Consider the following 115,343-nt stretch of genomic DNA (forward strand, 5'->3'; position numbering starts at 1 on the left):
TAAAGTTTGAGCTTCTATTCCTAAGCTCGGATATTTGCCCGCCGATAGAAACTCCTCCGACACAGCATACAGAATATACAGGCATACCCAAGACAAGAGTCCTAAGCTCCTGATTTATCTGCAAAGCAAGCTCGCGAGTAGGCACGACGATAAGCACCTTTTCATTCCTATTTATGAGCGCTTTCTGAATAAGCGGTATCAGAAAAGCACCAGTTTTACCTGTCCCTGTATTTGCAATACCGACGACATCTCTTCCTGCAAGAATCTGCGGGATGATCTGGTCTTGAATCGGTGTAGGTGTGCTAAACCCCTTCTTTGTGATATTTTCTTTTATTTTTAAATCAATACTAAAATCACTAAATTTATGTTTTGAAATATAGGCGACTTCTGCGATGAGAGGTTCCGCTTTATTTATAAATTTAGAAAAGTGAATATTTTGAGTGCGTCCTTGATTAGAGGTCCTTCTCTGACCTCCACCACTATTACCCCCGCGATGATTTCCACCGCCTTGGTATCCGCCACGACCATACGATCGTGAAGACGAACTTCTACTATTATTTCTTCTATACATAAGATTATTACTCCAATTAAAGAATTGAAGTGTGCAACGAGGCCGAAGCCTGTTGATTAATTGTTAACGTAAAATGCCGCACGGAATCCGGCGACATTTAACGCTGTATCAGTGAGATTACTTTACCCTACAAGTATAGCAAACCCCCGCTTTTTTGTCAATTGACACAATACATATAATATGCTGTCCTCCTAATCGGGGTTCTTAACACAGAAAAAGGAGGCTTGTGTGAGTATACATAAGGAAGTTGAGTATTTAAGTGCAGGAGGCTGGAAAAACCCCTATAACAGGGTAGCCTACAAAGTCTATCGTTGGCAAATCATATTCTCTGGTTTGTCTGACGGAGACCGTATTGCCCGCTGTTCGACGATAAATTCCGCAGAAAACATCGTCCTCGCAATCAGTGATACCGAAGGAATCGATCCGAGAAATTACAGGTTTTATGATTTGCAAACCCACAGGGGGTACACAAGTCATAAGGACGGTGAATTCACATTTAACAGGCTCATTCTTCGGTGGAAACAAGGTATCAGGAAGCCGGCACAAGCGCATTGGGAAGAAGTAGAGTGCTTGCCGGAAATACTGGAGGAGTGGTCGTCATATATCTGGAGTGGTGAGCCTTGTGGTGAGCCACGCAGTCTCGCTATGGTTCGGCGAGTATTACCAGCAGTGCGATCGCTTCTGATCAGTACCAGAGGCTAATCGAAAGAGACTATCGTATACAACAGGCGATTCACACGAATCGCCTGTTTTTTTAATTACTTCTTCTTCGCCACTCTCTTTATAAATTCCGAAGAGGTCATAATTGATTTAAAGTCTTTTACTCTATCCATAAAACTTAGTCCGTTAAGATGATCTATTTCATGTTGAAAAATACGTGCCCACAGACCTGAAGCCTTTTCTGTAATCTTCTTACTATCTTGATTATAATATTCAACTGTTACTGTTTTTGGTCTCGGAACCAGGGCGTATATTCGCCCCAGACTCAAACAAGCCTCCCAATCAGTTATTATCTTTTTCGAATAATTAATAATTTTTGGATTTATAGCGAAAACTGGCCCTTTTTGTTTTTGTTTCGGCCTTTCTGGTGTTGGTCGGATCTCCATGACTATTATTTGTAAAGATTTACCGATTTGTGGAGCAGCTAGACCAATACCTTTACTTTTGCGCATAGTATAGAGCATATCTTTCATAAAAGTCTTGCCGGTCTTGCTTTTTAAAAAATTTAATGTGACTTTCTTCGCCCTAAGTCTCAAGATGGGATTTCCAAATTCAACACAATTTAATAATTTCATGCATTTATAGTTGCTTATTATGTTTAGCTTTAATTTTCTCAATCTTCTTGCCAAGTGCGTCTGGGATATTTACATTCATAAGTTTCGCGAGGAGAAAAGTTGTAATCACTACATCGGCAAATTCATCGGAAAGGCTTTCTAAACTTCTGCCTTCCATCTTGCCTTTTCTTTGATCACCCAGATATGCCAAGACTTCATCAGACAACTCTCCAAACTCTTCCGATATCTTTACTGTACGGGATAATATCCTTTCTCGGTCAGTTTGAGTCGTATCCTTTACTGTACGAAATAATTTATCTTGATCATCTATAAATTTCTGAAATTCTTCCATGTTCATATATCTTTAATATTATATATTTTCTAAAGGGTAAATATCCAAGGCAACCTCTTCATATGGATGGACTTTCTTTATAGCTTTTATCACTTCTTGTAATTTTTCTCTTGGACAAATTGTCTCTATTCTTTCCTCAACTACTTCTTCAAGTTTACCGACACTACCTATATGTGGTTTTGCGTATTCTACTGGCTTAAATCTCCCAATACCTTTTGTAGAAAAAGTACAGTTGGTATAATTACCGATTATTCCGGCACCAGCATTAGCCATAGCTTCTCTAACAATGTTTGTATGTGTTTCTGGTACAAAAACTACGATTTTTACATTTTTTGATTGCATATTTTTAAAATTCTTTAACATCACCTTCTATCATGGGGATAAATTCTATGCCTTTTGTTGGTAAAATCTTCGCCGGAAAAGCGTGGGCTGAGCCAAATCTTATTGCATCGTGAACTGGAAAACATACTTTGGGCTTAATTAAAATAGCATAATCCAGTGCATCACCTATCTTCATCCAAGGCCCGGAAACCGGCAGGGCCAATATCTTTACTTCTCTCTTTGGGTCTGTGAAAGCGTCACCTGGATACCACAAAAGATTATCAACAAAGTAACCAGTATTAGAAGAAATCGGTATTAGACTGTGCATCATTGCATGCTTTTCCCCTATACCAGTCACCACCACCTCACCGACAGAAAAAGCTTGACCATTTTTCACAGTAATATTCTTAATATTTTCTTTATTTAGCAATTCACTAACTGAATCATTTGCGTAAATAATCGCTTGTGGATTATTTTTTAATATTATTTTCAATGACTCGATATGACAATGGTCTTGATGCTCGTGTGTAAACAAAACACAATCTATATCTTTCAATTTAGATTGAGCTTCCACAGTATAACTCCCAGGATCAGTAAGGATTCTTTTGCCCCTTGTCTCTATAAGTAAACAGCAATGTCCTAGTTTTGTGATTTTCATGTATTGATTATTAAAATATATTTAGCTCGCCATGGATTTTCGGCTGGATATTGGGGTTATTACTGGCACTGGTGTGGGAGTAGGAGAGATTGTGGTAAGTGCCGTCGTAGAAACTATAGGCTTTGGTGCGGGTGCTATATTCACCGAGGTATTTTGTGATATCACTATCCTCGAATCATCTTCTTCGTCTTCATCTTCCTCCCACTCTTCGCTTTCTGATTTCAGAATAACTTTGACCTTTTCATCTATTTTCTTTATCACTTCTTTTATCGGCTGTTGGGCAGTGGTTTTCTGACTATAAGCAAAAGTCCCACCCAGAAGCATCACAGCGACAAGTAAGAATGTTGCAACCGCATTGTAAGTATCTTTTCTCATATTTTTATATATTAAACTTTTTGCCACATATGTGCATCGCTTTTTTTGACAGAACATTCCGGACATTTGAAATCTGCGGGAAGATCTTCCCATTTGGTGCCTGGGGCTATGCCTCTTGTCGGCATGCCTTTGGCTTCGTCATATATCCAACCACATTCTAAACAAACATATTGTGACATGTCTGTATTATAACATATTGGTATGCATAACATCAAAAATGTTAGAATAAAGCTCGATATGAAGGAATTTGAATACAAAGGAAAGGCGATGGGGACGGATTTCTCTATTGCTATTGTATGTGATTCAAAAGGTTTGGCAGACAAGCTGGCAGACGAGGCCGAAAAAGAGATTTGGGATTATGAAAAGCTTTTTTCTCGATTTTTGCCGGAAAGTGAGCTGTCTAGACTGAATAAAGAAAAAGAGATTGTTGTGTCGGAAACTTTTATGAAAGTAGCTCTTGCTTCCAGAGAATTATTTTTCTTGACCGACGGAATATTCAATCCCCTATTTCAAATAGAAAGACTCGGCTATGATAAAGATTTTAATAGATTAGATATTATAAGTATAAAGAAAAATATAGAAGAATATAATACAGATTTTACATCAACGGTTTTTGACGAGAAAGAGTCTATAATAATTTTACAAAAAGGGCAAAAACTTGATTTCGGAGGATTCCTAAAAGGTTATCTAGCTGAAATACTTTGCAAGGAGATCAAAAGCTCATCGAAAGAAATCGGCGGTGTTATCGTAAATATCGGTGGGGATCTTTATACACAGGGGCTAGACGCTAATGGAAAAGAGTTTGTCTTTGAAATATACAATCCCATAACGAAAAAGGATGATATTTTGATCTCAATTTACAATCAAGCACTTGCAACAAGCGGAACTTATAAGAGAAATTGGAAAAACGGCAACTTAACTATTCACCATATTCTTGACATTTCAGGCATTCAAAATCCCGATACAGGCGTAGTATCTGCTAGTATAATCTCCGATAGCGGGGCAAAATCTGAAGCCTTCGCAAAAGTATTTATTTCTGTCGGGCCAAAAGAAGCACAAAAAATCCTAAAAGATGATAAAATGAAATACATAATTATAAAAAGTGACGGAAAAATAATAAAAAACATATAATGAAAATATATTTACAAACGATTCAATTATTACAAAAAGTCTTCCTCGGAATATCGATTCTCATGATGCTAGCCCTGCCACTTATCATCGCTTTTAAACCCAATATCCTGCGTATCATAGGTATTTCAAATCTATACAATATTTCACATATTACCATCTTCTTTGTCATGATTGTCCGCCCGCTTGCCGATATATTTATGCAAGCTAAATGGATTCGCCCTTTGGTCATACTTAGAAAAGGCGTCGGGGTATTGTCTGCTTCTGTGGTCGCTTCATTTATATTTTCAAAGATAATAATGGACCCGGCTGGATATCTCGGTTCATTTGCGACTGTTAAATATTGGTCTTTGCAAAATCTGGCGCTCTTTGCCCACCTTGCAGACATCTCCGCAATATTACTTTTAATCACATCAAATAATTTCTCGAAGAGAATACTCGGCGACTGGTGGAAAAGGATACAAAGACTTTCATATGTGTATTTCTATGCGAGCTCCATGTATGTGCTAGTGATTTTGGGAAATAAAGATTATGTAATATCAATAATCCTTGTCACAGCTCTCACTCTCATCGCCTTTATAAAGAATCGTCAGAAAGCCAAGCTTGAAACACAAACGATATGAGTATAAAAAGAGTTTCTGGGAAAATTGTTGGAATAACAGATCTTACAAAGACGGCCAAAGAGATAAGGGTGGCTTTGGATAACCCTCTCGATTTTGTGGCTGGTGCTTTTGTAAATATTTTTATTGATATAGACGGCGAGAAAGAAAGACGGGCATATTCTATTTCGTCATCAGATAAAGAGCAAAATAATATTTCTCTAGCTGTAAGATTGACTCCAAAGGGCAAAGTAACACCTATTTTTTGGAACAAAGACCTTTTGGGCGAGAGAATAGAGCTCATGGGCCCGCTTGGTGTGAATACCGCAGACAAAATGCTTCATGAAAAAATATACCTTTTTGCTTTTGGTGTCGGTGCTGGGGTGGTGAAATCTCTAGCAGATCATTTTGCCGATGAAAATGGTCTCAAAAGCCTTGTGATTATGACAGGAAGCAGATTTGAAGACGAAATTATATACAAAGAATATTTCGATAATCTTGCCGAAAATTATCCAAAAATAAAAGTTTCTCATATAGTCTCGAGACCGCAAGACGCCTCCATTTATAAAAAAGGTTATATCCAAGATTATATTAGTGAACTTGATTTTAGCAATTCAGATATCTATGTCTGCGGGCAAGAGTCCGCCTGCACAGCTTTAGTAGAAAAAATAAAATTATCAAATCCGATCAACTGTAGCTTCTTCGTTGAAGCTTTTCACTAAAGTCAGAACCTAAAGTAAATACCGACCAAATATTAAAATGCCGACAATAAGCGCTGTGCATGCTGATATCAATACAGCTCCAGCAGCAATATCTTTTGTATCTCGAGCAAATGGATGATATTCGGGAGATGTCAGGTCCATATCTACTTCAATAGCTGTGTTAAAGGCTTCGGAAACAAGCACAAAACCTCCAGCAAGTGTCAGGAATATCCATTCTATATGGGTGATTTTCAGATAAACACCAAGAAAAACTGCCAAGATTAAGACGACAATATGAATCCACGCATTATGTGTAGACTTCACAAAAATCCAAATCCCCCTCCCCGCATGCGCAAAACTCTGCGCCCTTTTGATTATTGAGAATACTTTTTTGTTATTTTGATTGTCTTGCATATCAGAATTGTATCATGATAACTTATTTATTTCTTTCAAAAAACTGTGATACTTTTTAGCAATAGCAAGACGAGATTGATTGTTTTCTGAAAGCATATATTGATATGGGCAAACGATCAGTTGACAATAAAGTATAAAATAATTATCAAGCCCTCTTGGTATTTTATTATTTGTCGATTTTTCATATCCTCTCAAAACTTCATCAAAATATCTTTTACCTAAAAACACGTAAATATCTGCGGCAATTCTATAAACGTTTAAGAATTTATATCCAGTAAGCCAATCGATTTTAGGTGCATAAGTGTCGAGTGGAAGGAAAGTTCCGTCTTTATCTAAGACAGCATTATCCGCATGAATATCTAAACACGGGCCGACTAGATTATTATTTTCAATAAACCAATTTTTATTTTGTTTTATATATTCTGATAATTTATTTAAATATTTATCACACTCACCTTTTTCAAAATATTTCCCTGCGGCCTTTACCCAGGCGGTCATATCTACAAGCCTAGTTTCCTGATCTTCATACAGACTTTTATTTATCTTAATCTTAGGTAAGGAAGCTTCTCTTTTGCCAAGTTCAAAACCGATTGAATAGCAATCCTGCATTGAAATACTATTTTTTAACAGTCTTTCAATGAGTGAATATGACATATCGATTTTATTCATCACTATTACAAATTCATCAGCAATGTCATCTGCTTCGGTGAATTTTATTTTGCCATCTTCGAGAACTACTCCTCTTAAATCTGTATAAATCTCAGGGCTTAACTTATTATTCCATTCGAAGTCATTTCTTGTAAAAGACAATCGATTTTCCTTAATGGAGAGATCATTAAAATCTTTATTGAAAAAAGCACTGTCGTCCATATATATTTTATAGACTTTATCATTACACAAAAATAGATTTGATATAGCGGTTGTAATCCTCTTCGGCTTACAATTTGCTCCCGGGAAATCTCCTTCAGCAAATTTATCAATTATTTGTTTGCCTTTGGTCATATTATTCTTCAATCTTTACTGACCTATCACTTCTGTCGAAAATCACCTCTTTCGTTTTACCGTCAAAAGTGACTTTTAGTTTTATGATGCTTTTTTTATCTGATTCATAAGCTTCTATATAAACGGATTCACCAAAAGATGGTACGTTATATTTGCCCACATTCTCAATACCAAAGACATCATCTATAATATGGGTAATTACTTCAAAGTGCGAAACAGCTATTACGTGTGGTGTTTTGTCCTCGGGTGGATGCTTTTCAAACCAACGAATCAAATATTCAAAGCTTCTATATAAACGCTCTTTTTTATTTTGCTGTGGCTCGATAATATCTGGTCTTTCATTAAAAAGAGGGTCTTTGTAGTGGTCTTCAGCTAATTTTTCGGGGCTAGTAGAGGATTTATTGAAATATTCAATAATAGTGTCGAGATCGTTTAAATCGCTACTGCGTAGCTGATCTATCTCGGTCTTAGGAACATCTTTTAGTCCGGCAGATTCAGCAACGAAATCTATTGTGCCTTTAGCTCGTCTTGCTGGGGAGTGTACTAATATAATATCGTCATTTTCTGAAATAGTACCGTCTTCACGAATTTTTTTACCTTTTCTTATCGCGTTTTCGACACCCTCCGGAGTCAAATCGTGTCCCTCATCTTTATAAAAAGGTTTTTCATGTCTCATCAAAGTCACCTTAAACAGTAGTTTTGGCTCGACTTCAACTCCTTTTATAAATTCTTTTGACTCCATAAAATTATAAGATTTTAATTAATTTTCTTTACGATTCCCTTTTCCGCATCCACTTCCACCATATCTCCGTCTTTGAAGATTTTAGTAGCTATTTTAGTATTTGTAATACACGGTTTTTTCATTTCTCTTGCTACTATTGCCGCGTGACACAATATGCCTCCCTCATCGGTGACAAAAGCTGCAGCTTTTTCCATAGCTGGTATAAAATTTGGAAAAGTCATCACTGCAACCAAAATATCTCCTCTTTCGACTTTTTTAATATCATCTCCCGTATAAACTACTTTAGCTTTACCAGAAACAACACCCCTAAATGCAATATTTCCAGACAATGTACTGACCCTTTCTGGTTCTTTAGTAATATTCATTAAATCTGCCATAGATTTACTGCCAGACAAAAGCGTGTATGATTCGCCGTTTAAAACAAAAGCGAAAAAAGATTTCCTTCTATTCAATTCATCGTTTGAAATACCCGCCTTTAGATTTTCAGCTATTTCAATTAATTCCGGAAAAGTTAAATAGATTACAGATTCTGTGTCAAAACCCGCTCTTTTGGCTATTTCATAAAATAGATTCTTTGCCTTATACCCCGAGCGATACATAATATCCGTCCTCCATGTTCTCACGTATGAGAAATCTTGCGTAATTGTCGCCAAGTGATTTGCAGCATCACTCATCTTCAAGTCTTCAACAAGTTTTATTCTCTCTTCTGCGGAACTCTTTTTCACCTCATCGAGAAGTGCCGTTTCTTCTTCCGGATTTTTCCCTTGCTTAAATAGATTGTCAATTCTTTCTATTATATCCTCTCTCTTCCACTCTCTATTCCACCAATATCCTCTCGTGCCTATCCAAGAAAAATTCTTTAAATGCTCTTCTAGAAGACGATTAAAATCTTTATTCTTATCTTTATGTGCTTTAGCCAACGATAAAAAACTCCTCTCTTCTAGAGTATGCTCGTTTTCTTTTTCCGATTGCGTCAAAATAGAGACCTCATCTAATTTCTTCTTTTCATCTTTACCTGGAAGTAAATCCATCAATTCTTTCAACAGAATCCTGTCTACGATAGCTAGTGGAATTAAAAAACAATGCGAAGCTACTCCTAATTCATAATATCTATTTATATATTCTACGAGCTGTTTCTGGGACAATTTAGAATAATCGATTTCAGAAATAGAAGATGCAAATTCATAAAATTTACCGACTTGAGAAATGAGATTATCTCTAAATGAATACAAGAAATCTGTGCCATTACTTTTAAACAACGCCAACAGACCATCGAGTTCTTTCTTACTATGAATTATCTCGCCAGTACCCTTAAATATCGCATTCTTAAAACTAAAAGGTATTCCGACTACTTTATCCATAGCAGTATATGCTCTTATGGTTAATGAATAGAAAAGCAGACTTTCTTTCCTATTTACCACATCTACCCAGTCGACTTTTTTTAAATCTTCTATCTCCATATTTAATTTAATTTCTTCACCACCCCTCTCTCCGCATCCACTTCCACCAAGTCACCGTCACGCAGCACTCTTGTGCCTATTCTAGTGCCAACAATACATGGGATGCCCAGTTCCCTTGCTACTATCGCCGCGTGACAAGTTAAGCCCCCTTCATCTGTAATTATTGCTTTTGCCAATTTCATTATAGGCAAGAAATCTGGTCGTGTCATCTCTGCAACAATGATATTTCCACTTTCAAATTTACTAAATTCATTTGAACCGATTATTATTGATACATTGCCTTTAGCAAAACCCCTTGCAGCGGGGGTACCAGAAAATGTTTTAATATCTTTATCAACCTTGATTTTTTCTTCAACAAACACACCTTCTCTATACGATATTTCACTATTATTCCATAGGCATGTAACATACTCTCTCTTTTCAATTCTATTAGTTGTCTCCTCGGGACTACTAATTAAATCTCCGTATTCATCCCAAAAGAGTCTATCGGCGATATTCACATCAATCTTTAGTCTACTACATGCCTCATCTAAGAAACGGTACATTGTATAATTGCCAATCAAATTTAGTTTTTTCCTTTGATCTCTAATGACCTCAGATATTTTTAATAGTTCCAAAATACCTATCTCTTCTTGGTTTAGTTCGAGATTGTTTAAATTAAATCCAGTCTTATCTCTGTTTGTATGCGTCGCACCTTTAAATTTTGTCTGTATCTTATCAGGTGTCATTTTTCCACTATATTTATATGAAGCATCAATATAGAAAAATAACTTATAATAATCTTCAATCAGCTCAGCACGTTTAGATTCATCTTTCTCTTCCCTTATTCTTAAAAGAAGTCTCTCATTTTCAATCATGAAACTCGTATATGGAGAATTTAAATGATTTTCAATAATTTCATTGGTATTTTTATATCTCTTAGCAAGAACCTTATGTAGGTATTCAGAAATCACTCCATCATAGACGAAAGTTATCGCCCCTGGGGCATACTTTTCTATATAGACTTTCATAAAATTAAAGTACTCTGAGACTAATTCCTTAGCATTCATCTTACCCATTCTCTGTATATCAAGTAGAGCTGTTTTTCTTAGAGATTCCGAGTCTTGTATAATTGAATTTTTTATTTCATCAAAATAATTCAAATTTTCTGGCTTACTAACAAATTTCGCGACGGATGCACACTCAGTCTTTATATGTTCATCTATTATCCATTCATCGGCCTTTTCTTTTAAAACATTAATAGTATTAGCATAAAAACCTATTTTAAATTTATTTATATAATCAGCACATCTTACGACTTCTGGTAAGACTGATACAGCAAATACTGAAGCAGCCATACCCGAAACCTTGTCTGCTATATAATAACCAGTCTTTATGTTTTTATTTATAGCCATCTATTTTAATTTCTTCACCACCCCCCTCTCCGCATCCACCTCCACCATATCTCCGTCTTTGAAGACTTGAGTGGCGATTTTGGTGCCGATTACGCAGGGTATTTTGAATTCTCGCGACATTATGGCGGCATGGGAAATTATACCACCCTCGTCTGTTACTATAGCTCCGGCTTTTCTAATCGCTATCATCAGGTCTGGCGTAGTTGAGCTAGAGAGTAAGACATTTCCTTCTTCAAACTTTTTCGCTTCCTCTTTCGTAAATACAATAGATACCTTGCCACGATATATTCCTTTGTATGCTATTTGCCCTTTAACAAGATTATCTGCACCTAGATGATCATCTAGCTTGGGTGTTACAAGTTCAATCCCTGTATTTTCAAGAATTTCTTTTATAGATTTTCCGGTATAAAGATGTCCGTCGGCGAAATAAAATTCTTTATATCTAATTTTTAACTCTTCTTCATCTGGAATATTCCCATTTATAATTTCGTGTAAAGTTACCATATCCGCATATTTACCAAGATTTGGATATAAAGAAAGGATTGTTGAGCGGACAATGTGATCCAAGGCGGGTGCAAACTTATCCGTCCTTTTCCTAAATTCCATCAATTTATCCAGAAGATCTGGATGTAGATTTTTCTGCTCAAACATTTCAACTGTCCACCAAAGACCTGCATACCAAGCCCAAGAATATTTGGCATCAGATATAAATTTCTCGAAATAATCCTTAGAGACAGGCTCGCCTTTATCAAAAATAGCACCGACTTTTGCATAAGCTTTCTCGTTTTCTGCCAGCATATTTTGTACGTATGAATTGTCTGCTTTTATTTTCTTAAGGATTTCCCCTTTCTGCCACTCAACTTGTTGACTATCAATATACAAACTACCTTTTCCCGCTTTTCTCTCAGCCACAAAATAAGGCTTTTTTAAGATGATATTATCAAGATACGGCAAAGGACCGGTCTCGGTATCCAATCCGATTTCATACAATGCTAATGTAAAATCACGATGTCCAAATAATTCTAATTTTCTTTTTTGTTTGGAAGTCATAAAAGTTTTATTCATTTACAACAAAGTTCTGTCCGTTTATATCTTTAGCTTCATCCGAAGCAAGAAACACCGCCTTTTCTGCAATATTTTCTGGTTCAACAAGTTTATGATTTGGTCTTGAGGCTAATTTTTTGTCTAATTCTTCTTTAGGGGCCGTGAGCCAATACCCAGCATTTGCAGCACCTGGAGAGACCGAATTTGCCCTACCGAAAGGAGCCAGCAATTTTGCATAAGACTGGGTGATATTTATCACACCTGCTTTGGCTGCTGCGTATGAGATAGCGTCCGGTTGACCACTTAATCCGTGTACCGAAGCAATGCTCACAATCACTCCACTTTTCTGCTTTTGGAATCGCTCTATAACATATTTTGAAATATTCATCATTGATACGAGATTTTGTTGCAATGATTTTACCCAAATATCTGAAGTGCCATTCCATTCATCTCCATCTACATATCTACCGGCATTATTTACAAGTACGTCAATTTTCCCAAATTCTTTTACAACTTTCTCGACGGTCGCTTTCGCATCTTTTTCATTAATCAAATCAGCTTGAACGGCGATTGCTTTTACTCCGAACTTTTTGGCTTTCTCTATAACACTTTCAGCTCCAGCTTTATTACTTTTATATGTAATAGCAATATCTGCACCATTTTGTGCAAACATTATGGCGGTAGCCTCTCCGATACCACTTGAACCGCCAGTTATGAGGATTGATTTTGAATTGGACATATTATTGTTTAATAATTTCTTCCAATAATTCAGGAAAGGCGTCGGTTTTCATATTTCTAAAACAGAAATGTCCGTAATTTTTAAAGTCTCTGATTTTAATATTTTTTACTTTTTCTCTGATAATCTTTACACTATCCTGCATTTCTTTTTCGTCATTAGTAGAATTGAATACGGTAATACCTCTCGTCTTGTTCACAAGATTTTCGTCTATATTGAAATCAAACATCTTGGTTTTTTCCATCCCGTTCGGATTAATCCACGGAGCGACCAATACAACTTTTCCAACCTTTATGTTGTTTTCACTTAGCCACCTGACTATAAATCCAGCTCCACAACTATGGCCTATAAGGTGAGTGTTCTCATCGATTTCAAAACGCTCAAATACCGAACACCATTTTTTATAATCCGGATTATATGGCTCTGGCATTTCTGGAGTTTGTGCAAGAATACCTTTTGCAATTAATTGTTTTTGAAGCCAAGGTAGCCAGTGCTTATTTGATTCAGATGAACCTTCTAAATCAAAATATTGCTCCTTAGATGGCATACCATGAATGATAATTGCGGTTTTCATGATTATCTTTTATCGATTATTTTGTATGAGAAATAAAAAGTAACTAGCAACAAGACAGCAAAAATCAACAACACTAATATTTTTTGTCCTAAATTTTGATATGCAGTGTAAACATTTAATACAAACTGCATAACAGCAACCATAATCTGAACTAATGCAAAAAATCCGAGAATTTTAGAAAAGATTGTCGTTGTCTTATCGAATTGTTCAAATCTCCTTCTTGTTAACTCTTCGGATGCCAAAGAAGCCAAGTTTGCATCGGTCTCATTAATCCAATATTTTAATTGCTTTTCCGTTGCATCCTCTAGTCTTGGTGAAAAATTCGACATAATTTTGATTATTTATAATTATATGCGTCCTGTCTTAGATTTTCGCTTGATTTAAGCATATCATATCGACGCGACTGGAGCTATAAAAGATTACAATTACTGAGATTAACAAAATCAAATCCTTCTTCTATAATTCCACTAAAATTGATTCGGGCTTTTGCACCCTTTATAATAATTAATTCATTAAATTGTGGATTAAATGTACAAAGAAGAAAGACTTTACTTTCTATATCTTTACTTATAAAAACACGGTAGCCAGAGTTCGTTTCGTAAGGTTCCTTAATATCAAAAATATAACCGGTATCGTAGACCTCTGTTCCAGATATTGAATTAATAAAGTTCGACTTTTCTAAAGATGTAGAAAATTGCCTCAGTTTTCCTACTAAATCAAAGGCTGATTGTTTAGTAGAGGTTGAATTAGGATAAATTCGATTTTCTATATTTTGATTGTCAGTGGATATATCTTTATTGATTTCTAAACTTGATATTTTATAGTTCACAGGACCAAGGGAGATACTATCTGGTTTGATTCCAAATATAAGATATAAAAGAAAAAGTATTATAGGAATAACTATCATCATAAAGATTCCTTTATCTCTTGAAAAATGAAAAATAAATTTATTGTTTTTATCGACATTTACTTTAGATATTTTATCTGCAACGGCTTTATTATCTTCTTTCTCTCTTACTTTGACTTCTTTATTCGTTGATAATAAGACGCAATGATCCAGGCACACAAGACTGTCAGTCACATTACGTATTTCGCCTTCAGTGGTTATGGTATCTCCAATTATTAATAAAGATACTTCTGGTATAGCTGGTAAATCAAAATTCAAGGCAATATTAACGTTATCATGATCTTTTATATAAAAAGAAACGTAATCACTCATAACTGAATCTCCAGAAATTATTTTCCCTGTGACTTTTATGTGGTGTCCACTGAAACTTGTCTTTAAAACATTTTTTTTCAATGCAAGAGGGGTAATCTTGATTAAATCAGTCATACGTTTTGGAGAAAAATCTCTTACAAACACTCCTTTTATTGTTCCTTCTAATGTATTTTCTTTCAAATAATCTTCAAATAATACAAGGAACGGTTCGAAGTAGTCCCAAGCACTAACCCCTGTTGATGTTCTATAACTAGTAGCGAAATCATGTTGATCTACATGTACAGAGACGTGGTTATATTTCTTATCAAATTTTCTAAGTTTTAGAATCCAATTCTCACTTTTATAAGTATTTCTACTTACAAAATTAAGTATCTTGTTGGTCAGACCCATTAATTCATCAAAAGTCAGTAAGCCATCTTTGATTGCTTGCTTCTTACTATTAATTTCTTCGATTAATTCATTGTTATTCATAAATTTTTACGCGACTCGAGCTGGAACTGTTGTCGGTTAAGCCCTGTAAGGCTTTTCTACTATTTCCATCCTAACATTTTGACCATACTCAGACAGTATATAAATTACTTGTTTCTATCTATCATGCGCAACTGTGCAACCAAAGTGTCTAAAAACCACAAAGCATCACGTTCTGTGGGAGTCGCGGAGTTTCCGGCATGACGAGCACCCGATGCATCTGAGGCAAATTGGTTAAGAGCTTCAAGTACTTTTTTCTGTTCCTTATGTATTTTATCTTGCTTTTCGAACTCCTTTATTGCATCACCAAATCTTGAAGCACCTGAATTTGCTTTCATATATCCTTCTGCAGCAACAAAAATATCTTTTACAATATCTTCCGGTTTCGATTTTCGTCCCATCAGATTTCCGACAGCTTGAAAAAATCTATCACAAAATTCTGGGTATGGAGCTAGGATAGATTTAGTAGAGTCAATTTTTTCTGCGCTGTCTTTATCAACAATAAGCACAACTCGCCCCTCTTTGTTAATTTCATATACAGAACCGGAAAGATTAAAAGCTTTGTAAGTTTCAACAATGACTTGAGGTCGTCTTGTGTAATATAACTCCTTGCTTAAATCTAAGAATATTTCTACAACAGTAAAGACTTCGTGAAATTTGCCTGTCTGAATAATATCAAGGGGATTTTTGTTAGGAAATTCCTGATGAGTTTTGTATGTGAAATCATCCGGTTCTATTGACCACTGGTTATCATTACCGAGAGATACATTTCCGCCCACGAATTTTTCGACGATAACTAACAAACGATCACGAAGAGACTTGGAAACGTCTTCGTGTCCAGAGTATTCAACGACATATTCATTTCTTCTTGAGAAATAGGCCATGTTAATTAGATTATTCAAAACTATTCGGATTCCGATCTATGCTCTTGTTGGTTGAGGAACAGGGAATCTCTCCTTCGCCTCTCAGTTCGCCGTCGCTCATTTCGGGCTGGGCACCAGCTCACGACTTCGCCTGCTGGCTCAGTATCGTTCCGCTGTTCTCGTCCCTGACGCAAGAGAAGTAGTTCTCTTGCTTCCCCCAGCAAAGCATTAATCTGAGGAAAGCTCCGCTTACTATTTAAATCTGCTTTGCTGGGGGACAGGGACTCGAACCCCGATACTCAGGACCAAAACCTGATGTCCTACCATTAGACGATCCCCCAATATTCAATTAGCTTGTAGAAAGTAGCTTTTTAGCTTCTTAGAACAAACTTATAGACTAGAATACTTCAAAAATGGACTTTTTTCAAGTCAAAAGTTATGAGAATGGATTCCACTCTTCAGTGGAATGACAGAGAATATGAAATTCAAGGAGAGACCTTTTTATAGATTTAAGGTCTCACCTTGATTTCAATTACCCTGTCAATTTTGCCAAAGCAAGCTCCAAAGGTAATTCCGGAATATACGCTTTTGCTGTCATATCATAATATCCGAGAAGGGCGAGTAAGGTGTCAGAATTGATTTTTGATGGTTTTCTTCCAGCCCGTCCGTCAGGATTAGGGTCGGCGAGAGATTTGAGGAATTTGAAATCGGTGTCGGTCATTTCATCTTGTAGCTTCCATTCCGAGCCTTTCAGGTTTCGCAAGAGCAAAATAGAACGCATTTTGTGAAGGACAAGTTTGAAATACAAAAGCATATCTATATTTGATTCTCTGGCCTTTGAAATCGCCGAAAGACCAAGCTCAAGATCGCCAGCATCTATGGCACGGATAAAATCATTGACCACCTCCGCTTTTGGCGCACCTGTCACAAGCTCCACCTCTTCAGCAGAAATCTTTTTGTCTTTTGAAGCACTTATCACCTTTTGCAAAATACTTTGTGCGTCACGGAAAGAGCCGTCGCCAAGAAGAGCGATAAGGTCGGCAGATGAGGATTCTAGCGTATAGCCCTCCTTTTTTGCCATTACTACCACCAAATCTTTGAGAATCTTTTGCGTCGGTTTTTTAAATGAAAATGTCTGGCATCGGGAAATGATAGTCTCCGGAATTTTTTGATATTCTGTCGTGGCGAAAATAAAAATAACATGCTTTGGTGGCTCCTCGATAGTCTTCAAAAGTGCATTCCAAGCGGACTTTGAAAGCATATGTGCCTCGTCTAAAATATAAACTTTATATTTTGATTCAAAAGGAAGTGTGTTTACAGATTCATTGAGCGCACGGATATCATCTACGCCAGTATTTGAAGCAGCATCTATTTCTGTAATATCATTTGTGCTCGTGCCGATTTCTCTAGCAAAAATCCTTGCAACGCTTGTCTTGCCCGTCCCCCTTGAACCGGAAAAAATGTAGGCGTGGGCAATATGCCCAAGCTTGATAGAAGATTCCAAAACCTTCACAATATGATCCTGCCCTAGGACCTCGCTAAATTTCTGCGGACGATATTTTCTGTATAAAGCTGTTTCGTGCATAGGGAGATTATAACAGATTATTTTAATAATAAAAAAGGGAGAGAAGATCACATGGACCTACCCTCCCTTACATGGTGACAACAAACCTGCTGTCTTAGGAGAAAGATTTACCGTGCCCTCTCCTCATGGACACTTTATTACGGCAGCAATGTCACACGAACGGCTAAGTTCATATGATTCCTCCCTTCACTCAGTCTCGCCGGTTTGATCACGCCGTGAGCGAGGCGCGCGCATAGTCGGGGTTATGGTCGATACCAGACACCGGACCAGCACGAGGGGCCATATGTGTTTTCATTTTACTGTCCTTTCTTGACCTTTTGGGTCGGACCGAATCCATTTCCGTGGCATCCACGGCTATGAATTATGCCATATCAGAATAGTCCTTTCATTAGACTAAGTCAATTAATTTATGTTTATAAAATAAAAATCCACCCCAGCACTTGCCAGGGCGGATCGCATAGATCGCGCCGTCATTTCTATTCGGCCTAACGATCACTGCTATCGCCGAGCCTGTATTCAAACGGCCCAGCTATCGGACTGTAATGAATCTTCATACGAGAGCCTCCTTCTGTGTGATTCACCATCATCCATCCAACACCAAAAGAACAGAGCGAATTCAATTGTATAATTAAAATACCGCTTAATCAAAAACAAAAAGTGGATAATTAAAAAGGAGGCGTCCAGTGTTGTGCAAGTATCAGTTGCAGCATACACATAAACGCCCCTCAAGGACGAGCACATCTTATTTCGCCAACCCTCATCCGGCTGCATCAGCGAAACCAGGTGATTTTATTGTTCTTCCCAATCATCATTCACCATAATGATTGGGTATAGAGACGAGGTCTCTAACAAGCAGGCTCATCTCGGGCCGCAGACTTGTTCAAACGAGGAGACGCAACACAACCATAAAGAACCTCCTAAGACACGTTACTCCATCTCAGACCACCAATGCCAAGCACTAGTTATCAAATCTGAGAAGGTGAAGATCTCACGTTTCGCTCCAGATATATTTCACCCTGGAACTCTCGAGAGACCAGTACATCCGCTGATTCACAAACTTGCGCAAACGATTTACGTAAGGTAGCGAATCTGTCCGTAAACAACCCGCGCAAACCGCGAATCAGTTACTTACGAGTACCTCCGTTCCAACCATTTCCTTAGAGTTACCGCTCCAAAGAATGATTTACCCGTCCCAAGTGTGAATTAAACATCGGCTATTCGCCTGACGAGTTTCATACCGAGACGAGATAGTAAAGATTCTATTCCTATCGAAGGGATGCGTCAATAGGCAATATATTTGAAAAGTTTATAAAAATTCTTGAAAATAAGAAAACCGCCCAACTACTACCACTTGTAGTCGGACGGTCAAGACTGCGTAAACAATTATTTTTTTCAAGAAAGACCAAACTCTAAAGCTGTGGTGAACTTCAGAGCACGCCCACACCTCGGAAGTTTGAAGCCGAGGTGTGTTTTTGATTAAAGGCGCATTTTTTTCTTTTTTTCGCATCCACTAACCCAAAACGTTTTCTGAATTAACATACTTACGATTTGGGTACCAAGTCTTTATTCTCCTTTCCTAATTCCTGTGATTCAGTAGGCCGCGGCCGATGTTCGGCTACAGCATGCTGGAGGCGCCGATGGCGATTTTTGATAATTTTTGACTATGACGACTCGCCAACCGCGGAGGACTTGTCGTATGCATGTTTTTGCCTTTCTCTTTTTTGACCGTTTTCAGGATGGTCTTCCTTTTCTGTAGGGCGCCACATAGACGTCGCAGAAATTTATTTAAAGAACTAAATTGGTGGATTGCTAAGCACTAGTTTCAAGCGCAGGGTTTTTCCTATTCCTATGTTAGGTGTAGGTGAATGCCACAAGACACTCTTCCCTATACCGGCCTGAAGATTTCACCAAGCAACCCGAGGGTGAGTATAGCATACCTAGCTTAAAAGTCAAGTGTTTTAGCCACTTTCTTTTTATATATGCAGAAATACGGCTCTATTTAGCCATATTATTAAATACCTTAATTATTTCAGCTACTTCTTTTGAACTATTCGTTGCCATAAGTTTGACCCTCAACTCTTTTGCCCCATCAAAACCGGAAACATAGGCTTTGAAATGCTTTTTCATTACATCAAATCGCTTGTGGTGAAGCATGGTTTTTTCAAAAAGTTTGGTGTGTTCTAAAAGCGCCTTTAATTTTTGTTCAACAGATATACCAGAATCATCCCGTACAATTTTAGGGGAATATCTGTTTGTCTTTAAATCAATATCACAGTGTCTTATTGTTTTCTTATTTTCAACTTTATCCTGTCGTGCAAATTTAACGGGACGCTCAATTCGACTACCACGATAAGAATCGCGGGTCGAATTGGCGAATAACCACGGATTGCCGAAAATTCCCCTACCGATCATTATTCCATCAAAGCCAGATTCTCTGGCGAGTTCTCTTCCCTGCTTCAGGGAAATTACATCACCATTGCCTATCAATACCAGCTCCGGCTTTTGCTTCCGCACAAAATCCACAATCTCTTTTGCCAATTCCCAATGTGCAGGCACATCTGAAAGTTCTTTTCTTGTGCGGAGGTGTATTGTGAGAGCTGAAATATCTTCTTTCAGAATTTCAGTGAGCCACTCTTTGTATTCTATTTTATTAAAGCCGATTCTTGTCTTCACAGAAACTGGGATTTTGCCCGCACCTTTTATTGCTGAACGTATCACTTCCCTTGCAATCGCCGGACTTTTCATCATTGCCGAGCCGGCACCCTGCTTTTCTACTTTTCTGTCTGGGCATCCCATATTTATATCAATGCCGTCAAAGCCGAGTTTGGAAATAAGCTTGCATGCGATTTCAATATTCTCAGGTTTGCTTCCAAAAATCTGTGCCACTATCGGTTTTTCGCCTTTCGAGAATTTCAAATCATTCAAAAGTCGCTTCCTACCTTTTTCTGAAGCAAGTCCGTCTGCCGAAACAAATTCAGTCCAAAAGACATCCGGCCCACCTGTGCCCGACACTCCGTGTTTAGGACGCCCAATACCGTGCTTGCTGTATTTTGCGATTATTTTCCTAAAGGGCGCATCTGTAACATCTGCCATCGGCGCCAAGCAGAAAAATGGTTTCTTTTTCGAAGCGATTTTTTGCCAAAAATTTTTCATTACTTCCGAGAATAACATTTTCGGTGTCATTTGACAATTTTCGATAAAGTGATAAAAATATTGAGGATATGCTGAAACATAAAGTTTTGGCTATAAAAAAGGAGATAGAAATGTTCTTCAAAAAACTGTCAGTGGTCGTTCTGTGGGGTATGCTCTTGGCGTTCCTTTTGCTTTGCGTCTTTGCCAACAACAATAAACAGGATTTGGCATGGATGCTCGCTGGTCTCATCGGCGTGTCTGGAGTTATTTTGCTCCTGTGCTACATGACATTCCTCTCTGGAAAGAAGACTCCATTTGAAGCAGCGGAGCTGATATGCGACAGGCCGTATGAAGTATTGGCGGTCTGGGAAAGCGGGCCAGGTACCTACTCTGCTTTATTCAGGACGCTAGTCTTGATAGGCGAAGAATACGACCCAAGAAAACACTCGGCGATAATCGTGGAACTATACGATGTAAGACCAAGTCGAGGTTATGTGATTCCGTATCTGACACCGGCTCACACTCTTTCCTTCAGGGCTTTTGATGGAAATGTCTCGCAATCAAAATCGGGATATAAAATCGCGGCTTTGGCGGAAGACAGTGCGCCATTTGTCACAGGGATGACTGTTGTCCCACAACCATAATGAAAGATGTTCTAGTGCGGCGCCGTATCCTCGGCGCCGCCTTTTTTTGACCAAATTTCCAAAAAATGTTATTTTAATACTATGGTAAAGAAAGCCAAGCAAATCGAAATACTTCAAAAAGATAACCCTGTTTTAAGACAAGTCTCTAAACCTATATCTGAAAAAGAAATATCCGGTACCGAAATCAAGAAAATCATTTCCGATATGAAAATAGCCCTAAATTCTCAAGAAGACGGTATTGCGATTTCTGCCGTTCAAATCGGTTATTTATCAAGAATTTTTATAATTTCTAAGAAAATCTATGAAGTTTTAGGAGAAGCACCGGAAGTGGCCGGCAAGAAATCCGACCTTGTATTCATAAATCCAAAAATCAAGAAAGTTTCAAAAGACAAACAGCTTTTGGAAGAAGGTTGCCTTTCTGTAAGATATCTTTATGGCAAGGTTTTGCGTTCAGCAAAAGCCACCATCGAAGCGCTCGATGAAAACGGCAAAAAGTTTTCTCGAGGAGTCTCTGGACTTCTCGCGCAGATAGTTCAACATGAAAATGATCATTTGGACGGAATACTTTTTATAGACAAAGCTACTGATATTCAGGAAATATTGCCTGAGAGCATTAAGACGAAATAAATAAATGTTTAATAAAGTCAAAATCGTATTTTTCGGCAGTTCAGATTTCTCCGTGATTGCACTCGATGAATTAAAAAAACTCGGCATTATGCCAGAACTTATTATCTCTACTCCAGACAGACCGCAAGGCAGAAAACTCGTCCTCACACCGACTCCCGTAAAGATTTGGGCGGAAAACAATAGCGTAGAGTGTATCACTCCAGAAAAATTAAAAAATTCTGATTTCATTTCAAAAATATCCGAATACAATCTATTCGTCGTAGCCTCTTATGGGAAAATAATTCCGAAAGAGATTATTGAAATCCCAAAATATAAGATTTTGAATATTCATCCTTCCCTATTGCCAAAATATCGCGGAGCATCACCCTTGCAAGAACAAATATTAAATAATGAACAAGATATCGGCGTTTCAGTAATGCAAATAGACGAAGAAATGGATCATGGAGCAATAATCGCTCAGAAGAAATTGGATATACTCGGCTGGCCTACCGGTTTTAGATCCACGCAAGAAACTTTGGCGAAGGCTGGCGCAGATTTACTCGCAGAAATATTGCCTGATTGGATAAAAGGCAAAATCAAGGCAAAAGAGCAGAATCATAGCGAAGCGACATTTACAAAAAAAGTTGAGAAGTCCGACGGTCTTATAGATATCAAAAACGGTGATCAATTTAAAAATTATCTCAAAATCTTGGCCTATGAAGAGTGGCCACGTGCATTTTTTGAAATCGAAAAAGGCGGTAAAAAAATAAAAGTAATAATCACAAAAGCTATTTGGAAAGACGGCGTGCTAGAAATCCAAAAAGTCATCCCCGAAGGCAAAAAAGAAATGGATTACAAATCTTTCTTGCTTGGACTATAATCAGTATGACGCAGCACTAGTGTTTAAACCCCTATCTACCGTGTCCCAATAGTTTATTACACCGACAGATTTAACAGAGAGATTGTAAATATAGAACATAAATATCACGATAGTTATGGTCAGTAAAATAATAAGATGTTTTTTTCTTTTATTGCCTATCCCCATAAAATCCTTTTAGAATTGCTTTTAATTTTGCACGACCTCTTTTTATAATACTCATTCTCCTATCTTTAAAGGACTTTAATTCATTGGCCATTTCATCATTTACAACGTCTATAGCAGCATAGAGATCATCTCTTTCTGATGTTGCCCTCAAAGATTTGCCTCCAATATGTAAGGTTAGTTCCGCTTTGAAAAAATCTCCAGATTTATGGTGCTTTGTCGTCTTGCCGATATCTACATAGCACATTACTGTCTCCAAATCTTCTGGACTTATAAATTTATCCAAATGAGAAAGTCTTTTATCAACATAATCGGTAATCGCAGGAGTGAGAAAGATATTTGTCGTCTTAATATTATGCTTCATGTTTATTTATCTAAACTTATAATTTTCCCCGGGGAGTGATGACCGCTCACTATCCTTACATCACCATTATACACTTTAAAGTGTTCTCGAACTAGTTCTAAAATACGACCGTTTGCAAGTCCACGCTCGGCCGGCTCTTTGACCGACACATCGAAATGATCTTCAGACTTTTTTACAAATCTTTCCTTTTTTGCCCCCGCTTGAGCTTTTACTTTTATATACATAAATAGATTTTACTATACTTTATACAAAACAAAAATAGACTGAGCATACTTCCCTTTTCTCATTTCTTCTGCTAATATAATGCCCAGTTCTTTCAAGAAAATTCCGATTAAGTATTTCCCGAGTAGCAAGCGGTGAAGTGAGTGTTGGGTTGGGACCCGACACGCAAGACTTTTTTAGATAGTTTGGAGCATAGCGACAAAATATCAAAAAAGTGGACAGCTCCTGTAAGGAGGTTGCCTGTTTTGGCAACTGCACCGATATAGCTACTTTGTAAAATATTTTTTATGGAAAAATATTATTCCGGAGTAGCTCAGCGGTAGAGCAGTTGCCTGTTAAGCAATTGGTCGCAGGTTCGATCCCTGCCTCCGGAGCAAATTAAAAACGCCACCCCTGTGTGGTGTTTTTCAATTTGCGACGGAGAGAAAGCTCTGGGAGAGCTTTCGTGCAGGGATCGAAAGATTTTCTATGTTTGCGAAAATCTCTATTTGAGCAAACCAGAAAATCACGCGCTGTAGGCGAGATACCCCTGCCTCCGTAGCAACTTGATAGTTATTATTTAATATGTTATTATGTAGAAGGAGTGAAATTAATGTTTAATAGATAAAGGAGATTAGTGTATGTTCACGAAGATTACCGTCAACGCCAATGCTGAGCGAGCACTGCTCGACCTACAGCAAAAACTCAAGGATGGAATCAGTATTAACAATCGCGCGGTACCAGACTTGCCCTGTATAGGATGTGACCGTGTGGATGAACGATTCGTGCAGACCGTTGGTGCACATCAATCCCACTGTGCTTGGAATCACATGTTCCATTGCAATCAGTGCGGTTATGATAGCAATCTAGCCAAGTACTTGGGTCTCGACTGTAACTGTAAGTAAACCCAAATATCTGGTCAAAAACATTTGCCACATGATTCTAGGCTGGAATCATGTGGTATTTTTTATATTTAACAGACAGTATTTATAATCTTGAGGGTATCTGTATATACAAATGATATATGTTTGATATAATTTTGGAATGGGAGAAAATCTTATTCTAGAAAAGACGTCGCCCAATAAGCTTGAACTTACTAATGAACAGTTAGAGAAATTTAACCGTATCTATAAATATCTGGGTGTAGACACTTTCGATAGTATGTCTAACCAAAATCATGATTTTGAGAGATTCGAGAAAGAGTGGAATTCACATTCATATGATATTGAAAGGCTCACGGCCCTATTATCCAACAGAAGAAAATGGGTAGAGATAATGTCACTTGGTCCTAAGTTTCAAGAATTCATTGAAGGAGAAATTACTAAGAATCTCGAGGATAAGACGAGAATAGCTAGCTATAATAGATACAAACTAATAACAGACTATTTTTCATTGGGATACGATACTCCAAACAGTTTTATCATTACTTTATTAAATAATGAGACTGTATGGAACAACCCGGATGGTAGTACTATGCATAAACTATTGAACTATATTGAAAGAAAGAGGAGCCCAGAAATCACTGACGCTGTAAAACAATATATAGAGAGAATAATTGAAGATGACTATACCAGACATCAATATCTTACTGGTGATTTAGCAAACGCGTTAAATACGCTCGGTATAATTGCCAACATAGGAACAGCTAGAGATACACTCGCAAATATATTATCTAAAAAACCGTCCCTAACAGCCTATTTTGCTGGCCATGGAGATATCTTTGATGGAATATTAGGGTTATATTACAAGGAAGTCAAACCTAATGAATTTGACCCTACAAAAGAAAACGAAAGACTTAAATCTTTAGAAGAAGAACTCGCACGCCTTAAAAAACATCCGGTAGACAGACCAAAAGATTTAGATGACGATGAAGGCTACGACGACTATTATGGTACATCTTCATTGGGAGGTATATCATTAACAGATGATCCATGGAATGAAGGTTCACACCTTAGGGATGAGAGAATGGAAACACTAGACAAAGAGACAGACGAGATGATTGGGAGGGTTAATAATCTAACTTTAAATGAGGGCCTTGCCCCTACGGCTGTATCAGCAATTCAACTTAATGTCTTTAATTTTCTCAGACAGAGCAGCGGGGCGACTGATGAAGAAGTCATGATACGAATTGAAAAACTCAGGAGATTGTCAGATAAAGAGAAATTGTCTAGTAACATTAAAAATCCATTGCCTACCATGGGTATAGAAATAGAGATACCAATGAATGTACTAGATGGTAAAAAAGTAGCTATATTAAACAAGTTCTTTATATCAAACTACCGAGAAATACTGGATGATTTGTGGGAAGTCAACCCAGATTTCTCATATTGTGCAGAAACACAAGCACGAATAATACAAGAATTAGCAAAGATGGGAGCTCTACCGATTGATCGAGCTACCAAAAAGATAGATGACTACAGTCTCCTCTCTCTTCATGTAAATTTTGGTATACCAAGCGGTATTACGGGAGAAGATCTGGATAAATATCAGATAAAAATGGAATTAATGAACGACGTATTAATATATGCATATTCCTCAATAAATAGAATAAAGGGAAGAAAGACTAATACATCTCTGACGTGGAATCATGCGGCTTCTTCAAGTGAAAAGAATAGTAATGGTATAGATCAGATTAGGGTTCGTAGTCAGGCCGTCAGACTTGAGTTGAGAGCGAATGAATTTAAAGATTACCCGACGTACAGAATGCTATCTGAATCGCAAGAAATCGTCGCAATGTTCTGTTCTTACCTAAAGGTTAAAGAGGGATTACAGTATACTTTTGTCGATGCATATCTGTCAGATTTGTGGGATAAATTCGAGATAGAGGTATCTAACTATCTTAAGTCTGAAGGGTTATCACCAAACTCAGTCGATATGAACAGAGACCTTGTTATAGAGAAAATGCAAAATACTGATATACAAAAATGGTCAAGATTTCTTGTCTTTGATTATGCAAAGAAAGTAAGAGAAGTGATTAAAGATATAGTTCCGGTTATATAAATCTAATTTTCTCTGACTCAACCGTAATCCTCCCCCACTCCACAATTCTGAACTTGCTCACAAGATGGAGCCAGTTAGGACAACCAAATGTATTGATATTTCTATCGACTTGACATCATTTGGTGGTTTGATATACTTTCTATATTAAGACGAAGAGGGATCCAAACGGTTCACTACCTAAGGAGCCCTTTTCTTTTTATACGGAATTGTTTTATTTGATCTTCTCCTTAATATCTTTACTTTCTAAATAATCAAAATATTCAGAACCAAGAGATTTATACAAGGACGAAGCAAATTTCTTGTTCGGAAACAGGATTTTTCCAAATTTATTTTCTTCAATCAAAAAATCGACCAGTGCTTTAAAATCTCCATCTCCTGAGACCAAAATAATCTTATCAAAAGGTTCGCCTTTGTAGATTTTTTTCATTATTTGAAATACAATTTCAGTATCGACATTGCCTTTCTTTTTACCTAGCATGGCCGAATTATGTTCTCTGAATTTTAGGATCATCCCTGATTTTTGGATTTTATCATATAATTCATCATTCTCGTCCTGAACATAACCTAGAAAATAATACACATCTGACACATTGTATTTTCTTTCCAGATATATTTTGAATTTAACCAAATTAATTTCCCAAGGCGAATTACAGCTTTTAGTCCCCATATATAGGTTCTGTCCATCAATAAAAGCAATGTTTTTCATGCGGTAGATTATAACATAATTTGAATTACCAATGCAGGAAAAGTACTTAAAACTCCACTCGACTCAAGCTCATTTTTAATTTTATTCCAGTTTGCAGTTCTAAATGTATCAACTAGTTGGAGCCGTAAAGCAAAACCCTTTGACTCTAAATCAATAATATCCTAGTATGATTTATGAAGGGAGCATAACCCATAAAAAAGCCAACTGATTTTCAGTTGTGTTCTAGGAGAAATAAAGATGAAGATGAAAAGGACTGCATTACTGTCAGTATTCGACAAGACTGGTATTGTCGAGTTCGGACGCGACCTAAATAATCTCGGCTTCGATATTCTTGCCTCAGGCGGAACAGCTCGGGCTTTGACTGAAGCTGGTATCGAAGTCACTGATGTGGCTACAATTGTCGGTGAGCCGATTCTTGGTCACCGAGTTGTTACACTGTCGCGCCAGATCCACGCTGCCCTGCTTGCCCAAGACAATGAAGAAGACAGGGCAGAACTGGCAAGGATCGGTATTCCTAAGATCGATCTCGTATACGTGAACATGTATCCGCTGGAAGCAGAAGTGGCAAAAGATGGACACACGCTCCAGAGCGTTATCGAGAAGACCGACATCGGCGGACCGACCATGTTACGTTCGGCAGCCAAGGGACGCCGTATTGTCATGTGCCACCCCGATCAAATTCCTTCAGTTCTGGCAACGATAAAGGAACAGGACTTCATGAACGGCGGCAAGATGTGCGAGTCGTTCCTTTCCACGCTTGTAAGCATCGCGGAACGGACGGTCAGTGCATACTGTCTCTGCTCGGCGGATTTCCATGCGGAGGTCGCACGGAATCTCGAATTTGTCGAGAAAGATTGATCGGCTTCGTCATAGTTGAATCGCCAAGGATTGTATCCTTGGCGATTTTTTTATACTTTACTTTTTGTCATAAAAGTATAGTATCAGAAATAGAAATTTACTCGTTTGAGTATACTGTTCCTTGACAAGAACAGAGCAGATAGGAAACAAAAATAAACAGAAAGTAGAGGTAGAGAAAATGATAGCAAAATTAGTTAGGAACTTCGGTCTATACGAAGTCTGTTTCTACATTGAAATGATTTCGGAAATGACCCTGGCAGAACTTCAAAAACTCCGCTGGGTAATTGCCGAGACCTTCGAACCATTGCTTACGGGAGATCGTCATTCCTATAGCGAAGGTTCGTTTGTGGAAATTGGTCCGCGTCTCAACGTGGAAACACCTTTTTCAACCAATGCTGTGGCAATTTGCCATGCAATGGGTTTGGACAAGGTGGTTCGGATTGAACAGTCGAAAATATACAAACTGGATGGAGCCACGCGTGAAGAAATTCTCGCACAACATTTGGATCAGATGACGTAAGTTGTCTATCCACCTGGTGGTATCTCCAGTTTCAGTCTTGATTCGATCACAGCAGAAGTGCAGATCATCCCAGTTCTTGAACAGGGAGAAGATGCACTACGAGCAGCGAACAAATTGCTCGGCCTCGGCATGGACAGTTGGGATATCACCTACTATACGGAACTTTTCCGCAAGTATGGGAGAAATCCAACCGACGTGGAGCTATTCCAAATCGGTAATGCCAACAGCGAGCATTGTCGTCACTGGTACTTCAAAGGGAAGATGGTGATCGACGGCGTGGAAATGCCGGAGTGTTTGCTCGATATCGTTCGGGCGCCGCTTCTTGCAGTTTCTGGCTTAAATGTCAGCATGCTCGCATTCAACGATAACGTTGGTGCCTTGTATGGTCATCGGGTGCAGTTTTTTGTACCAGCAAATCCCGGGCAACCCTCGGAATTTAAGTCGGTACAGAGAACACTTCATCCGACAGCGACTGCGGAAACGCATAATCATCCGACACTCATCGCCCCCTATCCAGGAGCGGCGACGAAAATCGGTGGTCGTATCCGTGATACCTGCGCCGGCGGACGTGGATCGCTCATCGGGTTTGGAACAGCGGGATATTGCGTCGGTAATCTGTTCCTTCCTGGCGATTACAAAATCCCTGGTGAGGTCATTGGTGGCGAGGTAAGCAATAAGCATGCAACGCCACTTCGAATTCTCCTTGAAGGAAGTAACGGAGACTTCGACTACGGAAATCAATTCGGTGAGCCGACAATTGGTGGCTTTACCAGAACCTTTTGCCAGATAGTTAGTGGCGAAAGGCGCGAGTTCCGTAAGCCGATCTTTTACGGCGGCGGAGTTGGTCACATTGAGGACAAGCACACGAAAAAGCAGACCCCTGAAAAAGGAATGCTTATCGTGGCTATCGGTGGGCCGGCCTATGATATTGGTTTTGGCGGTGGGGCCGCATCGAGTATGGCACAAGGTCAAAATGACGCCGGGCTTGATTTCAAATCAGTTCAGCGTGGTAACGGCGAGATGGGCAATAAAGCTGTTCGCGTCATTCGAGCGTGCGTGGAGATGGGAGACAAAAATCCTATTGAAGCAATTCACGATCAAGGCGCGGGCGGTCCAAGCAATGTCATAACCGAACTCGTCGAGATTATTGGCGGACGGGCAGACATTCGACAGATTCGTCTTGGCGACAAGACGATGGCCGTCATCTCCATCTGGAGTGCTGAATATCAGGAGCGCTATGGCTTCCTGATCAAGCCGGACTGTCGGAAGCTGTTCGAGGATATTTGCGCTCGTGAACGGGTGAACTGCGAAATACTGGGAGAGATTACTGGCGATGGGTACATCACGGTGATTGACTCAGCAAAAAACACGACACCTGTTCATCTCAATCTGCGAGATATCTTGGGCAAGTTGCCGCAGAAGACGTTCAAGTCCGATCACAAGCCGATGGATCTCAAACCACTAGAATTACCCGACGATTTGTCGTTCAACGACGCGGCAGAAATTGTCCTGAAGCAGGTATCTGTCGGATCGAAGGGTTTCCTGGTACGGAAAGTGGATCGGAGCGTCGGTGGACGCGTGGTGCAACAACAGTGTTGTGGCGCAAGTCAGGTGCCGATCGGAAATGTTCAAGTCTTGGCTGGCGGACCGGATGGAAATAATCCTACATTATTGAATCAGAGATTGCATCAGCTTCTAATGATAACCGTCTGTATTATACTACCTTCATTTGCATTGAGTGTTGCAGGCAAATACTTGAACGATAAGTCTTAGACACCCTTGCCTTTATTTTTTATTTTTCTCCGATCTTAAACTTGTAATCTGGAGTGATTCAAAGTTATTAAACTTAGCTAACGCTGATTTGACTTTGGTATAGACTAGTGTTAGCCTAATGAAAGATTAGTAAAGAGAGTTTACAAACTCTTTAAAAACAACAAAATATACAAAGGAGACGTCTGTGAAGAACGAATACAGCGTGGAGTCATTTATCCGTGACCAGTTGGTAAAATTGGTTTCGGATTTCACCAGTCTGAATGCAATGTTCATCTCATACCGACCGATTGGTGAATACCAAGATGGCTTGGTAAAGACAAATAAAGATGGCCTGCAGATTTTCGTCTCAAAAGGAAAAGAGGCCAACCAAGATCTTGCGGCATTAGGTATATGGACGCTTGCCCATGGCACGATCGAAGAAGATGTCGCTTATCACAATACCTGCCAAAGGATTGCCACAAACGAAGTCGCAGGAGTTGTCGGGAAAATACCAAGTGAAAGAAAGAGCGATGTCTTGGTAATTTATCTCGGCTTGAGTGGCTTCAATGCGGCGGTTGAATTCATAAGGAAGACAAAAGAAACTATCCCTGCCATGAAAGTCGTGGCAGTGACTTGTGACTGTGACCTCGAATCCAAGAGGCCTACGGCTTCCCTTCTGATTGCATCCGGAGAGATTGACTATTTCGTCGTCACCAAAGGTTGCGGCGGCACTGGCGCGATGTCGAAAATTCTGGAAGCAATGATTGAGACATGGCCGAGTAAGGAACCGGTTCCAGCCTGATCAACATGACCAAAAGTTGTTCTAACCCGCTATCATAGGATGGCGGGTTTTGTTTTGTATAAATTTGGTGCCTTTTCTTTTAGGTCTCAACCGCTAATATAAGCCTATGTCATAAGGGTTATTTTTGATATCTCAATAAGATCTATAACTAGTCAACATTTAAATTGATTTAGGAGTATAATATGAATACAGTTTAACAGTTTATTAACTAAAATTTATGAATAAAAAAATATTATACATCTTATCTGTCTTGTTTGTGTTTGCATTAGTAGGTGCAACCGGTGTTTATGCCGATGAAAGATCTGACGATGAAGAATCAGACAATGCTACTAGCTCAATCGGTGAGCAACATAGAAGTAGAGTTGCTGATTTTGCAGAAGAATTAGAAAAAATTGACGATAAAGATGATGCAGTTGAAAATGAAATAAAGACAATTGCTCGTGAAGAAAAAGATACAAGTGAAAGAGTAAAAGAAAAGATGGATAAAGTTGAGAAAAGAAATGGTTTCAAGATTTTTCTAATAGGTTCAGACTATAAGAATCTTGGGGCTTTAAGAAGCGAGCTAGTATCAACAGAAAACCGTCTAAATAGATTAAATAAAGCTCTTGCTAAGACAACTAGCTCATCGACTCAAGCCGAGCTACAAACGCAAATCGACGAGCTTACTACAATTAAAACAGAAGCGGATTCTTTTGTTAAAGACAATGAAAGCAAATTCAGTCTGCTGGGCTGGCTTGTAAGAATGTTTAACAGATAGAAGGCGGTATTTACTCGGAGGTAGAGCCATGAGGTTATAAAACCCTTATAGTTTTGCTTCGTCTATATCATATGAACAAAATTAAAATAATATGCTCCGTTCTATTAGTACTATTCGGCGTATTTATGTTTGTCTATGGTGAAATAGACGACAGCCCTGGAGGGCAAATACTTGGTCTCATAACAGCCATTGTCGGTATTGTGGGTATTGTAAAAAGTAAGAAAAAAGAGCAAGCAACTCAAGGTAAATAGGATTGAGATATCGTGATATAATAAGGTCATGCAAAAAATAGCAACAAAAATATTCGTTATTGCCTCTATCACTTTCGTAATCTTGGGTACTATCATGATACTCACTGGAGGACCAGACAAGGGAGGAATAATACAAGAATTATTTTTTATAAACGTATTTATAATACTGTCTTCGTTTGCGCTTAGCGTCGCTGGTAAATATCTCAAAAGTTAAAATAACCATATGAACGCATACAACTGGTACTCGCAACTTATCAAACCATCGTGGTCACCACCGAGCTGGCTTTTTGGCCCTGTGTGGACTTTTCTTTATGTCTTAATTGCACTTTCATTTGGTAAGGTATTCTTGATGGCCTTTAGAAAAGAGATTACTTTGATTGTTGTCTTGCCCTTCGTTCTAAACCTGATTTTTAACTTTGCGTTTACATCGTTGCAATTTGGACTCAAAGATAATCTTTTGGCTTCAATAGATATCTTGCTTGTTCTCGGCACACTCATCTGGGCAATGGTGGCTATTTATCCACACGCCCGTTGGGTTGCCTATATACAAATACCATATTTACTCTGGGTTTCATTTGCTACAGTTTTACAAATAACCATTACTTATTTGAATAGATAAGTGGCGCGCTATCTTTACTGGCACGAAACTCGGCTTTCGAATTTTCGCTAAAAAATATGGCTTTCGTTCGGTTGTAATAATATTATATTTGAATCGTCATTTATGGTATGAAGACTAAGAAAAAAATCAAAGTGGCTGCAAAAAATGTAGCAAAAAAGGCTAAATTATTAGTCGGCAAAGCAAACGCAAAGACGAGAAAGGCTGTCAGATCGCTCAAGAAAGAATGGAAAAAAGGAAGACCTCATCGTAAGGAATATGAGAAAGAACTAAAGAACGCAGTGAATCTGGTTTCAAAAGATGTAATAAGGATAGGTACTGACGTAATAAATACAATTAGAGACGATATCCGCAAGGTTAAGCGTAAAAATTAGAGCTATAATTTATTAGTTATTATTAGTTAATCTAAAATATATGGAAAAAAACACAATTTTGGTAGTTAGTATTATTTTGCTTGTTCTCGGAGTAATCGGCCTTGTGTCGAGCTTCTCAACTTTTTTGATGTGGGCACTTGTAATACTTGGTATAATCGGTTTGGTTTGGGGATGGTTTAATAAAGGTAAAGAGATTTCTAAATAATAGATTAATACTTTCATAAGCTATTATCTGTAATAACGTAAAGTAGTTAAAAAATATATATAAATGAGCTTTGTAGAAATAATTACAACCATAATACTAATCTCATCAATTAGTATAGGAATTATTGTATATAGGTCATATCGACTCTTTCAACAGCAACAGCACATGAATGACTTGTTACTACATATTGATAGTAAGTTAAATAGTTTAAATTACCTGGAACGCATAAATAGACAACTTGAAGAAGTAATCGAAAGAGAAGACAATAAAACCCCAATCACCACCACCCTAATGACTCTGGATGGGGCCAAAGAGTTTGTGGATGTAAGCGCATTACTAACAAAGAACACAAAAGAAGACGCCGACCTACTAGCGAAAACAACAAAAGCAGACTCGGATTTACTAGCAAAGATAACAAAAGCATCAGCAGACTCATTGGCGGAAGAGACAAAAGCATCTGCTGATATACTAGCAGAAGAGACAAAAAAATCGGCTGAAGAACTCATAAAAAGTAATGAGGTATATATAGGTTGGACGAAATGGATGACTATGACGTTGATCTTAGTTGGTCTTGCCCAAATGATAATTGCCATTATTCCTCTAATTAAATAATAATCCCGTCCCAAGGTCATGATATACTTCTATATATGAATAAACAAAAAGGCTTCTTAGTCCCCCTTGCGATTGTGGTCATAGCACTACTGGTGATTGGTAGCGGTGTTTATGTTTACAAGAATAAAAGAACTATAAACCCTCCAGTGGCTTGCACGATGGAAGCCAAGATCTGCCCTGATGGTTCCGCAGTAGGACGCATAGGACCAAAATGCGAATTCGCTCCCTGCCCTACAGATATAATATCCGAGAGACAAGGAAAATTCGATAAAACTATTTCAATAAAAATAAAAGACAAAATTGTATTCTCTGATGGTTTATCTATAATACTCGAAGAAATAAATGACTCTCGTTGCAAACCAGATGTTCAATGTTTTTGGCAAGGAGAGCTTTCGGCATTATTTAGTATAAATAAAGATGGCTATTCAAAAGAAATCCGACTCGGTACTGTAAATAATAAAAAAACTAGCTCGCAAGGTTATACTTTCTCTCTAGAATTTGCCACGGAGGATACCGCGACGATTATTGTCTCTGTGAATTCAATAAGTGACAATGCAAGCGGTATAAATGGGTATTTACATTTGGGTCCTGTATGCCCAGTGATGCGTATTCCCCCAGATCCGAATTGTGCTGATAAGCCTTTTGTAAATGCAGAAGTGGATATTACTGCCAAAGATAGTGGTATCTTGGTAAAGAGTATTAAATCTGATACAAACGGACATTTCAATGTAAATATTGCACCGGGAATATATATAATTAAGATTACGCCAGACAATGGTGGCTTCCTGCCAAGATGCGAACAAAAAGAAATTGTCGTAGTGGCAAATAGATCTACAGATTCAGATATATCCTGCGATACCGGTATCCGTTGATATCCGAGAATACTCCCCTGGCGAATAATAATAGGGTGTGTTATACTAGAAGGCAGTGTTAAGACACGGGAACATCGTCGAAGTTTCAAATAAAATAATTTTAAAATCACATCATGACAGGAACAATCAAAGCTCTTATAGAGAAAGGATTTGGATTCATTGCTCGCGAAGGCGAAACAAAGGATCTTTTCTTTCATTCTAAAGAACTTGTCGGTGTTACATTTGCTGATCTAAGAATCGGTGACACCGTCACTTTTGAAGTTGTTGAGACCGAAAAGGGTCCTTCAGCTACAAAAGTATCAAGAGCATAATAGCTTAAAAACACCCTCGTCTGCCGTTTGGCAGACGAGGGTGTTTTTTGATATAATCTTGTTATGTTAGAAGAAGGACAAAACACAAGAAGGGATATACCGAAGATGCTTGAAAGACTTGATGTAAAGATCAGGAACGGTTTTCAGATTAGATTGATGAAAATGATGTTGGAAAATGAAAATCCAAATGAAACAGAACAATATGAATGGGCAGAAAGATATCACAAAGATGTAAGCGATATAATAGATGATACAAGTAATACTCAAATACGGTACTTGATTAGCCAAGGGGAACAATTTCCTGAAAGATACGCCGAGGCCGCAAGGTTGGTAATAGCAATATTGAACCATCAAGAGATTCCTATTGCTGCTTGACAAAAAATATAGCTTGGTGTAAGATAGTAGGCGGAGCTGTGGTGGTCACTTTGGTAGTGTCCGGGTGCAACCTATGGGGTTCCTCACCCCGACCTCCTTGGCGCTCGGACTCGAACAGCAGTGATCCCACGGCTCCCTATTCTCTCTTTTCGAGATGGTAGAACCCACAACAGGTGTTTGTGGGTTTTTTGTTGGCTAAAAGATGATATAATATAAATGTTATAAATTTAATATTAATATATGGGATTTTTTAGTGATGACACAAAACCAAGAGTAACTAAGGAAGAATTTCAAAAAGTGAGAGGCTCTCTTTCTGCAAATGGTTTTACTTTAAAAGAAATTAATAGGGTGGAAGAGATATTTCGTGGAGACATGTATGAGGAAAGAGAAAAAGATAAGGGGGTGGATGAATTTGAACTACAAAATACAATAGCTTGGATGAGAGCAAATATGAGTAAACATAATTTGTCCGAACCGAAAATAGCAATATTGGAAAGAGAAATGATAGAGAGAATAAATCATTTATAAATCACGAAGATGGTCTGGGGCGCGGGCTTTGCCCGCGCCCTTTTCCGTGCTAATATTCCCCCCGGAACAAAAGTTCTAGAAAGGAGGTATGAATGATAAATTCAAAGAATAGTGACAAAAGTTTCTGGCAATTATTTCTGGAATGGCAACATTTAAGAAAAGATAAACATTTTGATACTGCCAGAAAGAGACAGTTGGAAGAAAAACTTGAAGGGTATCTGATTGATACGTTAAATTTGAGACAAGAGCTCTTCATGGCATGGAGACTTACTCCGGTGAATGAACCACTCAAAGAAGCCTTCGCAAGGAGACTAGAACACACACAGATTCTTGAAGAAGAGCGTCAGCATACGTTTGATTGTGAAAGTGGTGAATTCTACGACCTTCCATAGTAGCCCCGAAATATTTTCGGGGCTACCTTTTTACCCCAGAATTTTTCTAGTATCTTCAGCTATCTGCTTCATTTCATTTGTCTTTACTACTTCAACCCTTATCCTTGAATCATCAGTAGATATGGCGGTATTTAATCTATCTGTATCTTCATTCTTCTTTTCATCAAGTTTAATCCCAAAAGCATCAAGACCATTGCAAATCCTTTGCCTCATCTTAAACGATCTCTCACCCACTGTACCGGAAAAGACAAGTAAATCCAAACCACCAAGCGCGGCTACATATGCCCCGATTTGTTTTTGTATTCTATAGGCATAAATATCCAAAGCATTTTTTACATCAGTATTTTCATTCTCCACCTTAAATAATTCACGAACATCATCACTCTTACCAGACAAACCAAGAAGACCGCATTTTTTATTTAAATATTGTCTTAACTTTGTCCCTTTCAAACCCAGAACTTCCGAAAGATAAGCCACTGCGCCAGAATCGATATCTCCAACCCTTGTCGCCATCACCATACCTTCAAGTGGAGTAAAACCCATGCTTGTATCTATACTTTTTCCATTTTTTAGTGCAGTAATACTCACACCACCACCCACATGACAAACGATCATTTTTTCAGCCATCTTTCCCGTCTCTTTCAGTTTATTTACAATAGAACCAAGGGATATACCATGATATCCATATCTATAAATTTCATATTCTTTAGAGTCAGAAAGTGGAATTGCATAAAATCTAGATTTATCTGGCATCCCTGTGTGAAAAGCACTATCGGAAACTCCAACAATCGGTACACTCTTACCAAAAAATTTTAATAGCTTTTTGATTTCAGCCGAGATAGCCTCAATATGAAGAGGTGCTTTCTCCCCTGCGTTTTTTATATTTTTCAAAAACTCTTTATCTATAATATGATTCTGTTCAAAATAAACTCCTGGAGCTACGACTCTAATACCTACTCCAAAAATATCTTCTTTTGATAAAATAAATGTCTTTTTAATTAGAATAGAGACTAAATAATCTAGTGATTTTTCAAATTCCCTGCTTGTAATTTTGGACTTTTCACTACCACTGTCACAAACAAATGTGGAAATATACTCACCATTTTCTGTCTCAATATGTAAAAAGGCGGCCTCTTTATCTCCCACAAATAAAGAATATTTTTTTGACGCACTACCTGTATTTACAATTAAATATTTATGCATTCGGTTTAATTTAAATTAATAATTTATCTCCAAGTCCACTTATCTATCTCTTCTGGATCAGCACCTTTTTCTTTTATATAATCTAGAGTATTCTTCGTCTTTTGCCTGTAAAGTTCTATGATTCTGGCTGCTTTGCTCTCCTCCACTACTCCTTTCGCAGAAAGCTTTTCAAGTGCTTCCATAAGCAAAGTATATCTGTCGGTACCATTTCTCACATGTAAATCAAACGGTGTTGTCGTAGAACCACTTTCTAAATATCCGTGTACAGAAAATCTATCTTTTGCATTTTGATAATCAAAAAGTGATTGTTTAAGAGTTTCTGGATATCCATGAAAATTAAATATTACCGGCTTATCTTTTGTAAAATATTCATCAAATTTCTCATCACTCATTTTGGTGATAGAACTCCCGATTGTATTTGGCGAAAGCTCCACAATATTTATAAATCGTGCTTTCGCCTCCGGTGCCTCTTTTTTAAGTAAACTAATGGCAGCTAGGGTTTCTTTCACAAGATACTGTCCACAGGCAGAGAAAATAATGTCTGGATTTTCCGAGCTTACAAAATCCCAAATAGAAAGTCCGTCAGCGATTTCCTTTTGCGCTTGTGCTTGTGTGAGCCAAATATTTTCTATTGTCTTTTCAGCAACAATTATATTTATCTCATTTCTTGACTTAAGAGACTTCTTCATTATCTCTACCGCTTCATTGCCATCTGCCGGAAAATATACATTTATAAAGTCATTGTGTTTTTGTAAAAGACCGTCTATAAAACCAGGATTTTGATGTGAAAAACCATTGTGTTCTTGCCTCCAGCCACTTGAGGTCAAAAGGTATGTAAGCGAGGGTACATCGCCCCTCCAGGCCGTCTTTCTTGCGATTTTAAGGAACTTACTGTACTGGTCCGCCATACTTGTCACTATTGGCACAAAAGCCTCGTAGGAAGCAAAAATAGCGAATCTGCCACTAAGCGTATATCCCTGTGATAGGCCCTGCATGGAGTGTTCTGAAAGCATCTCTATTACACGACCATCTCTGGCAAAATCTGAATCCCACTCAAAGAGTGGCCCCATGAAAGTCCTCTTCGTAACAGTAAAGATATCTTGTAGACGATTCGAGTATGTCTCGTCTGGTGAAAAAAGTCTGATATTTCTTTTTTCTTTGTTTAGCTTCATTACCTCGGCTAAATATGCACCGATTTTTCTCATTGAACTTATTTGTTTTTCTCCTGGATATAGAATCTTTTCTTCAAAACTCGCTGTCTCTGGCAAAATAAGTCCACGTGAAATATCACCTTTCTTTATTCCCATTGTTACTGGATTATCCCCCATTCTCAGATTTTCTTTAGGAATATTTTCAATAATTTCTTTTGTAAAACCGGTTTCTGGGTTGAAAAGTTCTTCAAATTTGTAAGACTTGAGCCATTTTGCTATAGCTTTCAATTCAACTTTATTTGTTTTTGCATCTTTACCAACAACCTGATGTGAAAGACTATTCCCCTCTATTTTCTGTCCTTCAAGTTCTTTGATACCAGTCCAACCCTTTGGCGTCTTCACAATAATCATCGGAAATCTTGCAAAATATGTATCGGTTTTTTCTGTACCTTCTCTCGCTTCTCTTTGTATTTTTATAATAGACGCGTACGCTTTATCTAAAGCCTTTACCATTTTTCTGTAAACTATTTCACCCTTGCCTTCCACAATAATAGGGTCGTAACCATAACCTTTGAAAAGCGCTCGCAAATCTTTATTATTCATTCTGCCAAATATCGTCGGGCCGGAAATTTTATATCCATTTAAATGTAAAATCGGAAGTACCGCGCCGTTGTGTGCAGGATCGATAAATTTATTTAAGTGCCATGCTGTAGCAAGCGGACCAGTTTCCGCTTCGCCATCTCCGATAAGACAAGTTGCTATAAGACTTGGATTATCAAGCACTGCTCCATAGGCGGTTGAAAGTGAATATCCAAGCTCTCCACCTTCAAGTATTACGCCGGGAGTTATCGGACTTGAATGACTTGGAAACCCATAAGGCCAACTAAATTGTTTTGAAAAATAAGAAATGCCTTTCTCGTCTTTTGTCGCATCAGCATAATATTTACCAAGTGTTCCCTCAAGAAAAAGATTGGCTTGCAAAGCCGGAAATCCGTGACCTGGGCCTAAAAGAAACATCATATTTGTGCCGGTCTTATTTATCAGATTGTTGAGACATGCGTAAACAAAATTTATCCCTGGACATGTGCCCCAGTGCCCTAAAAGTCGAGGTTTGATATCATCAAAAGTCAGTTTATTATCAAGTAAGAAATTACTCTGTAAATATATCTGAGTAACCGTGAGGTAGTTGGTAGTTCTTACGTACTTTTTAATTCTCTCTACTTCCTGATTCATACTGAATATTATATCAAATTTTTATAAAAATTTCGCTCTGTTGACTTTTATAAAAAAGACTATAATATTGGCGAGGAAAAATCACTTCAACAAAAAGGAGAAAAAGTGAAAGTTCTATATATTGATGATGACGAATCGGTATGTGATATAATAATGAGGATGGCAAAAGAAGGACGACCAGATCTGGAGATACTTACAACCAGTATCATCGGTGAGGTGTTTGGAATTGTCAAAGACAATCTGGACATCAAAACCGTCATTATGGACGGTTCTATGGCAGATCACCCGAAGCTAATTGCCGAGATCAAAAAGGTTTTACCAGAAGACACACAGTTTATCGGAGTATCTTGCAATTCAGATTTGCTCAAGAAATTGGACAAAGCTGGTTGTGATAAAGTACACGATGAAAAAAGGACTGTCCTGCGTCTCGTCGGGTAGAACCCAGACCACGAATAGCCAACCTGCCCGCGAGGTTGGCTATTTTATTAAAAATATGTTTTAATAGAAGTACAAAATGCGCTTCGGCGCCTTTTAGTTTGAATAATAAAATGGAAATACGAAACATAGCAATAATAGCCCACGTTGACCACGGAAAAACAACCCTTACCGACGCCCTTTTGAAACAAGCCGGTGTATCCGAGGAAGGCGCAACTATGGACAGCAATAAACTCGAACAAGAGCGTGGTATTACTATATATGCGAAAAATACTTCTCTTCCATACAAAGGTACAAAAATCAATATTGTGGACACTCCAGGACATGCAGACTTTGGCTCGGAAGTTGAGCGTGTACTCCGCTCTATCGATACAGTTCTCCTTGTTGTCGATGCTCAAGAAGGTCCAATGCCACAGACTCGTTTTGTATTAAAAAAATCTCTTGAACTTGGTCTTAAGCCAATCGTCGTTATAAATAAAATAGATAAAAGTGCCGCAAGACCAGAAGAAGCACACGAGGAAGTTTTAGAACTTTTTATGGAGCTCGGCGCAAATGATGAGCAATTGGATTTTTCTATTATTTATGCAATCGGCAGAAAAGGTGTCGCTATGATTCACCCAAAAGATGAACAAAAAGATCTGTCACCCCTTCTGGATTTAATCTTAGAAAAAGTCCCATCATCTTCAACAGAAGAAAATCTCAATTTACCATTTTCAGCACAAATATTTAACCTGGCTTATGACAACTTTCTAGGTCGTCTGGGTGTTGCAAGAATTTATAGTGGGAAAGTGAAAGATGGACAAAATATTTTTGTAAAGACGCCAAACGGTGAATCAAGACAGACGAGGATTACCAAACTTTATACTTTCAACGGTATGACAAGGATAGCTGTATCAGAGGCTTCTGCTGGCGATATTGTTATGATAGCAGGTATTTCAGATGCTTATATCGGAGAGACAGTTTGTGAAAATGCAGACCAAAAACCATTACCCTCTATAAATATTGACGAGCCAACAATTTCTTTGAATTTCCTTGTAAATGATTCCCCTCTTGCTGGACGCGAAGGAAAATTTGTCACAGGAAGACAGATCCGCGAACGTTTGGAAAAAGAAATGGAGGTAAATGTCGGACTAAGAGTCGATTTCGGTGCTGAACCCTTAACGGTTTACGGTAGAGGCGAGCTTCATATTGCGATTTTAATTGAAAATATGCGCAGAGAAGGTTTTGAGTTACAAGTTTCGCAACCAAAAGCTATTATCAAAGAAGTAAACAGTGTCAAAATGGAACCGTTTGAAGAAGTTACCGTAGATGTTCCCGAAGAATTCCAAGGTGTTGTTATAGAAAAACTTGGCAAAAGAAAAGGAATAATGAAAGATATGAAAATCAAAGACAATCAAGTCAGAATGATTTTCGAAATACCTACTCGCGGACTTTTGGGATACAGAGGACAGTTTGTCGTAGATACAAAAGGTCTTGGAATTTTGTGTAGTCGCTTTATAGATTTCAAAGAATACGCCGGCGAAATTCAAAAGCAAGAATTCGGTTCAATGGTTTCTATGATGACCGGAAAATCCCTTGCTTATTCACTTTGGAATTTACAGGAAAGGGGCATACTCTATATAGACCCTGCAATAGATGTCTATGAGGGTATGGTTATCGGAAGTGTTTTAAATGGCGAACAACTCGATGTGAATCCGACGAAAAATAAAGCCTTTTCAAATACCCGTTCTTCCGGAAATGATGAAGCGCTTTATCTTATCCCACCAACCAAACTTGATATTGAAAAAGGTCTTGAAATAATGCAGGGTGATGAATTTCTCGAAGTGACTCCAAAGAATGTCCGTCTTAGAAAAATGCTTTTGACCAAAACAGATAGAGCTAAAGCAGGAAGAAAAGATTTGAAATAAAAATACAAAAACACCCGCAGAACGCGGGTGTTTTTGTTAGATTACTCTAATCGATATAAAAGTCTTGCGACTAATATTATCTTCTTGGAGCACCTCTAAAAGGTCTGTTTTCCAAAGGTTTAGCTTCGTTGACAGTGAGCTTTCTTCCGCCCATGTCTACGCCGTTTAATGATTCGATAGCTTTCATAGCTTCCTCATCATTAGGCATACTTACGAATCCAAAACCTCTTGATCTGCCGGTCATCTTGTCGATCATAACGACAGCTGACTCAACAGCTCCAGCCTTAGAGAAGAAATCTGCCAACTCAGCATCATTTGCTGTGTAAGGAAGATTTCCTACATATAATTTCTTTGCCATTTGTTTTGCAAAAATCTACTAAATTCGCAGAAACGACCTACTCTCAAACGGCTAAGAAAACTTAAACCTACGAGAATTGTTACTGCCAAAAGAGTATAGCATATATCAAGAAAAAAAGCAAGTTTTTCCCATGTTTTGGTGATTCTGTCAAGGTTTAGAGCCGTATAATAAAAAACAACTCGTCCAATCTTTCCACTTGTGTGAATTGATTGAACGAGCTGTATACTCTCATGTTATTTAAGGTTTACGACGCAGGAATAGGAAGCGACGATGAGCAAAGAATTTACTATGAGGATGGCAAATACATGTAAGCAAATATAACTCCCCACGCACATCACAATTCACAGTAAATACTTTGAGATAATTCTCTGAGTCAAGCATAGCTTCCATTGCCACCACAACACTTGTACCACTAGGCATGTCTTCTTTGAGCTGCAAGTACAGTTGGGGACCGACTTCGGCTGGACACATATCTAGACCGAGCATTAATGCACGCTTACACGTGTCCATATAGTAAGCACCGTCTTTAAAACCAAGTTGCTCATTACTAACATTGACTAATTCTACATCTTGTTCGGTCCCACTCACTCTGAAGGCAGGACTGTGGATAATGTCTTTCACCATTCTATCCATATCTAAACCTTCATTCTTAAAAACTTGACAAAACGCCTCGGCAGTATATATAGTGCCGATCTTTATTATTTTCCACGTCTTCCATACCTCGGAAGTCTTGGCAACAACTTCATCACGCAGGAAAAGTTTGAACATTTTCAAAAACTCCCCTGTTTTGTCCGCATTCAGCTTCCGCAGGAAATCGTATATCAGGCCAAGGACTTCGTCCCCAACCTTCACGAGTTCCGCGAGCACATTCCTGAGCATGTTATTCATGGTCAGTTTCCTTTTCTTTTTTTGTATGCCGTCCATTACTCTTTGGCGTTGTGCCAAAAATATAACGGAGAGCGACTATCTATTTGCATTATACACCTTCTATATTACTATGTCAAATAATTTAATTTTAAATACCATATCAGCTATAGCTGATATGGTATTTAAGTAATTCTGCTATTGAAATTAAATTCTATCCTTACCTATTCTGATTCTCTTGATATTCAGTGCTAAAGCTGGAATACCTACTTTCTCCCCTATCGCATTTGCCAAGCTTCGCATATATGTACCACTTGTACAGGAGACTTTTATGGTGATAGTTTGAAAATTATCAAGGACGGTCCTTGATAAAGCTGATTCCCATGATTTTAAGATTTCTTTTTGGCGGAAATCGCCGGAAACTAGTGCGATAGATTCTTTTACAGATTTTTCAAATTCAGATTTTGAAATTGAACTTTCCTTTAATAATTCAATGTTTTTGATTTCAACATCTTTTGAGGGGATTTCGTCGGGGTCCAAGTTTCCGCTTTTCGCGTGAGCGAAAAGCGGAATACCGTTTACGGTCTTTGAAGAAAATGGCGGATATTTTTGAGAAAATCTGCCGACAAAGCTCTTTAATATACCGTCGAGCTTGGCGAGCGAGATACTGCCCTTTCCGGAAACTTGCGAGGCTGGCTGAGCCGAGCACGAGGAATTTTTTAGCAAAAAAATATCCGTGTTCCGGAAAGGGCAGTATCGAGCGAGCCAATTATGTGCGATTCTAAAAGAAGACATTATTGAGCGAACAAGAATCCCTGGATCCCCGCATTCGCGAGGATGACAGACCGGGGAGGAATTAACCAAACCCAATACATCAAAACTATCCGTCGCAAAGCCAAAAAGCACAGTTACTTCGTATTCTTTATCAAGCCCTAAATATTTATCTTTATTTTTACATTCTTCACCAACAAGCACGAGAAGTATGCCCTCAGCGAGTGGATCAAGACGCCCAGCATAGGTCATCTTGTCATCTTTGTATTCAGGATTCGCCAATTTAAATCTATTCAAACATTCAAGAGGCGTTTCTCCCCTCTTTTTATATAATTTTAAGACACTTTGTTTTGGTATCATAATTTGATAGAATACTAACTGATATGAATAAAAACACCCCGTAAAGAATTTTTTAGAAATTATTCATTATGGTAATATATTATATCTATATCAATAAACAAACATTATGTCAAAAACAAAGCAAGGTGAAAATTCAGACGGGGCAAGCAAACAAAAAATAAGCACCGAGCCGTACAAAGGCGTTCGCGACTTTTATCCTGCCGATATGGCAGTTCAAACCTATATATTCAACACTATGCGAAAAGTTGCAGAAAGTTTTGGATATAGCGAATACGGCGCATCCGTCCTTGAACCGGCAGATTTGTACAGAGCTAAATCCGGCGAAGAGATAGTAAATGAGCAAACCTACACTTTCAAAGACAAAGGCGACAGAGATGTATCTCTAAGACCAGAAATGACACCAACTCTCGCAAGAATGATAGCTGGCAAACTCAAAGAATTCTCCTTCCCTCTTCGTTGGTATTCTATTCCAAATCTTTTCAGATACGAACAACCGCAAAAAGGTAGGACACGCGAACATTGGCAACTCAATGTAGATATTTTCGGCGTAAAAAACATAAATGCAGATGTTGAGGTTATTGCTATGGCAAGCGATATTATGAAAGCTTTTGGTCTGAAAGATACGGATTTTGAGATAAGAATAAATAGCAGAAAGATAGTAAATTATATATTGAATGATGTTTTTGCCCTATCTCCAGAAGTCACACAGAGAGTTTCCAAGCTTATAGACAAGAAAGAAAAGATGGATGCCAAAGAATTTAAAGCCGGAATACAAGAATTCATCCCTGAAAGAAGCTCCGAATTCCTAACACTCATAGATTCCAAAAATTTTGAAGAATTTATATCAAAACTTCCGAAGACCGCGAGCGAGCAAGAGGACGTGGCTGAAATCAAAGAACTTATAGAAAGACTAGAAAAACTCGGCATCACAAATACAGTATTCAGCCAGAGCTTAATGCGTGGTTTTGATTATTACACGGGGATTATTTTTGAAGTTTTCAGCACAAGCCAAGAAAACAGACGCGCAATATTTGGTGGTGGTAGATACGACGATTTGCTCGATATATTCGGCAAAGAGAAAGTGCCGGCAGTCGGCTTTGGTATGGGAGACGTGGTGATCCGAGATGTATTGGAAACATTTAAGCTTTTGCCAGAAATAAAAGCTGTCGCCGATTTATATATCTGCACATTCAATGATGATTCTATCGGCTATGCACAAGACTTGGCACAGAAATTGAGAAATAGCGGTCTCAAGGTTTCCGTAGATTATTCAAATAAAAAAGTTGGTGATCAAATAAAATACGCGGATAAAAATAAAATCCCTTATATTGTTTGTATTGGAGATGAGGAAGTAAAGACTGGTAAATTGAAATTGAAAGAGCTAAAAACCGGAAACGAAGTCCAAACAACTGATTCTGATATTACCAAGGAAATGAAAAGATAATTAAATTATGATAATTGATCATGCAAACCTTTGGAAAGAAGGAAAATATATTGATATGTGGTCTGTCCCCCACGTCTTATGCGGGGTTATCTTTGCAGGCATATTAAATTGGCTTGGAATTGGTTTTTTGTCGAACCTAATCCTTTCTACGATAATAATGATCGGTTGGGAATTTTTTGAACTCTACGTTTTAAATGTCCATGAATATATAACAAATAAAATAATGGATGTCGTAACAGGGCTTATCGGTTTTTTTATTATGTATTCATCAATATCAAGATATGGTATAAAAGCTATGCTTCCTTGGCTAATAGTTACCATAATAATCTGGCTTATCTTGAATTATTGGGGTTTTTACGCCCACAAGACAAGAGTTGATAGTGAAAATATTGTATCATGAGAAAAATAGTCTTTGACATTGAAACAGATGGAATAATCACAACCGTCGGCACAAAACAGGTCTTCCCAAATATGTATGTGGTTTGTATTTACGATTCATTGACCGACAAGTTTTCTAGCTATACAAAGGAGCAACTCAAAGATCTTTGGCCGATTTTGGAAAAAGCAGATCTGCTTATCGGCTACAATAGTGACAGTTTTGATATACCCATACTGAATAAATATTATTCCGGAGATTTGACCAAAATCGCAAGTCTGGATCTGCTTTCGGAGATCAAAAAGTCTATCGGCAGAAGAATCAAGCTCGATAATGTCGCTGAAGCGACACTCGGTAGAAATAAAACTGCTCACGGACTTCAAGCGACAGAGTGGTGGAAACAAGGCAAATATCAAGATGTTATAGACTATTGTATTGAAGATGTGAGAATTACAAAAGATATTTACGAATTTGCTCTGAAAAATGGTTTTCTAAAATACAAAGATATTAAGGATATAAAAGAGATAAAGCTCGACACTTCAAAATGGCATGATAAGAAAGACTCCGCACTGACTTTTACATTGCCATTTTAATGCTACTGTGCCATCCGGTGAACGAAAACTTGCCTAAAATTTTTGCTAGGGGTGGCAACCTGTTCTTTTTGAAAAGACTTGGGAGGAGTGGCTGACGACGGACAGAGAAAAACTTTAGCAAAAGTTTTTCGTGCTTTTCAAAAAGAATAGGTTGACAGGACCCCGAGAAAATTTTAGGCAAGTCCGAGTGAGCTTTTATTTAAGATATTTCTCCTTATTAGCCACATGCCCATCGTGCGTGACTGCATAATGCATAATGCCACTGCTATCAGCTAAGAAATATAAATACGGGGTCTTAATCGGAGTAATGGCGGCCTGTATTGCCAAAAGTCCTGGATTTGAAATAGGGGTTGGTGGAAGACCTTTATTGGTATAAGAGTTATATGGTGAATCTATTTTTAAATCATCAAGTGTTAGCATCTTTGATGTCTTGCCATTTATATATTTAAAAGACACATCAACCTGTAAAGGCATTCCGAGAGAAATTCTCCTCCACAAAATACCAGCTATGGTGCGACGTGTTTCTATAGTCCTAGCTTCCCCTTCAAGAATAGATGCCATTTTGACGACATCAGAAAGCGGTTTACCGAAAGATTTAATCTCGGTATTAAGTGCTTTAATCTTTTCATCGAAGTTTTCTATCATCATATCGACTACCTTATTTTCTTTCGTACCGGGAGCTATAAGATATGTGTCGGGGAAAAGATACCCTTCATATTTTGTAGCATATTTCAAGAATTCTTTTTTATCAAAAGTCTGTAAATTCTTATAAAGCAAGTCTGCTACTTGATAATTATTTAATCCTTCCGGAATAGTTATCCTCATTGGAGATATTTTTGTATCTCCATGTGCGAATCTCCACGCTAAAGCCACAACGTTTTGTGCATTCGGCATTGCATAATCCCCCTCTAGAATCCTAGAATTACCTGAAATGACAAATACTAGCCCTTTAAATAAAAATTCTGATTTTATAATATGCTTCGAAGATAAATCGCTTGCAAGAGAAGAAAGTGTTTGCCCAACCTTGAGGTCATAGATTAAACCTTTAGGAAAATCCCTCGGCGAAGAAAGAAAAGATATGTAAAAGATTATAAAAAAAAGAGCCACAACAGATCCAGTCAGAAATACAAGACGCCTCTTCAAGAGAGGGTCTTTGTAAAGTTTTATTTCTCTTAGAAAATCGTAATGCATTTTTAAATCGGCAAGTTGGCTGGAGCTTCTGATTTCTTGGAAGGAACCCTAGTGAGTGTTGGTGTCTGCGAAACAATACCGCTTGGAAAATGAAACACTGTGGCGAGTTCTTCGGTGGTTAAGACAAAGGGCTTGGAACCACCGAGATGTTTATAAGGCCATTCAAAAAACGAACGAAGCTTGTATGCATGTAACAGATCTCTCTTTAATCGGCTTACTTTTCTGGCTTCCATAGCCTTTAGGAAAGGTAAAACAGTTAAGACATCCTTCCACACGTCACTTGTACCTGTATTATGACTTGTACCGAAACGATTTAAAAGATTTGAACCATATTGCCTAAGACATCCTGTAAGACCACTAATATTTGCTGGGGTGAAAGAGGCTTTTTCTGCGATATAGACACTTCTTATCATACAATCAAAAGCCATTTTCCCTTTACTTCTCTCTAGAGCTGCAATTATTTCATTTTGACCCTTTGTAGGATTTGGAAATCTAAACTTATTTTCTTCATCTCCAGAGCCTTGCATAGCAGATTCTCTAACTTTCTTTATCTCTTTATCTATATCCTTTACCCACTCTCGTTCTTTCGTGAGCCTTCCATGAAAGAGTGTTTCTTCTTCATGCTTTTGAATCAATATCTGCAACCAGGCGTATTCCCCTTTCTTTAAAGTACCCATATACTCAACAATCGGTGTCAAAGGGTCTATCTTGTATTCTTCCTCTTGATCTTTGTCTAAACCATAGTCAATGTAAGTTTTAATGGGATAAGCATCCGGTTTAGAAAGTCTATGTTGTCTTCCAAACATAGGGTACTTCTCTTCATCGAAAAAGACTTTATTAGTATAGTCTTCTTTTACCTCATATATTTCAATATTCGGATATTGCGCATAAAGCTGGGCTTCAATAATATTCTTAAATTTTGCTTGGCTCATCCAAATATAGAAATGTACCGCCCCCCCCAAAGATACGATTTCACAACTAAAACAAGGTCTTGTTTTACCTTCTAAATAAGTCTGTGTAAGATTTTCAGATCCTGCTCTTTGAAGGTATGTAAAAAAGATTTCCATAGCAGCGGGAGATTTCATAATTTCCTTAGGTAATTTGATCTCCAATAAACAGCTTTTCTGCTTTTCAATGAAGACTAATTTGATCCACCTAAATCGTAAAATCCAAAAAGCACAAAATAGCATAATGGGCATTGCTATAGGCAAGACAATAAGTATAACTTTAAAAGTTAGAGGGAAAAGTTTAGTACCTATGCCGTAAAAAAATGTGCTCCACATTGTAAATATATTATAACAAAATATTAATACAAAAGAAAAGGGGGCGTCCGCCTGAAGCGGACGCCCCCTTTTCTTTTAATTATCCTTTATTTTACTACCTCGTATTTTCCGTCTTTATTTTTCTTGAAATACTTCTTATTCTGCAGATTGATAACTATCGTATTTTCCTTGACATATCTCTCTTTCAAAACTTTCTCTATAATCTCCTGCTTTGTAAGAGGGCCGCTTTTCTCCAGAATCTTCTTAATAACATCTTTGACAACACCGCTCATATAACCCCATTCTGCAAGAGCATATAAACCTCTGCCTACAAGTACAAATCTAGGGTCTTTAATAAGTTCATTGTGAGTTGTGGCGACATGGGCTTTCTTATTAAATACTGTTGCTATGGCTTTTGCTACTTCTCTAAAGTGTATTGGTGAACCATGTTTCCTAATGACAAGATATGCATAGTCTCTCATACCCTTTGTGCTAATATTTGGAGATTCTGATCTACCCCATTCACCCAAAGGGTTTTTTCCAACCTTCTTTGAAAGGGCAAGCCATCTTTTCGCGATTTCTTCTGATCTATATTGTTCAGCAACATCTTCCACATAACCCAAGAAAGATTTTATCATTTCTTGTTCTGTAACAAGTTCATTATCTTTCAAACTTTCATACAACTTCTTTAGAGAGTTGTGAATTTTATCTGCAAGTTGTTCGTCAATAAACCACCTGTGTTTAAAATCTTCGTCTTCCTTAATCTTCTTAAACGGATGTCCAACAACAAGAATAAAGTTCAAGTGGCTTTGAGTGCTTAGATCTTTCGAAACAAAATCGAGAAGATCTTGCTCCACAACTATTCCACCGAGGTTATGAATAATCTTCTCTATTTCATCAAATGATGGTTTTTCGTCAGTATAGTTTTTAGATTTTCTTATGATGTTTAGAGCGTGATTTTCTATTTGTCTCACCCTTTCTCTTGTAATACCATAGGTCTTACCTATTGCATCTAGAGTCATCGGCTCAGGATTTTTCCCGAGACCATATCTCTTTGTAATAACGTCTCTTGATCTCTCTGGAAGAGCCAAAAGCAACTTCTTAGAAACCTGTTTCGGTTTAAAACTTATTGTTGTTGACATGCTATTAATATTTATTAAAACTGATATTGACGAATATCGTACAAAGCATACTATCACCGATGCAGAATAAAGTCAAATGGGTATTGACTTTTAAATTACAAAGTTGATTATTTTGTTTTTTACGAAGATAGTCTTCAGTATTTTCTGACCGGAGAGCCACTTGACTATATCTTGATTTGCTAATGCCTCCTTTCTAACATCTTCTTCGGAAACATCGCTTGACATGGGAAGCGTTGCTCGGACTTTACCATTTATTTGTACTACTATTTTCACTTTTGCTGATTTTATTTTGGCTTCATCATATTTTGGCCAAGGTTCCACTGCAAGAAGCTTTTTATTGCCAAGATTAGCCCATACTTCCTCGCACAAGTGCGGAGCAAATGGCGAAAGGATTTTGATAAAAGCCAGATAAGTTTCCTCATCAATTTTTTCTTGAGCCTCTAAATGGTTTACAAATATCATCATCGCGGACACGGCGGTATTTGCATTAAACGATTCTATATCTTCCGTAACTTTTTTAATTGTCTTGTGTAAGAGTGATTGGGTGTCATTTGAATCAATAGTCTTGTCTGAGATTTTCTCCTGTAATTTCCAAACTCTTTCCAAAAATCTTCTTGAACCCACCATACTATCTGTACTCCAAGAAATTTCCTGCTCAAAAGGCCCCATGAAGGATTCATAGATTCTCAAAGTATCGGCACCGACATTTTTCACTACTTCATCCGGATTTACAACATTGCCATATCTCTTACCCATTTTCCTACCATCGGAACCAAGTATCATACCTTGATTGCGAAGCTGTTTGAAAGGTTCTTTTGTACTTACAATACCGATATCATAAAGGAATTTATGCCAGAAACGAGCGTAGATAAGATGTCTTGTAGCATGCTCGGCCCCTCCAACATACATATCCACTGGAGACCAGTATTTCTCTTTTTTGGGATCAATCAAAGCTTTACTATTCTTCGTATCCATATATCGGAGATAATACCAAGATGATCCTGCCCATTGAGGCATTGTATTTGTTTCCCTTTTCGCTTTTTCTCCGCATTTCGGACATTTTGTATTTACCCATTTTGAAATAGCAGCGAGAGGCGATTCTCCTGTGCCTGTCGGTTCATATGACTTAACTTTTGGAAGCTTGAGTGGCAAATCTTTTTCTGGGACAGGGACAGCTCCGCATTTCTCACAATGCACCACGGGGATAGGCTCGCCCCAATATCTCTGTCTTGAGAAAACCCAATCTTGAAGTTTATAATTTTTCGTCATCTTTCCACCGGCAAATTCGGTAATCTCTTTCATTATTTCGGTATTTTTTTTGCCGTCAAATTTTCCAGAGTTTATCATCACGCCGTCATTTGTATAGGCTATATCTCCCTTTTCTAATCTCTCTAGCCAAATATCCATTTCTGCATGATTCAAAGTGCCGATAACTATATCTTTCACATTCATCCAAATCACTTCATGCTTTTCCTTCTCTTCCTCGGACATCTCATCTCTCTCTTCGTCTTTCAAATCAAAGCAAATGGCGTTTGTATATGCAATTCTGTTTTCATCTTTATGCGCTGCAAAATATTCTGCACGGACTTGTCCACCCAAGACTTTTGGATTGACAAGGTTTTTATAACCAGTCTCTTCCCAAGCCTCTCTTCTTGCTGCATCTATAATATTTTCACCTTCATCTACTCCTCCCATTGGAAAAGTCGTCCATGGTTGCTTTTTCCATTTCAAGCAAATGATCTTACCGTCTTTAGGATTGCGAATAATTACATGCACGTTTCTCCTTTCAACACTTTTCTTTCCTGCGACTGGTGGATTTCTCTTATCAATTCTCTCTGGGATAATCACCTCTTTTATCGGTAAATTATATTTCTTGGCAAAAGCAAAATCGCGGTCGTCGTGTGCGGGCACTGCCATCACGCAACCTGTACCATAGTTGGCTAAAACATAGTCTGCAATAAATACCGGCACTTTTTCGCCGTTGACTGGATTAATAGCTAATATTCCGCCGAGCTTCACGCCGGTCTTTTCTTTACCTTCGGCAGTTCTGTCTATTTCACTTTTATTTTTTATTTCTTTTCTGTATTTTTCTACTTCAGCCCAATTTGATATGTGAGATTTATATTCGTCTACTATCTTATGCTCTGGGGCAATGACGACATAAGATAAGCCAAATAAAGTGTCCGGTCTTGTTGTGAATACCTTTATTTCTCCGATCTCTTTCTTAAATCTTGAATCATGAATCTTGAATCCTATCTCTGAGCCTTCCGAACGCCCTATCCAATTCTTCTGAAGCTCTTTGATATGCGTAGGCCAATTCAGTGCATCAAGATCGTCCAAAAGTCTATCGGCATAATCACGGATTTTGAGCACCCATTGTCGCATCGGTTTTTTTTCTATTGTCGTCCCGCATCTTTCACATTTATCACCGTCCAGATCTTCATTTGCCAAACCGGTCTTACAAGATGGGCACCAATTTATCGGCTCATAACTTTCATAAGCCAAACCTTTTTTGAAAAGCTGTAAGAAAATCCATTGCGTCCATTTATAATACTTTGGATCAGTGGTATTTATCTCGCGAGACCAATCGTAATTCAAACCCATTATTGAAATCTGTTCTTTAAATCTTTTTACATTTTTCTTTACGGCAATTTCGGGATTGATTTTCATCTTCATCGCGTACTGCTCCGCAGGCAAGCCAAAAGCGTCCCAGCCCATAGGGTGAAGCACATTAAAACCGTTCATCTTTTTGAATCTTGAGTAAATATCGGTAGCTATATATCCGCGAGGATGCCCAACATGAAGCCCTTCGCCAGATGGATATGGGAACATATCCAATACATAGAATTTCGGTTTATTCGAAGTATCTTCCGTCTTAAAGGTCTTTTTGTTTGCCCAAATTTTCTGCCATTTCTTTTCAATTTCTGAATGATTATAAATGTTTACCTTTTTTGATTTCATCCTGAAATAATACAGTATAATATGATTTTACAAAAGTGCTTGACATTCCAAATATATTCTGTAATATTATAGATGGGAAGGAGTTCGTTGTTATGAATGCAAATACACAAGAACTTGAGAATTTGTTCCGAGAAATCGCTGTGATACTCAGTACGAGTGTCGAGGCGGTAAAGGCTTTCTTTGCGGATGCAGAGAAAGTCAGTGATGAAGAATTGGTTAAATTGAAAAACAAAAGGAGGAAACGTCATGTACGAGATCACACTGCTTAGGATCACAAAGTGGGGATTTGGATTCTTTGAAGTCGCCGAAGTAACGGAGGGGTCCAATAGGGCTTTCTTCTTTATATCAATCAACAGGGCGTACGGTCTTCAAGTCTGTCTCCTGTGGTTGAACAGGTATGAAAGATAGGCTGACTCAGCCGGCACAGATATAGTGCCGGCTGATTTTTATTCCTCTATCTCCGGCTTCGATACCTCCAAAAGCTCAATATCCGATTCTTTTCCTGTAATTCTTACCACGTCTTTATCTATCTTTTTAAATTCTTTATTTGAATTATTGAAATGATTTACAGTGGTCGCAAGAGCATTTCCAAGCTTGCCCTGATATTCTTCATAGCTTTTCAAATGTTTCTGTAAACCTTCCACATTTTTGCGAATCTCTTTTGCTGACTCCTCTATCTGCATCGCCTTGAGCCCTTGCAGAACGGTCTGCAGATATGCAAGGAATGATGTCGGCGAAACAATGATAACTTTATATTTATTGGCAGCTCTTTGTATCAGATTGTCCGTCTCTTCCGTTATCGCGCCTATCTTATTGACCAACAAATCATAATAAATCGCTTCATGCGGAATAAACATAAAAGCGAAGTCCATTGTCCCCTCTTTCGGACGAATATATTTTGAAGTCTCCTGAATACGCAATTTTAAATCATTTACAAAAGCCTTCTCCAATTTTTCTTTTTCTTGAGGATTCTGCTCCACGCTCAATTTATTATAATTTTCTAAAGAAAACTTTGAATCAACAGGAATTATTTTATCTTTTATAAAAACAGCTGCATCCACTATCTCGCCATTGGCAAATGCATATTGCATTTTATATTGTGTCGGCGCTAAAACATTTTGCAATAAAGTCTCCAAATAATATTCACCGAGAATTCCACGGTGCTTCGGATTCTTCAAAATATCCTGAAGCGATTGAAGCTGATCGGCAAAAGAGACAACTTGCTTATTAGTCTCATCTAGCTTGGTAAGACCCTGGGTAACATCGCGGATAAGCTTGGCTGACTCGCTGAATTGATTGCGGACTGATTCATTCATATGGCGGGTGGTCTCGCTCATCTTGGTATCTACTGTGCGATTGAGCTCATTGATCTGCTCAAGGATAAGCTTGAGGCCAATATCTTCGCCTTTCTGCTCAACCTTGCCAGCACCTCTTATGGACACAATAAGCCAAACAAGTAGCGCGATAATTATTACAAATAAGATAACTAAAATTGTTGATGGCATACAAGTATTATATCATTCGTGGCTAAAAATAAAAAATGTGATAATATGTCGAGTATGAGTATACATAAAATAATTAAAGACGGAATAAAAGAAGCGATGTTGAAAAAAGATGTATTAAGGCTTACGGTGCTTCGCGGAGTATCTTCTGCCTTTACAAACGAAATAATCGCAAAAGACATAAAAGGAGATGAATTGGGAGATGAAGAAGCTCTTGCAGTTATACGAAGACTCGTAAAACAGAGAAAAGACTCTATCGAACAATTTACAAAAGGTGGCAGACCAGAGCTTGCAAAAGCTGAAGAAGCCGAGATGAAAATACTTGAAGCTTTCTTGCCACAAATGATGAGTGAGGATGAAGTGAGAAAAGTTGTGGAAGCGAAAATCGCTTCTGCCGGAAATGTGGATAAAACAAAAATCGGACAATTTATCGGCTCCGTGATGAAAGAACTTAAGGGGAAGGCGGATGGAGCAGTGGTGAAAAAGGTTGTTGAGGAATTGGTGAAATAAAAGCTCCCTCCCATCACTATTTTCCACCAGTGTGCCTTCATCCCGAAGAAAATCATAATCGCTGTTCTATACGAAAAATCCCAGAGTCGCTCCCGCACCTCCCGCCCGTGAGGTTTTTCTGTTCAATTCCTTGATATGTTTTGTGGTTTGACAATCGATATACGACTCTGGTATAATACACCCAGACAAGTTTTCCTGGTTTTCAAAGTGATCGGAGGATTATTATGGGAAGAAAAAGGAAATGGACAGATGAGGAGCTGATAAAAGAGGCTGGCAGATTGTTCCGAAAAGGAAAGCCCGCGTTTGACGCCGTGAAAGCTGTATTCAATAAGCATGGCATATTCAACCGAGAGAGGTTTCGTAGAATCCGCCAAGCGATACTTGGTCAGCCTACTGAGCCACACCGGGAGCAACCGCCCCAAGACGATCGCAAGCCGTGGTATTTAGATGAACGAACCGGCATGGCCTGATCAGCACCTCGAACACCCCCGCCTACTACGGGGGTGTTTTTTTATTTATGTGACCTCACGGGGAATCGGTCACGAGTATTTTTCTGCTGAAAAATCTCGCTACCCCGCCTCGCGCCGTCACGCTCCGGCTTTCGATTCCCCTGGACTTAAATAAAAATCACCAGCGAATAATGCTGGCGATTTTTATTTATGTGACCCTACAGAGAATCGAACTCTGATTACAGCCTTGAGAAGGCCGTGTCCTAACCGTTAGACGATAGGGCCAATATTAAATTGTTTAAACTAAAATCTCGAACCCTGAATTTACCTTCTTACAGAAGCCGTATACCTATTCTGTTTTATATTTCGCTTCACTCATATAAAACCATCATAGGTCTTTCATTTGGGTCCCTTGCCCAAATTTCAACCTCTCGAAGGCCGTGTCCTAGTCACAAGTCAAAGTCTGCTGACTTTGCTTGCGACCCCCTCTCGTGCCGTCGCACTCCGATCTTGCGGTTGGGTCCCACCCCAACCTCACGTTAGACGATGAGGCCAAAAATCAGCGGGCATTTTGCGAAACAAAACGCCCGTCTCATATTTTTATAACATAATATTATCTTTTTTTCCACTCTTCCTCCTGCCTCACAAGTAGTTCTTCTGCTTTTTCTGGTTCTGCCATCACTTCCTCTACAGTTCGTTCCATACGAGTTGATTGCGAGCCTTTTATAAGTATAATATCACCCTCCCTTAATATATCCTGCAAGGCTGTACCGGCTTCAACAGAATTGTCAAATTGAAAGACGTTTAATTCACCAAGACCATTGTCAAGAGCTCCTTCAGCAATCCTCCTCGATCTCACTCCAACAGTCATTAAAATATCTGAGGATTCTGCAACAAGCTTTCCTGCCTCATAATGTTCTTCTGTTGAGTGTTTACCAAGCTCCATCATATCTGCAAGAACGGCAATTTTTCTGGCTTTTGTCTTAATATCTTTTAGAGCTTTGAGAGCCGAGTGTAGTGCTACGGGTGATGAGTTGTAAGTATCATCTAAAATTGTCGTATTCTTTATTCCTAGTAATATCCTCATTCTACCCTTCGGCGATTCGTGTTTTAAAAGTCCTTCACCAGCTTTAACAAGATTCACATCTTGTGAAAGACCAACAGAGATAGCAGCCAAAGATGAATAAATACTCTGCATACCAAGTGAATATTTTATAATTATTGGTACAGAATTGTTTAAATATCCCACTTTGAAAATCATGCCATCTGGCGTTCTCGTCTTCTCTTCATAATGTATTTCGATATTTGACGCTTTAATATCGGCATCACCCAAAAGACCGTACTTTAAAATCCTAGTATTTGCCCTCTGTGTCATTTTCATAGCGTCAACATCATCAGCGTTTGCAATTAACACCCCGTCATATTTCAGAGCATCTACTAAATACCATTTCTCCTTTATTATTTCATCTCTATTTTTAAAGAACTCAATATGAACAGGAATTTGTGCAAATCTTGTCAGAACTACTACATCTGGGCGAAGCCACTTCGATATGTTCTTAATATCTCCTGGCCTATCTGCACCAACTTCGAGTATAAGCCATTCTGGGTAACTCTGTCTCCAGATTATCAATCTTAAACCTTCCCAAATATTATTAAGCCATTTAAAAGGGTTGCTCCAAGCGTTCGGACACCCGAGTATCGTAAGTGGAATACCAATGTCACTATTAAAACTCTTTTCACTTTTTCTAACGTAAAATGATCCGGACATTACTGAAAAAATAGCGTCTTTTGTGGACGTTTTCCCAACACTCCCAGTAACCGCCACTACTTTAGGGTTGTATTTCTTCAGGACAAGTCTTGATTCAAATTGAATTATCTTCGTAATTATTTTCTTGAAAATTGATTTCATGTTTTTATATTAGCATATCGAGAGTACAAATGACAAAAATGTTTTTATCTTATTCTATCTATCTGGCGGTATCTCATAATAATTTATTAAATATTTTGCAATATCAAAAAAAGGTTTAGAAAGAGTATTTGAAGCAAAATCTATATTTTGAGGTTCGATTGTATATAAAAATACTAAAAATCTTGGATTATATGCCGGGAAATATCCGAAAAAAGAATGCAAAAATCTGTCTGGATAGTAACCTCCACCATCTTTGGCTGATCTTGCTATCTGTGCAGTACCTGTCTTTGCAGCAACGCTATAGTGTTCAATTTTATATTGTCCTTGTATTAAGGCCGTGTCTACCAAGTTTACAAGCATTCTCGTAATCTCTTCTGATGTTCCTTTACTTATTATTTGTTGCGCTTCATCTATATAAGAGACTTTCTTAGATAATCCAACCTTATAATCGATCCTCGATACGACGTGCGGGGTAATGAGTTTGCCACCATTCGCTAACACAGAAAAAGCTCTTGTTGCAGCAATAGGTGTCATAGAAAAACCCTGCCCAAAGGAAGCGTTCGCAAACTCTATTTGTTTTGAACTGCTTAGATTAGATGTGAGATTGTCTATATTTCCTGCCGACTCACCAGGTAAATCTATACCGGTCTCTGTACCTATACCAAACCTTTTGAAATAATCCAAAAACTTCTGTCTGCCCATGCTTTGCATAACAAAAGTAGCACCAGTATTCATTGAGTGATTCAACACATCTTGCATACTTGTTTTACCTCTGCTTTTTTTATCAACATTGTAAACCTTATAGCCGTCTAATTCGATAAAACCATAATCCGTAAATGTTGTTTTTGCACTTATAACGCCAGAATCAAAACCGGAAGCCATAGTAATCGCCTTTATTACTGATCCTAATTCGTAAGAATCACTTACAAGTGGATTTGAAAAAACGCCAACATCTTTTTCTTTACTAAAATCATTTAAATTAAACTCTGGATATACCCCCATAGCATATATTTCTCCAGTTTTGGGGTCTATTACTATTCCGCCGGTGATTTTCGAATTCCATTTCTTTGTAGTCTGACTAAGTGCATTTTCAAGATACCCTTCTACTTCAGGATTTATGGTAGTAATAATATCGCCTTCTCTTTGTGAATCTTGTATAAAATTCTTATTTATATTTGAAAATATTTCGGCAAATACGTTTACATAAATATCACCGCCATCTCTGACTAGAGTATCATTATAGTATTTCTCTAGACCATATCTTCCCTCGAGAGCATCACCGACATCATTATACCCAACAAAACCAGTAAGACGAGCGGCAAGACTTTCTCCAGGATAATATCTCCATTTTTCTTTTTGAATAATAAGGCCTGTAATCTTCTCTGCATCGATCTTCTTTACTATTTCTTCTGGAACCTTTCTCGCTATCTCTTCATATGGATCATTCTTCTTTAACATTTTAGAGTAGAAAACGGCAGGGTCTAAAGTAAGATATTGAGAGAGCGTCTTATAAACCAGATCTCCATCTAAAATCAACTTTGGACTGACTGCTACTGTATATCCGGTCTTTAATGTCGCGGCAGATACAAGTGATCCATCTTTTGTTTGAAAAAATATGCTTCCCCTATCAAAAACATTGTTAGATACTGTCGTATATTGTCTATCGGCTTTTTCTAAAAAAATATCACCGTTTACAATTTGCAGAAAATACAGTCTAACAGTTAGTAATATAGAAAAAAGAATTATCAGAATAAAGATAAACCTAACCCTTAATGAGAAACTACTTGTTTTCATTTGTAGACAAAGATAGGCCGTTTGAAGATGGTTTAAGAGCCAAGAATTTCTGGTTTTTTATAGCAATAAAACCTTTGGATACAGCCAGATCCATTGTTATAGCGTTTTTAGCATTTAGATAGTTAAATTCTGCAGAATTTATACTTGAATTCAATACAGAAACGTCTTTTTCAAGCCTTTCTGTCTTAATGGAATTCATAACAACACCATAAACCAAAATTATGTATGAAGCCAAGAGAGATACAAATACTGAGAGAAGAATTCTTGTGACGTTTTTCTCCCCGTATGTGAATTTTCCTATTTGGTTTTTAATTGCTTTTGTCATACTATTTTTTCAATAACTCTAAGTTTTGCACTTCTCGATCTTGGATTTTCGTGTATCTCCCTTTCACTTGGAACAATTGGTTTTTTGTTTATAAGTCTCCCTTCTCCTATTTTTGACTTATCTCTGAAAAAATTTTTAACTTCTCTGTCTTCAACGCTGTGAAAAGAAATTATCCCTATACGTCCGCCGTTATTTAACAGTGTCCATCCTTTTTGCATACCTTCTTTCAGAGCACTGATTTCATCATTTACTGCTATTCTCAAAGCCTGAAAAGTTTTTGTAGCAAAATGTATTTTTCCTCTCTTGTATGCTGCGGGTACTGCTCTTTTGATTATCTCTACAAGGTCAACTGTTGTCTTTATCGGCTTTTCTTTTCTTGCCTCGACAACTTCCCTCGCAATTCTTCTAGAATATCTTTCATCCGAGTAAGCGTAGATAATGTCCGCTATTGTCTCTTCGCTCCAGTTGTTTAGAATTATCTCGGCGGTTACGCTTTCACCTTCTCCCTCAGAAAATGTCATAAGGAGGGGTTCGTTATTTCTTAAGGTAAAGCCCCTGCCGGATGCATCAAGTTGATCGGATGATAGTCCAAGATCAAGGAGAATCGCATCTACCGAAGAGACACCGACAGAGCTTAAAACCGAATCAATCTTTCTGTAATCAGATAAGACAAGATCAAACTTGCAGCCAATCTTTGAAAGACTTGCTTCTGCCCTTCTTATTGCCCCCATATCTCTATCCGTAGCGATAACGCGCACCTTTCCACCAAACTCTGAACAAACTTTTGCACAGTGACCAGCTCCTCCAAGAGTACCGTCAAAAAACACGGCCCCTGGTTTAAGATTAAGATTTTCTATAGCTTCATTTAAAAGAACTGTCTTGTGCATGGCTTTACAGAGCCCCGGCCTGACCTAATTTCTCTGCTAATTGATCGGCCCTTTTCTCCACAACACCCTTGTATTCTTTCCAGGATTCTTCATTCCAGATTTCAACTCTATCCTGAACACCGACAACTGATACTTTATTCTTAAGATTTGCTCTTGCGACTAAAAATTCCGGTAATAGTATTCTTCCGATAGTATCTACTTCCACTTCTGTCGCACTTCCAAACATATATCTGTTGAAGCTTCTGTTGTCCGCTTGAAGCATTGAGAAATCGGAAAGTCTTTCTGAGATTTTCTTCCACTGTGCAAAAGTAAATATCCAGAGACAATTATCAAGTCCGGCAGTAATAATAATCTTCCTTCCCATCTCTTTGCGAAATTTCACTGGGAGAGAGACTCTTTTCTTATCGTCTAGTGTATGTATGTATTCGCCAATTAACATAAGAATTCTATTATTAGTTTAAGGAAGACTTAATAAAATCTCTCACTTTTTATTTTATCCCACTTCTTCCCACTTATGCTGTATTTTATAGCACTTAGTCCCACCAAGCAACACCTAGACTGTTGATAAGTTCAAATACAAAAATCCATCCTTATCTACCAATGGTGGATTTGACATATCGCAGAGATAGGACTAGTATAAAAAATGGAAAATACATGTATACACTCGTGTGGGTGCACTTGTATAGCGATGTTGTTTGAAGGAGGTAAAGATGAACAATAAAGACCTTGATTGGAGAGAGATTGTCAGAATAATTGTAGCTATGGTGGCGGTCATTGGAACTGTGGCAATCGTCGTAAGTGCTAGTATAAACGTACAACACAAACACGGCCACGACGAAGACACTCGAACGAAAATACCCTTTCATTCTGACCTCAAGTCGGAAATGATTTATGGAGGGGTTATCAACACGAGTATCAAGAAATCTCAACAGATCGTCAGGTTTGGTAATAAATTATTGGTTGAGCTCGTCGAATACGACATAACAAATGCGAGGTTTACACCAGTCGGTACACGGAGATATTTGTTAAAACTTGATGACTATATCCCCAACATCGGCGAATATGCTCTCGCTATCAAAACACCAAGTGGGATTAAACTTGTTAAGTATAACCCGCCAAAACCTTAGTCATCTGGCCATATAAAGCCGCCCGCGAAGGACTCTTGCGGGCGGCTATCTTTATTTATCGAATATTATTTTCCTGTTCTAACACATCTTGTCGCTGCGGCTCCACCTGCTGGTTGATGATAAACACTTCCATCAGAAAAAAGTACTATGAATTTGTCCCCTCTGTATCCTGCTGGAGATGTATAAGTCCAATACGGGCCTTCTGTTGTATTTGGAAAAAAGGTTTTATTTATAGCTGGATCAAAAGAGCCAGTGTCTACAATGGAGCTAAGTTCTTTAAGAGTAGGCATTCTCCATTCCTTACTATTTCCACCCAAATTTAATCTCTCACATTCAGATCTGGCTTTAGACCATTCCCGAAGAGCGGCACTTCCAGAAGTACATTTACTGCCTGACATACCTTGAACACATTTTGCCCAGATAAGACCAGTATAATTATCTGTTATAGTGTTATCGCCATTATCTTTATAGTTAGTTGGTGATTCAGGTGGTATACCCCTAGCTAATTGAGTAATTGTGGATGTGGCAATTGGCGTTGTAGATGTTGCTATTTTAATAGTTGAGAGACCAACCGTCCCGAATTTGCCTGAAAGAAATTCCGCGAGATTCTCTTTCAAAACATGTTTATAAGAGACTCTATCAAAAACAACGAATGAAAAAAGTAAAACTGCAACAAAAGAGAGTATCAATGTCTTTTTATTTTCTTCTATCATACTGGTCTAATTAATAATTACTAGTAAATTATCCCTTTCGTTTCATAAATGGAAATATCTGACATTCCCTAATCGGCTTGTCCGACAAGAAACTAAAAAGCCTTTCAGAAAAACCGAAACCAAAAGTCGGTGGCATACCGTATTCAAGTGCTTCGACAAATTCTCCGTCCATCATCTGCGCTTCTTCATCTCCAGTTTCTCGAAGCTTGGCTTGTCCCTCAAATCTCTCCATCTGATCGAGCGGATCATTGAGCTCGCTGAAACCCTTACCCATTTCAGAACCAGCAAGGATAACTTGGAACCTTTCTACAAGATCAGGATTTTTTTCCATTCTTTTTGCAAGCGGTTCCATCATCACCGGCACATTTATAAGGAATCCTGGACCGCCAATTTGCTTCCTGCAATATTTCCACAAACTATCTATCGCTCTGTTTTTATTAAAACCTTTTTTGTCATATTCGATTTTCAAATCCTGTATTTTGTTTTCCATATCTTTGAGAGATGCGGACAAAATATCCACTTTCGTTATTTTCTTTATTGTATCGACATAATCATATCTTTCCCATTTACCACCAAGATCTATGTCAAAGCCTCTTACTTTAAATTTCAGTGTACCAAAAGTCTCCGTGACAATATATTTATACATTTCTTCTATGAATTTCATGCCGATTTCATAATCTGAATATGCCCAATAAAATTCCATATGCATATAATCTTGCAAGTGTTCTGCATCAGCACCTTCGTTTCTAAAGATTCTACCTATTTCAAAAACCTTTGGAAAACCCGCAACCATAAGACGTTTGAGCCAAAGCTCCGGTGAAATTCTCAAGTATACGTCTGTATCATAAGCATTATAATGCGTAATAAACGGCCTTGCATCCGCTCCACCCGCCGTATTCTCAAGAATAGGTGTATCCACTTCCATAAAATTTCTCTCTAGAAGAAAGTCCCTCGTTGATTTCCAAAACTTCGATCTCTTCACAACCATATCTTTCACTTCCGGATTCGACAGTATATCCAAATATCTTTTTCTTAATCTTTCTTCTTCATCTTGAAGACCGTGCCATTTCTCCGGCAAAGGTCTCAAACTTTTCGTAAGCATTTTCCATTCCTCTACCTTAATGGTTTTTTCGCCCTTTTTTGTAATAAAAAGTGTTCCGGAAACTTCCACAAAATCTCCTATATCCGCAGTATTTTGAAATAGATCAAAAGCACTTGCGTCCATCTCATCTTTCTTGAGAAGTCCTTGAAAAAGTGCAGTGCCATCATTTATATTGAAAAACATTAAACCACCTTGACCTCTTATGGCTATAATCCTACCCACCAGGTAGATTTTTCCTTTCTTAGAGATATTTTCAAAGTCTTTTATAACTTCAGATAGATAGAAATCTCTTTTACTCTTTGCAGGGTAAGGGTTTATACCCCTGGCCTGAAGCACCTTCATCTTCTCTATTCTCGTATTTCTAAGTTCTTCAAAAGAAGCCATTTTAAGTATAAATTATTTTATGTCTATAACTCTATATTTTTGAACGCCAGACGGAGCATTAAAACTGAAATTCTCTCCCTTCTTCTTTCCAAGTACTGATGCACCTATCGGCGATCTGTTGGATATTTTACCAGCAGACATATCAGACTCGGCTGACCCTACTATCATAAAGGTTCTTTTTGCACCGCCGTCTTTTTCTACAGTAACGGTACTGCCTATAACAGCGTGGTCTCCGTGTTTGTCTTCAACAACCGTCGCATTTTTCAATATTTGATCTAATTTAGAGATTCTCTCTTCAACGCTTGCTTGTAGAGCTCTTGCTTCGTGATATTCGGCATTTTCCGAAAGGTCTCCCAAACCTCTGGCATAGTCTAAAGACTCTGCGACTTCTTTCCTCTTTACATTTTTAAGATCTTTAAGTTCAGTCACCAATTCACTATATTTCTGCTTCGTAAGATACTCTCTTTTTTCTTCCATATTTAAAAAGGCTTAAAATAATAATTCAGTGGTTATTCTAACATATTAAAGCTAGAAATCAAAAGATTTACTACTATTGTAAATACTCCGGCCGATTCGCATAAATCCATTCAAAAATCTGTCGCATCGGATAAACGCCTCCGTAAGTCGTATGTACCGGACCCTTTTCCATTATTAAAGCAAAAGCATATTTTGGTTTTTCATAAGGGAAGAAACCGATAACCCAAGCATTTATAAATTGCTTCTGCGAACCAAGTTCGGCTGTTCCGGTTTTTGCACCAAGTGAAAATTCTGGGAATTGAAGTCCTGTGGCAGTTCCCCCAGCATCCACTGCCATTTTCATACCCTCACGAGCGACTTGAAAATAACCTGAATCGATAGGTATTGTCTGAGATTCCCCTCCCTCCCCACCAAATATTATGGTTGGCTCCAAAAGCTTGCCTCCGTTTGCAATGCTAGCCACAGCACGTACTGTCTGTATCGGAGAAACTTGGAAGCCATATTGCCCAATAGATGTATGATACGTATCTCCGATCCTCCAATCATCTCCATTAAAATTTACTGCTTTCCACGCTGGATCAGGAAGGGTTCCTTGAGTTCCATTGAAAAAACCGTTCGGTAATGCCGAGCCAAAACCAAACATTTGCATATATTTTTTAATATTATCTATTCCGAGGCCCTTCTGATTTTCATAGCCTCCACCAATTTCATAGAAATATACATCGGAGGAAACAGCCAGGGCTTCCCTCATATCTACATATCCATGAGCCTTCCAGTCTTTGAAGACGGACGGCTTCGATGGGTCATACTGATTTGGTAAAGAAATAGAGCCTGTACTTAAAATATTGTCATATTGACCTATAATTTTTTCCGCTAGAGCCGCTACCGCCATGAATGGTTTAACAATAGATCCAGGAGTATAAAGACCGTCCACTATTCTATCTAGAAATGGATTATCTTTATCTTTTATATATCTGTTTATCTTTGTGTTATCCTTCCCATCTGTCAAAACCTGTTGATTATATTCAGGATAGCTAACGAGCGAAAGTATTTCACCAGTATTAACATCCATTATCACAGCTGCACCACCTGTATATCCTGCGGTCAGAGCTATGTTTGAAATTATTGCATACATTGCATTGGATAAGTCAGAGTCAACAGATAACTTTATATCCTTCCCGTCTTCTGGTGGCCTTAAAACACTCTCGGATTGTGTTTTACCAAGTGCGTTTATCTCAAGAATTTTCAAACCATTTTCACCAGAAAGTTCCGTATTGTAGAATTTTTCAACACCATCTTTTCCAATAAAAGTGTCACTATAATAAAAACCGTACTTATCCTTTGACGGGTATTTCAAATATCCGACTATATGTGATAGGCCCGATATTGTTTCATATTTTCTTAATGCAAATTCCGGATTATTTTCATCAAAGACATTCCATGCAAGTTTCTTATTGTTTTTATCCAAGATCACCCCGCGCTTTGCAAAAATAAGTGTATGCCTTAGTCTATTATTTTCACTCCTATCAAAATACTCAGGCCCCATTGAGACCTGTAGATACCAAGACCTCCAAAAAAATGACAGAAAAATAATCACAAAGACTATACCGAGAAAGAAAAACGTTCTTATAGAAATTGGTTTTTCTATTCTCCCCTCAAATTGATGAACATCAAAATTTGGCAAGTTTTCTGAGTCAATAAAAATCTCATCAGGATCAATATCTTTTGTCCTATTCTTATAAGAATCTTTTTTAAAAAGTTTTTTTATATTCCTATACATGATCTTCTCTGACCGAACCCTACTCCCGAGAATAGAATTTTAACACTGTTTTTAATTTAAGAGAAATTAAAAACAAAATCAAAAATATTATCGTGAAAACGAACGGAAAATTAAAACCAAAAATATTTCCACTTCCATAAATCCTATCTATAAGATAAGCAAATATAACCCCTTCCAAAAAATCTGTAAAGAAAAATGTTAAGACAAAAAGAAAGATGGCTGTAATATATGGTGGAAATAAGAAGACAAAAATCAAAGCAAAGATATCAAGGATTACTCTTAACATTTCATTTTTTATTATTCGGAATCAAGATTTCTACCCATTTTAGCTCTAAAACATTTATTGGGCTTTTAAACAAGACTGTCTGAAATGAGTCAGCCTCTTTATATTCCACCTTTTCAACTATACCAAAAATATTTGGAGAAATGGAGGGGATCACCACATCGTCACCTTCTTTAATATCTATCTCCCTTGGGAGCTCAATCTTAAAATTTCCTCCCCCTATACCGACAGCTTCTTTTAAAACATTGTTTGAGCCAACCAAGACTAGAACTTTCTCATCTGGTGAAGAATAGAGTATTACTTTTGAAGAGTTTGCATAGACCTCTGACACTCTGCCGATAAAGATATTGCCATCTGCAGAGACTTTGTCTCCAACCACTACACCAGCATCTGTACCGATATCTACGATCAAGGTGTCATATGGTGAGAAAGATGGCTTAACTAAAATACTCGCCAAGACAGCCTTTGAATAAATACTTTTCCTACCAAGTAGGTCTTTTAGATCAGTGTTTTCTTGAATTAAGATTCTATTCAATTCTGTGTCTTTTTTACCTTTTGTCATTTCACTTTGAAGCAACTGATTTTCTGCTATGAGAGCAGATTTCGACTTCAACCTCTCAAGGCTATTTGAGAAAAAAGAATTGAGGCTTGATCCAACTTTCCAAAAAGGTTTCCCTACCCAGAAAAGAATTGCTCTGGCTGATAATGTACTAAATGTAAAAATGACGAGGAAAAACAAGACTATGACAATAAGCCACAGTCTTTTTCTGTTCCTTGAGTTATTAAAACTATTTCTTTGGGGGTAATTCGTCCTCATTTTGTATCAAAACTTCTCTATATTCATCAATGTTTTCAAGAATAATACCAGCTCCCCTTGCTACTGCTGTAAGCGGGTCGTCAGCAATCCTAACCGGTATTTTTAGATATTCTGTTAAAAGTGTATCTAGACCCTTAATGAGTGCACCTCCTCCAAAAAGATAAATACCTCTCTGCATAATATCGGAAAGAATCTCCGGTGGGGTTGTCTCAAGCACTTCCTTTGTACCCTCTACAAGTGCTTCTATAGAAGAAGACATAGCTTCACGGACATCACCGTCTGTAATAATAACTTCTCTCGGTAGACCAGTAATAAGGTCTCGTCCTTTTATAGAAGTCTCCATTGATTCATTTGGTACAACAGCTCCGATAGCAATTTTTACATTTTCTGCAGTTTTTTCCCCGATCAATATTTTAAATTCACTTCTGATATAAGAGATAATGTCGTTGTTTAGCTTGTCTCCCGCTATTCGAAGATTTTTTGATCTTACAATACCAGAAAGCGAAATTACTGCGATATCAGATGTTCCCCCGCCAATATCTATAACCATATTCCCAACTGGTGATTTTATCGGCAGACGGATTCCTATTGCTCCAGCCATTGGCTCTTCTACTATATGTACCTCGCGAGCTCCAGCGTTTCTAGTGGCGTCTTTTACCGCTCTTATTTCAACGTTTGTAACACCGGAGGGTACTCCAACTACTACACGTGGGCCAAGCATTTTGGGAGAGATTTCTTCAGCCTTTCTGATAAGATGAGCTATCATTTCTTCTGTAACTTCAAAATCTGAAATCACTCCGTCTACAAGCGGTCTTACAGCAACAATGTGTGCCGGTGTCCTACCGAGCATTTCTTTGGCTTGAGTACCGACAGCCACCACACGTCCCGTCTTTTGATTCATAGCTACCACGGATGGCTCATTTATCACGATACCTTTCCCTGCAAGATACACCAAGGTATTTGCTGTACCCAAATCAATCCCAATATCATTGGAAAATCGTCTATATAGTTTTCTTTTTGTGTCTTCAATATACTTAAACATGATTGATTTTTTATGAGCAAAGCGAATTTTAAAAATCATCACCCTGTGAAATGCCGACACCGACGGCGTATTTCACTCTGGTATTTCGCCTTACTTGTAATTTTCTATAAACTTAAAAACATCTTTCTCTTTCAATATCGACACTTTTCCACTCTTTCTTTCTTTTATTTCAAATTCGCCTTTTTCAATACCTTTTTCACTTACTACTATTCTCAATGGTATTCCTATAAGATCCGAATCATTGAACTTCTCTCCGGCACGGGCATCTCTATCATCATATAACACCTCTATACCTATTTTTGCAAGTGTCTCATAAAGTGCTTCGGCAGTTTCCTTAACTTTTTTATTTTCTGATACAAGCTCTATAAGATGCACCTTGAATGGCGCGATAGACACCGGCCAGACGATTCCTTTGTCATCGGACATTATTTCTACGATAGTCCCCATCGTCCTACTTGGACCAAACCCGTAACAACCCATGAAGACTGGTTTTTTATCACCTTCTTCATTCACATAGTCCAATCCCAACGGCTCAGAGAATTTAAAACCGAGTTTAAATATATTTCCTACCTCTGATGATTTTTTTTCTACCAGTTTTTTATTACCGCATTCTGGGCAAGCCTTGAGCTCATCGGACAGTTCTTTGTTTACAGCAACTTTGCATTTATCACAACAATAAATAGTATCCTCGCCATTGGGAGTTAGGGTTTGAAATTCATGTGAATATTTACTGAATGTACCTCCTTTTGCATAAGTAAAATAAGTTATATCACCAATACCGAGTCTACTAAATATTTTCTCGTAAGCTTCTTTAACCTTACCATAAAATATTTCATGTTCTTTTTCATCGATAGAAAAAGAGTACATGTCTTTCATTAGAAATTCTCTGCCTCGCATTATCCCGCTCTTTGCTCTTGCTTCATTCCTAAACTTCGTCTGTATTTGATATGGGTAAACTGGTAAATCTTTGTACGATCTTATATGGTTTTTTAAAAGTGTTGTCAGAGGCTCTTCGTGTGTAGCACCAAGACCAAGCTCCGTGCCATTGTTTAATTTTGTCTTAAACCAGATACCCATCACTTCATCGCTCCATCTGCCTGTCTTTTCCCACGAACCTTTGTCTTGCAATGCAGAAAGCAATAATTCCTGACCACCTATAGCATTTAGTTCATCTCTTATAATATTGCAAATATTGTTGAGGACTTTCAAACCAAGCGGTAGATAGTCATAAACTCCGGCCATTTCTTTATTTATAAATCCGGCACGAATCAGGAGATTTGCATTTTTTGATACTTCGTCTTTAGGACCCTCTTTGCGGGTCTTACTTAGCAACTTTGATTGTCTCATATGGTAAATACTACATTAATTTGAGCCAAAACAAAACACTTGACTTTTGCAGTTGTGGTGATAGAATCATCCTCAGAAAAAAGGATGTATTTATGAATTTCAATTTGACTCTGGCTGTCATAGTGGCGGTAGTGATCGTATTGTGGATGTTGGCAACTCACAAGGAAAAGCAACGGAGTAGAAAGAAATGAAAACGCTAGCTCCTACTATCCTGATATTGGGTTATGTGATAGTTAGCATCCTCACCATCGTGACAGTACGATTTGGTCTCGCTTTGCGTATTGAATACGCAGTGATGAGGTTTGTCAAACGCTGGAATAAAAAGGAGAAAAAATGAAATGGTCAGAATTGAGCACAGCAGAACATGCCCTCATAATCACGGTCGGATTTATCATCTTGTCTGTGATTGGGTCTTGGCTTATCCGCAAAATCCCTTTCATAAAAGAACATGAGGACAAGGTCGACGGGAGGACTGAAGAAATCGATGGGTCGTGAAGAACAACTCATTAGACGGCGCGAACAAGAGTTCGCGCCGTATTTTTTTATTAAACACGTTTGTAAGCGACCGAAGCCCCGCCATTTTCTCACCATTGCCGAAAGCTCCCTCCACCCACTTTCTCTACGATCTAGCGGACTCTGTAAGTTAGCGAGCGAGGATTTATAAATATCTTTGCTAGGGGTGGCGAGCCTGCCCCTTTTGAAATGCCTTGGGAGCGCGACGGCGCGAGCACGAGGAATTTTCTAGCAAGAAAATATCCGTGCATTTCAAAAGGGGCAGGTCGACAGGACCCCGTGAAAATATTTATCAAAACCCGAGCGAGTTTTTAATGAATCAACTTCAAAATATCCTTATAAGTAATAAAAATCATCAGGCCGATAAGCAGTGCAAAACCGATTCCATTGGCCCAATTGGCTATCGCCGGTTTTATTTTCCTTCTGAAGACTGCTTCTATGAAAACGAATAAAACTCTTCCACCATCAAGCGCCGGAAATGGCACTGCATTTAATACGGCCAAGTTTATAGAAATAAGAGCAATGAATCCGAGAAGATATGACGCGCCGAGATTCCTCGCCTGTCCCACCATTCCCGCTATTCCCACAGGACCTGAAATTTGCGATATTAAACCTTTTTCACCTGTGAAAGCCCCGGCAATAAATTTCCACATACCGACAGCGACGACTTTTATTTCAAGGATGGTAAGTTTGACCCCCTCCCAAAAAGAGCTGAAAAATCCGAGCTTAAGAGTCCCCGCAAAATCCATTGCTATACCTATAGCCTTTTTACCTTCTGTTATCCCTGCAATCGGGACGATGTTCACACTACTCGTAGATACACCTCTTTTTATCTCTAAATTCACAGCCGCTACACTTTCCGAAATAATTTTCTGAATTTGTTCTATCTTAGGGTTTGCCAGATTCTGCTTATCTCCAGAAATATTTATAATAAAATCCCCTTCTTTGAGACCTGCTCTTTCTGCTGGAGATCTTTCGGCGACAGAGATTATAATCACACCTGCGTCTTTTATTTTACTTGCGTAACTATCACTCACAGAAGTAAGCATTCCAAGATTGAAAGAAATTGAAATCAAAATCCAAGCAAAGACAATATTTAAAAATATTCCTGATAGGAGGACTACAATTTGCTTCCATTTTGAAGCATTTACAAAGCTTCTGGCAGAATCGGCACCTTTCATAGATTCTTCGTTCGGATCCTCACCAAATATCTTTACATAACCTCCGAAGGGGATAAGGTTCAAAGCGTATTTTGTCTCACCTCTCTGCCAGCCAAAGACTTTTGGCGGAAAGCCAATGGCGAATTCATCTACTCGAATACCAAACATCTTCGCAGAGATAAAATGCCCAAGCTCGTGGACAAAGACGAGAACCGCAAGAATTATTAAAAAAAGTAATATGGTCATGTTTTAAAAAGTTGAGGATTTGTAATTTGTTGTGTCCGCAGGCTCCTTTTCTGGTGCGATGTGGTGTAATTTTGCGAGAAGTAATCTTTGAGCAAAAGTATACCACATCGCAAGCCGCCGAGGATTAGGAAATTTTTCGGCTGGGAAAAATTTCTGCACAACAAATTGTAAATCCTCAACCTTGCTTATGAATTAATCTCTTTCTCCTTCTTCTCCAAAATCACCTCTAGGGCTTTACTACCTTCATCGATAATCTTCTGCATCTCATTCTTAAATCTAAATTTATCATCTTCGCCCATTCCGCCTTTCTTTTCCTTTTCCTGAATATCATTCCAAACTTCATCTCTTATCCCTCTCAGGGTCTTTCTCGCATCCTCAAGCTTAGTCTTTGCCGTCTTTATAATCATCTCCCTTCTCTCTGATGTAAGCTCCGGGAAAAATACTCTGACACCTTTGTCATCCACCGCGACAGATACTCCAAGATTTGCTGATATTATCGCCTTCTCAATCGCTTTCGCCTGTGACTTGTCCCAAGGGGAAATACGGATGACCCTCGCATCTTCAATGGAAATTCCCGCAACCTGATTGATCGCCATCTTTGTGCCGTAAGACTCCACTTGCACCCCGTCCAAAATCGCTGGGCTAGCAATCCCTGTCCTGATGCCCATATATTCTTTCTTTAGCCATTCTTCAACTCCTTTGGCTTTCTCTTTCAAAACCTTAAAATCGTAATTCATATATTTATTATGTTATTGTATTATATCAAAAAATCTACTAAATAAAAACTCGGCCAACTAATCAGCCGGCCGAGGTTTTTTGATTCACTGAACTACATGTGATCGCAGACCTTTAGGTTCTGCCACTTAACGTCGCCATCTGCACGAGCGTGCGCTTCACACAGGACGATGACTAACATCTTCGCTGGTAGCAGACTACTTTTCTTCTGCTGAGAAATGCGCTTTTTGTGTTTCTCGAGTACACGACACATCGCCAACTCCAAATCATGAATGATCATTTTGCGATTCTTCACAATCAAGCTTCTGTGTTTTTTATATAGCTCTTGCTTATCACTCTCGCTTTTCATGTATGTTCCCCTTCTGTTTGAGTTAGACAGATTACATTAGTTCTTCTGATTCAGATATTATAACATTTGTTATAAAAGTCAATTTGCTTCCTTGACCGGGCAAATACAATCCTACCTTTACTGTATTTTCTTCACTAGCAACTAGAACCTAGCACCTAAAAACTTGGTATGGTGAGTGCCACATACTCTATAAGCATTTTGAGAGATGGTGATTGCTCGCTAGAGTATTGTCTCACTTTTTCTAGAGATTCCAGCACTCGCACAGTATTTTTGTCTTTCAAATTTGCCTTTTTTGCAATTTCAGATTCTAAGGCATTGAAAAATTTAACAACCTGAATTTTACTTTCTTCTTCATCAGAAATACTTTCAGCAAGCTTTTTCACTGCATCCATTCTTTCGCCCACGGACATTTTTAAAAAGCTTTTTGCATTTATTTTACTCAAAGCCGTGACACTTTCATGCTCCACTATCATAAGGCGTGACCTTAGTGTCGGAATAAGTCCGTTTGCTGAAGGAATAATTATAAAAAAGTGTGTGCCACCGACTGGCTCTTCAAAAAACTTGAGCATTGCATTTTGCGCCTTCTCCGTAATAAAATTCGCCTGCAAAACAAAAATCTTTTTATCTGAAACTGTCGGGCGATTGTAATGAAGCTCTTTTAGCGTGCGACTATCTTCCGTATCCATCGTGTCATATTCACCATACCAAAAATCAGGATTGCTATGTATTGAAAATTTAAGTTCCTTTTCAAAAAACTTCTCCAATTCCAAAATCACCTGCTCCGCCTCGCCGACAATGCAATATGCGTGATGTAAATTTTTGCCTTGGGTGAAAAGATTCATAGATACATCATAATATAAAAATTAGGTAAAAGAAAACCGCCTCTGCAAGCGCTTAGTTTTCTTTCCGCTTGCGGACGGTTTCACCAGTTGTCATTACACCAATGGTGGTAGTTGTTTTTTTCTACAATCAAACGCGGCCCATAATGCAACGTAGCCAAAAATCACCATGACTGTCATGGTCGCACATCCATGAATTTTCTTCATGGCCGCGATCTTATAACCAAAAATCAAATATGCTGTAATGCCGGCCAAAACGTACGAAACAATGAAGGCAAACAGAGGGCTCAAAACAACCCAAACCAAGACGGCCATTATCATACAGAGCCAGGCCATAATATTTTCTTTCATATTTCTCTCCTTCTTACCAACATTCGCTTAATTGGCTTTTTAGGCCAAAGTTGTGAGTTAAGCGATAAACTCAAAGTCAAAATCAAAGAACTACTCTAGTATGATAGCATACTTGAGTATAAAAGTCAAGCATTTGGGTGATTTTGTTAGCTAAACAGCCGAAAGACGGCTTTAGAAAGCCATTTTTCGGCTAGGCGAGCGAGTCGGGTGCTTTTAAAAAGCATTGCACAGCGCGACGGCGCGAGCATAGCAAAAAGCCAGCAGGCTTTTATGCGCGGTTTTTAAAAGCACCCGATGAGCGAGCCGTCTTGAATTCGTTATCTCTTCGAAATAATACTCTTCTTGTAAGTATCCAAGTGTTCTAACGCAATCCCCGTCCCTTTTGCCACACAGTAAAGAGGATCTTTTGCCACAACAGCTTTCACACCAGTGCGTCTGAAAACAAGCTCGGCGAGATTGCGAAGCATTGAAGAACCACCGGTCATAATAATCCCTTTATCAATAATATCGGCAGCGAGCTCCGGCGGAGTCTCCTGCAATACATCTTTTATCGCTTTTATCATATCTTTGAGTTCTTTGGCGATAGCTTTTACTATTTCATTGGTCTTTATTTCCGTCGAGCGAGGAAGTCCTGTAAGAAAATCTCTTCCTTTTATAATAAGCGAAAGCTCTTCCTCTACCGGCACAGCACTACCTATTTTTATTTTAATATCTTCTGCAGTTTTATCTCCTATCGCCAAGTTGAATGTTTTTTTAATATAATCAGCAATCGCAGCATCTATTTTATTGCCCGCACATTTTACAGAAGTTGAAGAGACAATCCCTCCAAGAGAAATCACGGCGACATCTGTCGTCCCTCCTCCGATATCCACCACCATATGTCCCATCGGCTCATATATAGGAATACCTGCGCCGATAGCTGCAAGAATCGGCTCTTTCACGACATAAGCATTTTTGGCCCCAGCACGGATAGCCGCTTCCACCACAGCTCTTCTCTCTGTAGATGTAATACCAGCCGGCACAGAGACCATCACTTCTGGTTTAAAAATATTCCATTTGCCGAGAGCTTTGTCTATAAAATATCGAAGCATCGCTTCGGTCACACGATAGTCGGCGATCACACCATCTCTCATCGGACGATATGCAATAATACTATCCGGTGTCTTACCTATCATATTTTTCGCTTTCACACCTACGGCAAGGATTTTATTGTCTTGTTCAGATACAGCGACAACAGACGGCTCAAAAAGGACAACACCTTTCCCCGGCACAAATACGAGAGTATTCGCGGTTCCCAAATCTATACCTAATTTTCTGGTGAAAATGGACATGCGTTTAGTTATTCATATACTAGCTCTTTTTGGGCTTTTTGCAAATGAAAATTAAATTAGGTGTTTTGATTTATTTATAGCATATATGCTATAATATTTTTATGAAAAACAAGCTATCAGAAATCGGCAAGCTCATCACCGAGCTTCGTGAGAGACGCGGTATCACACAATCGGCTTTTGCTGAAAAGCTTGGCACAACACAAAGCGTAATCGCCCGCATAGAAAGCGGTGAGCAAAATCTAACCACAGAAATGCTTGAGAAAATCGGCGAAGCGCTAAATAAAGAAATCTTTACAATATCGAAAGGTGCGATGAATCTTGAAATAGAAGGCGGACACAAACTCTCCGGCTCGGTGATTACAAAAACATCCAAAAACGGTGCGATGGGTATTATCTCCGCTTCCCTACTAAACAAAGGTAAAACACTTTTAAAAAATGTGCCAAAAATTGAGGAAGTTTACAGAATGGTAGAAATCTTGGAAAGCATCGGTGTATCTATCAGGTGGATTGGAGATGATCTGGAAATCGAGGTCAAGAAAATTGATCTCAAAAAGATAAATAAAGAATCCGCCGAGAAAACCAGAAGTATTATTATGCTCATCGGCTCACTTTCACACTTTTTCAAGAAGTTTTCCCTACCACAATCCGGCGGATGCAAGCTCGGCTCGAGGACTGTCACCCCGCATTTTTTCGCCCTTGAGAATTTCGGTGTAAATATAGTCGCGAAATCAAAAAGTTATGAAATTTCGGCAAGTAAACTTAAGCCCGCAGAATTCGCCCTTTATGAAAGTGGAGATACCGTCACGGAAAACGCCATAATGACCGCCGCCCTTATCCCAGGGAAATCCGTCATCAAATTCGCCTCCGCCAATTATATGGTGCAAGATCTGTGCTTTTTCTTGGAAGGGCTTGGTGTAAAAATAGAAGGTATCGGTACGACCACCCTCACTGTGCATGGCGTATCGGAAATAAATAAAAATATTACATACTACCTCGCCGAAGATCCGATCGACTCAATGTTTTTCATAGCCACAGCAATACTCACAAATTCCTCTATAAAAATAGAACGCTGCCCGATAGATTTTCTTGAAATAGAATTGCTAAAACTCAAAAAGATGGGCTTTAAATATAAATTATCAAAAGTCTATAAAGCACTGAACGGTAAGACGAATCTTGTAGACATCACCACTTCCCCTTCCCGACTCACAGCACTTACCGATAAAATAGAAGCGAGGCCCTTTCCTGGGCTCAATATCGACAACCTGCCTTTCTTCGCAGTCATCGCCACACAAGCCGTCGGGCAAACTCTCATACACGATTGGGTTTATGAAAAAAGAGCGATTCACTACAAGGAGCTAGACAAGCTCGGTGCCGATACTATTCTCGCCGACCCGCATAGATTTTATGTAAATGGAAAGACAGATTTGCGACCGACAGAAATAATCTGCCCGCCAGCTCTCCGCCCCGCCGCGATTATTTTGATAGGAATGCTTGGTGCAAAAGGCAGATCGATTTTGCGAAATGTTTACAGCATAAATCGCGGATATGAAGACATTGTGAAGAGGCTGAATGGTTTGGGAGCGAAGATAAAGATGTTGAGGGATTAGAAATGGACAGACGGCGCGTTGCTCGTCTGTCCATAAACAGATGGTCATGTGTTTTACTTCTGTGTCAGCCACTCCAAAAACTTTTCGAAACATTTGACACATATGTGATACTTCTTCACTTCACGACTTGGCGAATCATCCGCCAGTGTTTGGGGTGGAGAAAAAGCTAGACCACCGTAAGCATGCAGTTCCTCGCCACATTTGTCGCATTTCGGCTTTATCATTTTCTGCTCCTTTCTACTCTATTTTAGAATATAGCATCAACCTTTTTCAAAGTAAAGAATTAAAGTGCAGGTGGCTTTTTTTATTAAAAATGATAGTATCAAAGACCTCTGGGGTGATAGATTAAAGCTATTCAGATTGTCGCGACGGGCACCTCCGATGGTGCTGGATCTCAAGTGCCAAGTATGTCTTTTTTGGCCACGAATCCTTAATGTGTCGCAAGTGGGAGAAGCTGTAATCCACCTAGACACTGATAACTATCACCCTGGGGACCAACCTTGCCCGTGCATTGTGCGCGGGCTTTTCTTTTGCAGGCAAGTTTGACAAGAATAATCAGATATGCTAGTATATAAAGTAGATAAGTCGGTGCCTCAATGAATGGGTGTCATTGGGGGCTGAACCCGAACATACCCGAAGTCAAGCTGGGTGCACTTCCATCCCAAACTCAAAAACAGAGTCTAAAGGAAGCGCAATTGGGAATCAAAGCTGACAACCGTCTTGCATACTATTTTATTTATAATGGAGTGTAGGCGGTTTTTCTTTGGGTGAATTCTGGTGGGCCGATTTTTCAACCTCGTTCTGACGGGTTGAAAAATCGGCCCCAATCTGTCATTATGTAACAATAATGAGAGCCCTGGAAGTTATACCCATTTCAAGAGGAATTTCAAAAGAGACTCTTTCGTATTTTACAGGGAGCGATATTTCTGTAGGTGCTATTGTAAAAGTCCCCCTGAGGAAAAGAGTTATCCCCGCCCTCGTCATCTCTGTAAGAGAAGTTGAAGATATCAAAAGTGAAATCAAAAGGTCTCCCTTCCCACTGCGAAAAGTTGAAAAGATGAAATCTTTCCACCTGCTTTCAAAAGAGTTTGTGGAAGCTTCACAAAAAGTCGCAGATTATTATGCCGGTTCCACTGGAGCGGTACTTAGCTCTATCATACCGAAAGTGATTTTCGAAAATGCCGAGAAAATAAAAGTTCCGCAAGAAATCTCAAATACTGATACAAATATCACCTCTGCAGAAAAATTCGTCATACAATCAAATGACGAAGACAGATACGCACACTATAAAAGTATAATCAGGGAAGAGTTTGCCAAAGATTCCTCTGTCTTTTTCTGTTTGCCGACAATTCAAGATATTAAGAAAGCGGTGGAGAAGCTTCAAAAAGGTATAGAAAAGTATACTTTTATCCTCCACTCCTCCATGGGCAAAAAAGAAATGCTAGAAACGATAAACAAAATACTTGCCGAAGATCATCCTCTTCTCATAGTTGCGACTGGTGGTTTTCTCTCGATTCCAAAGACAAAGATAAGCACGATTATTCTCGACAAAGAGAATTCCCGCGCATATAAAACACAAGTCAGACCATATATTGATATTAGAAATTTCGCCGAAACACTTGCAAGTAAGATGAGGGCAAAAATAATCTTCGGTGATCTGCTTTTGCGAACAGAAACAATCTGGCGTTATAAAAATGCTGAACTAGTAGAAATAGCCTCTCTTAAATTTCGTTCGCTTACCACCTCATCTCAAGAGATTGTAGATATGCGATACAAAAAAGAAGACACGGAACCTATCACCCCCTCCAAGCCCGAAGTAAAAAAAGAATTCAAGGTCTTTAGCCCAGAACTTGAAAATAAAATAAAAGAGAGTATAGAAAACAACGAACATATGTTTATCTTTACTGCTCGTCGTGGTCTCTCGCCTTCCACTCTTTGCGCCGACTGCGGAAATATAGTTAAATGTAATTCCTGCGGAGCACACAACGTTCTTCATAAGTCGCCGGCAGAAAATTTCTTTTTGTGTCACAAGTGCGGAGAAAGAAGAAGCGCTTTAGAAAAATGCTCAAACTGTGGTGGTTGGCGATTGACTACTCTTGGAATCGGCTCAGAATTGGTGGAAGAAAAGCTAAAAGAAATGTGTCCGAATGCTAAAGTAGTCAGAATTGATTCAGATATGACACCAACACATAAGAAAGCAGAAATCGCAGCTGAGAAATTTTATAATTCCCCACAAAGTATTCTCATCGGTACAGAGATGGCACTTCTATATCTTACAGAAAAGATAGAAAACTCTGCCGTGGTTTCTATAGATTCTTTTTTCTCTATTCCGGATTTTAGAATAAACGAGAGAATCTTAAACATCCTACTCAAAATGCGGGCAATCACTGACAGAAAACTCATAATACAAACTCGCGATGCAACACAGAAAGTCTTTGAATACGCTATCAAAGGAAATCTCGTAGATTTTTATAGAGATGAGTTGGAAGACAGAAAGGTTCTTCGTTACCCACCTTTTTCAAATCTTATAAAGATTTCAATACTTGGTGCCAAGAATGAAGTGGTGCCTTTTGTGGAGAATTTCCAAAAAGAAATAGATCCGTATGAAATAGACGTCTTCCCAGCTTTTATACCACAAGCCAAAAACAGATATAGCGTAAATGGAATTATAAAGATACCTCAAGGTGAATGGCCAAATTCAAAACTTATAGAAAAATTAAAAGCTCTCCCACCAAATTTCTCAGTAAATGTGGATCCAGACTCTCTCATTTAAAATCGTAATGAACCTTATTTCCATATCGTAAGTCTATATGTTTTATTTTTGAGAGGAAAGTCTTGTCGGTTTTAATATCGCCGCTGTCTATAAGCGCTTTCAAATTTCTAAGAGAAACATTAAAATCTTGTTTATCATTTATATTTATTTTACCTCCATCAAACAAATAAATTTCATATTCCCCTTCTGGAAGAGACAACACTCCAACAGGATTTATATTTAAATTATAGATACCTTTGAATAAACTAGATAGTTCTGTAAAAACTCTCTCATCCAGAAAATTGGTTCCGATTATATTTGTACCACTGTGCCCACCAAGATATTTTGGAAACGGATTACCGAAGAAAATCGGCGCATCGGAGAAAATTATTCCGTTTTTATCTATAAAATAACAGTCGTTAGATGTGATACTTCCGCCATCGCACCAAAGAGCAAATACGGATCTCTCCACCACATAAATATTTATACCTTGAACTCCACTGATACCTACCCTTATACTTTCTATTTTCTTCAAATTATCCAACAGAGTCTCTTCTATCCCGAATCTTGGTAAAAAGATTTGATTGTCTCTATTCAAGACAAATAAATACTTCTTAGAGAGTATATTTTTTACGATATTTACTATCTCTTCTGAAGAGACCGTGGAGTTTCCGCTTACAGAAATATCCTTTATCCTGAAATCGGGATAATATGAACATATTGAAATAAAGATAAAGAGCACAAAAAGAAAAGCTAGGAAGGAAAGAAGTTTAAAGAAGAAATTCTTTCTTCTCTTCGAGTTTAAAGACAAACCAATGTTGGATCTAAAAGGCATTTATGTAAATATTATATATCATAGATGAATTAAAAGCATTATAAAAAAGCCGCGCCCGAAGGGCGCGGCTTTTGTATTTGTCTTTCTTACTTTTTCCCGATAAATTCCTTCCCGCCCATATATTTTCTCAACACTTCAGGAATCTTGATAGTGCCATCTGCTTGTTGATAGTTTTCAACAATACATGAAAGTAGTCTTGGAGTTGCAGCCGCAGTACAATTTAGAGAGTGCGTAACGAGTTTTTTACCACCTTCATCATATCTAATATTAAATCTTCTTGTCTGAAAATCATGGTAATAAGATGCACTAGAAAGCTCTCTGTAGGTATTTGCAAATGGGAACCAAGCTTCCGTATCGTATTGTTTTACCTTACTCTGACCCAAATCACCCCCACATATAAGCAATCTTCTGTAAGGCAAACCTAATGACTCAATGAATTGTTCAAAATTTCTGTTTATTTCCTCGTGGAGTTTTGCTGATTCTGCATGATCTGCTTTACAGATTATTAACTGCTCAAGCTTGAAAAATTCATGGACACGAATCAAGCCTCTAGTATCTTTACTGTAGCTTCCCGCCTCCCTTCTATAACATGGTGAAAAAGCTAAATATCTTTTTGGCAATTCTTCACTTTTCAAGATTTCTCCGGAGTGATATGCCATCATAGGGACTTCGGCGGTACCTGACAAAAAGTCGTCATCTTGCGTTTTAAATAAATCTTCAGAGTCTCTTGGTAAATGTCCTGTGCCATAGAAATGCTCTTTCTTTACAATCGCCGGAGCGATAAAAGGGTTGAACGATCTACTACCAAAGAACTCTCTGGCATAGTTCCAAATAGCCCAAGTTAGATTTGCACCATCATTTTTCAAGAAATATCCTCTAAACCCGTGTGTTTTTGTGCCGCGTTCAAAATCAACCATATCGAGCTTTAGCATCAATTCTGCATGATCTTTTATTTTAAAATCAAATACTGGTTTTTCTCCCCAAAGACATGCTTCAACGTTTTCTGTTTCATCCTTGCCTTCTGGCACAGAAACATCCGGGACATTCGGCACCGCAAGCATTTGAACCTGCCAGTTTTTCATAATCTCTTTCAACTGCTCTTCTTCTTTCTGTAATCCTTCTTTCAACTTTTTCATTTCAGATAAAAGCTCGGCTTTTGCGCCAGCATCAGCAAGTTGCGGTAATCTCAAAGAGACGGCGTTCTGCTCGGCTCTCTTCGTCTCAATAGCGGAAAGAAGCTCTTTACGTTTGTCGTCGAGTTTTAGAAGCTCGGTAGGATCAAACTTCAAATGCTTTTTCCTCGCCGCCTCTATGATGAGGTCTTTATTGTCTCTTATGAATTTTATGTCTAACATATTTTTAAAATTAAATTGAAAAAAGTAATTAATTAACAGTTTTCTTATTTATTATAGTATCAATAAATGGTAAAATCAGCAATGATGCTAAAAGATTTTGAAATGGACACACTCACCGGCGATGAAATACCCGAAATGCTTCGAGAAATACCCGATGCACCGAAGAAACTCTACATTCAAGGTAAATTGCCCGGTCCAAATACCAAACTTCTCTGTGTTGTCGGCTCACGCAAATACACACCTTATGGAAAAGAAGCCTGTGAAAAGTTGATTGCCGGACTTCGTGGTTATGATATCGCTATTGTCTCTGGCCTTGCGCTTGGCATAGATAGTGTCGCACACAGATCAGCACTTGAGGCTGGCTTGAAGACAATCGCTGTCCCAGGATCAGGCCTCGATGAATCCGTCCTCTATCCACATACGCATAAAAAACTCGCGGAAGATATTTTGGAAGCGGGCGGAGCGACGCTTTCTGAATTTGAACCGAAATTTCGTGCAGTGTATTACAGTTTCCCTCAAAGAAATAGAATTATGGCGGGATTTTCTCACGCCACGCTTGTCATAGAAGCAGAAATAAAATCCGGCACACTTATCACCTCCAAATTTGCAACAGAATACAATAGAGATGTCCTCGCACTCCCCGGCTCAATATTTTCCAAAAATTCCGACGGACCACACATGCTCATTCGCCTCGGTGCGACACCTATTCGCACAAGCACAGATATTTTGGAAGCACTTGGATTTAATATTGATGAGGAACCTCAAAATCTGGAGCTCAAATATGCCGACTGTTCAGACGAAGAGCTTCTCGTTATCAAAATCCTTTCCGAACCAATGTCAAAAGACGACCTTTTCCGCACCCTCAAAATGCCTGTCTCAAAAGCCAACGCTGTGATTTCAATAATGGAGATTAAGGGGTTGATAAAGGAGAGTTTGGGGGAGGTTAGGTTGACATAATCTCTGAAAGTACTAATATCTCTCTTACGGAAAAGAGCAACGATTGGCTATGAGGCAGATACCTTAGCTGCCCGATCATCGGCCTAAAACCGAAGACGGAAGGACTCGAAGCCTTCAATCGAGTTATAATCAGACGATACTCCGTAGCATAGCTGGGAGACAATGAAGTTGTGCTCTGGCACAATGGAGTCAACAGTGAAATACCAGTGGGTGATCAATCTGATTATAACTGCTCTTTTCCCCATTTCGCGCCGTGAACACATCTGTGTCACGGCGCTATTTTTTATACAAAAATTTGCTAAAAGTTGAAATATGGTATATTAGTATCAAATAATATGAAATTATTAATCGTTGAGTCTCCGTCAAAAGCGAAGACAATAGAAAAATATTTGGAGGGTGCTTATACAGTAAAGGCGAGTGTGGGGCATATTCGTGATTTGCCAAAAAGCAATAAAAAGGCCATTGATATTGAAGGTGGTTTTATTCCCTTTTATGAAATCAGTCCTGGAAAAGAAAAAGTCGTTGCTGAAATAAAAAGTTTGGCAAAGCGAGCAGACGAAGTACTGCTCGCAACCGACCCTGACCGAGAAGGAGAAGCGATCGCATGGCATATCAAAGAAGCTGTTGGGCTCAAAAATCCAAAAAGGATTTGTTTTTATGAAATTACAAAAGAGGCGATAAAAGAGGCGTTGCAAAATCCTCGTGAAATAGATGAGAATCTACGAAAGGCACAGGAAGCAAGGCGTGTGCTAGACAGACTTGTCGGCTATGACCTTTCCGGCCTTATTTGGAAAAAAGTGCGATATGGGCTTTCTGCCGGACGCGTTCAATCCCCCGCTCTTCGTATAATAATGGAGCGAGAAAGAGAAATCCGCGTATTCAAGCCAGAACAATTCTGGGTCTTGGAAGCTGATGTAAAAGTAAAGACGGGTGAACAAGTCACTTTATCTTGTGAAGATGAACCGCGAGATATTAAAATCGTCGAGAAAATCCTTGAACTTGGCAATAAAGAGCCTTGGACTGTAAAAAGTGTCACGGAAACAGAAGCCAAGAGAAGCTCAAGAGCACCATTTACAACATCCACACTTCAGCAGACTGCAAGCACTCGCCTCGGATACGCGCCATCAAAGACAATGAGCATAGCCCAGAAGCTTTATGAAGCCGGTCTTATTACATATATGAGAACAGACAGCACAAATATGAGCGCAGTGGCACAAGATCAAATCGCTACACTTGTAAATAAAAAATACGGAGCGAATTACGCGGAGAGAAAAGTCTATGCAACAAAAAGCAAAAACGCCCAGGAAGCACACGAGGCTATTCGTCCTACCCACGCAGAAAATGAAATCGAAGGATATACCGACGAGCAAAAAAGGCTTTACAGACTTATTTGGCAGAGAGCTGTCTCTTCGCAGATGGCTGATGCAAAAATATTGAGGACAAAGATCGTGGCACAGATTGGTGATGGCAAAGAAGCCACGAAAAATGGAGTACCAACTCGTGGTGAACTTCCTGGCTTTTCTGCAAATGGTTCTCGCACTCTTTTTGACGGCTGGCTAAAAGCAGACCCAGAAGCCCGTGGAGAAGATGTTGAATTGCCGACTATAAAAGCTCTTGAGCCTTTGAAACTTTTGGACTTGAGAAGTCAGGAAAAGTTTACCGAACCACCAGGCAGATATACAGAAGCGGGCCTTATAAAAGAACTTGAGAAAAGAGGTATCGGCAGACCTTCTACATACGCTTCTATTATGAGGACTATCGAAGATCGGGGTTATGTGCAGAAGCAAAACAAAACTCTCATGCCGACAGATACTGGAGAAGTGGTCAGCGATTTCCTTGAGAAAAACTTCCCTACTTATATCAGCGACACTTTCACAGCCGAAATGGAAGACGAGCTTGATGATATTTCAAATGGGAAAAGAGAATATACAAAAACCTTGAAAGATTTCTATGGTCCTTTCAAAAAAGATGTGAGGTCAAAAGATAAAATAGAAAAGACGAACAATCTTGGCGAGGCTGATCCTAGTATCAAATGTCCAAAATGTAATGGGCCGATGGTTATCAAACTTTCGAAGACAGGTAGGTTCTTGAGCTGTAAGAATTTTCCAGACTGTCTTGGTGCTAGAAAGATAACTGGCGAAGAACTTGAAGGGCCAAAAGAAACCGGTGAGAAATGCCCTGAATGTAAAGACGGTAAACTCATGGAGCGTGATGGTAAATTCGGCAGATTTATCGCTTGTTCAAATTATCCAAAATGCAAATTTATCAAAAAGGATGCCGAGCTTGAAAGACAAAACTCTACTGGCGTAGCTTGCCCAGTTTGTAAGACAGGTATGATGACAGAAAGACGCGGACGCTTCGGCCTATTCTATAGCTGTTCAAATTATCCAAAGTGCAAAAATGCCATAAAAGCCAAGCCAACTGGCAATCTCTGCCCTACCTGTGGCGCCCTTATGATGCTCGGCACCAAAACCATACCTGAGCGTTGCAGTAATAAAGCCTGTGCAAATCATAATCCGCATAAATTAGGAAAGTAGCTACTTAGTCTGTAGATTTTTAGGAAATACAAACACATAGGGTTTTTGCTCCGCAAAAACCCTATGTGTATTTATTCTTAATATGCTATTATTTATATATGCAAAATAACGGATCAAAAATCTTTGTCGGAATGTTAGTGATGACAAAATTGAAATTGTTTGAAAATTCACCAGAAGAACTTGTAGCTATACTACAAAGAAGAGGTAAGATAGAATCAGAAAATGGAAAAGGATTTAAATGGCAGAAATTTTCTGGCTTATGTGAAGTAACATCGTATGGAAAAGCAGAAGAGGGAGAAAGTTGGGAACAAGCATTAGAAAGAGAGATGAATGAAGAGTTGGGAAATGAAGTTGCTACTGCGATCTTAAAATCTGAGAGAAAGATAATACATAAAATAACCGAGGATGACGGGGATGAGGTCACGGTTTGTGTATGTCTCTTACCAGCAGATTTTCTAAACAAGCTTAAATTAGAAGTCTCTACTGGTGGTATCGAAATAATAACAAGGGGTGATTTAAATAAAGTTAAATATTTCAGATTTGGGACATTAGAAAACATAACATCTACAGATCTAAACGAAATAATAATAACAACACTACCGATTGAGAAATTGAAAGAATCCTTTGAAATATTTGGATAATTCAGATACTATATACAGATGCCATATGAAGATATAATTTCATTGATGGACTCACCATCGAAAGATGATGTAGCGCTTATAAAAAAAGCAACAACTTTTGCTGAAGAAGCACATAAGGACATAAAGAGAAAATCTGGTGAACCTTATTTCAACCATGTCTTTGAGACAGCTAAAACTCTAGCAAGCTTCAAGACTGACTCTGCAACGATAGCTGCAGGGCTTTTACATGATTCAATAGAAGATGGTGTGGCGACAGAAGAAGAAATAAAGAAAGGATTTGGAGATGAAATACTCTTTTTAGTAAACGGGGTTACAAAGCTTGGAAAAGTAAAGTATCGAGGAGCGGAAAGACATATAGAAAGCTTGAGGAAATTCATGGTGGCAATGTCACAAGATATTCGAGTACTCATCATTCGTCTTGCCGACCGTCTTCATAATATGAAGACTTTACAATATGTCCGACCCGACAAACAAAAGAGAATTGCCCTTGAAACTCTCGAGATTTACGCACCACTCGCCTACCGTCTTTCTATAAGGAAACTTTCACGTGAGCTTGAAGACCTCTCGTTTGAATATGTAAGCCCAGAGGAATATGATGGTACAGTAGTTCTCTTAAAACAAAAGAAAGACGAGACCTTACCACGATTGGAGAAATTTATAAAATCTGTAAAGAAAGCCCTAGCTAAGGAAAGAATGACAAATATAAAAACAGACTATAGGCAGAAAGGAATATATAGTCTCTTTCAAAAACTCAAATCTAAAGGAAACGATATAGAAAAGGTCTATGATATATTGGCGTTGCGTGTAATGCTACCCGATGTCCAAGATTGCTATAAAGCTCTCGGAATAATACACGGTGTGTGGAGACCGCTTCCAGGAAGAATAAAAGATTATATAGCGTTTCCAAAACCAAACGGCTATCAAAGCTTGCATACTACAGTTTTCACTGGTGACGGTTCAGTAGTAGAAGTACAGATAAGAACGGAAGAAATGCACAGAAATGCTGAATTCGGTATCGCCTCTCATATTTCATACAAAGATAGTCACAAAAATGGGAACAAAAGTTCTGATATTGATTGGTTTAGACAATTTCTACCAAGGACTATTAATTTTGCAAAGGTAAATAAATTAAATAATAAAAAAGAAATGCCAGAGTGGATTACAGAACTTGCTGATTCTCAAGATGGAATAAAGACTAGTGGAGAAAGAGAGGAATTCTTAGAAGATCTAAAGGCCGACTTCTTCTGTCAAAGGATTTTTGTGTTTACACCAAAAGGAGAGGTAGTAGATTTGCCTACTGGTTCATCTACTCTTGATTTCGCATATGCGATTCATTCTGACGTAGGGGACCACGCAAGTGGAGCGAAGATAAATGGCAAACTCGTAGCCATGAAAACAGAATTAAATAATGGTGATATTGTAGAGATTAGCACAAGTAAATCTAGTAAACCAAGTTCCAAATGGTTGGAAATTGTAAAGACGAATATGGCGAAAAGACATATTAATAATTATTTGGAGAAGCAGAAGAAAAAATAAACTCCCTCCGCCCCGCCATTTTCTCACCAGTGTGCCTTCACCCCAAAGAAAATCATAGTCGCTGTTCTATACGAAAAATCAAGAACTCGCCACATCAGAATGTGTCTCAAACAACTTGATTTTTCTAAACAGCTCTTTGATTTTACTTGGGGTTCTCGGCAATGGTGAGAAAATGGCGGGGCTTCGGTCAACAGTTGACTCCACAAAAACTAAAGCGAGAAGTTTTTCACCGAATACATATCCTCATTTTCTTCATCGGCTTTCTTTTCTTCCGCACTTCTATCATCTATCGGCGCCTCCTCCACAACAGGCTTTATCTCCCCCACTTCTGTAATATGTTTATTGAGCAATTCATCCACCTTCCTCTTTTTCTGATTTTCCACCATATCAAGTATGGCGCGTAAATCTTCATTTGAGAAAAAGTCTATAGTAATCTTCCCTCCGTTTTGCCCCTTTTCTATATGAACTCTCGTACCAAGAGAATCTGTGAATTTCTGTTCGAGTGATGTAATTTCAGGATCGATAATAATTTCTTTCTTCCTTGCTTTATCAAAAGCGATTTTTCTGGCAATAAGTTCGGCATCGCGCACTGTCATCTTCTTATAAAGAATTTCTTTAAATAAAGTCTCCTGTTCGTCTTTCCTGTCCAAAAGCATAAGAAGTGGGCGTGTATGTCCCTCGCTTATTTTTCCTTCCCTAAGGGCCAAAAGCATATGCTGTGGCAACAGTAATATACGAAGGCTATTAGATACATATTCCCTACTCTTGCCCATTTTCTGGGCAATCTGGATATGTTTAAGACCAAATTGATCTGCAAGCTGTCTAAATGCTTCGGCTCTATCCACAGCGTTCAAATCTTCTCTTTGGAGGTTTTCAATGATAGCGAGTTCAAGCTTCATCAGATCTGATTCGTCTTTTGAACGAATAACTACAGGTACTTGAGGAATACCCGCGATCTTTGATGCGCGAAGTCTGCGTTCACCGGAGATAAGCTCATACTCAACCAAAATACCATCTTCTTTAACTATTTCATTTCTTGTGACAACAAGGGGCTGGAGAACACCATATTGCTTAATAGATTCAGCAAGGTCTTTGAGCTTAAGTTCGTCAAACTCCTTTCTTGGTTGATACGGGTTCGGCTTTATTTTATCTGTCTCAACCCAAAATATTGAATCGCTAAAAAACTGTGATGACATAATTGATATTATTTTAGCACATAAAAAGAATCTATTAAAATTGATTTTTGTGTATAAATTGTGTAGTATTTGGGTGATGCCGGAGTGGCGGAATTGGTAGACGCGCACGACTCAAAATCGTGTTTCGAAAGGGGTGAGGGTTCGAGTCCCTCCTCCGGCACATGAATTATATCTTCATAGGACTTATGGTGTTAGTTGCTATTATAGAGACCGTGGGAGATATTCTGTTTAAATTTTGGGCAATACAAAATAAAAATTTATTTTTAATCTCCGGTGTTCTCCTGTATGTAATTGCCACCATAATCTTTGCTTTTTCTTTAAGATATGAAGCCTTATCAAAAGCAATATCAATATTTTCAATCATGACTTTAATTCTTGTTGTACTTGCAGGCTTTTTTATATTTAAAGAAAATGTAACCATTATACAAAAGATTGGAATCTTGTTGGGGATAATAAGTATTGTGTTAATTGAGATATGAAAAAGAAAATCTTAGTCATCCTCGGCCCTACTGCCACAGGCAAAAGCGATATTGCTGTAAAGCTCGCACAGATTTTTAATGGAGAGATAATCGGTGCCGACTCAAGACAGGTTTACAAAGAATTAAATCTAGCATCCGGAAAAATCACTAAAAAAGAAATGGGTGGTATTAAACACTATCTTCTTGACGTCGCCGATTTGAATAACGATTTCAGTGTCGCTATTTTCAAAGACCTCACTGTAAAAGCTATAAATGAAATCTGGGCAAAAGGTAAAGTACCGATAATCTGCGGTGGTACCGGTTTTTATATTGAATCAATAGTAAAAAATATTTCCATGCCGGAAGTTCCGGCTAATAAAGAATTGAGAGGAAAGCTTTCTAAAAAGAGTACAATGGAGCTTTTTGAAATACTTTCTAAACTCGATCCAAAGAGAGCAGAAAAAATAGATAAAAATAATCCTGTCCGTCTCATAAGGGCAATTGAAATAGCAATAAAACTTGGCAATATCCCACAAAATACAATGGGCGAACCTATTGCAGATTTTATACAAATCGGACTTGATTTACCAGACAATATTTTAAAAGAAAAAATATTGAAAAGAATAAATGATAGATTGAATGTCGGAATGATTGAAGAAATTGAAGATATTTTAAAAAGTGGTATTAGAGAAAAAAAACTCTCTTCACTCGGGCTTGAGCCACGCCATATTTTGAGATTTCTAAAAAAAGAGGTGACAAAAGAACAGATGATTGCCGATCTATTCAAAGACACTTGGGCTTTTGCAAAAAGGCAAAGGACTTGGTTTAAACGAGACAAGGATATAAAATGGTTTAAAAAAGAGGAAAAAGATATCGAGAAAATTGCTGATTCTATAAAAGAGAGGTTATAATTTGCGGGCGATGGAGGAATCGGACCTCCGACAGCGGTTTTGGAGACCGCAGTTATACCACTTAACTAATCGCCCGTGGTTAAACAAATATAACATAAAATTTCAAAATGAAAAACCACCGCAAGGTGGTTTTTCTGATTCTGTATACTGAATACTTATACCATATATTACTTCTTGATTTCCTTGTGTGGGGTATTCTTTTTGCACCATTTACACCACTTCTTGAGCTCGATTTTGCGCTCAACTTTCTTCTTGTTTTTCCTGCTCCAGTAATTTACTCTTTTACAGTCTTTACAGGCAAGTTTTATCAATTGATCTTGTGACATAATATTATTATTTAAGTCAGCAAAGTATAGCCCAAAATGTCGAAAAAAGCAAATGATTAGAGTTCGCTCGTATCCGGCACAATCGGTCTGACTTTCCAGAACTTTTTGTGTAGGGTCTTGATGGTCTCTTCAAGCTCCACGCTTCCAAGTAATTTAAGCACTATAATACAGGCAATAATACCCATTATTCCAGAGAATAATCCTTGCAACAGAATGCCGAAAAAAGTATTTATATTTAAAATATCATCGAAAAGATTTAGACCGAGATAAGCTACAGCTCCCATTATCACGGAAGCGGAAAAACTTTGAAAGAGAGTATTGAAAAGTGTCTTTGAAAAATCTTTGAATGCGCGTCCAAACATAGTCCAAAGCATTATGCAGTTTAATATTTGTGCCAGAGAAAAACCAAGGCCAAGCATAAGTACATTTGTACCAGAAAGATCATCGACCCTGAATAAATGTTCAGTGAAATATCTAAACATTGGGAAAATATCAAAAAGCTTTACAAATACATATGAAAAGACAATCGTAAATATTCCAGTTGCAAGACTCGTATATAAAGATTTGCCTGTATTCCCTGTCGCATAAAAACCTCTAATAAAAAGCAAGACGAGTGCTTGAGCAACCACGGAAACTGAAAAGATTGCAAGTGTCGCTGCAGTGAGCTTGGTATCAGACCAGTCAAAATTCCCTGCTCCATAAATTGTCCTGACTATCTGTGCACGAAGGACGATAAAAAGGACGCTGACCGGAATAGACCAAAAGAGAATATGTCTTGCTCCAGTAATAATATGTGAAATAAACTCCTCTCTTTGACCATTTGTAAATAACCTAGCAAGTGTTGGAAATGCTGCTATGGAATAGCTGACACCTATAATAGTAAGGGGTACAGATTGAAGATTTATCGCAAAGTTAAAAATAGAAATAGATCCGTCTTTCATAAAAGAAGCAATACCCAAAAGTGCGATAATAGAAATCTGTGTCATACCGAGAGTAATTGTCCTCGGAATAGAAATTATTATAATTTTCTTAATTGACTGAAAATCAAAATATATAGGCCATGGTTTAAAAAGACAGCTCGCGAATACAAAAGGAAGTTGTATAGCAAGATGCATAATAGCGCCGATAATTACCCCATAAGCAAGGCCATAAATACCAAAAATTGGATACAAAAATATGACTCCGGCAATAATACCTATATTGTAAAAAAGTGGACTTAAAGCATAAACCAAAAATCTTTTGCCTACTTGGGTAATACTCGCTAAGAAGTTTGAGATGCCGAGAAGAATCGGTGAAAGGAGCAGAATCCTCGTCATAGTTATAAGTTCTGGAAAGAGATTCTTATCCATACCGCTAAATATGTGCGGTGCAATATATGGTATTAAAATGTAAGCGATGATGCTGACTAAAATTATTAAAATAAAGAAAAATGAGAAAATACTATTTATAAATTTCTTTCCTTCTTCTCTATCCTTATCAAGTCTTTCTGTGATAAATGGGACGAGCACAGATATTGATACGAGAGACGCTACTGTGACAAAGATAAAATCCGGAATTCTGAAAGATGAATAATAGACATCAAGAGTCGTACTTGCACCAAAAGTTGAAGCAAATATCCTATCACGAAATAGTGCTAGGATTTGAGATAGAAGAGCAAAAATACCAAGCAAATAAGCAGCCTCGTGCAAGCCGTTTATCTCTTTATAAAAAATACTGAAAAACTTTTTAACCACGCTATTTTTGTTTTATTCGTATAGTATACAAGAGAAAGGCTTAAAATAAAATGTTAATAATGAGAAAGGGGCGCGCCTTACGGCGCGCCCCCTCCATAACCTTTATACCTATAAGCCGAATTCTGTCTCCTACTTTTTACAGTAAGTAGACGGTCATCTATCTGGGCTACTGATTACTCAGTCGCTCAAGCGGCGCTCCAAGCATCAAATGGTGCTCGGCACGGCCTTGCACAGAGGTAAGGATTTTGTCGTTGCACTTCTGCGTCTCCGCAAAATTATTCCCGAAGGAATCCTAGCCTTTCGGCATCGGCGTCACTGTTCGCACCTCTTAGATTGCTCTAGACGGGCGTTACCCGCTACCCAAATCCATCCGCCCGAAGGCGTACGCTGTGTTCGGACTTTCCTCCAGCTATTTGCATAGCCAGCGACCATCCAATACAAAGGCAAAATAAGTATACAATGGGCTATAAAATAATGCAAGTATCGCCTTGACTTTACTATCATAATATGATAGCATACTAAACGGAAAGTCAGGAGGATTAGTGATTACTAACTCCCCCATTGACAATTGAATATGCGGTCAAAAAGGCGCTAATTTGCGCGAAAGGTTTGGACATGAAAATAAAATTGATTGTTGGATACTTGATAGCAAATGCTATCTTGCTCCTCATTGGGCTGGGACTAATTCTTTTTAAGGTCTCGGTTGATGTAGAGAATCGTTTCAACTTAGGGTTCATTATCATCTCTCTGCAGATGGTATATTTCGCCCTCAGTTGTAAGATCATCGGGCCGAGAATAAAGGCCGTGCTGGTCTTTCTGGGAAATCCGGTGTATGAGGTTAGTTCTGGTTTTGCTTTTGTACCATTCTTGTTTTCCTGGCTAGAAAAAATGCCAGGAACAGTGATACAGATGCAAATACCCGGAGAACCAGAGATGATTGACAGAAGTGGGGATGATAAGAAAAAACTGTCTCCCGGAATGGTTCGACCAATCCGTATCACGACTGGTTTTGCGGCAGTGGCAATTAAAAACTTCCCTGCTGACAAGAAAATCATCATGGACGATCCGTTGCAGAAGCGTATGACCCTAGAAGTCACGGGGTACATACGTATGAAAGTTAAAAACGCAGTTGAATACCTCAAGAACCTTGGAAGTATTGAACAATTGGAAAAACAGGTCCGAGATACTTTTGAGGCCACAATGAATGTGGAGTTCGGAAGACGAACCCCAGGCTTGATCACAACACACCTGAAAGAAGTTAATAAGGCTCTGTTGCGAGAAATGAAAAGAATTGTGGAAAAACCTGGATGGGGACTTGAGGTAGAGAGTGTAGGACTTTTGGAAAGGGATATCACCCACCAGCTCAACACGGCACTTCGTGATGCCTCAATGGCTGATGTAATGATTCAGACAGCTGAGTCCCAAAAACAACAGGCAATCAGAAAGGCTGAGGGTGAAAGACAGAAGAGGATTCTGGAAGGTCAGGGGGATGGCTTGGCAGAGCAGTCTGTACTAGAAGGACGTGCTAAAGGACTCGAGAAGTGGGTTGATCTGGCGAAAACCAGAGAAGGCTTAATCACCTTACAAATTCAGCTCGCAAATGAAACTGTGCAGAAGGCGAAGTACAGTATCCTTGAGCCTGGATTAGCTGGTCTTGCGGCGGGAGTCCAACACACATTGCAACAAATCGGTGCAGCAGGTGGTACATCAAAAACCCCTGTAACGCCAGCTAAAAAGGGCGGAGGAGGTAATCCATGACCATAATAAGTTATGGAGTAATTGCATTGGTCATAGGTGTAATATCTATACCGGTGGCCATTGCGATAGAAGCCAAAAAGTCTCGCCTGCAGGGCAATAAGACTGCTGGCAATAAACTAACACCTATCTCGAAGACGATCTTGATAGCAGGATCGGTGTTGGGCCTTTTGATTGGAGGAATCTTCATCAAAAACTTAACATCGAAATCTGCGACTGAGGTCGCTAAAGTCCGTGTCAAAGCGCCGAGAGAAATCCGGTGGGAGATGTGGTGGGTCAAGAATCCTCTACAGCCAGGAAGAAACCCGGATATAGTAAGTGCCAGATTCAGGGTTGAAATGACCAGAGATGATGAGCAGGTATTTGAATTCACCCAGTTCTACCAAGATTGGGGGAAAGAGAAGACCTCTCATTTTTACTGGGACAAGAAAGTAAACTGTGAATACGGCATCTGGGAAGAAGCTTCCACAGGAGTGAAGGGGCGCTGGTATTTGAAGAAAATCCCCGGAGAGAAAAATATGTACTCCGGCGGAATGTCCAGTATGGATGAAAAGGACGATTGGGCGCCGTTCTTCCTTTCTGGGAAATGACCGTGTGTTCGCAAGAGCGAGGTGGGAGGGATAGGCATGCAAATGCTGATTCCTTCTCCCCCGCTCTTTTTTTTATACTCAAATCAAAACCGAGCGACTTAAGTCGCTCGGTTTTGATTTTATAAATTTACAGACCAAATGTTCCCATTACTAGGTTTATTATTCCTTTCACCGAAAGCATAATAAACATCCCTATTACCCCATAAAGCATATGCATTCCGCCCTCTGCTCTTTTTTCTGCACTTTCTGCATTCTTTACGAATCCATATACTCCGTAAAGAAAAACTACAAGTGCCCAAATAAACAACAAATATATCGCTGGATTTAGTATTTCAGCTTTGATCTTTGAAAACATTGAGTCAAAACTGGTACCTTCACCAGACATCACATTTGCCGCATAGACTTTGGTGAACAGAAAATTCATTTATTGTTAGTAGGTTATAGGTACAATATTTTGAATGCCCGCATCTAATGCACTGGCGCCACGTGTGTTGAAAGTTGATTGCAAGATATTTACCAATCCCCAGACAGAAACCATGACAAAGATACCAACTATACCATAGATAATCTGTGTCTTTGCAGTTTTCTTTTTGTCTTCATCTCCAGCAATAGTGTACTGAAAAACCTCCCAAATAAAATAAACAACGGCGATTGCTATAAATAGCGGAACAAGCATAGACAATATTCTAGCTGCCCAAACGATTAAGCCACTCAATCCCTGACCTGTTGTATATGTTACCTGAGCCAAAGCCATAACTGGCAAAGCAAATGTAACTCCGACTGCTAATACTTTTTTCATAATTAAACTAATTAATAAACTAATAATTCCTAAAAATGACGACCATTTTTAATTAACACTATAATTATAAACCAATCCAGTAAATAGGCAAATGGGTTATCTACAGCTTTGGGATATTGATATCCGAATTACCAAGCTTAAATGTGTTTTGCAATACCGATACCAATCCCCAGACAGAGACCATGACAAAGATACCAATAATGCCCCAAAGGATAAACTCCCTACCTGATTGTTTGTCATCACCTTCAGCCCTAATAAACTTAAATACTCCATAAAGAAATACAACAACAGCAAGGGCGACCAATAGATATACAACGGGTTTTAATATTCCACCGATAATTATATTATTAATTAATTCTTTAAAATTATGCGGACTAGAAACAGAAGACGTGCCGGCAGCAAAAGTAGCTGTACTAGAGAGAAAAAGCACTCCCAACACTACCGAAGACAATATATGACTTATCAATTTGGTTTTATTTTTCATCTTATTATTTTGCCACATTATTAATTGTACCAGTAACTATATTTGCTATAAGTTGTGAACCGAGCAAGATAACAATACCAATAATCGTCCATTTAAATGTATCCTTTGCTTTTGTTATCTCCCCAGGATTACCGCGAGCATCTACAAATAGATATCCAGCATATATTAAAAACATAATACAAATTACAGAACCAATCTCTATTACTACATTTAGGAAACTTTTTACAGTTCCAATTAAACTATCACTTTTAAGTGGGTTTGTGATTGTTTGACCGTGGGAAATTAATGGTATCAACAAAAGTGAGAAGAGAAAGATCGATGTGAGATTTATTAAAATTTTTTTCATATGATTATTCTAATTAATATATTATTTTATTTCAAGAATTTCAAATAAAGTGAGCTATCCTTGGTCAACCCCTTTACTATAGCATATACGATAACCCAGGCACACAACAAAAAGAACAGTCCATAAACACTCTTTTTAAACATTGCCAGAGCTCTTTCCCTTTCTCCAGAATTGTTTGGATTCAACAAAATTCTCCCCCCTGCAATCGCAAAAGTAACAGTAGCAATAGTCGCAGAAATGCCGATAACCCACTTTATAAAGTTGTCTATCATACTAACAAAAGCATCAAAATCACATGGGCACTCTGGACTACCATCACATCCGATTATTCCTCCTAACATAACACATTCTATTGGTACAGATTTCGAAGCCGCCAAGGAGATGGCTGGTACAACAAATATTACTATCGCCAATACACAAAATAGAACTTTCAAATTAAATTTCATATATAAATTATAACAAATAATCTAACTCTTGGCTTGCTTTCTTCAATGAGTCTAGCGTCTTTGATCTGCCTGTTGTAATGTCATTTATCATGTTTTGAAATATCTGACTTGTCTTTACACTGTCTGGATCAAGCCAACCTTTTGATATAAGAGCTGAATTATAGAAGATGGTTTGGGATAGATCGGCTGTGCCAGCAGAAATAGTATCTCTCCTCGCTGGAGAATAGCTAGTAAATCGCAAAAAGACAGAGGATACATCCGGCCCAGTAAGGGTTGATATTGTAGTATAGGCTTGCGCTATGTTTTTAGAGCTATTCAGAATAGCAAAACCTTGAATATCTCCGTAGGTGGTCTTTGTCTTTGTATCAACCACTTGTGGTAACATGGCAACATCAAAATTCAGGTTTGGATTCTTAGCTCTAAGATCTGGAAGTTCAGACGCTTTGCCGAAATATAAAGCTAAATCCCCACTTAAGAACAGCTGTTTATCCGATACCAAAGCACTATTCCAAGAATAAACTGATTTCTTAGGATTTGAATAATCGGTATAAAAATTTAATGCTTGTTCTACAGGAGACAAAACACCAGCTTCGAGATTACCAGAATTTGATATTAGTGAACTATTTAGTTTGGTGCCGTCAGATTGAACGATTTTATTACCGGTCTGCATTATCAGTGCGCTTATTATCTCTTTTGCATTGTTTATATTATTAAATCCCCCAAAAGCAACGGCACTCTGTAATATGTTGGCATTGGTATCACTTTTTGAAAACTTACTAGCTAAAAGTGGAATTTCAGACCATTTAGTTGGTGGCGTGGCTATTCCTGCTCCAGAAAAGATATCTTTATTCCAATACATGACAAGAGGGTCTACAAAAAATGGTAAGGCGGTTATTCCACTCGATGTAATATATAAATTACTTTCTTGCACAAAAGTATCACTAAATATCCTCTCTGATAAAATTTGAGGGGAAATCAGAGAAATCTTATCAGAATATCTTATTATTAAATCGCTCGGTAATAAGACTACGTCTGGACCTTTCCCACTTGCGATCGCCTCAATAAGGGATTGATCAAGAATAGACCGCTCTTTCTGTGTATATTTTATATTCAATTCTATATTTAAATCCTGTCTAATTTTACTTAAGAGATTGTTAAATATATTTTGATCAACTGAACCCCAAATAGATATTTCAGCATTGTTTGTTTTGCTATTATTGACTTTATAAGATGCAAATATTACGAGTCCAAGAATTATAAAAAAACCAAAGATCGAAAGAAGTATTATTTGAAAGCTGTTTTTCATATTATTTTCTAAAGATTATTCCGTAATGATTTGCACCTGCGGAGATTTCTCTATCAATTACAAAGCCATGTTTTTTAAAAAGTTCTAATGCCCTTTCTTTTGATAGGACATCTTTGGATTGTGGACCAATACCACCAAAAGAACTAAGCCAGTCTATAAGAAGAATCCTACCGCCCTTTTTGAGAATTCTTCTGGTCTCCAGAATAACATTATCTTTTTGCTCAAGTTGGAAAAGAATATTCGCCATTATTGCTGAATCTATAGAAGACTCGCGGAGTTTTGTACCGCCCAAGTGTTCCAAGTCTGCCCAAACAATATCTATATTTTTAAGATGCCTAAGATTAGCTTCTTTTTTGAGTTTTTGAAGAAGATCTTTTTGAACGTCCACAGCATAAACTCTGCCGTTTTCTCCTACAGCTTCAGCTGCAGCAAAAGAATAATACCCTGCGCCGGAACCAAGGTCGGCAACATAAGTACCCTTCCCCAAACTAAATTGTCCTATATTTTTTTCAGGATCGGAAAACATGATTGATTTTTAAGGAGTGAAATGACTATAAAAATCATCACCCTGCGAAATGGAGTTTGCTTTGGCAAACGACATATTTCACTGGGGTCTATTTCACTTGGTTAATTATATCATAATAAAATACTGACAAGTAGGGCGGGTGTGGAGAAAAAGCTCATTCACATCCCCGCTTTTCTGTGCAGAAATTTTCCCCAGCCGGAAAATTTCCTAATCCTCGGCGGCTTGCGCTGTGGTATACTTTTACTCGAAGATTACTTCTCGCAAAATTACACCACATCGCACCAGAAAAGGAGCCTACGGACACAGAAAAATGGGGACGTTCATTCGCTTACAGCAGAAAAATACGGCTTTGTAAAGCCATACTTCATAAGCGAGCGAGATTCTCAATTTTCTAGCATTGCCGAGAACCCGTGATAGAAGCAGTGTTCACTCTTATATTAGCTTCCTCGGCTCGGAAATGAAAAAGGAATTTTCATTTCTCTCGCTCTACGTCGCTAATAAATCAAGGAGATGTTTAGAAAAATCAAGTTGTTTGAGACACATTCTGATGTGGCGAGTTCTTGATTTTTCGTTAAGAACATCGACTATGATTTGACTCTGGTGAAGGCACACTGCTAGAAAATTGAGAATCGAGCGAGCGTTTAAATCAAGGTTACCGACGCAATACTATCCCCTTCTCTTAATTTCATAACTCTCACACCCTGCGTCTGCCTACCGAGCGAAGGAATTTCTTTGACCGCCACGCGTATGACCTGACTCTTTTTTGAAATAGTTGCGATTTCGTCTTCGCCGTCTGTGACGACTTTTGCGGAAATAATCTCCCCCGTTTTTGGTGTAACTTTCATGGTCTTGATACCAGACCCGCCTCTCTTTTGCACTTTATATTCTTTGAGTGGAGTTTTCTTTCCATAACCGTTTGAGCTCACCACGAGAAGCTCCGGATTCTGCATTGTTTTTGAAATAATGGCTGTACCGACGACAGTATCCCCTTTTCCAAGCTTTACACCACGGACACCAGAAGCATTCCTGCCCATAACGCGAATATCTTTATCTTTGAATCTGATAGATTGCCCTTTCGATGTGGCGATTATCGCCTCGTCGCCGTCATTCATAAAGAGCGCCGACTGAAGCTCATCTCCTGCATCTAGAGTGATGGCTATCAAGCCGTTTCTACGAACGTCTTTGAAGTTTTCTGCATCCACCCTCTTTGCCGTACCGTTTTTCGTCACAAAGATAAGTGAGAGTTTCAAATTCTTCATCGCCTTTGGCATAGCAAGGACAGAAGTGATTTTCTCCTCACCAGAAATCGCCAAGTAGTTTACAATCGCCTTGCCTTTTGTCGCTCTCTTACCTTCTGGCAATTCATACATTTTTATTTGATACGCCTTTCCTTTGTCTGTGAAGAAGAGAATATCATTGTGTGTAGAAGCAGTAATAAAATGAGTAATAAAATCTTCATCTTTTGTATCAAGGTCCACCACTCCCACCCCACCCCTCTTCTGCTTTCTGTATTCGTCTGGGTTTGTCCTCTTTACATATCCGCCAGCAGTAAGGACGAGCATACTTTCTTCGTCTGCTATCAAATCTTCATCTGAAAGTGTCTGTACTCCGCCTTTTATAACTTTTGTCCTTCTCTCATCGCCGTATTTGGCTTTGATTTCAAGAAGCTCGGACTTAACTATTTCGAGAATTCTCTTTGTCTTTGCCAAAATATCTTTCAAATCTTTTATAAGGGCCTGCACGGCAGAAAGCTCATCTTCGATTTTCTTTCTCTCAAGTCCGGCGAGCTTCTGCAAACGCATTTCAAGAATGGCATTGGCTTGGATTTCCGAAAACTTAAATACTTTCATGAGCTGTGCACGAGCGTCATCTACGTCTTTTGATTTCTTTATAAGTTTGATGATTTCGTCTATATGATCAAGCGCCTTTTTCAAACCAAGCAAAATATGCTCTCTCGCCTCGGCCTTTTTCAAATCAAATTCTGTCCTCCTTTTTACGACAATCTTTCTATGATCTATGAATTCTTCCAGGAAAGAAAGGAGTGAAAGTGTCTTCGGTACGCCGTCTACAAGAGCGACAAGGTTGAAGTGAAATGTCTCCTCGAGCTGTGTATGTTTATACAAATAATTCAAAACGCTTTGTGGCTGAGCGCCATTTTTGAGGTCAACGACAATACGGATGTCTTTTGCAGACTCATCACGCAAACCCCTTATACCTTCTATTTTCTTTTCACGGACAAGCTCGGCGATAGCGATGATAAGCTCGGCTTTGTTGACCCTATAAGGTATCGAGGTGATTATTATCTGAAATTGACCTTTTTTGTCTTCTACTATTTCGGCATGACCTCTCGTCACCACCCCTCCTCTACCTGTGGAATATGCGTGGTTGATATCTGTTTGATTGTAAATCATCCCGCCTGTCGGAAAATCTGGCCCTTTTATAAATTTCAAAAGGTCTTCAGTGGTAGCATCTTCATTGTCTGCCAAGTGAATAGTTGCATCGATCACCTCTCCAAGGTTGTGCGGGGGGATATTCGTCGCCATACCGACAGCAATACCGAGAGTTCCGTTTAACAAAAGGTTCGGCACACCGGCTGGAAGGACGGTTGGTTCTTTTTTGGTATTGTCATAGTTGGGCTTCCAATCAACGGTTTCTTTTTCCAAATCTTTCAGCATTTCACCGGCGATTTTTGACATCTTCGCCTCGGTGTATCTCATAGCGGCGGCTGAATCGCCGTCTATGTTTCCAAAGTTTCCCTGACCGATAATATGCGGATATCTAAGTGAGAAATCCTGTGCCATTTTGACCATAGAATCATAGACAGCAACATCGCCGTGCGGGTGATAATTTCCAAGTACTTCTCCGACCACAGCGGAAGATTTCCTTGTCCTTGCACCTGCGGTAAGGTTCATTTGGCCCATGGCATAAAGGATTCTTCTATGCACTGGTTTCAAACCATCGCGGACATCGGGAAGGGCGCGGTCTGTGATGACAGACATGGCATAGTCGATAAATGACTCTTTCATTTCGGTCGTAATGCTTCTGTCGGAAAGAGCTCTATGCTCTATTTTTACAGCTTCCTCTCCATTTCCTTCTGATTTGTTTTTCGCCATGACTATTTATTAAAAATTTCTACAAAATTATCTTTCAATTCTTTCATCTGTCCTGAATCAAATATTGATTTTCTAATTTCTGGACTATCAACAATGTTAATCAAATTATTTAAGACAAGTGCAAATATTACCACAATCAAAGTGATAACGACAGCGCTTGTAAAGGCAAAAACTCTCTTTTTTCTTTCTGGCATTTTCTCTATCTTTGAAAGAAAAGACATAATTTTCACTTACAAATTTGCAGAAAGAACCACCACCTCGCCCTGTTTGCCATCCAAATCCTTCTTCTTGATTGTCAGCTTGTCTATCGGTTTTACATTTTCTTCACCCGCTGCTTTCAGATATTTCTTCAAACCATCTTTTTGTCCGACATCCCCATAATGCATCGGTATGATTATCTTCGGCTCGATTTCCACAGAAAGCTTTTCTGCTTTCACTGCATCAAGTACACCGTCGTCGCCCACGGGCAAGAAGAGAATATCGACATCACCAAGTGCTTCTTTGACTTCGCTTGAAAGATTGATATCGGAAAGCGTGCCAAGGAAACAAAGATTCATATTTTCAAGAGTGACGGAATAAATAGTGTTGATGCGTTCTTTGCCGGCATAAGAAGATTTCGAACCAAAACCTTTTATGAAAATTTCTTTGACTTCGTATTCGCCCGGACCGGAAATGACAAAAGGGTCCTTGCCATTGTAAGAGAGGTTTTCTGTGCCATTCATATCCGGGTGATTGACGCTCACAAGTGCAATATCAGCAAAAAAACGTGTCGGCTTAAACTTTGATTCTTTTGAAATCGGATTAAAAGCGAGGGTTGTGTCGCCAAACTGAACTTTAAAAAATTCCACCCCTTGATAAGTGATAATCATGGGTTAATTATAGCAAATTCCGACCGATTCGGCAATACAAAAAAAGCTCCCTCGCATTTCCTTTTTGGTGCACACGTCAAATTTCCCTGCGAGGAATTTGCGCTCCCTCTCGGCCTCTCTCGTCCGCCTGATTACAGGCGAACGCCATGCCCGCTCGGCCTGCGAGAGTCACCAAAAAAGAAAACGCTCGGTCGCTAACATAAAAAAATCCCAACAAAAAACCACACGAGTGGAGGAAACTTTTCCTCTCAACTCGCGTGGTATCACTCGCCAACCCTGACTCACCCACTTACTTGAGCAGAATCGCTGTGCAGACGAAGTGTTCGCCTTCACTGCCATCGATTTCAACCGAATCCGTGAGGGTTTCGACGGCTTTCGTCTGCTTTTTGTCATCATCACTCATCTGGTCGAATACTTCCCCAATGTCTGGCTTGAGGAAGAAGCGAGAAGACGATTTGACAAGAAAACGAATTCGTTTGAACTCCTTTAAACCATCGACGAGTTCGTCGGGCTTGAAGTCGAACGTGTGCGATATACCCCGAGGGTTCTTGCGGATTTTTTCCATCGTATCTTTGTCTGCCGTATAGTAGCCCACAACACTTCCTTTCCCTTTGTGGGTTTCAGACACGATGAGAATTCTGCTAAGTAACTCGCGAATCTCATCAGATGACGTCCTTTTGTAGTTGCTGTACAGAACTTTCGTATCTATTTTATTTCCCATGATTATTCTCCTTCTTCTTGATTTTATTACTGGTATTTACCAGTGTGGACTTCCGTTTGAGATGTTAGCATAGTTTAAACTTTTTGTCAAGCATTTACTTTCCCATATCTTCGTGTATTATTCTTTCTGTTAATAGCAGTCGTGCAAAGAGATAACCTCGATCATCGGAAAATTCAAGATTACGGAAGATGAACGAAACTTTTTGAGCGAACAATTTATTTGTCCGCTAGTGAGCGGATTTTCTTGTCCCGAGTGAAAATCAACGGATTAGAAGAAAAAATAAAATAACCGATTGAAAATTAAATAGAATTTAAAACAGGTCTCTATTTTTAAATTTTCTTTTCGGGATTATTATGGCAAAAGAAATAAAGAAAGTTGCGATTGCAGATGTAGAGATTTCTGCCGAAGCAAAAGCAAAGAAAGATAGTTTGATGGGTAAGCTTTTCAATGATGTCAAAAATCCTCCATCGGAAGGAGAAGTCGTGGAAGGTAAAGTTATCGGAGTTGAAAAGTCTAGAGTTTATGTTGACCTACAACCATTTGGTTCAGGTCTTATTTATGGTAAGGAATTCATCACCGCAAGAGATGTTATCAAGAAGCTTAATATCGGCGACATCGTCTCCGCAAAAATAGTAGACGTAAATGGAAGAGACGGTTATATAGAGCTTTCTTTGAAAGAAGCTCGCCAGGCCCTTATCTGGGATGAAGCCGAAAAAGCTATCAAGAGCAAAATCGTATTTGAAATTCCGGTCAAGGAAGCCAACAAAGGCGGACTTATGCTTGAATGGCAAGGTATTACAGGATTCTTACCAGCATCACAGCTCAAAGCCGAACACTATCCAAAAATAGTAGACGGGGACAAAGACAAAATTCTTGATGAATTGAAAAAACTCGTCGGGCAGAAGATTTCTGTCGCGATAATTACTGCCACTCCAAAAGAAGGCAAACTTATTTTCTCCGAGAAAAACATTGAAAAGAAAGAAAAGCAGAAAATGGCCGACAAATACAAAGTCGGAGATATTCTGGATGGAGAGATTACCGGCACGGTAGACTTCGGTGTCTTCGTGAAGCTTGAAGATGGTCTAGAAGGACTTGTGCATATTTCAGAAATCGACTGGGCGCTTGTAGATGATCCAAGAGCAATGTTTAAACAGGGAGATAAAGTCAAAGTAAAAGTTATAGATGTGAAAGACGGAAAAGTTTCGCTTTCTATCAAAGCTTTGAAGACAAACCCTTGGGTTGAGGCGGAGAAGAAATATAAAAAGGGCGATATGGTGGAAGCTGTTGTCATCAAATTCAACAAATATGGCGCACTTGCAAGTATTGAAGAGGGTGTCGCTGGACTTGTGCATATTTCAGATTTCGGTTCAGAAAATAAAATGAAAGAAAAGATTAGCTTGGGTAAAAACTACACGTTCAAGATAAATCTCTTTGAAGCAAAGGGACAGAAGATGGGGTTGAGTTTTGTTAAATAAAAGCTCGCTCGGATATCCAATTTTGAGACCCGCATTCCGCCATGGGCGGATGATCCCTCTCCCGCCGTCGCGGTCCGTAACTCTCAAAATTAAATATCCTCGCTCGTTTACTTGCAGACAAATTCACAGAGGGGGTTCGCTTTGCGAACCCCCTCTTTGGATTACGGAGGTCGAACCTCCGTAAAACATTTTCTGCATAAAAAAGCGGCGCTGAGCATACAGCGCCGCTTACCAAAATCAAGATAGCTTCAAGTTTGGATTTCCTTGGCCAAGAAACGCCACGTCTTACAGTGATTCTCTTTCATCCAAAGCTCCGATATATTGTCAGAACAATGAATTGTGCGTTTGTTAACACAGAATCCGACTTGACCTATAGGGGTGGTCCCGTCCTGTTCAGTGCTTACTTCCTCTCTCTTGAAACTAAGTGCCGCCCTATCCCACTCACCAGTTTCTGGATTAGCAGTAAGTGCTTTGATAGACATTCTATCCACCAATTCTGGGTATCTTCTGATAAATCCCAATACTTCGACGGGAGTTAGGAATGCTAGATTATTCTCATCGATATATAGGACTACATCCCCGTAAGACATAACCTGATCTTCTGGTGGAAAAATCTTGTAGACAACCTCTTCGATAACACAGTCGTCACTAGGACTATCCCCCTTAAGTTCCCCTAAGAGCTTATTCTGATTTATGCCAGGATGCACAAAGCCACGTACTTTTTTCAATTCTCCGACAAGGAAGTCGGGTGTATCGCAGTGATTTATATCCACTATGTATACACCATCTCCGAATGGATTCGGATCACCTCGTAGGAAACGTTTGAAAGCGTTCCCCCAGAAGCGAGCATTTTTGTTACCACTCAACCTTTCGAGAAGGTCAATGATCACACCGAAAAAGTTTTCCGGTAGACCACCAAGCATCTCAACTATCTTACCGAGCATGTCAGATTTTTTAGACATGGTCAGCTCCTTTTCTTTTTTACAGAACTTACCGAGTAATCAGCCCTTCTCCGCACACGCGAATCAGAGATGATTTCCTTTGTATTTCTATCACTTTGTATACAAAAGTCAAATGGGCGGGGTTTGCCTTCGGCAAACCCCGCCCATTTTGTATTTCACTAGAAACTATTCACAAACCCCGTCGCTATCTCCCTCCCATCTTTCACAAGAATCTCCAAACCTTCGGCGGCTTTTTTCGCGAGCTTTTTAAATGTGATCTGTTCGGCTGGTTTAAACTTTCCAAGAATCAAGTCCACTACAGCTTTTTCGCCTTGCGGTTTCTTTATTTTCCCACTTCCAGTTGCTGGTGAAATCCCAACTCTCAATCTGATAAACGCTTCGGTCTTTATGGCTTTTACTATTGATACTACTCCCCTATGCCCTCCGGCACTTTTATTAAATGACATTTTTATTTTACCAAAAGGAATATCGAGATCGTCGTGTATTACCACAAGTGTCTCTGCAGACTTTTTGCTTTTTATAATAGGTCCGACAGCATTTCCGCTTTTGTTCATAAAAGTATTCGGCTTTATAAGCATGACGGTATTTTTTCCAACCTTTTCTTTTGCAACGAGAGAATTTAATTTCTTATCCTCTTTCCATTCTTCGACTCCGACAAGCTTGGCAAAAGCATCGATGACCATAGCCCCTGTATTATGCCTTGTCCATTCATATTCTTGTCCAGGATTCCCAAGACCAACGATTGTGTAATTCATACTAATAGTGTAATGCTAAAGACTGAAAAAGTAAAATACTAAAAATTAGTCCGAAAATATAGCTAAAGATAGACTTACTTTGTCGCCCCCAAACTGCTTGACAATAAGGACAGATGGGTGTATACTACTAAACAGGAGTATTGGGGTGTAAATGGCTTGTCGCTGTTCATCTTTGATACAAATGATATTTGAAAACGGGTATCGCTACCCTTTGGCTAAAAAGCCGTTAGTGAATTTGGAGGAAAAAATGGATAAGATGCTCAAAATGATGTTATTTTTTGTACTTGGGTCCGTCCTGAGTTTCTGGGGTTTTCATATCGTCTTTGAAGAAAGTATGCACTACGCTTTTTTCGAGACTATAGTCATAGGGATGTTTATACTTGCAAATGACAGTATAACAAAAAAGGCAACGGTGGATAGAGAGTCTTCGCGTGCATTATACTACTCATTGTGGTTGGTCTTTATAACTACCATGGTTCCATTACGGATAGGGGTCTATTGCGGTATTATTGACAATGCAAGTGCTTTCGTCTTTAAGATCGTGCCGTGAGTAAATCGGTTTGTCGCCACCCCGCTTTTATAGGGGGTGGCGATTTTTTTATTTCCATTTTCTACTCCCTATTCGTAAGCGAGCGAGACTTGTGATTTTTGAGCATTACATGCTTTAATCTATTTCATGAGCGAGCGAGTATTCCGATTTTGTTGTGTCCGCAGGCGAGCTTGCATGGTGCGATGTGGTGTAATTTTGCGAGAAGTAATCTTCGAGCAAAAGTATACCACATCGCAAGCCGCCGAGGATTAGGAAATTTTTCGGCTGGGGAAAATTTCTGCACAACAAAATTGGGATACGAGCGAGCTATTTGTGTCAAACCCCTTTCCGTATTATAATGCCCTTTACATGAAAAAATTCGTCAAAGAAACCCTCGGCGTGGTAATCCTATCCGTAATAATCGTTCTCCCCGTCCGCATATTCATAGCCCAGCCATTTATCGTTTCTGGAGCATCTATGGATAATTCTTTTGCCGGCGGTAACTATTTAATAATAGATGAGCTTTCATATAGATTTGAAGCCCCAAAAAGGGGTGATGTTATTGTTTTTAAAGTGCCAGAAGAAGCCCTCGTACTTTCTCACTATGCATTAGACAAGACTGTATTTTTTATCAAAAGAGTTATCGGCCTTCCGGGTGAGACAATAGAAATAGATGGCGATAAAGTTACAATCTTTAATACAGAAAATCCAAAAGGTCTTGTACTTAGTGAGCCTTACGTTTATATAGACAAGCTCTCCCCTTACTACACGGTTGTAAATAAAAAAATCACCCTTGGTGCAGACGAATATTTTGTTATGGGAGACAATCGCCACAACAGCTCCGATTCAAGATTCTGGGGTACACTGAAAAAGGAAAATATAAAAGGCCGAGCATTTGTCCGTCTTTTCCCTTTCACACAGATATCACTTTTCCCAGGAGAATATAATCAATATTAATATGACAAAACAGAAAAAAACGAGAAGGGTGGCTGAATCAAAATTTATAAACTTTACACCAATAGACAAAGCTGTTGAAGCTGCGATTTATTATGGCTTTACACCGACAAAACACCCTAAGGCAAATAAAGAAGATCTTGTAAGGATTTCTGCATTAAAAGAAAGTTGGGCCAAAAGCTGCGCCGAAATGCCTTGGGTTTTCTCTACAGAATTTGCTGAAGAAAGAGCTGCGTTTTTGAGAGAATATTTTGAACAAAGCATGAATATACTCCCCCAGCCAGTAATGCTCGTCTATGAAAGCGAAACAGGAAAAGAAAGAGGGAAAAATTCTTTCAATCTTGAAGTTGTAGGTACACCAAAGAGTATTGCCGAAGCCCTTCTTATAAAAACAGCTGTAGCCATACTCGAAGATAATGGCTATAAGAATCTTTCAATAGAAATCAATAGTATTGGTGACAAAGAATCTTTAAATAAATTTGCAAGAGAGCTTACAAACTACTACAAGAAAAATATAAATGAGCTCTCTCCTCATTGCAGGCAAAATTTTAAGAAAGATGCCTTTTATGTTCTCAATTGTGATAAGTGTGAGTGTACAAAGTTAAAAGAAGGGGCACCCACTTCTGTGGGATGTCTTTCTGATGAGAGCCGGGTACAATTTAAAGAAGTCTTTGAATATATTGAGACAATGGGAATACCTTTTAAGATAAATAACTGCCTTGTACCAGATAGAAAGTATTGTTCACAGACTATCTTTGAAATTAAAGATAATGAAAGTGAAGATGCCCTAGCTATCGGCTTTAGATACGACGGGCTTGCACAGAAAATCGGTCACAAGAAAGATTTACCTGGAGTTGGATTAAAAGTCTTCCTTAAGAAAAAGTCTACTATTAAAAAAGTCTCAAAACTTAATAAACCCACTGCTTTCTATGTGCAACTTGGCGATGATGCAAAACATAAAAGTTTGGAAGTAATAGAGGCTCTTAGAAAAGAAAAAATATTTATTTATCATATGCTTGGAAGGGATAAATTTGGTAGCCAGTTTGCACTTGTAGAAAAGTCTAAGGTCCCTTATGTGATTATTATGGGCAAAAAAGAATCGCTGGAAAACTCCGTGATGATAAGAGAAAATGCCACGAGAACACAAGAGACCATCAAAATAAGTGATTTAGCAAAGTATTTGAAGAAACTTAAGGCCTAAAAGCTCGCTCATATCACTATTTTCCTGTGCAGAAATTTTCCCCAGCCGAAAAATTTCCTAACTCCTTACAGGAGCAGTACACCTTTCACATTTTGAGTACAAAACGTTCAAGGTCTTTTATTTGGGTCCCTTACCCAAATCTCAACTCGGCGGCTTGCGCTGTGGTATACTTTTGCTCGTGAATACACTTCGCAAAATTACACCACATCGCACCGCACAAGCTCGCCTGCGGACACAGGAAAATAGTAATATTCGCTCGCTTATCGCTTGCATTCTTCTATGTAAAGTGTTATCATCTCCCCCTGTATGGCAACAAACATCGAAGTAGAAAAAAATAGTAGTGAAAGCAATGCAAGTCTTCTCAGAAGATTTACTAAAAAAGTGCAAGGTTCTGGAGTATTACCAAGAGTAAGATCTATTAGGTATTCTGGCAGAAAGCTCTCTCATTACAAGACCAAAATAAAAACATTGGAGGGTTTGAAGAGAAGAGCAGACAGAGTAGAACAGATCAAACTAGGAAAAATCCAAGAAAATCCAGGAAGATCAAGATAATGAAAAAAGACGGTAATTTCATAATAATAAACAAGACGAAAGGCAAGCTCCCAAGCTTGCCATTTCTCAATATGAAAAATTACGTCTTGGGGGAAGACTACTCCCTCTCGCTTGTAATAGTCGGCAAAAAGAAGATCAGAGATTTAAATAAAAAATATCGCGGTATAGATTCATCCACAGATATTTTAAGTTTCCCGCTTGAAAAGAAACTTGGAGAAATATTTATTTGCCAAGACATTGCCAGAGAGAAGGCTCCATTGTTTGAAAGAGAATATAATAATTTCTTATCATATTTATTTATACATGGGCTAGTTCATTTGTTGGGATATGACCACGGCATAAAGATGGAAGAGGTAGAAATAGTAAACAGAAAGCATTTTCAAATTTAAAAATATTTTGTTATAATTTGGCTATAATTTATCATTAGCCAATGTCACAAAGAATATCAGTAGGAATAGATATCGGAACATACCAAATAAAAGTGGTTGTCGCTGAGGATGTAAAGAATGAAAATGGCATTACAAGTGCACGTGTTATCGGTAGTGGCTATATTGAATCAAAGGGTTTAAGACACGGATATATACTCAACACCCCTGATGTGGCAAGAAGTTTAAAAATCGCAATAACTCAGGCTGAAAGAACCTCTAAAATAAGAATCAAAAGAGCATACGTCTCAATAGGTGGAATTGGTATTTCTGGGATTATGTCAAAGGGTTCTGTTATGATCTCAAAAGCTGATTCGGAAATAACAGACCTTGATGTTAGAAATGTCTTAGCTGTTGCGGAAGAAGAATTATCACAAAATTCTTTGATGAATAAAAAGATTGTTCATGCAATTCCTGTTTCATATAAAATAGACGGCCAAGTAGTAATCGGCAGGCCAGCAGGGATGCGTGGTACAAAGCTAGAAGTAAAAGCTCTTTTTGTAACGTGCCTTGAACAACATTTGAATGATCTAATAAAAGCCGTGGAAGAAGCAGGTGTAGAAGTACTAGACGTTATGGCCTCCCCACTTGCTGCAAGTATTGTAAGTCTTACAAAAGTACAAAAAATAGCCGGGTGTGTATTGGCAAATATCGGTTCAGAAACAGTTTCTATAGTTGTATTTGAAAACAACACTCCAATATCACTTGAGGTCTTCCCTATTGGTAGTACCGATATTACAAACGATATTGCTCTTGGATTCAAAATTCCAATAGATGAAGCAGAACATGTGAAAATGGGCTCTGTTCTTTCTGATAGCCAGTATCCGAGAAAAAAACTTGAAGAAATCATTCTCGCCCGACTTTCAGATATTTTTGATCTTGTAGAAGTACATCTAAAAAAGATAGGCAGAAGCGGTCTCTTACCAGCTGGTATTGTACTTACTGGCGGAGGAGCTAGCCTTTCTACAATAGAAGAAATAGCAAAAGACTCTCTTAAACTTCCGTCAAAAGTTGCTTCGATCAATTTTATTTCAAATATTAAAAATAGTCAGCTCAGCGATTCTTCTTGGTCTGTTGCCTATGGGCTTGCCGTCTGGGGTATTAGTAACAGTAGTGATATTCCAACAGGTATTCGCCTTCCGAGAAACACTATAAAAAAGATGACGGATTGGTTTGGACAATTCTTACCATAACATAAAACTCTTTTGTGAAGAAAAACTAAAAAGACGGGGTTTTTGCTTCGCAAAAACCCCGTCTTTTTCTGTGTCCTGCAGATATAAACCAGTCACGCTATCCACATGAAGTCAACTTTCCTTTTTATGGTGTCTTTTGGTATGATTACTTCAAGTTAATTTTGAGTTGTTTATTAGTTAAATTTTAATTGCTGGACGCGAAAAAGCCGTCGTGGTCATTTGATTTTATTCAAACGACAGACAGTAGGTAGCTAACAGCCAGAAAGAATATGCCACAAATAAAACCAGAGGTTGAGACATTTGCAAGAATAAAAGTTCTTGGGGTTGGAGGCTCAGGAAAAAATGCCGTGAATCACATGATAAGTTCCAAAGTAAAAGGGATAGAATTTATCGTAATCAATACAGACGCACAAGATTTACATCACTCACTCGCATCAAAGAAAATCCATATTGGAAAAAATCTTACAAAAGGTCTCGGCGCAGGTATGAATCCTGAGATCGGAAAAAGGGCTGCTGAAGAAACAAGAGAAGAAATACAGGAAGCCATCAAAGGTGCAGATATGGTCTTTGTCTCTTGTGGTAAGGGTGGTGGCACAGGTTCTGGGGCGACTCCGGTTATAGCAAAAATAGCAAAAGAAATGGGTATTCTCACTGTTGGTGTTGTTACAAAACCATTTTCTTTTGAAGGGACGGTAAGAAACAGAATCGCCGAGCAAGCCATTGAAGAACTTAGAAAAAATGTTGATGCTTTGATTACAATTCCTAATGACAGACTTTTAGCTACGGTATCAAGAGAAACAACAGCAAAATCCGCCTTCGGTATGTGTGATGATATTTTAAAACAGGCCGTTGAAGGAATTTCAGATCTTATCACAATGCCAGGAACTATCAAAAATATAGACTTCGCAGACATAAAGGCAGTTTTGGAAAATGCCGGCGCAGCTCTTATGGGTATTGGTATGGCTAGTGGCGACAAGAGAGCAGAAGAAGCAGCCAAGATGGCTATCAGCTCCCCTCTCCTTGAAGTCTCAATAAATGGAGCAAAAGGTGTGCTATTTTCTGTAGCTGGTGGAGATGATGTAACTTTGTTTGAAATTCAAGATATAGCAAAGATAATTACAGATTCTGTAGATCCAAACGCAAAAATAATTTTCGGGACAATAAATGACGACAGATTGAAGAAAAACGAAATTAAAGTCACTGTTATTGCTTCAGGTTTTTCAGATATACCAGCCAAGAAATCGCTTTTCCATGGAGTGACAAATACTAAACCGGAAGAAAAAGATGAGAAAAAAACGTCTAAAATATTCGGCGGTTCGACAAAAGAAGAAGTAAAGCCAGAGCCAGTACCAGAAAAAAAAGATATTAAAATAGATGAAGATGACGACTGGGGTGCTGTACCGGCTTTCTTGAGAAGATCTAAAATAAAATAATTCGCTCGTATCGTCACTTTTCTGTGCAGAAATTTTCCCCAGCCGGAAAATTTCCTAATCCTCGGCGGCTTGCGCTGTTGGTATACTTTTGCTCGAAGATTACTTCTCGCAAAATTACACCACATCGCACCATGCAAGCTCGCCTGCGGACACAGAAAAGTAACGATACTCGCTCAAAGACTTACAAGATTATGATTTACGATTTAGCTATCATCGGTGGTGGACCTGCTGGCGTTGCTGCCGGAGTTTATGCTGCCAGAAAAAGGATAAAAACGGTTTTTATAACCGAGAGTTTTCATAATCAAAGCGTCGTCTCTGACAATATTCAAAACTGGATAGGCACGCCTTCCATAAGCGGTGAGAATCTAGCTTCAAATCTTGAGAAACATCTCAAAGCTTATTCTGGCGATATCGTAGATATAAAAGAAAAAGAGAAAGTCGAAAGTCTTACAAAAGACGGCAAGGACTTTATAATTTCAACAAATAAAAATAAATACAGCGTCAAGACCGTATTGGTGGCCTCCGGAAGCGTCCGAAGGAAATTAAATATAAAAGGTGCGGAAGAGTTTGAAGGCAAAGGCATCACATACTGTGCCACTTGCGACGGACCTATGTTTGCCGATATGGATGTGGCAGTGATTGGCGGTGGAAATAGTGCATTTGAATCCGCTTCCCAGCTTCTCGCTTATGTCAAAAGCGTTACAATCCTTCAAAGAAGTGATTTTAGGGCAGATCCCATAACCATCAAAAAGGTTCTCTCCGACCCACGAGCCCACGCAATATCAAATGTGGATTTGATAGAAATAAAAGGCGATAAGTTTGTATCAGGAATAGTTTATAAAGAGAAAGACAGCGATGAAGCGAAAGAGCTTCCTGTACAAGGTATTTTCGTAGAAATCGGCGCAAATCCTTCTGTGGATTACATCAAACACGGTATTGTGAAGCTCGATGAAAAAGAACATGTGATAGTAGACCCAAAAACCCAAAAAACTTCCGAGGAAGGCATCTGGGCTGCTGGCGACTGCACCGATGGACTATACAAACAAAACAATATCGCCGCCGGCGACGCTATTAAAGCGCTGGAGGATATTTATAAATATCTGAAGATGAAATAGAGTTATTTATTGATGATAATATCGCAAAACTTTCTAGATAAGAAAACTAACCTTCTCTGAATATCGGTCCTACCAAGTCTTAAAACACACACGCCCTTATAATAATCATAAGTCTTTTTCCCTTTTGTTCTATTATCAATACTAATCGAAGTAAAGTTTTCTAATGGTATTTTTAATTCTTTCGACCAATACTTTCTAACATGATCCACGTCTTGGTCAGCACGCAAATGAAGCTCACACCTAAAGCCCTTTCTATCGAAACCGAAGCACTTCTCAATAGCTGATATAAAGAAGTTCAGTATTTGTGGATCAGAATTCCCTATACCGGTATTATTTGATTTTTTAAAACCTTCACCAAGATACAACATCGCTAAAGCTAGTTCTATAATCTTCTTATTATTATAATTAATACTATTTAGTATATTAATAGCATCCAATTCCGCTTTTATTATTCTTTTCTGTTTTTCGGCATTATGCCACAATATAGCCTTCTTTCTAGCTTCGATTAAAGCAAGTCGTTTATTCTCCTCTAGCTTAATCTCCTGATTAGCAGTTAGTTTTATACCGCTAAACCAACCACTTAACGTAGAACGTGGAATACTGTATTTCTTTTCTATGTGCCTAATAGAAAGACCTCTTTTTCTTAAAGAGATCGCATTATTCTTTAAATCGAACCATTTGGACTTCATGTATATATTATATACCCAATGGTCCGTATAATCAAATACATTATTGTGGGCGGTGAGGGATTCGAACCCACGACATCAAGAACGTCAATCCTGCGCTCTACCAACTGAGCTAACCGCCCAAATTTTCTTTAGAGATATTAGCACAAAAAAGCCAAAAAACAAATTGCGGTGTGTATTATACAAAGTTCGAATGTATTTTGAAAGCAACCCTGATGCCGACTAATCGCACGCGCGGAGCGCGTGGTGGCTCTAAACTGCCTCGTACGCTCGTATCGTTCCGCCACCGCCTCGCAAAGCCTCGGCGGAAACCCCGAAAGAAAAACACTCCTTGCATTTCTGATTTGGCGGGGGTGAAATTTCTTTTGAAAAAGGAAAGGGTGTTTTTCTTTCGGGGTTCTGCCCTCCAAGTATTCGGGCAGGTGGCGGAACAATGCGGACGAAGTTTTGGCAAAACTATTTTTTGGGGAGGAAAGGATTTGCCAAAACTTCGGCTGATTTGTTTTTGAATTCGGATGTCGCAAGCGGAGGAGGAGGGGTTTGGGGAGGAATTTTCCATTTGCTCCTCTTTTTGTTTTGGGGGAATTCGGGGCGGACTTCTACAAAAATCTTATCATCAACTATCGTTCGTGCCAACTTCT

The 115,343-nt window shown here is 38.6% G+C and carries 123 protein-coding genes, 6 tRNA genes and 1 other RNA gene (2 of these 130 running past the window's edge); 51 read left to right on the forward strand and 79 right to left on the reverse strand.

Annotation, left to right across the window (positions count from 1 at the left end):
* The 7 genes from WC631_01110 to WC631_01140 all read right to left on the reverse strand — a co-directional run.
* A protein-coding gene (locus tag WC631_01110; GenBank protein ID MFA6227066.1) for a DEAD/DEAH box helicase crosses the window boundary here: on the reverse strand, nt 1-571 show its start. The gene continues 662 nt to the left of window position 1, outside the view; the window shows 571 of its 1,233 coding nt (coding positions 1-571); its start codon is at nt 569-571; the stop codon falls past the left edge of the window.
* Between the two features lie 758 nt (nt 572-1,329).
* Complete coding sequence (gene def, locus WC631_01115) at nt 1,330-1,866, reverse strand: peptide deformylase (protein ID MFA6227067.1); 537 nt, start codon at nt 1,864-1,866, stop codon at nt 1,330-1,332.
* Between the two features lie 4 nt (nt 1,867-1,870).
* Nucleotides 1,871-2,203, reverse strand: a complete 333-nt coding sequence (locus WC631_01120; GenBank protein ID MFA6227068.1) for a MazG-like family protein — start codon at nt 2,201-2,203, stop codon at nt 1,871-1,873.
* A 12-nt stretch (nt 2,204-2,215) separates the two neighbouring features.
* Entirely contained in the window at nt 2,216-2,539 is a 324-nt protein-coding gene (locus WC631_01125; GenBank protein ID MFA6227069.1) for a hypothetical protein, read from the reverse strand.
* Nucleotides 2,540-2,543: 4 nt separating this feature from the next.
* On the reverse strand, nt 2,544-3,176 hold the full coding sequence (locus tag WC631_01130) for an MBL fold metallo-hydrolase (protein ID MFA6227070.1): 633 nt from the start codon (nt 3,174-3,176) through the stop codon (nt 2,544-2,546).
* Nucleotides 3,177-3,197: 21 nt separating this feature from the next.
* Nucleotides 3,198-3,551 (reverse strand): hypothetical protein, encoded by a 354-nt coding sequence (locus WC631_01135; GenBank protein ID MFA6227071.1) that lies wholly within the window; start codon nt 3,549-3,551, stop codon nt 3,198-3,200.
* Nucleotides 3,552-3,562: 11 nt separating this feature from the next.
* The gene (locus tag WC631_01140; GenBank protein MFA6227072.1) at nt 3,563-3,730 is read right to left on the reverse strand and encodes a rubredoxin; all 168 of its coding nucleotides are present in this window, start codon (nt 3,728-3,730) and stop codon (nt 3,563-3,565) included.
* A gap of 22 nt (nt 3,731-3,752) precedes the next feature.
* On the opposite strand from WC631_01140, the gene WC631_01145 reads away from it, so the two are divergent.
* Genes WC631_01145 through WC631_01155 form a run of 3 tightly spaced genes read left to right on the forward strand, consistent with a single transcriptional unit; the run spans nt 3,753 to nt 6,000 of the window.
* Nucleotides 3,753-4,682, forward strand: a complete 930-nt coding sequence (locus WC631_01145) for an FAD:protein FMN transferase (protein MFA6227073.1) — start codon at nt 3,753-3,755, stop codon at nt 4,680-4,682.
* Nucleotides 4,682-5,302 carry a hypothetical protein gene (locus WC631_01150; GenBank protein ID MFA6227074.1) on the forward strand — a complete coding sequence of 207 codons (621 nt, stop codon included), beginning with the start codon at nt 4,682-4,684 and terminating at the stop codon, nt 5,300-5,302. The genes WC631_01145 and WC631_01150 overlap by 1 nt, the downstream gene beginning before the upstream one ends.
* Nucleotides 5,299-6,000 (forward strand): FAD-dependent oxidoreductase, encoded by a 702-nt coding sequence (locus WC631_01155; protein ID MFA6227075.1) that lies wholly within the window; start codon nt 5,299-5,301, stop codon nt 5,998-6,000. Before WC631_01150 ends, WC631_01155 begins: the two co-directional genes overlap by 4 nt.
* 9 nt (nt 6,001-6,009) lie before the next feature.
* On the opposite strand, the gene WC631_01160 is transcribed toward WC631_01155, so the two are convergent.
* The 14 genes from WC631_01160 to WC631_01225 form a co-directional block, all read right to left on the reverse strand.
* The gene (locus WC631_01160) at nt 6,010-6,393 is read right to left on the reverse strand and encodes a diacylglycerol kinase family protein (protein MFA6227076.1); all 384 of its coding nucleotides are present in this window, start codon (nt 6,391-6,393) and stop codon (nt 6,010-6,012) included.
* A 12-nt stretch (nt 6,394-6,405) separates the two neighbouring features.
* Entirely contained in the window at nt 6,406-7,395 is a 990-nt protein-coding gene (locus tag WC631_01165) for a hypothetical protein (protein MFA6227077.1), read from the reverse strand.
* A 1-nt stretch (nt 7,396) separates the two neighbouring features.
* Nucleotides 7,397-8,137, reverse strand: coding sequence for a histidine phosphatase family protein (locus tag WC631_01170; protein ID MFA6227078.1), 741 nt, complete (start codon nt 8,135-8,137; stop codon nt 7,397-7,399).
* Nucleotides 8,138-8,151: 14 nt separating this feature from the next.
* The gene (locus WC631_01175; protein ID MFA6227079.1) at nt 8,152-9,597 is read right to left on the reverse strand and encodes a PEP-utilizing enzyme; all 1,446 of its coding nucleotides are present in this window, start codon (nt 9,595-9,597) and stop codon (nt 8,152-8,154) included.
* 2 nt (nt 9,598-9,599) lie between these two features.
* On the reverse strand, nt 9,600-10,991 hold the full coding sequence (locus tag WC631_01180) for a PEP-utilizing enzyme (protein ID MFA6227080.1): 1,392 nt from the start codon (nt 10,989-10,991) through the stop codon (nt 9,600-9,602).
* Nucleotides 10,992-12,041: a PEP-utilizing enzyme gene (locus WC631_01185; protein MFA6227081.1), complete on the reverse strand. Its 1,050-nt coding sequence runs from the start codon at nt 12,039-12,041 to the stop codon at nt 10,992-10,994. It lies immediately after the preceding gene.
* A 7-nt stretch (nt 12,042-12,048) separates the two neighbouring features.
* Complete coding sequence (locus WC631_01190) at nt 12,049-12,774, reverse strand: SDR family oxidoreductase (protein MFA6227082.1); 726 nt, start codon at nt 12,772-12,774, stop codon at nt 12,049-12,051.
* A 1-nt stretch (nt 12,775) separates the two neighbouring features.
* A complete protein-coding gene (locus WC631_01195) occupies nt 12,776-13,345 on the reverse strand; it encodes an alpha/beta hydrolase (protein ID MFA6227083.1) in 570 nt (189 codons plus the stop codon).
* A gap of 2 nt (nt 13,346-13,347) precedes the next feature.
* On the reverse strand, nt 13,348-13,674 hold the full coding sequence (locus WC631_01200; protein ID MFA6227084.1) for a hypothetical protein: 327 nt from the start codon (nt 13,672-13,674) through the stop codon (nt 13,348-13,350).
* Nucleotides 13,675-13,754: 80 nt separating this feature from the next.
* The gene (locus WC631_01205) at nt 13,755-15,035 is read right to left on the reverse strand and encodes a hypothetical protein (protein ID MFA6227085.1); all 1,281 of its coding nucleotides are present in this window, start codon (nt 15,033-15,035) and stop codon (nt 13,755-13,757) included.
* 104 nt (nt 15,036-15,139) lie between these two features.
* Entirely contained in the window at nt 15,140-15,916 is a 777-nt protein-coding gene (locus tag WC631_01210; protein ID MFA6227086.1) for a hypothetical protein, read from the reverse strand.
* Between the two features lie 249 nt (nt 15,917-16,165).
* Nucleotides 16,166-16,236, reverse strand: a tRNA-Gln gene (locus WC631_01215).
* 191 nt (nt 16,237-16,427) lie between these two features.
* On the reverse strand, nt 16,428-17,480 hold the full coding sequence (gene dnaX, locus WC631_01220) for a DNA polymerase III subunit gamma/tau (GenBank protein ID MFA6227087.1): 1,053 nt from the start codon (nt 17,478-17,480) through the stop codon (nt 16,428-16,430).
* A gap of 1,995 nt (nt 17,481-19,475) precedes the next feature.
* A complete protein-coding gene (locus tag WC631_01225) occupies nt 19,476-20,663 on the reverse strand; it encodes a tRNA-dihydrouridine synthase family protein (GenBank protein MFA6227088.1) in 1,188 nt (395 codons plus the stop codon).
* Nucleotides 20,664-20,701: 38 nt separating this feature from the next.
* Between WC631_01225 and WC631_01230 the strand changes: the two genes are divergently transcribed.
* The 3 genes from WC631_01230 (at nt 20,702) to WC631_01240 (ending at nt 22,742) form a co-directional block, all read left to right on the forward strand.
* Nucleotides 20,702-21,256 carry a hypothetical protein gene (locus WC631_01230; protein MFA6227089.1) on the forward strand — a complete coding sequence of 185 codons (555 nt, stop codon included), beginning with the start codon at nt 20,702-20,704 and terminating at the stop codon, nt 21,254-21,256.
* An 81-nt stretch (nt 21,257-21,337) separates the two neighbouring features.
* On the forward strand, nt 21,338-21,883 hold the full coding sequence (gene def / locus WC631_01235) for a peptide deformylase (protein ID MFA6227090.1): 546 nt from the start codon (nt 21,338-21,340) through the stop codon (nt 21,881-21,883).
* Nucleotides 21,884-21,887: 4 nt separating this feature from the next.
* Nucleotides 21,888-22,742: a methionyl-tRNA formyltransferase gene (locus tag WC631_01240; protein MFA6227091.1), complete on the forward strand. Its 855-nt coding sequence runs from the start codon at nt 21,888-21,890 to the stop codon at nt 22,740-22,742.
* Here the strand turns inward: WC631_01240 and WC631_01245 are convergent, their stop codons facing one another.
* Genes WC631_01245 through WC631_01255 form a run of 3 tightly spaced genes read right to left on the reverse strand, consistent with a single transcriptional unit; the run spans nt 22,743 to nt 23,492 of the window.
* Nucleotides 22,743-22,907, reverse strand: a complete 165-nt coding sequence (locus tag WC631_01245) for a hypothetical protein (protein ID MFA6227092.1) — start codon at nt 22,905-22,907, stop codon at nt 22,743-22,745.
* Nucleotides 22,891-23,268 carry a ribosome-associated translation inhibitor RaiA gene (raiA, locus tag WC631_01250; protein ID MFA6227093.1) on the reverse strand — a complete coding sequence of 126 codons (378 nt, stop codon included), beginning with the start codon at nt 23,266-23,268 and terminating at the stop codon, nt 22,891-22,893. The genes WC631_01245 and raiA overlap by 17 nt, the downstream gene beginning before the upstream one ends.
* Before the next feature lie 2 nt (nt 23,269-23,270).
* Nucleotides 23,271-23,492 (reverse strand): DUF167 domain-containing protein, encoded by a 222-nt coding sequence (locus tag WC631_01255; protein MFA6227094.1) that lies wholly within the window; start codon nt 23,490-23,492, stop codon nt 23,271-23,273.
* Nucleotides 23,493-23,792: 300 nt separating this feature from the next.
* Between WC631_01255 and WC631_01260 the strand changes: the two genes are divergently transcribed.
* Nucleotides 23,793-23,864: transfer RNA gene (locus tag WC631_01260), tRNA-Asn, on the forward strand.
* A 649-nt stretch (nt 23,865-24,513) separates the two neighbouring features.
* Nucleotides 24,514-26,469 carry a hypothetical protein gene (locus tag WC631_01265; GenBank protein MFA6227095.1) on the forward strand — a complete coding sequence of 652 codons (1,956 nt, stop codon included), beginning with the start codon at nt 24,514-24,516 and terminating at the stop codon, nt 26,467-26,469.
* Nucleotides 26,470-26,680: 211 nt separating this feature from the next.
* Here the strand turns inward: WC631_01265 and WC631_01270 are convergent, their stop codons facing one another.
* Nucleotides 26,681-27,175: an NYN domain-containing protein gene (locus WC631_01270; GenBank protein ID MFA6227096.1), complete on the reverse strand. Its 495-nt coding sequence runs from the start codon at nt 27,173-27,175 to the stop codon at nt 26,681-26,683.
* Nucleotides 27,176-27,418: 243 nt separating this feature from the next.
* Between WC631_01270 and WC631_01275 the strand changes: the two genes are divergently transcribed.
* The 16 genes from WC631_01275 to WC631_01350 all read left to right on the forward strand — a co-directional run bounded on the left by WC631_01275 (nt 27,419) and on the right by WC631_01350 (nt 36,400).
* Nucleotides 27,419-28,033, forward strand: a complete 615-nt coding sequence (locus WC631_01275; GenBank protein MFA6227097.1) for a hypothetical protein — start codon at nt 27,419-27,421, stop codon at nt 28,031-28,033.
* A 121-nt stretch (nt 28,034-28,154) separates the two neighbouring features.
* The gene (locus tag WC631_01280; protein MFA6227098.1) at nt 28,155-28,553 is read left to right on the forward strand and encodes a hypothetical protein; all 399 of its coding nucleotides are present in this window, start codon (nt 28,155-28,157) and stop codon (nt 28,551-28,553) included.
* Nucleotides 28,554-28,610: 57 nt separating this feature from the next.
* Nucleotides 28,611-30,326 (forward strand): AIR synthase-related protein, encoded by a 1,716-nt coding sequence (locus WC631_01285; GenBank protein MFA6227099.1) that lies wholly within the window; start codon nt 28,611-28,613, stop codon nt 30,324-30,326.
* Between the two features lie 184 nt (nt 30,327-30,510).
* Nucleotides 30,511-31,107 carry a hypothetical protein gene (locus WC631_01290; GenBank protein ID MFA6227100.1) on the forward strand — a complete coding sequence of 199 codons (597 nt, stop codon included), beginning with the start codon at nt 30,511-30,513 and terminating at the stop codon, nt 31,105-31,107.
* A 217-nt stretch (nt 31,108-31,324) separates the two neighbouring features.
* Nucleotides 31,325-31,864, forward strand: coding sequence for a hypothetical protein (locus tag WC631_01295; GenBank protein MFA6227101.1), 540 nt, complete (start codon nt 31,325-31,327; stop codon nt 31,862-31,864).
* 71 nt (nt 31,865-31,935) lie between these two features.
* The gene (locus WC631_01300) at nt 31,936-32,115 is read left to right on the forward strand and encodes a hypothetical protein (protein MFA6227102.1); all 180 of its coding nucleotides are present in this window, start codon (nt 31,936-31,938) and stop codon (nt 32,113-32,115) included.
* 28 nt (nt 32,116-32,143) lie between these two features.
* The gene (locus WC631_01305; GenBank protein ID MFA6227103.1) at nt 32,144-32,329 is read left to right on the forward strand and encodes a hypothetical protein; all 186 of its coding nucleotides are present in this window, start codon (nt 32,144-32,146) and stop codon (nt 32,327-32,329) included.
* 9 nt (nt 32,330-32,338) lie between these two features.
* Nucleotides 32,339-32,734, forward strand: coding sequence for a TspO/MBR family protein (locus tag WC631_01310; protein MFA6227104.1), 396 nt, complete (start codon nt 32,339-32,341; stop codon nt 32,732-32,734).
* A gap of 107 nt (nt 32,735-32,841) precedes the next feature.
* On the forward strand, nt 32,842-33,105 hold the full coding sequence (locus tag WC631_01315; protein ID MFA6227105.1) for a hypothetical protein: 264 nt from the start codon (nt 32,842-32,844) through the stop codon (nt 33,103-33,105).
* A gap of 40 nt (nt 33,106-33,145) precedes the next feature.
* The gene (locus WC631_01320) at nt 33,146-33,310 is read left to right on the forward strand and encodes a hypothetical protein (GenBank protein ID MFA6227106.1); all 165 of its coding nucleotides are present in this window, start codon (nt 33,146-33,148) and stop codon (nt 33,308-33,310) included.
* A 165-nt stretch (nt 33,311-33,475) separates the two neighbouring features.
* Nucleotides 33,476-33,922, forward strand: a complete 447-nt coding sequence (locus WC631_01325; GenBank protein ID MFA6227107.1) for a hypothetical protein — start codon at nt 33,476-33,478, stop codon at nt 33,920-33,922.
* 35 nt (nt 33,923-33,957) lie between these two features.
* On the forward strand, nt 33,958-34,794 hold the full coding sequence (locus WC631_01330; GenBank protein MFA6227108.1) for a hypothetical protein: 837 nt from the start codon (nt 33,958-33,960) through the stop codon (nt 34,792-34,794).
* 113 nt (nt 34,795-34,907) lie between these two features.
* Nucleotides 34,908-35,105, forward strand: a complete 198-nt coding sequence (locus WC631_01335) for a cold shock domain-containing protein (protein MFA6227109.1) — start codon at nt 34,908-34,910, stop codon at nt 35,103-35,105.
* 63 nt (nt 35,106-35,168) lie between these two features.
* Entirely contained in the window at nt 35,169-35,480 is a 312-nt protein-coding gene (locus WC631_01340) for a hypothetical protein (GenBank protein ID MFA6227110.1), read from the forward strand.
* Nucleotides 35,481-35,720: 240 nt separating this feature from the next.
* Nucleotides 35,721-36,008 carry a hypothetical protein gene (locus WC631_01345; GenBank protein MFA6227111.1) on the forward strand — a complete coding sequence of 96 codons (288 nt, stop codon included), beginning with the start codon at nt 35,721-35,723 and terminating at the stop codon, nt 36,006-36,008.
* A 92-nt stretch (nt 36,009-36,100) separates the two neighbouring features.
* Nucleotides 36,101-36,400, forward strand: coding sequence for a hypothetical protein (locus tag WC631_01350; protein MFA6227112.1), 300 nt, complete (start codon nt 36,101-36,103; stop codon nt 36,398-36,400).
* A gap of 30 nt (nt 36,401-36,430) precedes the next feature.
* Here the strand turns inward: WC631_01350 and WC631_01355 are convergent, their stop codons facing one another.
* A complete protein-coding gene (locus WC631_01355) occupies nt 36,431-37,603 on the reverse strand; it encodes an acetate/propionate family kinase (protein MFA6227113.1) in 1,173 nt (390 codons plus the stop codon).
* Nucleotides 37,604-37,626: 23 nt separating this feature from the next.
* Entirely contained in the window at nt 37,627-39,987 is a 2,361-nt protein-coding gene (locus WC631_01360; GenBank protein ID MFA6227114.1) for a phosphoketolase family protein, read from the reverse strand.
* 159 nt (nt 39,988-40,146) lie between these two features.
* Between WC631_01360 and WC631_01365 the strand changes: the two genes are divergently transcribed.
* Together WC631_01365 and typA are read left to right on the forward strand one after the other, a co-directional pair.
* Nucleotides 40,147-40,425, forward strand: a complete 279-nt coding sequence (locus tag WC631_01365; GenBank protein MFA6227115.1) for a hypothetical protein — start codon at nt 40,147-40,149, stop codon at nt 40,423-40,425.
* A gap of 110 nt (nt 40,426-40,535) precedes the next feature.
* Nucleotides 40,536-42,329, forward strand: coding sequence for a translational GTPase TypA (gene typA, locus WC631_01370; protein ID MFA6227116.1), 1,794 nt, complete (start codon nt 40,536-40,538; stop codon nt 42,327-42,329).
* Nucleotides 42,330-42,405: 76 nt separating this feature from the next.
* Here typA and WC631_01375 read toward each other — a convergent pair whose 3' ends face one another.
* The 3 genes from WC631_01375 to WC631_01385 form a co-directional block, all read right to left on the reverse strand.
* Complete coding sequence (locus tag WC631_01375) at nt 42,406-42,687, reverse strand: RNA-binding protein (GenBank protein ID MFA6227117.1); 282 nt, start codon at nt 42,685-42,687, stop codon at nt 42,406-42,408.
* A 237-nt stretch (nt 42,688-42,924) separates the two neighbouring features.
* Nucleotides 42,925-43,575, reverse strand: coding sequence for a hypothetical protein (locus WC631_01380; protein MFA6227118.1), 651 nt, complete (start codon nt 43,573-43,575; stop codon nt 42,925-42,927).
* Nucleotides 43,576-43,758: 183 nt separating this feature from the next.
* A complete protein-coding gene (locus WC631_01385) occupies nt 43,759-44,682 on the reverse strand; it encodes a hypothetical protein (GenBank protein MFA6227119.1) in 924 nt (307 codons plus the stop codon).
* A 106-nt stretch (nt 44,683-44,788) separates the two neighbouring features.
* Here WC631_01385 and hisS point away from each other — a divergent pair, with 106 nt between their 5' ends.
* From hisS to WC631_01400, 3 genes are read left to right on the forward strand one after another with little or no spacing between them, the layout of a single operon-like run.
* Nucleotides 44,789-46,126: a histidine--tRNA ligase gene (gene hisS, locus WC631_01390; GenBank protein ID MFA6227120.1), complete on the forward strand. Its 1,338-nt coding sequence runs from the start codon at nt 44,789-44,791 to the stop codon at nt 46,124-46,126.
* Nucleotides 46,127-46,133: 7 nt separating this feature from the next.
* Entirely contained in the window at nt 46,134-46,526 is a 393-nt protein-coding gene (locus WC631_01395) for a hypothetical protein (GenBank protein ID MFA6227121.1), read from the forward strand.
* Nucleotides 46,523-47,095: a ribonuclease H-like domain-containing protein gene (locus WC631_01400; protein MFA6227122.1), complete on the forward strand. Its 573-nt coding sequence runs from the start codon at nt 46,523-46,525 to the stop codon at nt 47,093-47,095. The genes WC631_01395 and WC631_01400 overlap by 4 nt, the downstream gene beginning before the upstream one ends.
* Before the next feature lie 195 nt (nt 47,096-47,290).
* Here the strand turns inward: WC631_01400 and mltG are convergent, their stop codons facing one another.
* The 4 genes from mltG to leuS form a co-directional block, all read right to left on the reverse strand.
* Nucleotides 47,291-48,286 carry an endolytic transglycosylase MltG gene (gene mltG, locus WC631_01405; protein MFA6227123.1) on the reverse strand — a complete coding sequence of 332 codons (996 nt, stop codon included), beginning with the start codon at nt 48,284-48,286 and terminating at the stop codon, nt 47,291-47,293.
* Nucleotides 48,287-48,288: 2 nt separating this feature from the next.
* Nucleotides 48,289-49,353 (reverse strand): hypothetical protein, encoded by a 1,065-nt coding sequence (locus tag WC631_01410; GenBank protein ID MFA6227124.1) that lies wholly within the window; start codon nt 49,351-49,353, stop codon nt 48,289-48,291.
* Nucleotides 49,354-49,655: 302 nt separating this feature from the next.
* Nucleotides 49,656-50,690 carry a sigma factor-like helix-turn-helix DNA-binding protein gene (locus tag WC631_01415; protein MFA6227125.1) on the reverse strand — a complete coding sequence of 345 codons (1,035 nt, stop codon included), beginning with the start codon at nt 50,688-50,690 and terminating at the stop codon, nt 49,656-49,658.
* A 90-nt stretch (nt 50,691-50,780) separates the two neighbouring features.
* The gene (gene leuS / locus WC631_01420; protein ID MFA6227126.1) at nt 50,781-53,651 is read right to left on the reverse strand and encodes a leucine--tRNA ligase; all 2,871 of its coding nucleotides are present in this window, start codon (nt 53,649-53,651) and stop codon (nt 50,781-50,783) included.
* A gap of 35 nt (nt 53,652-53,686) precedes the next feature.
* On the opposite strand from leuS, the gene WC631_01425 reads away from it, so the two are divergent.
* Nucleotides 53,687-53,920, forward strand: coding sequence for a hypothetical protein (locus WC631_01425; protein ID MFA6227127.1), 234 nt, complete (start codon nt 53,687-53,689; stop codon nt 53,918-53,920).
* Between the two features lie 177 nt (nt 53,921-54,097).
* Here WC631_01425 and WC631_01430 read toward each other — a convergent pair whose 3' ends face one another.
* A complete protein-coding gene (locus WC631_01430; GenBank protein ID MFA6227128.1) occupies nt 54,098-55,156 on the reverse strand; it encodes a DNA recombination protein RmuC in 1,059 nt (352 codons plus the stop codon).
* A 54-nt stretch (nt 55,157-55,210) separates the two neighbouring features.
* On the opposite strand from WC631_01430, the gene WC631_01435 reads away from it, so the two are divergent.
* Nucleotides 55,211-55,663, forward strand: a complete 453-nt coding sequence (locus tag WC631_01435) for a GatB/YqeY domain-containing protein (protein MFA6227129.1) — start codon at nt 55,211-55,213, stop codon at nt 55,661-55,663.
* Nucleotides 55,664-56,325: 662 nt separating this feature from the next.
* On the opposite strand, the gene WC631_01440 is transcribed toward WC631_01435, so the two are convergent.
* The 6 genes from WC631_01440 to mraZ form a co-directional block, all read right to left on the reverse strand.
* Nucleotides 56,326-56,397: transfer RNA gene (locus WC631_01440), tRNA-Glu, on the reverse strand.
* A gap of 328 nt (nt 56,398-56,725) precedes the next feature.
* Nucleotides 56,726-58,021, reverse strand: a complete 1,296-nt coding sequence (murF, locus tag WC631_01445; protein MFA6227130.1) for a UDP-N-acetylmuramoyl-tripeptide--D-alanyl-D-alanine ligase — start codon at nt 58,019-58,021, stop codon at nt 56,726-56,728.
* Nucleotides 58,022-58,075: 54 nt separating this feature from the next.
* Nucleotides 58,076-59,815 (reverse strand): penicillin-binding protein 2, encoded by a 1,740-nt coding sequence (locus tag WC631_01450; protein MFA6227131.1) that lies wholly within the window; start codon nt 59,813-59,815, stop codon nt 58,076-58,078.
* Nucleotides 59,802-60,140 (reverse strand): hypothetical protein, encoded by a 339-nt coding sequence (locus WC631_01455; GenBank protein ID MFA6227132.1) that lies wholly within the window; start codon nt 60,138-60,140, stop codon nt 59,802-59,804. Before WC631_01455 ends, WC631_01450 begins: the two co-directional genes overlap by 14 nt.
* Complete coding sequence (gene rsmH / locus WC631_01460; protein MFA6227133.1) at nt 60,137-61,027, reverse strand: 16S rRNA (cytosine(1402)-N(4))-methyltransferase RsmH; 891 nt, start codon at nt 61,025-61,027, stop codon at nt 60,137-60,139. Before rsmH ends, WC631_01455 begins: the two co-directional genes overlap by 4 nt.
* 4 nt (nt 61,028-61,031) lie before the next feature.
* Nucleotides 61,032-61,466 (reverse strand): division/cell wall cluster transcriptional repressor MraZ, encoded by a 435-nt coding sequence (gene mraZ, locus WC631_01465; protein ID MFA6227134.1) that lies wholly within the window; start codon nt 61,464-61,466, stop codon nt 61,032-61,034.
* A gap of 271 nt (nt 61,467-61,737) precedes the next feature.
* Between mraZ and WC631_01470 the strand changes: the two genes are divergently transcribed.
* Nucleotides 61,738-62,154: a hypothetical protein gene (locus WC631_01470; GenBank protein MFA6227135.1), complete on the forward strand. Its 417-nt coding sequence runs from the start codon at nt 61,738-61,740 to the stop codon at nt 62,152-62,154.
* 65 nt (nt 62,155-62,219) lie between these two features.
* Here the strand turns inward: WC631_01470 and WC631_01475 are convergent, their stop codons facing one another.
* From WC631_01475 to WC631_01540, 14 genes are all read right to left on the reverse strand, one after another.
* Nucleotides 62,220-62,867 carry a DUF1566 domain-containing protein gene (locus WC631_01475; protein ID MFA6227136.1) on the reverse strand — a complete coding sequence of 216 codons (648 nt, stop codon included), beginning with the start codon at nt 62,865-62,867 and terminating at the stop codon, nt 62,220-62,222.
* A 28-nt stretch (nt 62,868-62,895) separates the two neighbouring features.
* The gene (lysS, locus tag WC631_01480; protein ID MFA6227137.1) at nt 62,896-64,353 is read right to left on the reverse strand and encodes a lysine--tRNA ligase; all 1,458 of its coding nucleotides are present in this window, start codon (nt 64,351-64,353) and stop codon (nt 62,896-62,898) included.
* 12 nt (nt 64,354-64,365) lie between these two features.
* Nucleotides 64,366-64,830 carry a transcription elongation factor GreA gene (gene greA / locus WC631_01485; GenBank protein ID MFA6227138.1) on the reverse strand — a complete coding sequence of 155 codons (465 nt, stop codon included), beginning with the start codon at nt 64,828-64,830 and terminating at the stop codon, nt 64,366-64,368.
* Nucleotides 64,831-64,903: 73 nt separating this feature from the next.
* Complete coding sequence (locus WC631_01490) at nt 64,904-66,610, reverse strand: penicillin-binding transpeptidase domain-containing protein (GenBank protein ID MFA6227139.1); 1,707 nt, start codon at nt 66,608-66,610, stop codon at nt 64,904-64,906.
* A 19-nt stretch (nt 66,611-66,629) separates the two neighbouring features.
* The gene (locus WC631_01495; GenBank protein ID MFA6227140.1) at nt 66,630-66,896 is read right to left on the reverse strand and encodes a hypothetical protein; all 267 of its coding nucleotides are present in this window, start codon (nt 66,894-66,896) and stop codon (nt 66,630-66,632) included.
* Nucleotide 66,897: 1 nt separating this feature from the next.
* The gene (mreC, locus tag WC631_01500; protein ID MFA6227141.1) at nt 66,898-67,710 is read right to left on the reverse strand and encodes a rod shape-determining protein MreC; all 813 of its coding nucleotides are present in this window, start codon (nt 67,708-67,710) and stop codon (nt 66,898-66,900) included.
* Nucleotides 67,682-68,752 carry a rod shape-determining protein gene (locus WC631_01505; GenBank protein MFA6227142.1) on the reverse strand — a complete coding sequence of 357 codons (1,071 nt, stop codon included), beginning with the start codon at nt 68,750-68,752 and terminating at the stop codon, nt 67,682-67,684. The genes mreC and WC631_01505 overlap by 29 nt, the downstream gene beginning before the upstream one ends.
* 90 nt (nt 68,753-68,842) lie before the next feature.
* The gene (locus WC631_01510; protein ID MFA6227143.1) at nt 68,843-70,099 is read right to left on the reverse strand and encodes an aminoacyl--tRNA ligase-related protein; all 1,257 of its coding nucleotides are present in this window, start codon (nt 70,097-70,099) and stop codon (nt 68,843-68,845) included.
* Between the two features lie 824 nt (nt 70,100-70,923).
* Nucleotides 70,924-72,018, reverse strand: coding sequence for a site-2 protease family protein (locus WC631_01515; protein MFA6227144.1), 1,095 nt, complete (start codon nt 72,016-72,018; stop codon nt 70,924-70,926).
* Nucleotides 72,019-72,203: 185 nt separating this feature from the next.
* Nucleotides 72,204-72,755 (reverse strand): ribosome recycling factor, encoded by a 552-nt coding sequence (gene frr, locus WC631_01520; GenBank protein MFA6227145.1) that lies wholly within the window; start codon nt 72,753-72,755, stop codon nt 72,204-72,206.
* A gap of 92 nt (nt 72,756-72,847) precedes the next feature.
* Nucleotides 72,848-73,102 (reverse strand): hypothetical protein, encoded by a 255-nt coding sequence (locus tag WC631_01525; protein ID MFA6227146.1) that lies wholly within the window; start codon nt 73,100-73,102, stop codon nt 72,848-72,850.
* 155 nt (nt 73,103-73,257) lie between these two features.
* Complete coding sequence (locus WC631_01530; protein ID MFA6227147.1) at nt 73,258-73,944, reverse strand: hypothetical protein; 687 nt, start codon at nt 73,942-73,944, stop codon at nt 73,258-73,260.
* Between the two features lie 93 nt (nt 73,945-74,037).
* Nucleotides 74,038-74,292: a hypothetical protein gene (locus tag WC631_01535; GenBank protein MFA6227148.1), complete on the reverse strand. Its 255-nt coding sequence runs from the start codon at nt 74,290-74,292 to the stop codon at nt 74,038-74,040.
* Between the two features lie 317 nt (nt 74,293-74,609).
* Nucleotides 74,610-75,623: a rod shape-determining protein gene (locus WC631_01540; protein ID MFA6227149.1), complete on the reverse strand. Its 1,014-nt coding sequence runs from the start codon at nt 75,621-75,623 to the stop codon at nt 74,610-74,612.
* A 101-nt stretch (nt 75,624-75,724) separates the two neighbouring features.
* Here WC631_01540 and WC631_01545 point away from each other — a divergent pair, with 101 nt between their 5' ends.
* Both WC631_01545 and priA read left to right on the forward strand, forming a co-directional pair.
* Complete coding sequence (locus WC631_01545; GenBank protein ID MFA6227150.1) at nt 75,725-77,230, forward strand: UDP-N-acetylglucosamine 1-carboxyvinyltransferase; 1,506 nt, start codon at nt 75,725-75,727, stop codon at nt 77,228-77,230.
* A gap of 847 nt (nt 77,231-78,077) precedes the next feature.
* Nucleotides 78,078-80,003 carry a primosomal protein N' gene (gene priA, locus WC631_01550; protein MFA6227151.1) on the forward strand — a complete coding sequence of 642 codons (1,926 nt, stop codon included), beginning with the start codon at nt 78,078-78,080 and terminating at the stop codon, nt 80,001-80,003.
* Here the strand turns inward: priA and WC631_01555 are convergent.
* Together WC631_01555 and serS are read right to left on the reverse strand one after the other, a co-directional pair.
* The gene (locus WC631_01555; GenBank protein MFA6227152.1) at nt 79,996-80,817 is read right to left on the reverse strand and encodes a hypothetical protein; all 822 of its coding nucleotides are present in this window, start codon (nt 80,815-80,817) and stop codon (nt 79,996-79,998) included. The genes priA and WC631_01555 overlap by 8 nt on opposite strands.
* Before the next feature lie 86 nt (nt 80,818-80,903).
* Nucleotides 80,904-82,172 carry a serine--tRNA ligase gene (gene serS / locus WC631_01560; protein ID MFA6227153.1) on the reverse strand — a complete coding sequence of 423 codons (1,269 nt, stop codon included), beginning with the start codon at nt 82,170-82,172 and terminating at the stop codon, nt 80,904-80,906.
* Between the two features lie 66 nt (nt 82,173-82,238).
* On the opposite strand from serS, the gene dprA reads away from it, so the two are divergent.
* From dprA to WC631_01580, 4 genes are all read left to right on the forward strand, one after another.
* Complete coding sequence (gene dprA, locus WC631_01565; GenBank protein ID MFA6227154.1) at nt 82,239-83,129, forward strand: DNA-processing protein DprA; 891 nt, start codon at nt 82,239-82,241, stop codon at nt 83,127-83,129.
* A gap of 335 nt (nt 83,130-83,464) precedes the next feature.
* Nucleotides 83,465-85,666, forward strand: a complete 2,202-nt coding sequence (gene topA, locus WC631_01570) for a type I DNA topoisomerase (protein ID MFA6227155.1) — start codon at nt 83,465-83,467, stop codon at nt 85,664-85,666.
* Nucleotides 85,667-85,764: 98 nt separating this feature from the next.
* Nucleotides 85,765-86,307: an NUDIX domain-containing protein gene (locus WC631_01575; protein ID MFA6227156.1), complete on the forward strand. Its 543-nt coding sequence runs from the start codon at nt 85,765-85,767 to the stop codon at nt 86,305-86,307.
* Between the two features lie 45 nt (nt 86,308-86,352).
* Entirely contained in the window at nt 86,353-87,843 is a 1,491-nt protein-coding gene (locus WC631_01580; protein ID MFA6227157.1) for an HD domain-containing protein, read from the forward strand.
* A 209-nt stretch (nt 87,844-88,052) separates the two neighbouring features.
* Here the strand turns inward: WC631_01580 and WC631_01585 are convergent, their stop codons facing one another.
* Nucleotides 88,053-89,039 (reverse strand): ParB/RepB/Spo0J family partition protein, encoded by a 987-nt coding sequence (locus WC631_01585; GenBank protein MFA6227158.1) that lies wholly within the window; start codon nt 89,037-89,039, stop codon nt 88,053-88,055.
* Nucleotides 89,040-89,117: 78 nt separating this feature from the next.
* On the opposite strand from WC631_01585, the gene WC631_01590 reads away from it, so the two are divergent.
* Nucleotides 89,118-89,199, forward strand: a tRNA-Leu gene (locus WC631_01590).
* 6 nt (nt 89,200-89,205) lie between these two features.
* Here the strand turns inward: WC631_01590 and WC631_01595 are convergent.
* Entirely contained in the window at nt 89,206-89,403 is a 198-nt protein-coding gene (locus WC631_01595) for a hypothetical protein (GenBank protein MFA6227159.1), read from the reverse strand.
* A 111-nt stretch (nt 89,404-89,514) separates the two neighbouring features.
* On the opposite strand from WC631_01595, the gene miaA reads away from it, so the two are divergent.
* Nucleotides 89,515-90,408, forward strand: coding sequence for a tRNA (adenosine(37)-N6)-dimethylallyltransferase MiaA (gene miaA, locus WC631_01600; protein ID MFA6227160.1), 894 nt, complete (start codon nt 89,515-89,517; stop codon nt 90,406-90,408).
* A gap of 4 nt (nt 90,409-90,412) precedes the next feature.
* Here the strand turns inward: miaA and WC631_01605 are convergent.
* The 4 genes from WC631_01605 to rnpB form a co-directional block, all read right to left on the reverse strand.
* A tRNA-Trp gene (locus WC631_01605) sits at nt 90,413-90,483 on the reverse strand.
* Between the two features lie 92 nt (nt 90,484-90,575).
* Nucleotides 90,576-90,734, reverse strand: coding sequence for a 50S ribosomal protein L33 (gene rpmG / locus WC631_01610; protein ID MFA6227161.1), 159 nt, complete (start codon nt 90,732-90,734; stop codon nt 90,576-90,578).
* A 56-nt stretch (nt 90,735-90,790) separates the two neighbouring features.
* Entirely contained in the window at nt 90,791-92,467 is a 1,677-nt protein-coding gene (locus WC631_01615) for a lipid II flippase MurJ (protein MFA6227162.1), read from the reverse strand.
* Nucleotides 92,468-92,562: 95 nt separating this feature from the next.
* Nucleotides 92,563-92,911: RNase P RNA component class A (gene rnpB / locus WC631_01620), an RNA gene on the reverse strand.
* Nucleotides 92,912-93,082: 171 nt separating this feature from the next.
* Between rnpB and WC631_01625 the strand changes: the two genes are divergently transcribed.
* Together WC631_01625 and WC631_01630 are read left to right on the forward strand one after the other, a co-directional pair.
* Entirely contained in the window at nt 93,083-94,225 is a 1,143-nt protein-coding gene (locus tag WC631_01625) for an SPFH domain-containing protein (GenBank protein MFA6227163.1), read from the forward strand.
* Nucleotides 94,222-94,812 carry a hypothetical protein gene (locus tag WC631_01630; GenBank protein MFA6227164.1) on the forward strand — a complete coding sequence of 197 codons (591 nt, stop codon included), beginning with the start codon at nt 94,222-94,224 and terminating at the stop codon, nt 94,810-94,812. Before WC631_01625 ends, WC631_01630 begins: the two co-directional genes overlap by 4 nt.
* Nucleotides 94,813-94,939: 127 nt before the next feature.
* Here the strand turns inward: WC631_01630 and WC631_01635 are convergent, their stop codons facing one another.
* The 11 genes from WC631_01635 to WC631_01685 all read right to left on the reverse strand — a co-directional run bounded on the left by WC631_01635 (nt 94,940) and on the right by WC631_01685 (nt 103,422).
* Nucleotides 94,940-95,236 (reverse strand): hypothetical protein, encoded by a 297-nt coding sequence (locus tag WC631_01635; GenBank protein MFA6227165.1) that lies wholly within the window; start codon nt 95,234-95,236, stop codon nt 94,940-94,942.
* A gap of 6 nt (nt 95,237-95,242) precedes the next feature.
* Nucleotides 95,243-95,611 carry a hypothetical protein gene (locus WC631_01640; GenBank protein MFA6227166.1) on the reverse strand — a complete coding sequence of 123 codons (369 nt, stop codon included), beginning with the start codon at nt 95,609-95,611 and terminating at the stop codon, nt 95,243-95,245.
* 100 nt (nt 95,612-95,711) lie between these two features.
* Entirely contained in the window at nt 95,712-96,095 is a 384-nt protein-coding gene (locus tag WC631_01645; protein MFA6227167.1) for a hypothetical protein, read from the reverse strand.
* Between the two features lie 4 nt (nt 96,096-96,099).
* Complete coding sequence (locus WC631_01650) at nt 96,100-96,441, reverse strand: hypothetical protein (protein ID MFA6227168.1); 342 nt, start codon at nt 96,439-96,441, stop codon at nt 96,100-96,102.
* A 26-nt stretch (nt 96,442-96,467) separates the two neighbouring features.
* Nucleotides 96,468-96,887, reverse strand: coding sequence for a pilin (locus WC631_01655; GenBank protein MFA6227169.1), 420 nt, complete (start codon nt 96,885-96,887; stop codon nt 96,468-96,470).
* 7 nt (nt 96,888-96,894) lie between these two features.
* On the reverse strand, nt 96,895-98,193 hold the full coding sequence (locus WC631_01660; GenBank protein MFA6227170.1) for an extracellular solute-binding protein: 1,299 nt from the start codon (nt 98,191-98,193) through the stop codon (nt 96,895-96,897).
* Between the two features lies 1 nt (nt 98,194).
* A complete protein-coding gene (locus WC631_01665; protein MFA6227171.1) occupies nt 98,195-98,719 on the reverse strand; it encodes a methyltransferase domain-containing protein in 525 nt (174 codons plus the stop codon).
* A 641-nt stretch (nt 98,720-99,360) separates the two neighbouring features.
* Entirely contained in the window at nt 99,361-101,832 is a 2,472-nt protein-coding gene (gene gyrA / locus WC631_01670; GenBank protein ID MFA6227172.1) for a DNA gyrase subunit A, read from the reverse strand.
* Nucleotides 101,833-101,834: 2 nt separating this feature from the next.
* Nucleotides 101,835-102,053, reverse strand: a complete 219-nt coding sequence (locus WC631_01675; protein MFA6227173.1) for a hypothetical protein — start codon at nt 102,051-102,053, stop codon at nt 101,835-101,837.
* 9 nt (nt 102,054-102,062) lie between these two features.
* The gene (locus tag WC631_01680) at nt 102,063-102,701 is read right to left on the reverse strand and encodes an MBL fold metallo-hydrolase (GenBank protein MFA6227174.1); all 639 of its coding nucleotides are present in this window, start codon (nt 102,699-102,701) and stop codon (nt 102,063-102,065) included.
* Nucleotides 102,702-102,990: 289 nt separating this feature from the next.
* Complete coding sequence (locus WC631_01685; protein ID MFA6227175.1) at nt 102,991-103,422, reverse strand: hypothetical protein; 432 nt, start codon at nt 103,420-103,422, stop codon at nt 102,991-102,993.
* 353 nt (nt 103,423-103,775) lie between these two features.
* Here WC631_01685 and WC631_01690 point away from each other — a divergent pair, with 353 nt between their 5' ends.
* Nucleotides 103,776-104,897 (forward strand): S1 RNA-binding domain-containing protein, encoded by a 1,122-nt coding sequence (locus WC631_01690; protein ID MFA6227176.1) that lies wholly within the window; start codon nt 103,776-103,778, stop codon nt 104,895-104,897.
* A 248-nt stretch (nt 104,898-105,145) separates the two neighbouring features.
* Here WC631_01690 and WC631_01695 read toward each other — a convergent pair whose 3' ends face one another.
* Entirely contained in the window at nt 105,146-105,859 is a 714-nt protein-coding gene (locus WC631_01695) for a hypothetical protein (GenBank protein ID MFA6227177.1), read from the reverse strand.
* Nucleotides 105,860-106,017: 158 nt separating this feature from the next.
* Nucleotides 106,018-106,614 (reverse strand): aminoacyl-tRNA hydrolase, encoded by a 597-nt coding sequence (gene pth / locus WC631_01700; GenBank protein MFA6227178.1) that lies wholly within the window; start codon nt 106,612-106,614, stop codon nt 106,018-106,020.
* A 181-nt stretch (nt 106,615-106,795) separates the two neighbouring features.
* On the opposite strand from pth, the gene WC631_01705 reads away from it, so the two are divergent.
* The 8 genes from WC631_01705 (at nt 106,796) to WC631_01740 (ending at nt 114,016) form a co-directional block, all read left to right on the forward strand.
* Complete coding sequence (locus WC631_01705; protein ID MFA6227179.1) at nt 106,796-107,164, forward strand: hypothetical protein; 369 nt, start codon at nt 106,796-106,798, stop codon at nt 107,162-107,164.
* Between the two features lie 348 nt (nt 107,165-107,512).
* Nucleotides 107,513-108,100 carry a signal peptidase I gene (lepB, locus tag WC631_01710; protein MFA6227180.1) on the forward strand — a complete coding sequence of 196 codons (588 nt, stop codon included), beginning with the start codon at nt 107,513-107,515 and terminating at the stop codon, nt 108,098-108,100.
* A gap of 1 nt (nt 108,101) precedes the next feature.
* Nucleotides 108,102-109,298: a His/Gly/Thr/Pro-type tRNA ligase C-terminal domain-containing protein gene (locus WC631_01715; protein MFA6227181.1), complete on the forward strand. Its 1,197-nt coding sequence runs from the start codon at nt 108,102-108,104 to the stop codon at nt 109,296-109,298.
* Nucleotides 109,299-109,604: 306 nt separating this feature from the next.
* Nucleotides 109,605-109,850, forward strand: coding sequence for a hypothetical protein (locus WC631_01720; protein ID MFA6227182.1), 246 nt, complete (start codon nt 109,605-109,607; stop codon nt 109,848-109,850).
* A complete protein-coding gene (gene ybeY / locus WC631_01725; GenBank protein MFA6227183.1) occupies nt 109,850-110,239 on the forward strand; it encodes an rRNA maturation RNase YbeY in 390 nt (129 codons plus the stop codon). Before WC631_01720 ends, ybeY begins: the two co-directional genes overlap by 1 nt.
* Nucleotides 110,240-110,280: 41 nt before the next feature.
* The gene (gene ftsA, locus WC631_01730) at nt 110,281-111,468 is read left to right on the forward strand and encodes a cell division protein FtsA (GenBank protein MFA6227184.1); all 1,188 of its coding nucleotides are present in this window, start codon (nt 110,281-110,283) and stop codon (nt 111,466-111,468) included.
* Between the two features lie 269 nt (nt 111,469-111,737).
* Nucleotides 111,738-112,901 carry a cell division protein FtsZ gene (ftsZ, locus tag WC631_01735; GenBank protein MFA6227185.1) on the forward strand — a complete coding sequence of 388 codons (1,164 nt, stop codon included), beginning with the start codon at nt 111,738-111,740 and terminating at the stop codon, nt 112,899-112,901.
* Between the two features lie 191 nt (nt 112,902-113,092).
* Nucleotides 113,093-114,016, forward strand: a complete 924-nt coding sequence (locus tag WC631_01740) for an FAD-dependent oxidoreductase (GenBank protein MFA6227186.1) — start codon at nt 113,093-113,095, stop codon at nt 114,014-114,016.
* Nucleotides 114,017-114,018: 2 nt separating this feature from the next.
* Here the strand turns inward: WC631_01740 and WC631_01745 are convergent, their stop codons facing one another.
* The 3 genes from WC631_01745 to WC631_01755 form a co-directional block, all read right to left on the reverse strand.
* A complete protein-coding gene (locus tag WC631_01745) occupies nt 114,019-114,705 on the reverse strand; it encodes a hypothetical protein (protein MFA6227187.1) in 687 nt (228 codons plus the stop codon).
* A gap of 46 nt (nt 114,706-114,751) precedes the next feature.
* Nucleotides 114,752-114,824, reverse strand: a tRNA-Val gene (locus WC631_01750).
* Between the two features lie 494 nt (nt 114,825-115,318).
* Nucleotides 115,319-115,343, reverse strand: partial view of a hypothetical protein gene (locus tag WC631_01755; GenBank protein MFA6227188.1) — the end only. It continues 338 nt past the right edge of the window; 25 of the gene's 363 nt are visible here — the last part of the coding sequence; the start codon falls outside the window, past its right edge — the gene reads right to left on this strand; its stop codon occupies nt 115,319-115,321.

The sequence above is a fragment of the Candidatus Paceibacterota bacterium genome (genome assembly GCA_041663045.1).
Lineage (GTDB): Bacteria > Patescibacteriota > Minisyncoccia > Phycocordibacterales > GWA1-40-21 > Bog-1340.

Coding starts and splice junctions, on each gene's coding strand:
- def (MFA6227067.1), bottom strand. CDS start 1,866: ATGAAATTATTAAATTGTGTTGAATTTGGAAATCCCATCTTGAGACTT.
- WC631_01120 (MFA6227068.1), bottom strand. CDS start 2,203: ATGAACATGGAAGAATTTCAGAAATTTATAGATGATCAAGATAAATTA.
- WC631_01125 (MFA6227069.1), bottom strand. CDS start 2,539: ATGCAATCAAAAAATGTAAAAATCGTAGTTTTTGTACCAGAAACACAT.
- WC631_01130 (MFA6227070.1), bottom strand. CDS start 3,176: ATGAAAATCACAAAACTAGGACATTGCTGTTTACTTATAGAGACAAGG.
- WC631_01135 (MFA6227071.1), bottom strand. CDS start 3,551: ATGAGAAAAGATACTTACAATGCGGTTGCAACATTCTTACTTGTCGCT.
- WC631_01140 (MFA6227072.1), bottom strand. CDS start 3,730: ATGTCACAATATGTTTGTTTAGAATGTGGTTGGATATATGACGAAGCC.
- WC631_01145 (MFA6227073.1), top strand. CDS start 3,753: ATGCATAACATCAAAAATGTTAGAATAAAGCTCGATATGAAGGAATTT.
- WC631_01150 (MFA6227074.1), top strand. CDS start 4,682: ATGAAAATATATTTACAAACGATTCAATTATTACAAAAAGTCTTCCTC.
- WC631_01155 (MFA6227075.1), top strand. CDS start 5,299: ATGAGTATAAAAAGAGTTTCTGGGAAAATTGTTGGAATAACAGATCTT.
- WC631_01160 (MFA6227076.1), bottom strand. CDS start 6,393: ATGCAAGACAATCAAAATAACAAAAAAGTATTCTCAATAATCAAAAGG.
- WC631_01165 (MFA6227077.1), bottom strand. CDS start 7,395: ATGACCAAAGGCAAACAAATAATTGATAAATTTGCTGAAGGAGATTTC.
- WC631_01170 (MFA6227078.1), bottom strand. CDS start 8,137: ATGGAGTCAAAAGAATTTATAAAAGGAGTTGAAGTCGAGCCAAAACTA.
- WC631_01175 (MFA6227079.1), bottom strand. CDS start 9,597: ATGGAGATAGAAGATTTAAAAAAAGTCGACTGGGTAGATGTGGTAAAT.
- WC631_01180 (MFA6227080.1), bottom strand. CDS start 10,991: ATGGCTATAAATAAAAACATAAAGACTGGTTATTATATAGCAGACAAG.
- WC631_01185 (MFA6227081.1), bottom strand. CDS start 12,041: ATGACTTCCAAACAAAAAAGAAAATTAGAATTATTTGGACATCGTGAT.
- WC631_01190 (MFA6227082.1), bottom strand. CDS start 12,774: ATGTCCAATTCAAAATCAATCCTCATAACTGGCGGTTCAAGTGGTATC.
- WC631_01195 (MFA6227083.1), bottom strand. CDS start 13,345: ATGAAAACCGCAATTATCATTCATGGTATGCCATCTAAGGAGCAATAT.
- WC631_01200 (MFA6227084.1), bottom strand. CDS start 13,674: ATGTCGAATTTTTCACCAAGACTAGAGGATGCAACGGAAAAGCAATTA.
- WC631_01205 (MFA6227085.1), bottom strand. CDS start 15,035: ATGAATAACAATGAATTAATCGAAGAAATTAATAGTAAGAAGCAAGCA.
- WC631_01210 (MFA6227086.1), bottom strand. CDS start 15,916: ATGGCCTATTTCTCAAGAAGAAATGAATATGTCGTTGAATACTCTGGA.
- dnaX (MFA6227087.1), bottom strand. CDS start 17,480: ATGCACGAAACAGCTTTATACAGAAAATATCGTCCGCAGAAATTTAGC.
- WC631_01225 (MFA6227088.1), bottom strand. CDS start 20,663: ATGACACCGAAAATGTTATTCTCGGAAGTAATGAAAAATTTTTGGCAA.
- WC631_01230 (MFA6227089.1), top strand. CDS start 20,702: ATGCTGAAACATAAAGTTTTGGCTATAAAAAAGGAGATAGAAATGTTC.
- def (MFA6227090.1), top strand. CDS start 21,338: ATGGTAAAGAAAGCCAAGCAAATCGAAATACTTCAAAAAGATAACCCT.
- WC631_01240 (MFA6227091.1), top strand. CDS start 21,888: ATGTTTAATAAAGTCAAAATCGTATTTTTCGGCAGTTCAGATTTCTCC.
- WC631_01245 (MFA6227092.1), bottom strand. CDS start 22,907: ATGGGGATAGGCAATAAAAGAAAAAAACATCTTATTATTTTACTGACC.
- raiA (MFA6227093.1), bottom strand. CDS start 23,268: ATGAAGCATAATATTAAGACGACAAATATCTTTCTCACTCCTGCGATT.
- WC631_01255 (MFA6227094.1), bottom strand. CDS start 23,492: ATGTATATAAAAGTAAAAGCTCAAGCGGGGGCAAAAAAGGAAAGATTT.
- WC631_01265 (MFA6227095.1), top strand. CDS start 24,514: ATGGGAGAAAATCTTATTCTAGAAAAGACGTCGCCCAATAAGCTTGAA.
- WC631_01270 (MFA6227096.1), bottom strand. CDS start 27,175: ATGAAAAACATTGCTTTTATTGATGGACAGAACCTATATATGGGGACT.
- WC631_01275 (MFA6227097.1), top strand. CDS start 27,419: ATGAAAAGGACTGCATTACTGTCAGTATTCGACAAGACTGGTATTGTC.
- WC631_01295 (MFA6227101.1), top strand. CDS start 31,325: ATGAATAAAAAAATATTATACATCTTATCTGTCTTGTTTGTGTTTGCA.
- WC631_01300 (MFA6227102.1), top strand. CDS start 31,936: ATGAACAAAATTAAAATAATATGCTCCGTTCTATTAGTACTATTCGGC.
- WC631_01305 (MFA6227103.1), top strand. CDS start 32,144: ATGCAAAAAATAGCAACAAAAATATTCGTTATTGCCTCTATCACTTTC.
- WC631_01310 (MFA6227104.1), top strand. CDS start 32,339: ATGAACGCATACAACTGGTACTCGCAACTTATCAAACCATCGTGGTCA.
- WC631_01315 (MFA6227105.1), top strand. CDS start 32,842: ATGAAGACTAAGAAAAAAATCAAAGTGGCTGCAAAAAATGTAGCAAAA.
- WC631_01320 (MFA6227106.1), top strand. CDS start 33,146: ATGGAAAAAAACACAATTTTGGTAGTTAGTATTATTTTGCTTGTTCTC.
- WC631_01325 (MFA6227107.1), top strand. CDS start 33,476: ATGAATGACTTGTTACTACATATTGATAGTAAGTTAAATAGTTTAAAT.
- WC631_01330 (MFA6227108.1), top strand. CDS start 33,958: ATGAATAAACAAAAAGGCTTCTTAGTCCCCCTTGCGATTGTGGTCATA.
- WC631_01335 (MFA6227109.1), top strand. CDS start 34,908: ATGACAGGAACAATCAAAGCTCTTATAGAGAAAGGATTTGGATTCATT.
- WC631_01340 (MFA6227110.1), top strand. CDS start 35,169: ATGTTAGAAGAAGGACAAAACACAAGAAGGGATATACCGAAGATGCTT.
- WC631_01345 (MFA6227111.1), top strand. CDS start 35,721: ATGGGATTTTTTAGTGATGACACAAAACCAAGAGTAACTAAGGAAGAA.
- WC631_01350 (MFA6227112.1), top strand. CDS start 36,101: ATGATAAATTCAAAGAATAGTGACAAAAGTTTCTGGCAATTATTTCTG.
- WC631_01355 (MFA6227113.1), bottom strand. CDS start 37,603: ATGCATAAATATTTAATTGTAAATACAGGTAGTGCGTCAAAAAAATAT.
- WC631_01360 (MFA6227114.1), bottom strand. CDS start 39,987: ATGAATCAGGAAGTAGAGAGAATTAAAAAGTACGTAAGAACTACCAAC.
- WC631_01365 (MFA6227115.1), top strand. CDS start 40,147: ATGGCAAAAGAAGGACGACCAGATCTGGAGATACTTACAACCAGTATC.
- typA (MFA6227116.1), top strand. CDS start 40,536: ATGGAAATACGAAACATAGCAATAATAGCCCACGTTGACCACGGAAAA.
- WC631_01375 (MFA6227117.1), bottom strand. CDS start 42,687: ATGGCAAAGAAATTATATGTAGGAAATCTTCCTTACACAGCAAATGAT.
- WC631_01380 (MFA6227118.1), bottom strand. CDS start 43,575: ATGAATAACATGCTCAGGAATGTGCTCGCGGAACTCGTGAAGGTTGGG.
- WC631_01385 (MFA6227119.1), bottom strand. CDS start 44,682: ATGATACCAAAACAAAGTGTCTTAAAATTATATAAAAAGAGGGGAGAA.
- hisS (MFA6227120.1), top strand. CDS start 44,789: ATGTCAAAAACAAAGCAAGGTGAAAATTCAGACGGGGCAAGCAAACAA.
- WC631_01395 (MFA6227121.1), top strand. CDS start 46,134: ATGATAATTGATCATGCAAACCTTTGGAAAGAAGGAAAATATATTGAT.
- WC631_01400 (MFA6227122.1), top strand. CDS start 46,523: ATGAGAAAAATAGTCTTTGACATTGAAACAGATGGAATAATCACAACC.
- mltG (MFA6227123.1), bottom strand. CDS start 48,286: ATGCATTACGATTTTCTAAGAGAAATAAAACTTTACAAAGACCCTCTC.
- WC631_01410 (MFA6227124.1), bottom strand. CDS start 49,353: ATGGAAATCTTTTTTACATACCTTCAAAGAGCAGGATCTGAAAATCTT.
- WC631_01415 (MFA6227125.1), bottom strand. CDS start 50,690: ATGTCAACAACAATAAGTTTTAAACCGAAACAGGTTTCTAAGAAGTTG.
- leuS (MFA6227126.1), bottom strand. CDS start 53,651: ATGAAATCAAAAAAGGTAAACATTTATAATCATTCAGAAATTGAAAAG.
- WC631_01430 (MFA6227128.1), bottom strand. CDS start 55,156: ATGCCATCAACAATTTTAGTTATCTTATTTGTAATAATTATCGCGCTA.
- WC631_01435 (MFA6227129.1), top strand. CDS start 55,211: ATGAGTATACATAAAATAATTAAAGACGGAATAAAAGAAGCGATGTTG.
- murF (MFA6227130.1), bottom strand. CDS start 58,021: ATGAAATCAATTTTCAAGAAAATAATTACGAAGATAATTCAATTTGAA.
- WC631_01450 (MFA6227131.1), bottom strand. CDS start 59,815: ATGAAAACAAGTAGTTTCTCATTAAGGGTTAGGTTTATCTTTATTCTG.
- WC631_01455 (MFA6227132.1), bottom strand. CDS start 60,140: ATGACAAAAGCAATTAAAAACCAAATAGGAAAATTCACATACGGGGAG.
- rsmH (MFA6227133.1), bottom strand. CDS start 61,027: ATGCACAAGACAGTTCTTTTAAATGAAGCTATAGAAAATCTTAATCTT.
- mraZ (MFA6227134.1), bottom strand. CDS start 61,466: ATGTTAATTGGCGAATACATACATACACTAGACGATAAGAAAAGAGTC.
- WC631_01470 (MFA6227135.1), top strand. CDS start 61,738: ATGAACAATAAAGACCTTGATTGGAGAGAGATTGTCAGAATAATTGTA.
- WC631_01475 (MFA6227136.1), bottom strand. CDS start 62,867: ATGATAGAAGAAAATAAAAAGACATTGATACTCTCTTTTGTTGCAGTT.
- lysS (MFA6227137.1), bottom strand. CDS start 64,353: ATGGCTTCTTTTGAAGAACTTAGAAATACGAGAATAGAGAAGATGAAG.
- greA (MFA6227138.1), bottom strand. CDS start 64,830: ATGGAAGAAAAAAGAGAGTATCTTACGAAGCAGAAATATAGTGAATTG.
- WC631_01490 (MFA6227139.1), bottom strand. CDS start 66,610: ATGTATAGGAATATAAAAAAACTTTTTAAAAAAGATTCTTATAAGAAT.
- WC631_01495 (MFA6227140.1), bottom strand. CDS start 66,896: ATGTTAAGAGTAATCCTTGATATCTTTGCTTTGATTTTTGTCTTCTTA.
- mreC (MFA6227141.1), bottom strand. CDS start 67,710: ATGAGGACGAATTACCCCCAAAGAAATAGTTTTAATAACTCAAGGAAC.
- WC631_01505 (MFA6227142.1), bottom strand. CDS start 68,752: ATGTTTAAGTATATTGAAGACACAAAAAGAAAACTATATAGACGATTT.
- WC631_01510 (MFA6227143.1), bottom strand. CDS start 70,099: ATGAGACAATCAAAGTTGCTAAGTAAGACCCGCAAAGAGGGTCCTAAA.
- WC631_01515 (MFA6227144.1), bottom strand. CDS start 72,018: ATGACCATATTACTTTTTTTAATAATTCTTGCGGTTCTCGTCTTTGTC.
- frr (MFA6227145.1), bottom strand. CDS start 72,755: ATGAATTACGATTTTAAGGTTTTGAAAGAGAAAGCCAAAGGAGTTGAA.
- WC631_01525 (MFA6227146.1), bottom strand. CDS start 73,102: ATGAAAAGCGAGAGTGATAAGCAAGAGCTATATAAAAAACACAGAAGC.
- WC631_01530 (MFA6227147.1), bottom strand. CDS start 73,944: ATGAATCTTTTCACCCAAGGCAAAAATTTACATCACGCATATTGCATT.
- WC631_01535 (MFA6227148.1), bottom strand. CDS start 74,292: ATGAAAGAAAATATTATGGCCTGGCTCTGTATGATAATGGCCGTCTTG.
- WC631_01540 (MFA6227149.1), bottom strand. CDS start 75,623: ATGTCCATTTTCACCAGAAAATTAGGTATAGATTTGGGAACCGCGAAT.
- WC631_01545 (MFA6227150.1), top strand. CDS start 75,725: ATGAAAAACAAGCTATCAGAAATCGGCAAGCTCATCACCGAGCTTCGT.
- priA (MFA6227151.1), top strand. CDS start 78,078: ATGAGAGCCCTGGAAGTTATACCCATTTCAAGAGGAATTTCAAAAGAG.
- WC631_01555 (MFA6227152.1), bottom strand. CDS start 80,817: ATGCCTTTTAGATCCAACATTGGTTTGTCTTTAAACTCGAAGAGAAGA.
- serS (MFA6227153.1), bottom strand. CDS start 82,172: ATGTTAGACATAAAATTCATAAGAGACAATAAAGACCTCATCATAGAG.
- dprA (MFA6227154.1), top strand. CDS start 82,239: ATGGTAAAATCAGCAATGATGCTAAAAGATTTTGAAATGGACACACTC.
- topA (MFA6227155.1), top strand. CDS start 83,465: ATGAAATTATTAATCGTTGAGTCTCCGTCAAAAGCGAAGACAATAGAA.
- WC631_01575 (MFA6227156.1), top strand. CDS start 85,765: ATGCAAAATAACGGATCAAAAATCTTTGTCGGAATGTTAGTGATGACA.
- WC631_01580 (MFA6227157.1), top strand. CDS start 86,353: ATGGACTCACCATCGAAAGATGATGTAGCGCTTATAAAAAAAGCAACA.
- WC631_01585 (MFA6227158.1), bottom strand. CDS start 89,039: ATGTCATCACAGTTTTTTAGCGATTCAATATTTTGGGTTGAGACAGAT.
- WC631_01595 (MFA6227159.1), bottom strand. CDS start 89,403: ATGATTGAAAATATTGATATTGCTTTTGATAAGGCTTCATATCTTAAA.
- miaA (MFA6227160.1), top strand. CDS start 89,515: ATGAAAAAGAAAATCTTAGTCATCCTCGGCCCTACTGCCACAGGCAAA.
- rpmG (MFA6227161.1), bottom strand. CDS start 90,734: ATGTCACAAGATCAATTGATAAAACTTGCCTGTAAAGACTGTAAAAGA.
- WC631_01625 (MFA6227163.1), top strand. CDS start 93,083: ATGAAAATAAAATTGATTGTTGGATACTTGATAGCAAATGCTATCTTG.
- WC631_01630 (MFA6227164.1), top strand. CDS start 94,222: ATGACCATAATAAGTTATGGAGTAATTGCATTGGTCATAGGTGTAATA.
- WC631_01635 (MFA6227165.1), bottom strand. CDS start 95,236: ATGAATTTTCTGTTCACCAAAGTCTATGCGGCAAATGTGATGTCTGGT.
- WC631_01640 (MFA6227166.1), bottom strand. CDS start 95,611: ATGAAAAAAGTATTAGCAGTCGGAGTTACATTTGCTTTGCCAGTTATG.
- WC631_01645 (MFA6227167.1), bottom strand. CDS start 96,095: ATGAAAAATAAAACCAAATTGATAAGTCATATATTGTCTTCGGTAGTG.
- WC631_01650 (MFA6227168.1), bottom strand. CDS start 96,441: ATGAAAAAAATTTTAATAAATCTCACATCGATCTTTCTCTTCTCACTT.
- WC631_01655 (MFA6227169.1), bottom strand. CDS start 96,887: ATGAAATTTAATTTGAAAGTTCTATTTTGTGTATTGGCGATAGTAATA.
- WC631_01660 (MFA6227170.1), bottom strand. CDS start 98,193: ATGAAAAACAGCTTTCAAATAATACTTCTTTCGATCTTTGGTTTTTTT.
- WC631_01665 (MFA6227171.1), bottom strand. CDS start 98,719: ATGTTTTCCGATCCTGAAAAAAATATAGGACAATTTAGTTTGGGGAAG.
- gyrA (MFA6227172.1), bottom strand. CDS start 101,832: ATGGCGAAAAACAAATCAGAAGGAAATGGAGAGGAAGCTGTAAAAATA.
- WC631_01675 (MFA6227173.1), bottom strand. CDS start 102,053: ATGTCTTTTCTTTCAAAGATAGAGAAAATGCCAGAAAGAAAAAAGAGA.
- WC631_01680 (MFA6227174.1), bottom strand. CDS start 102,701: ATGATTATCACTTATCAAGGGGTGGAATTTTTTAAAGTTCAGTTTGGC.
- WC631_01685 (MFA6227175.1), bottom strand. CDS start 103,422: ATGGGAAATAAAATAGATACGAAAGTTCTGTACAGCAACTACAAAAGG.
- WC631_01690 (MFA6227176.1), top strand. CDS start 103,776: ATGGCAAAAGAAATAAAGAAAGTTGCGATTGCAGATGTAGAGATTTCT.
- WC631_01695 (MFA6227177.1), bottom strand. CDS start 105,859: ATGTCTAAAAAATCTGACATGCTCGGTAAGATAGTTGAGATGCTTGGT.
- pth (MFA6227178.1), bottom strand. CDS start 106,614: ATGAATTACACAATCGTTGGTCTTGGGAATCCTGGACAAGAATATGAA.
- WC631_01705 (MFA6227179.1), top strand. CDS start 106,796: ATGATATTTGAAAACGGGTATCGCTACCCTTTGGCTAAAAAGCCGTTA.
- lepB (MFA6227180.1), top strand. CDS start 107,513: ATGAAAAAATTCGTCAAAGAAACCCTCGGCGTGGTAATCCTATCCGTA.
- WC631_01715 (MFA6227181.1), top strand. CDS start 108,102: ATGACAAAACAGAAAAAAACGAGAAGGGTGGCTGAATCAAAATTTATA.
- WC631_01720 (MFA6227182.1), top strand. CDS start 109,605: ATGGCAACAAACATCGAAGTAGAAAAAAATAGTAGTGAAAGCAATGCA.
- ybeY (MFA6227183.1), top strand. CDS start 109,850: ATGAAAAAAGACGGTAATTTCATAATAATAAACAAGACGAAAGGCAAG.
- ftsA (MFA6227184.1), top strand. CDS start 110,281: ATGTCACAAAGAATATCAGTAGGAATAGATATCGGAACATACCAAATA.
- ftsZ (MFA6227185.1), top strand. CDS start 111,738: ATGCCACAAATAAAACCAGAGGTTGAGACATTTGCAAGAATAAAAGTT.
- WC631_01740 (MFA6227186.1), top strand. CDS start 113,093: ATGATTTACGATTTAGCTATCATCGGTGGTGGACCTGCTGGCGTTGCT.
- WC631_01745 (MFA6227187.1), bottom strand. CDS start 114,705: ATGAAGTCCAAATGGTTCGATTTAAAGAATAATGCGATCTCTTTAAGA.